The organism is Paenibacillus sp. cl141a, assembly GCF_900109305.1.
GTDB lineage: Bacteria > Bacillota > Bacilli > Paenibacillales > Paenibacillaceae > Paenibacillus_AQ > Paenibacillus_AQ lautus_A.
Window position 1 is genome coordinate 56,295 of record NZ_FNZO01000013.1, and the last position, 115,343, is coordinate 171,637.

Consider the following 115,343-nt stretch of genomic DNA (forward strand, 5'->3'; position numbering starts at 1 on the left):
AACAGTAATTTAACGATCGTTCCTCGGCTTCGTTTCATCGGTACACCCGCCCTTCATCTTCCTCATCCGTATGCACCATCATTGTAACACATAACATCAGGGCTTAAGGGTTCTAGTTTTGTCGACCGGGCACGAATATTAAATACTACCAATAAAATGAGGACAAGAAGGAATCGCTTCGTCCCGCCAGCTTCGACATGCGGACCAGAACCTCAGCCGCTTCCGCGCGCGTCACTTCGCGATTAGGCAGGAACTTGCCATCCACCGCCGGAAGAAGACCCAGCTTGAGCGCGATCAGGGCTGCGCCTTTGTTCGTCACGGCGTCGGCATCGGATATCCCCTGCACATCGGTTGGAAGAATAAAGGCTTTGGACAGCTTCTCGTAATTCAAAATCCGGGTCAGCGAGCTTGCCAGTTCATCCCTGGTCAGCTTACGGTCCAGCTGCAGCGGGCTGTCCGGGTCATACGGAATCCAGTTCTGCCCGATCAGCACTTGAATGGCCTGGTAATACGGATGGTCCGGCTGCAGGCCCGCGTACGGATCCATGGTAGATCTTCCGTACACCTGCTCGTAGGACGGGCTAACCGAAGCCGCTACCAGCTGATACCATTCGCCAAGGGTGATCTGACGATCCGGGTACACCTTGCCGTCCTTGTCTGGAACCAATACCCGATATTTCACCAGCTCCTTGAGAGCCGCTTCGGCTGAATGCCCTGCCGCGTCAGTCACTGGCGGAATATCCTTGCGGTTCATTTCCGGCATGATATCGCGCCATTCCCCGCTCTTGGCATCGAGCGGTACCTGCATGCCGCCTAAAGCCTGCTGTTTATGTGTCGGATAATAAATCAGCTTGATGAAAGGCTTCGTGATTTCATTATTGGCAGACAGGTAACCGCCGTAATAGCCGTATTTCAGCTTCAGGTCAATCTCCTTCAAATACTGCGCTCTTGCCTGCTCCTCGGTAATAGCCGGCTTTACGTCTGTTGGCAGCTTGGAGAGGACGCCTTCCGAATTCACGCTAAAGCCCTGGATTTGCCCGTTGGCCTCAATCGTGAGGTTCAGGGAATCGCCCATGACGCGAATATCGCCGACATAGCGCTGGAATGAAAATTGATAGTTGAGGGTTTTCGTGTCCTTGCCCATTTTATCAACCGATGTCAGCTTCCATTCCTCGGAAGCATTGGGCACCAGCTTGCTTACCGTCTTGAAAGCAAGATCCTGCGCAGCCTGCTGCGAAATCGGGTTCTTCACTTCCGCAGTGCTCGTCCGGTCATAACGATAACGGTTGTACGAGTAGATCTGTCCGGTCTTGGCGTCCACCTCTGCGGATACCATCTCTCCTCCGCCCATGGCGGAGATACTATGTTCGCCCCATCTGATGTTCCACGTCTTAACCTCTTTGTTGTTCCATCTTGCACCCAGCGACTTGGATTCCGTCTTCAAGCCGGACGGCAGCTTGATCTGCGACTCCACCCATCGGGCTGCCGCATCACCGCCGGCGAATGGACCCGCGATCGGCTTAAAGGTTTCTTCGGTTGCCGGAATCGTGCCGTCCTCAACAGAGACAAGCCCGCTCTCTTCCCCTGTGAAACTGATGAATTTGCCGGTATTGGCATCCATTGAATAACCTGACAGATCATTAGGTATGTAACCTAAAAAATATTCGCCTTTGGCATTGTTATATAAATTTTCCGGCACATACGCCAAGGATACTTGGAATTGATCTTCAAACAATTTGCGGATCGAAGCCTCGCTCAATTTCGGCGTGGATGAAGGAAACTCCTCACTGACTTGATTGCGGGAATATTGAATCGTATTGCCCTGCCCATCCAGCGTGATCGTAATGCTGTTCACATCCGATTCAATTCCGTTCACCGAGGTCTGGAAATAAAAATCAAACCGGGGCGGACTGAACAAAGCTGCTTGCATACCGAGATACGCTTCATTCTCCTTAAGCTCGCTTGCCTTCACGTCCGACACATGGGTGCTGATCCATTTCAGCGCCTTCTCCTTGGCTGCTTCCCGGGTTAACGCCGGTTTGTCGCTATCCTGTTTCACTAAAGAATTAGGGAGATAGATATGAATAAGTTCACCCGTAACCGCATTGACCTGGGCATTGAAGCCGGAGGTTGAGTTCCCTTTGGTCAACACCAATTGCAGATCCCATGCAAGCGCGCTCGATCTCATGTCGTCATTCTCCAGGAACTGCACGTTCGACACCTTCACGTTCTTGAGTTCCGAGAAAGCCTTCTTCACGATTTCTTCCGCCTGCTTGGATGAAATTTTTGCGCCCTTCGGTATTTCGTTATCCGTAACGCTTTCGGAACCGGCTTGACCACTGTTGTCGACGGAAGTTACCGTTTCGGATACAGCGACTCCGCTTCCCGGAACGGAATTATCCCCCCAGACCGGCTGCGCCAAACAAAGCATGGCCGTAGCCGTAACCGCACAAACGGTCTTTTTTACCCTTACTTTCTTCTTCCCCGATGGATTCACTTGATTCGCTCCCTTCCATTTCTTGAACCTAACCATGCATTACTTACACACGATGCTATCCTCAACAAGTGCCTGTACACGGCAGCAATGACATAACCAAGCTACCTAAATAATACCATAACTTGTCTATATATTCCTTATGTAGTAAGCTTCCAAAACATAACCTGCGTGGTTAAGGATGAACAAAGTGTAACTATTTCGCCGCTTCCACAAAAGCCGCTGCACGGCGCTGGATCTCGTCCGAATTCCCGGACGCAAGCGCATCCTTCGGAAGCAGCGCGCTCCCTAAACCCACCGCTGCCGCGCCTGCGTTAAAATAATCCGGAAGATTGCCCAGCGTAACTCCGCCCGTGGCAAGCAGCGGAATGTGATTCAGCGGGCCCTGAAGCTCCCGGATAAACGACAAGCCGAGGCTTGCCATAGGAAACAGCTTCACGATCTCCGCCCCGGCGGCGTACGCCGCAACGATCTCCGTTGGTGTCATCGCCCCGGGCCATACGTCGATTCCCTGCTCCAGGGCAAATTCGATGACGGAAAGATCCGTGTTCGGCGAGATCAGGAATTGGGCTCCGGCAGAGACCGCTTCCTTGGCCATCTCCACATCTAGGACGGTACCCGCGCCGACATACACGTCACCGTCATAGCGGGCGCGCCAATCCTGAATCATATGTAAAGCGCCCTTCGTATTCATCGTCACTTCCATAAACCGGATTCCGCCCCGGGCCAACCCTTCCCCCACGAAGCCCGCTTGTTCTTTTGTAATGCCGCGCACGATGGCAACGATTTTCTCGCGTTTCAGTTCGGCTGTCAGTTTCATTGACGTCCCCCCCATCTCTTTTTTTACACTTTCCGCGCCATCCTTAATCGGATTGGCCGCAGATGTTACACAATGATCACAGGCCATCCAATAAAGGGAACCTGAAAATCGATATCCAAACCGGTTCCCATCGAAGAGGGTCGACCCTCATTCCCCGGCGTAACCTGCTTATGACTTCAACCTGCTTCAAGTATATGCGGTCCAGAGCGTTCACGCAAAAAAAGCAGGCCGGGAGAATGTCTTCCCGACCTGCTCTTCAACATCTGTAGGTTATCCGCGGAATTCGGACAGCTCCGCGCCAAGTTCACGCGTGGCTCCGTATACGCTTTGATAGAGTCCAAACAATTTGTCATAGGCCTGAACCGCTTGCGGGTTTGGAGAATACGAGCGTGCCGGACGCAAAAACGCCTTCGCGCAGCCCTGAAGGCTTGGGAACCAGCCGCAGCCGCAAGCTGCAAGCATTGCCGCGCCCATGGCCGGGCCCTGCTCGCTTTCCAGCTTCACGATTTCCGCGTTGAACACATCCGCCTGCATCTGCAGCCAGGTCTCGTTCTTGGCTCCGCCGCCAATGGAAATCACGCGGTCGATCTGCTTGCCCGATGCCCGGAGGATATCGATGGATTCGCGGAGAGAGAACGTGATCCCCTCGAGTACCGAACGCGCAAAGTGAGGCAGCTTATGCCCGGCGTCCATGCCAATGAAGCTGCCGCGGATGGTGGCGTCCGGATGGGGCGTGCGTTCGCCGACAATATACGGCGTGAACAGCAGCCCGCCGCTGCCTACCGGGATATTTCCGATATCGCTTAACAGCGCGTCAAAGGAAACATCCGGAGCAAAGGTATCCTTGAACCAGGTCAGGCTGTATCCCGCTGCTAGGGTTACCCCCATAATATAATAAGCATCTTTCTCGCTATGGTTAAAGAAATGGACCTTCCCTTCAAAATCCACCTCGCGGCGCTCCTCATAGGACAGCACCACGCCCGATGTACCAATGCTGCACATCGTCTGCCCTTCTTCGAGAATGCCGGCGCCGATAGCGCCGCAGGCGTTGTCCGCCCCGCCGGCAAATACCTTCGTCTCCGGCAGCAGAGCGGCTTGCTCCGCAATCTCGGGGAGCAGCGTGCCGCATTCGTCGAAGGATTCGACCAACGGCGGGCATAAGGTGTGCGGCAACTGGAAAGCATCCAGAATGTCGGTGCTCCAGGATTTCCCGGCCACGTCCAGCAGCAGCGTGCCGGCTGCATCGGAGTAGTCCATCGCGTATTGTCCGGTCAAGCGGAAACGCACGTAATCCTTAGGCAGCAGGAACAGGGCAGCCCGTTCGAGCACTTCCGGCTCAAACTCCTGAACCCAGAGAATCTTCGGCAGAGTGAAGCCTTCCAGCGCGCGATTGCGTGCAATGCCGAGCAGCTTCTCCTGCAAGGTCTCCTCGATGCGGCGGCATTGCGCCGTTGTCCGGGTGTCGTTCCACAGGATCGCCGGCCGCAGCACGGCGCCCTCTCCGTCTACCAGGACCAAACCATGCATTTGGCCAGAGAAACTCAATCCCTCAACCTCGGATGGATTTATGTTGTTTCCTTTCATTAATTGTCGTAACGACAATACCGTTTTGTCCACCCAGTCCTCCGGCCGCTGTTCGCTGTAACCGGGCTTCGGCTGGCTCAGCGGGTATGACTCCGAATGCTCGGCAACCACCGTGCCGCTGCGGTCCACCAGCACGGTCTTCACGGCACTGGTCCCCAAATCAACTCCGATAACGTAACTCATCTATATCCTCCTTCGTCTCCTCATGAACCGAACATGAAAACATCGTTGGCATTCTCCCTGGGCGCATCGTCTGGTCCGGGGCATGCCGCCAATGACTGCCGACCATCGCTCGCTCCATCGTTTCCGGTTTGAAATAAGTACACCGGCATCCCTGGAGGGAGCCGGTGAAGGTTTTGGATTTCATGGAACAAGCTTAAACAGCCGAACCGTTATGAATTAATTCGCAAGAATGTACTGATTCAGAATCGCCTTCAGCATTTCTTGGCGTCCGGACTCGTTTTTGCGAGGGGACTCGTTGTTCAGCGCGTATTCCGCAAGGGAAGCCAGCGTAGCCTTACCGGATACGACGTCTGCGCCGATGCCTTCATTAAAGCTGCTGTAGCGCTTCGCGATGAAGTCCTCGAATACGCGGTCTTCGATCAGCTTCGCTGCCACTTTCAAGCCTTTTGCGTAAGTATCCATACCGGCGATGTGCGCATGGAACAGATCTTCCGGCTCGAAAGATGGACGGCGAACCTTCGCGTCGAAGTTCACGCCGCCGCGGCCGAGGCCGCCGTTCATCAGCACTTCGTACAGCGTCAATGTAGCGTCATAGATGTTAACCGGGAATTCGTCCGTATCCCATCCGATAAGCATATCGCCTTGGTTCGCGTCGAGGGAACCGAGCATGCCGTTGATGCGTGCTACGCGAAGCTCATGTTCGAAGGTATGACCGGCCAGCGTGGCGTGGTTTGCTTCAAGATTCAATTTAAAGTGCTTGTCGAGGCCGTATTTCTGCAGGAATGCAATCGTAGTAGCCGCATCGAAGTCATATTGATGCTTGGTCGGCTCCTTCGGTTTAGGCTCGATCAGGAACTGAGCGTCAAAGCCGATTTCCTTCGCGTAATCCACCGCCATATGGAACAGGCGCGCCAGGTTATCCAGTTCAAGGCCCATGTCCGTGTTCAGCAGGGTCTCGTAGCCTTCACGGCCTCCCCAGAACACGTAGTTCTCGGCGCCGAGGCGTTTGCCGACTTCGAGGCCCTTCTTGATTTGCGCAGCCGCATGAGCGTATACATCGGCGTTGCACGTAGTGCCCGCACCATGCATGAAACGAGGATTCGTGAACATGTTGGCCGTGTTCCACAGCAGTTTTTTGCCGGTGGACTTCATATGGTCTTCAATCGAGTCCACAATCGTATCGATGTTGCTGTAGAACTCGCGCAGGCTGCTGCCTTCCGGCGCAATGTCCACGTCGTGGAAGCAGAAATACGGAAGGTTCATCTTCTCCATGAATTCAAAGCCTGCCTCAACGCGTGCTTTGGCAAGGTCCATGCCGGAGTAGTTGCCCCAAGGACGAACCGCCGTGTCGGCACCGAACGGATCGGAGCCGCCTGCAGTCAATGTATGCCAGTAAGCCATCGCGAAACGGAGATGCTCTTCCATCGTTTTGCCGGCTACGACTTCTGTCGGATTATAAAATTTAAAAGCATAAGGGTTGGTCGATTTGCTGCCTTCGTACTCGACTTTGCTAATGTTGTTAAAATAGGCCATGAATAAATCCTCCTATACCTTGTTAAGGTGTGGTTAACGCTTACAAGGTTATCCTATCACAGCTCCACCACTTTGTCTATTGGTTAAACAAAGTTATTCCTTTACATGTCTTTCAAATCCGATTCCGCCTGCCGTTGGGACGGCTTCCCATCTGTGGCGAGGACATTTCTTCGTCTGATCCAGGGTACACCCTTCCTAACATTCAGATGAAGACATCGGACACCGAACCCGGCTCATTATATATTCCGTGACTTAAGCGGCGTTACGGGCTGTTGCATTTTCCGGGCTTTGCCCCTAGACTATGAGCATATCAAGTCTCACAAGCCTAACTGGATTAGGAAAGCAAGACTAAAAGGATGAATACACATGACGAATATTACCGGTGACCAGGCTCTGGTCAAGAAAATAAACACTTCCATCATTCTCGATACGATACGTCAACACGCGCCGGTCTCCCGGGCGAAGGTGTCCAAGCTGACAGGCCTGAACAAGGCAACCGTCTCCAATCTTGTGCAGGAGCTGTGCAGCAACCACCTGGTCCAGGAAATCGGGCCAGGCGAATCCAGCGGGGGCAGGAAGCCGCAGCTGCTGCTGTTTAACGGACAAGCCGGGTATGCCATTGGCGTCGAGCTGCGCGTGAAGCAGATAACCGCCGTGCTTACCGATCTGGAAGGACGGATCCTTGCCGAAGAGGACACGGCGCTTGAAGGGCACGACGTTGAATCGGTGACGAGGCTGATGGTGGGCATGATCCACAGCCTGATGCGTCAGGCCCCTCCCTCCCCGTACGGCATCATCGGGATCGGCGTGGGCGTCCCGGGGATGGTCGACGGCGACGGCACCGTCCTCTTCGCCCCCAACCTGGGGTGGGACATGGTCCCGCTGCAGGAGCAGCTCGAGCTCGAACTCGGACTCCCCGTCACCATCGACAATGAAGCGAACGCGGGGGCCCAGGGCGAGCTGCGCTTCGGAGCCGGCCGGGACGCCCGCCATCTCCTCTATATCAGTGCCGGCAGCGGTATCGGCTCCGGCATCATCATCAATGGCGAGCTCTATAAGGGAGCCCGCGGATATGCCGGCGAAAGCGGCCATATGTCCATCGAAGCCGAGGGTCGGGAATGCAGCTGCGGCAACCGCGGCTGCTGGGAGCTGTACGCCTCGGAGAAATCCTACGACGGCCAAGATGCCGTTCTTCCGTCCAGGCGGACATCCGAGCTTGTCCATCATGCCGAGCTCGGCCATGAGGAGACCATCCGGCATTTCGAGGGGCTCGGACGCTATCTGGGCATTGGGATAACCAATCTTGTCAACGGATTCAATCCGCAATCGGTCATCATCGGCGGTCCGCTGTCCGACGCCCGGGCTTGGATCGAAGAAACGCTCCAGCAAGTCGTTGCCCAGCGCACGCTTCCTTATCACCGTGAGCGGATGGAGATCCGGTTTGCGGAGCTGGGCAGCCGCTCTACCATGATCGGTGCGGCCTACTCTGCCATTTCGCAATTTCTTAGCCCGGTACGGGTCTCCATGCCGATTCATTAAAATTGACGATATTTTGTCGTAATTAGCGCCAAGCATCTTAAGGAAAATCTCGCGATTTTCCGCTATAATTAATCTCATCCTGTTATTTAAATCACGTTTCTCCTCGCGGAGAAACGTGTGATCGTTATACTAAAGGGAGAGGAAACGCTCAAATGACCTATGTAAGCACTGCGGAAATATCGCCTGAAATGTTTGTGACCGTATTGCTGTGTCTCCTAGTTATCGCACCTTTGTTCAGTCTCGGCATTATGCGTTTTTTTCAAGGCAAGAAAAAAGCCGGCTTCATTCTATTCGGCTCCGGCGTGGCGGCATATGTCGTATTCCAGATCATCATGAGCCTGTTTTTCAGCAAGTGAACATGACTTGTACGAACGTATGGCAGCATGAGCATGGCTCGGCAACAAAAAAAGCTCCTTCCCCAAACTTCGGGAAGGAGCTTTTTATCATAAGCAAGCGATTGGCTTGCCATCATGCTGATGAGATTAAGCTTCAGGATTCAACGCTTTGTTGAACTGGAGCTTGTTCATGCCAAGAATTCGGTGCTCACCGATGATGGTGAGAGGTACCGCGCGAACGCCCATATCCCATACCTGCTGCGCGAATTCGTCGTTCTGCTCGATGTTGCGCTCTTCAAACTCGATACCTTGATCGGACAAGAAGCCTTTTACTTGTTTGCAGTGTGGGCAGTTGTTCGAAGTGTATACAATCACGTTTTCCATGGTCGGTCAGTCTCCTCTACTCATGATTTGGGCTGCTTACAGCCGGTTCGATCTCTATCTATCAGTTTACAACACGACAGCGCTGTGTTCCAAGCTCTCGATGTATTTCTCAGCATCCATAGCCGCCATACAGCCGCTTCCCGCTGCTGTAATCGCTTGTCTGTAACGGGTGTCCTGCACGTCGCCGCAAGCAAATACGCCTTGGATATTCGTTTCGGATGTTCCCGGAGTCGTTACGATATATCCGTTCGGGTCAGTCGTAATGCTTCCGCCAAGGAAACCGGTGTTCGGATGGTGGCCGATCGCCACGAACACGCCGCTGACCGCGATCGTCTCTTCTTCGCCAGTCTCATTGTTGAGCACTTTGATGCCTTTTACGCCTGTCTCGTCCGCAATGACTTCCTGCGGCGTGCGGTTCAATGCCCATTCGATTTTCTCGTTGGCGCGGGCGCGATCCTGCATGATTTTCGATGCACGAAGCTCCTCCCGACGGTGAACCAGCGTTACTTTGGAAGCAAAGCGGGTCAGGAAGTTGGCTTCCTCCAGCGCGGAATCACCGCCGCCGACAACAACGATCTCTTTCCCGCGGAAGAAGAATCCGTCGCAGGTTGCGCAAGTGCTGACGCCGCGTCCCACATTGTCTTGCTCTCCCGGAATGCCGAGATATTTAGCCGTTGCGCCCGTAGAGATAATCAGTGTCTCGGCAACCACTTCGCCCATTCCGTCAACGTCCAGCTTGAACGGACGCTCTCCGAATTCCACGCTGTTCACCCAGCCTGTACGAAATTCCGCGCCAAATCGTTCCGCCTGCTGACGCATATTGTCCATCAGTTCAGGACCCATGATGCCTTCGGGAAACCCCGGGAAATTTTCAACTTCGGTTGTGGTTGTCAGCTGTCCGCCAGGTTGCGGACCTTCAATGACGAGCGGGCTCAAATTTGCGCGAGCCAGATAAATGGCAGCCGTAAGCCCGGCAGGGCCTGTGCCTATAATAACGGATTTGTACATATCGTTTCCCTCCTATATATGGAACACTTAATTATAATCATTATAAATTAATATTAATTATGGTTATATCAGAGCCGTCTGTCAATATGTCACATCACACCCCATCTGCAAATATTGTTAATCCATTCTTCATAAACCGCTGGGGAATTTACTATTTTGAAAAAATGAATCTCGTGCTCGAAAGGACACCTTGTTGTAAAACGTTTACTTCGAGGTCAGGAGTGCGCTGAGATCAGGTTAGAAGAATTTAGGGTTACGAAAAGACTTCCTCCACACGATTAACGGTGGGAAGATGAATGTTTGATGAAGTTCCGAAGCAAAACACGATGCCTGCACAAATCCCCCTGTACTCGCCATGCGAGCTCAGAGGGATTCTTAGCTAGGTCATGATTTTGCAGATGCTCCGATTATTCAATGTAATCCCCCCAAAACTGATTTTGAGGACTTGGGTTATACCGGTTATCCGACAGATTAACATACGAAAGTCCCGTCAGTTCCCCTATGAATTCCGGCTCGCTCCGGAGTTGGTTTCGGCTTAGGTCAAGGAAACTCAGATTCTGCAGCTGCCCCATCTCCATGGGAAGTTCCGAAATTCCCGTGTAATTCATACTAAGCTGCTCCAGCAACCTCAATCGTCCGAGCTCCGGAGGGACACGCGTCAGCGATACTTCCTCTATCCGGATCACATGATCTGTAGGTCCATGATAACTCCCGCACGCGATTTTCAAGCGTTTTAACTTGGCCAAATCACCGATCTCCGCCGGAATCTCCACGAGATCCTCCGTATATACCGTCAAATCCTCTAATTCCGTAAGACCGAACAGGGCCGCAGGCAGTCTGGTGACGTAACTTTCATGGATCATAAGTTCCTTCAGCTCCTTCAGCTCTCCGATGCTTTCAGGAATCTCCTGGATGCCAAAACCGAAAATTTCAAGCTTGCGCGGTTTGTGAAACAATACATCCTGCCAGAATACCTCAAACTTCTTATGTTCCGGACGGCTTAGAAACAGGCCCGGAATCATGGCCGATATGTTCTCGGCTTCTTCTTGGCCGATCTGAAGCCCGCCCATTCGTTCATGAGCTACATGATGTAAGAAGTCCTGTCCATCCTGATCCCAGAAGTTCAAATCCTCCGGCAGATGGGGATGCTGCCATGCAAACAGATCATCCGCCGCCTGCTTCAACACAACAGCGGCTTCCTCGCAGCATCTATAAATATAGTAAGTGCCCGCTCCGTATTCAATCCCGTTGCCACGCACGGTTTCCTCTTCCAATCGCTTCATGATATCGCGCTCGCTAATCCTGCGTTCTTCGATCAGAAAAGGCTCAAGCAGCGAAAACACACGCTTGGCTTCCTCCATGAGCTGGAACTCTCCACGCCTTGCTAACACGAATACCGCCGACCGCTCCATCGCATAATCAATCAGCCAGGAATAAGCAGCTCCTCTTGGAGCGTCGTAAAAGAATGCCATATTGCTGATCACCTCTCATCTTCCACGATTTCAAGCAGCCTGATTTATTTCGCTGCCCACAGTAAAATCCCCTTCTTCTCCAGCAAGGAAAAGAAAGGGACGCTTTGTCATTGCAGACGATGCTTAGTCCATTAACGGCTGCTGCGCAGGAGGCGCAGCCCGTTCAGGATGACCAAAATCGTACTTCCTTCGTGGCCGATGACCCCGAGCGGCAGCGCTACACCTGCGATGAAATTGGCTGCAATCAGTGTCAAAATGACGGTAATGGCAAAGATCATGTTTTGCTTCACGATGCGTTGAACCTTGCGTGCCACTTTGACGGTACCGGCGATTTCATCGATGTTGTCGTTCATCAGCACCGCATCCGCTACCTCCAGCGCGGTTCCGCTTCCCGAAACGCCCATGCCGATGCCGACGGTTGCCGTGGCCAGCGCCGGCGCATCGTTCACGCCATCCCCTACCATGACCACATGGCCGTAACGGGCACGCAGGTCCTTAATATGGGTAACCTTATCTTCCGGCAGCAGGTCGGAGAACACCATGTCGACGCCGCTTTGCTTGGCAATGACTTCTGCCGTCGCCTTACGGTCCCCCGTCAGCATCGCTACCTTGATGCCTAGCTGCTGGAGCCGCTTAACGGCCATGGCCGCCTGAGGACGGACCGCGTCCTGCAGCGCGATCATGCCCACGATGCTGTCCTCTTTCAGGATAACGGATACCGTTTTGCCTTCGGATTCCAGCGTGTTCCGAATGGACAGCCAGTGCTGGCGATTCTCTTGAACCGCGCCCAAGCTTTCATCATGATCGGAAATCGCACCCGAACGCGGATTTCCGGTCCCTTCATCCAGAATATCGCTTTTGCCTATTTTCCAGGTGACTCCCACAACTTCCGCCTGCATGCCCCAGCCAGTGATGGACTGACCGTTCTCTACCTGCTGCAGCGGTGCTCCCTCTTTCTCGGCCGATTGGACAATCGCTAAAGCCAGCGGGTGCTTCGACATCCGTTCGATGGAAGCGCTGATGCCAAGCAGTTCGTGCCGATCCCATCCCTCGCCTGCGATAAAATCCGTAACCACGGGTGTGCCGAGCGTCAAGGTACCGGTTTTATCAAATGCGACAACCGCCGTGCGCGCCATATTCTCGATGTGGGCGCCGCCCTTGAACAAGACGCCCTTTCGGGCACGATTGGAGATCGCCGACAGCATCGCTGGCATAATGGAAGACACCAGCGCGCAAGGGGATGCCACCACGAGAAACACCATCGCTTTGTAGAAGGTAGTATCCCAATCCCATCCCAGAACGGGAGTGGCCAGAACAATCAGCGCCACGGTCGCAATGACTACGACGCGGGCATAAATCGATTCGAACCGCTTGATGAACCGCTGCGATTCCGGCACCTCGTTCTCCGCTTCTTCCACCAGCCGGACGATCTTGGCGAACAACGTAGATTCCGCCGATTGGGTAACCTCAATGTACAGGACCCCTTCCCCGTTTAAGGTGCCTGTGAACACTTCATCGCCTACAGACTTATCAACCGGCACGGATTCGCCGGTAATGGAGGCCTGGTTAACGGAGGAACTGCCGCGATAGATTTTGCCGTCTGCCGGAATCAGCTCGCCCGGCTTCACCAGAATGAGATCGCCGATCTCCAGCTTGTTAATGGATACCGACACCATTTCCCCCTTCTCGATGCGAAGGGCCGTCTCCGGCTGCAGTTCCATCAAGGACGAGATGTCCTTGCGGCTTCTTTCCATCGTATAACTCTCAAGCGCTCCACTCAGGGCAAAGATGAAGATCAGCATCGCGCCTTCGTTCCAGTATCCGATCGCCGCAGCCCCCATAGCGGCAGCGATCATCAGCAGGTTCACATCCAGATCCCGTTCCTTGAGAAGGGTCTCGACGCCTTCTTTGGCTTTCACCCATCCGCCGACGGCGTAGGATATCACGTACAGCACAACGGAGAGCGGCTCAGACCATTGGCTGGTCAGCCAGGCCACCAGCATCAGCAGACCGCTGCCCAGCGCAGCCACTACCTCCGCATTGCTCAGCAGGCTGCGGATATCCCATTTCCCCGGCTGCCTCGGCTCACGCGGATCGGCTCCATTTTCTATTGTCGATATGCGTCCAGTTGTCGTTTGACTTTGTGTCCATTGCATAACCAATCACCTTCCTAGTTGAGAATGAAATCCATTATTACTACCCTTAAAATGACACATGCTGCCCCGGCTAGGCCGGAGCAGCATGCTAAATGAGAATGAGAATCATTTTTGAACTTATACAATTTATTTTCCTTCGCACAACTTTATATGTATCATACTCACTTTGCTTTCATTTGTAAACCATATTTTTCACGTCATTATAAATTCTGAAGAGCACGATCGGAGTTATTGTCCACACCTATGAGGCGGATGTGCTTCCAAACGTAAAAAAAGTCCTAGCGATTTCTTCGCAAGGACCTCTCTTATGAACCAAACCGTATAAAGCGCTCTCATTCCATCAATCGATGATCGTGGAACATCTGCGCCGCATTTCCAATCTCGCGCCCGTTATCCGTATGGCCGCAAGTTCCGAAGAATGACAGCATACCTCGTGTATGCCCTGCCGGTACACCATCCGCAAATCAGCAGTGCTTACGCCATGGATCCGGAGCGTCAACTGCGGCTTCGTTCGTCTGATTCGACTGATCATCTCCGAGAACGCCGAGACCTTCTGACCTGCTTCATCCGATGATGCGGAATTCCCTATTCCTTCGCAATCGAATACCAGCACATCGGCCAAACGGGCAATCTCCGCCGCAGCCGACGGACTCATTCCTTCGCCAAGCAGCGCCCCGTAACGGATTCGGACAAAACGCTTCTGATCCATCAGCGTCTGCTCCGCCACTTCTTCGATAAAATTATGGATCGATATAAACTCATCCGCATGTGCCGGACGGACAGCCAACAGCTCTAAATGGCAGTCTATGCCTTCCGCCCCGCACTGCTCCATCGCCCGGAACAAGGACTCAAGCTGAGCATCCTGCGCCTCGCGTAAATCCATCGTATTGGAAAGACGGGCATCTTGCAGCAAACTGATCGCGCATCGGGCTCCGGCTGCCGCTTGAAACACCGACACCCAATACGTCACCCATAACATAATGAGTCTCCGTCTTAACAAAGCGCTCTTCTCCGCGCTCCGTGAATTCAGCCATGCCGAATATACCTCCTGCAGCAGGCCATGCTGCAAAGCATCCTCACCGCGTATCAGTCCGATTCCCTGAGCACCCTGCTCGAGATCACGTGTTATGGATTCAGGATCCGCGGATCGGCTCATGACTTTCAGTCTTCGGTTCCTGTCACTCCACCCAAGCAGTCGGGTCAAGGAAGGTCTGTCCGTGCCGTTATGACGAATCCCCGAAACCCTGAGGGCTTCTTCAATGTCGTCAGGCGATGCCAGCAACAGCAATACCTCCTCATGGGTGACTCCTCCTGCCATAGCAAAATGCTTCAGCAGATCCGTCTCGGGAGAAAAATCGTTTGCCGTGATGTCCTCTGCTCCGATAAACTTCTTATCTTCCCATAAACGCTCTCCCAATTCACTGCCTGCTCCCCAATGCCTTTCCGTCATGGTTATCCTTCTACTCCCTTTCACCTTGAATTGGATAAACGCTTCTTTACAGGTTATTATGAAACAATTGGAAATATACAGCGCACGGGATAAACGCCGGCTGAAAAAATATCCGCTCCGGTCATTTCCCGACCCTTTATAATGGAGGAACGGGCCGAAGCGAGTAAACAAAGAGGAGGAATGGACATGCGAACCGATTATGGCCATTGGGACCCCGTCAGCGTATCGGAGGCTGCCGGGATTTTTGCGAAAATCCCTGTTCATTGGTATATCGCAGGAGGATGGGCGTTAGATCTGCATTTGGGAGAGCAGACCAGGGAACACAGCGATACCGATATCCTGATCCATCGCGAAGAGCAGGCCGATGTTTACGACGCCTTAGCCAAAGAATGGACGCTGTACAAAGCCGATCAAGGAATCTTGTCGTTATGGGAAGAAGGCGAGTACCTGCATTCCGTCGGGGACGTATGGGTCAGCAGGAATGATAAAGCTCCATTTGCATTCCAGCTCATGTTGACGGAAACCGAACAGGATTGCTGGGTCTATCACCGGCAACCGTCGATCCGAAGATCGCTTCGCGATATCTTGTTGAAGACAGACCAGGGAATCCCCTACTTGAAGCCGGAGATACAACTCCTATGTAAAGGAGGCAGCAGGAACATCCGCGATAAAGACGAGCGGGATTTCAGGACGGTCCTCCCCACCCTGGACCATGAGGCTATAGAGTGGCTGGCCCAATCGCTCCGCACGCAATTCCCGGAAGGTCATCCCTGGATCGACTACATCGAATCAACGGGGTAACTGCCGTGTGGCATCACAAAAATAGGGCGCCTTCCCCCAAGAGGGAAAGCGCCCTTTGTCTTACCTATCGATACAGCAGGATTGCCTTACTTCTGGCTGGCCGCAATCGCTTGTTCCAGATCGTACAAAATATCGTCGATGGACTCGGTCCCGATCGACAGACGCAGCAGTTCCGGATTGACGCCTGCCGTAAGCTGCTCGTCTTCGGACAGCTGTTGATGCGTCGTGCTGGCCGGATGGATGATAAGCGACTTGGAGTCGCCAACGTTGGCAAGGTGGGAGAACAGCTTCACGTTCTCGATCACCTTCTGCCCTGCTGCTGCCCCGCCTTTTATGCCAAAGGTCAGAATGGCGCCTTGGCCCTTCGGCAGGTACTTTTGCGCCAGCTCATACGAAGGGTGGCTCGGCAGCCCTGCATAGCTGACCCATTCCACGGCCTCGTGATTCTCCAGATACTTGGCAACCTTCAGCGCATTCTCGCTATGGCGCTCCACCCGAAGATGCAGCGTTTCCAGCCCTTGAAGCAGCAGCCAGGAATTGAACGGGGACAGCGACGCGCCGATATCCCGCAGCAGCTGCACGCGCGCTTTGATAATGTAAGCGATCGGGCCTACGGCTTCTGTATACACAACGCCATGATAGCTTGGATCCGGCTGCGTCAATCCCGGGAATTTGTCATTAACCGTCCAATCGAATTTACCGCTATCGACAATGACCCCGCCGATGGAAGTGCCGTGGCCGCCGATGAATTTGGTCGCGGAATGAACAACGATATCCGCTCCATATTCAATCGGGCGCAGCAAATACGGGCTAGGGAACGTATTGTCGACGATCAGCGGAATGCCGTTCTCATGCGCGATGGCAGCAACAGCTTCCACGTCCAGCACATTCCCCTGCGGATTGCCGATCGTTTCGGCGAACAGCGCCTTCGTCTTGCCGTTGATCGCTTGGCGGAAATTCTCCGGATCCGTGGAATCCACGAAATGGACCTTGATGCCCAGCTTCGCCAGCGTATTGGAAAATAAATTATAAGTGCCGCCATACAAACTTGAGGAGGAAACGATTTCATCACCTGCACCCGCGATGTTCAGAATGGAGAAGGTGATGGCTGCCTGCCCGGAAGATGTCGCCAGTGCTCCGGCCCCGCCTTCAAGCGCTGCAATCCGTTTCTCGAATACATCCGTGGTCGGGTTCATGATACGCGTATAGATGTTGCCGAATTCTTTAAGCGCAAACAGATTAGCCGCGTGCTCGCTGTCTTTAAACCCGTAGGAAGTGGTCTGGTAAAGAGGGACAGCGCGGGATAATGTGGTCGGGTCAAGCTCCTGACCGGCGTGAACCGCTAGCGTTTCAATAGAAAATTGGCGTTCTTCTGACATGGGTATTTCCTCCCTTTTCTTCATATGGAAAGTATGATCATTTCATAATTTCTCCCATTCTCTCATACTTTCCATTGTTTGAAAAGAGTGATAACCAACTAATTTCATCGGAATATAATATTTTATTTTGCGTGAGGTTTGAAAACCTCTTCATTCCTTCTCTTCTTTATAGACTTTACCCCACCCATAACCGGCTTCAAGGGACGTATCCTCGGGCATGCCCGGCAAGATCAGGCCGCCGTCAATACGAAGGTTAATGCCGGTAATGTAGGAAGCCGCATCCGAGCACAGCCAAGCGATGGCTTCCCCGATGTCCGACGGCGTTCCCAATCGCCCCAGCGGGATTTTGCTGCCAAGCGGCTCATCCTCCGCCGATTGCTCCGGCTTGTGAACCGTCGCACCCGGAGCGACGCAGTTCACCCGAATGCCATGCGGCGCCCATTCCAGCGCCAGCGATTGCGCCGCGCGGATCAGCGCCGCCTTCATGCCGCCGTAAATGCTGTCCTTGGGATAGGCTCTCTCTCCCCGGGAGGACGTGATGAAGATGACATTGCCCGGAATACCCTGGGCGATCATCTCCCGAACCGCATATTTGCTAAGCAGCATCGGGGCTCGAAAATCGAGATGAACGGTCATGTCCAGCGCGTCCTCTTCAATCTCCGTCAGCTCGTCATATAGGCCGATCCCCGCATTGTTCACCAACAGATCGATCCGGCCGAATTCCTCCAGCGTCTTTCGTATCGTATTCTCCGCTTCGCTGCGAACGGTCAAATCGCTCTGAATAATAAGCGGCTCCTTGCCATAGGTATGGCCGATGTCCTCCGCTACATCCACGATTCCTTCTTTGCTCGAATTATAGGTCATCGCCAGCCGGTATCCTTTTTCAGCCAGAACCTTGGCAATCCCTCGTCCGATTCCCGCGCCAGCACCCGTTACCAGCGCCACCTTCTCCGTTCCCTGTTTACTTACGGTTCCCATGATTTCTCGCTCCCTTCGGTTCATCCTTTCATGCACACAGTCGCTTGCCGCCGTTCAACGATGACGCGCACCGTGTCTACCCTTCCTTACCCTGTTCTGGAATGGATGATTGGCTTTTTCGGGATATCATCCGAACGAAACTTCGTCCATTTTCCTAGATTGTTGAATCCTTATCGAGGTTGAAAACGTAATGTATAACAATATGACGATTCCTATAACGATTAGCCGGAGGAGCGTGACCTTATGAGCTCTATGATCTGGATCATTGCAGGCGTTCTGCTAGCCGTATTCCTGATCATGATTCCCGTACAGTACCGCTATATTGCCGCATTGAAGAACGATCCCCGAAGGCAGGGGACCGATCAGGAAACGTATTACAACAAGATGTCCTTTCAGGAAGAACAGCTTCATTACAGTACGCAAGGGTGGTTCTGGCCATCTTCCATGGTTGCCTCGTGGATCTATAGCTGGAGGCATCGCGACAAAAAAACGACCAAGTAGGTTGCCGCTGATGATTCGATGAAACGCAAAAAATCATCGCCCCTGGCGGGCGATGATTCTCCATGTTCAGCACGACATTCAGCCGCGTCTCGCTAAGGCGTTCATATGCAGGAAAAAGGTGTCCTCCAGCGTAGGCGCCTTTTCCATGAACTCGGGACCTGGCTGCTTTTTCCCCATCAGCCTGACTCTCATCCGATGCTCCGTCATTTGAAAATGAATCAGCAGCTCCTGGGGTATCTGCTCAAAGTCTTCCAAATCGATCTCGCCTTCCCAGACGCTGGAGGCCACATTCAGCTTCCATTGGGTCGGCGAACCGATATACCGGAGGCGGCCGCGGTGTATCCAGATCACGGTGTCCGCCGCCTCTTCCCATTCGTTCAGCTCGTGGGCCGCAACGATCACCATACGGCCCCGGGCATATTTGGTCAGATACGTGATGAGAAATTTGCGCTCCTCCGCGTCCATGCCGTTCAAAGGCTCATCCAAGAACAGAAAAGACGGTGAGGCCAACAGCGCTTGTACGACGGCAATGCGACGCTGCACCCCTTGCGACAAATTCTTGACCTTGCTCTTGCGGAAAGGTTCCAGCCGAAAGTCCGCCATCAGCCCGTCAATAGCCTCCGGGTTAAACACGCCCTTCAATTCGGCCATATAGGTCAGCAGCTTGCCGACCTTCATATCCCCATACAGCTCGATATCCGCGGGAACATACCCGATTTGACTGCGGATCAGCGGCAAATGATCCCCTGCCCTGCGCCCGCTGTACAGGATCTCGCCTGCATCGGGCGCCTGCAGCGTGGTCAGCAGCTCGATCAGGGTTGTTTTTCCGGCGCCGTTCGCCCCCACGATGAGGTTCAGGCCGGATTGAATCTCCGCTTTCTCGATTTCAAGCCGGTACGTGCCTGCCTGCCGTTCCAGTCCTTCCAGCCTAATCATTCGCCAATCTCCAGGCTCCGTTCAGCTTCAAGCTGCGTCCGTAGGAAGAAATCAGCAGAATCAAGCCGATCACAAGCAGGGACATGTCCGTCAGCATTTTGCCGCTCATGGAAACGCCGTGGTCCACGATCTGGCCCTGTATCACGATCCACATGCCGTACACCAACACCGCCGAGATCAGCGAGTAGACCATGCCTTTGCGAAACAGCATATACATCGCGGCCCCTCCCGTCACCAGCAGAATGCCCATCCACTCCAGAATAAAGGGCCCGAATAAAAAGCGGGAGGATTCTGCCTGGATGGATCGAAGCCCGAGCGCAAGGGTACTGAGCAAGGCCATTCCAACAACGATGCCTGTCACGAGAAGCAAGCGGGTATACAAGACCAATGCCGGCGGGTAAGGGGTCAACGTCTCCACGGCCCGCATCCCTTTATCCCAGGTTCGACTGCTGAACAGCATCGATACGATCAGCAGCAGAGGGGTGATCAATGGAAAAATGCCGCCGGGCAATCCGGCAAATTGATCAAGCGGATATTCCGGATCGATCAGCATGACCAGCATGCAGAATACCGCGCCTGCCGTGAGCAGAATGGATCTTTGATTCAATCGAATCTGGCTCCGAAGGATCTGTTTCAATGAGGGCGGGTCGACCTGCGGATTAAAATCCAGCTTGGGAGACTCGGGCTCAATCCGGAGCTGATTGAACTCCCCCTGAAGGGACGCGATGAGCTGGGCCGTCTCATCCGGTGTCGGCGACGGAAGAGCCGCGCGTCTGAGCGGGCCGCGAAGCTCGTCTTCAAGTCTTCTCAATTCATTATCGAATGGATGATCCATGGAGATACACCTCACTTTCTTTTACTTTGCTCTGCGAATCAGACTCTTCCGACTTGGAGCGGTTCCGTACCTGTTCCTGAGGACTCTTCTCCCTCGTCCTTCGGGACGAAGGGACGGGAACCAAATCGGAATGCTCCATGGACAATGTTTTCTTCAGCTTTCTCAAGCCGTTATATAAATGCGTTTTGACCGTACTTAAGGGGAGGTCGACCAGGTCGGCGATTTCCTGCAGCTTCAGGTCATGAAAGAACCGAAGCGATATGACTTCCTGTTGTATATCGGGCAAGGTCTCGAGCGACGCCGCAATTTCGAGGGAAGTTTCCTGTCTTTCCACAAGCTCCTCCGCGCCCGGTTCAGGGTCGTATGCATCCGGCATTTCCTCACCCGCAAGACCTTCGGACCTGTAGGATGCGCTTTTCCAATAATCCTTGCACATATTGAGAGCGACGCGGTACAACCAGGAGCGAACATGCTCGAGCGTCCCGTGCTGCTTCAGATGCCGGATGAGCCGGATAAAGGTTTCCTGAACGATATCCTGGGCCTTTTGCCTGTCGGCCAGCCTCTGGGTCGTATAACTAAGCAGCGGACCATGGTACCTCGTCACCAGCATTTCAAACGCTTCCTGGTCGCCGGCAGCCATGCGTTCGGACAGCTGCTGATCGGAAATCATGCCTTCCCCCCCTTTCTACATGCATTCTCATCTTCCGTTATAACTATTTCTCAATTATAACCGACCGCGTGCAGGTGCATAGTCGTCATTATTTGACATTCATCATGGCATCCCACTTCTGCTGCCACTCTTTGTACGTGATCGGCTTCTCCGGTCGTAAGGCCGGGTTGCGTTCGGTGTCGGGAAGCATCAGTCCCTGCCCATAAAACTGCACCAGCACCTCTTTGACCTGATTCCCTCTGCCTTCCTCCAGCGCCTTTCTAACCTGTCTGGCCATACTTATGCCTATTTGGTTCTGGGGATCCTCCCCGCTTCCGTTTTTGAACAACAGCTGCTGTACCGACCGGAGATTTCCGTAAGCCGATCTTAATTGTTTATCGCTAAGCCCTTTCTCCTCGACGTAATACACATACCAGAAGAGACTGCTGATTTTTCCGCGCACGTCTCGTTCCGGATGCTCAAAATTATAATGGAACGCACCCTGGTTGCCGAACAGAATCGAGTTCATCCATTCGCCGGGCAAGTTCGCGAAGTTATAGGTGTAGTGGTTTGAAGACAGAATCAGGCGATGATTCATCTGAGGGTAATCAAAGCCTTGGCCCAAATACAAGATCTTCTCGACGCTGCTGTTGAACTCGGGTATCCACTCGGAAAAATAGTCATACTTCTTTTTCATATCTCTCAGCAATGTTACGGATGCCTTCTCCAGATATGGCGTTGTCACGATGGTAATCGGGAGATCATTCCGGTGGATTTCCTTCCAGAATTGTCCCCCGTACAGAGAGATATTCTGCTCGATCTCCCTGTCCTCAAACCGCTGGTAACCCGGCTTCCGCTCCAGCTCTTTCATTCCTGTGTACAAGGGTTGCGGATAACCTTCCACCACCAGCTTCATCTCTCCGTCAGAGTAGCGCAGCTTCCCGTATTGCCAGCCCAGATAAACGTATTTCGATGAAAGATCTCCGTTGTCGCTCTTTAAATATACCTCCTGATGACCGGGAAGCGGATACCAGGCCATATGTCCCTCCAGCTTAACTTCAGGCCCCACGCTATAGGCCGCAAATTCCTCATCGGAGTAACCGGCCATAAAATCCATCACCTTGCCCCTATAATCCAGCTCGGCTTGAAGGTCCCCTCCCTTGGCATCGCCAACCATCCTGATCGATATCCGCTCTCCCTGTCTGCGATAAGGAGCATCGATGCCCTGAAGCTGGACACGTTCAAGCTTGAACATCCGGTTCAAGGTTAACGGCAGCTGCCTCATGCCCGATATTTCGGAGGCTGGTATCGTTAGCTTCGCCGTCACGCGAAGCTCGTCGTTTGGCAGCCGTTTCAGCTTGATGTCATAGGAAGACACATGATAGAAAGCTATATTTTCAGGATCATCGACATAAGAAATCGTGGGGTCCTCCAGCTTCGCATCAATTTGGGCATACCGTTCCGCCCAAAGCGTGCCGTAGGGCACGGCGGCGGCTGCCGTCAACACGACAGCCCCCAGCACGCCCAGCCACCCTGCCTTTTTCAGCATCGTAGGGCGCTTCGAGTTTAACAAGAACAAACACACCGACAGCAGCAGGAAGGTGAAGGCCAGCACGAACCAACGGGACAGCTGGATATCCTTGGATAGTAGGTCATACCCCCAATTATCATATTCAAACCGATTGGATTGAAGGAAGAATTGGTTAAGGTGAAACACTTGGGCCGGCATCCATCTTAATTCGCTGATGAAATAAATTTCCATGAAAAACGTTCCAAACATCCATGCACAGAAACCGATCAAATACACGATCCGATTCGGTATGCTTGCCCCGAGGAGCATCGCTAGCGCGAGCGTCACCATATAGGAAACCTCATACTGCACCGCGAATTGCATCGTATGCACCATCGCGATATCACCGGCTATCCCTTGGCTGACCGACAGGATATAGAATATAACCGACGTCGAGAGGGTAAACAGTGAAAAGTACAGCAAGCCGACCGCATATTTCGACGACAGCAGGGTGAAGAAGGACACAGGCAGGCTGTGGTTCCATTCAAACGACCGACGGCGGACATCCCGCCGGATGGACAAGATGCCGATTAACATCGCCGGACCCAGCGTCATCGTATGACCCAGCATATGAAAGGAATACGCAGCCGAATACAAGTTATGATTCGGTCCGTTTCCGCTTGCAGCCTGCAGCATGATGATGATGAACAGAATCGCGTAGAGGACCGGAAGCGAGGCAAACAAGGGATTGCCGAACAAAAGCCGCAGCTCCAGCAGACTATGCCTCCACCACTTATGCATGGCGATCCCTCCGCAGCAGAGCCAGATAGCCGTCCTCCAGGGTAGGATCCGCCGGAAACGCGCCTGTCACTGGAGCCGCTGCACTGATAAACCGGCATAACACGCCTTCCGGTACCGTTCGAGTGGACACGACGGACATGGGATCCATCAAGGCAAATTCTTCATGGCTCATCACCGTTTCCCACACTTGTCCCTTCCCGCAGGCCTGCAGTTCGGGCAGGCTGCCGTTCATGGCCAATCTCCCCTTGTTCATTACGGCGATGCGACGGCAGTTGCTCTCGATATCCGCTACGATATGAGTGGATAACAGGACCGTCCGGTCGATGCTGAAACGGGTTAACACATTCCGGAACCGGACACGCTCCTGGGGATCCAGCCCCGACGTCGGCTCGTCTACGATCAAAATATCCGGGGAACCGAGCAGCGCTTGGGCAATGCCCAATCTTTGCTTCATGCCCCCCGAGTACGTACGCACTTTTTTGTCCGCCTTCTCCTGAAGATTGACCATCTCAAGCAGCCTGGAGATCTCCTTCAGCCTGGCGCTCCGGTCCGTGATCCCCTTCATGGCCGCCACATAATCCAGATAATCTCTGCCGGTCAGCTGCGGGTAAATGTGAAAATGCTGCGGCAAATAACCGATCATCTGCCGAATCTCCTCCGGCCGTCCAAGGGATATTCCGTTCACCCTCACCTGCCCGGAGGTCGGCGTCAATAAGGTTGCCAGGATGCGCATTAAGGTTGTTTTGCCGGCGCCATTGGGTCCTAGCAGACCCGTCATGCCTTTATCCAATTGTAATGAAACATCCAAGAGCGCCCAGGCGCCCTTGCGATAGGTTTTTGATAGATGCTCAATGGTAATCATTCTAGAATCCTTTCACCATGTACGATTATGGCATAAGCCGCGCGGTTTACGTTCCTTGGAACGAACCATCGCTTCAAAAAGTTTGACATTCTCCAAGGTTTGACGCCAATTTATTGATAAAGTACAAATAAGGTACAAAAAAGCCCGATATCCTTAAAGCGGATTGCGGGCATGAACTATTTCGCCTGACGTCAGGCTCTTATCCGGTTATTATAACATGCGGGAATGCGGTTCATCCGTAAATCTTCAGGCCGTAAATATTTCATGCCCCAAAAGATTAACGGGATAGACCATTCACACGCTTATCGCTCCCGGTGTTACCGGTGAGCCTCATATTGGTTGGCGCGGCTGATCGCCTGGATCGATTGGATGTCCTGCGGCGATAAAGCTTCCATATCCCCCGCAGCCAGGTTATGCAGCAGCTGTTCAAGCGAGCTTGCCCCGGGAATGGTGCAGGCAACAGCGGCATGGGCCAAAGCATAACGAATCGCCAGCTGGGACAAATCCCGGCCTTTTCCAAACGCTTCAAGCCTCTTGAGCACGTCGAGCAGCTCTTGTTTACTGTAATCCAGGTATCCCTTCTCGGCTTTGGCTTGTCCTCGGTCCGACAAGATGCCGCGGGCAACGGGCCCCCGGGCTATCGCGGATATTCCGTTCTCCTCAAGCAGATCAAGGACCGTTTCCTCCGGTCTCCGGTCCAGGATGCTGTACTGGCTCATGACGCTGACGATATGGGATTTGGCGACATACTTGCGGATGACGTTCGGCCGGATGGACGATATGCCGTAATAACGAATCCACCCTTCCCGCTTCAATTCTTCAAAAGCTTCAATCGTCTCTTCGATCGGATCATCCAGCGTCCCCCCGTGAAGCTGATACAGATCGATATAATCCGTACCCAGTCTGCGCAGACTGTCCTTAACGGCTGATTTGATGTAGTCCTTTGAAGGATCCCATACCCAGCCCTCCTGTCCCGGCACGCGGCGGTTGCCCACTTTGGTGGCGATGATGACGTCCTCGCGCCGGCCCTGAACCGCTTTGCCAACCAGTTCCTCGTTGCGGCCTTCATCGTATAGGTCCGCCGTATCCAGAAAATTCACGCCCCGATCCAACGCTTCATGAATAAGCTTCACCGCTTGTCCTTCGTCCGTACCCAGCGACATGCAGCCCAGCCCGATTTCGCTTACATACAATTCCGAAGAGCCCAGCCGATTGGTTTTCATCGTTCATTCTCCTCCTCTTCCATCATGATGAATAAGGTTCTACCTCTTTACTTACCCTAAAATATCGATCCAGATCTTGACCGCCGTCACCGCAATGAGAAGAGCCAAGGCGTACCTCAGCAGGCGGACGTTCATCTTGCGGCTGATAATCGCGCCGATGGGGGCACCCATCAAGCTTCCGGCAACGGCAAACAGGGACGGCCAAATCGGAATGTCGCCCGAGGCGATTTTGCCGATAACGCCCCCGACCGCCGACAGAAAGACGATCGCGAGCGAGGATGCGATGGTGATCCGCGTCGGGATCTTAAGAACCGTCAGCATAATGGGGATCAGGATAAAGGCGCCGCCGGCCCCGACGATTCCGGCAATGCCGCCGACAATAAAGGCAGCTCCCATTGCAATCCATGCATGGTAAGTCACCTCGCTCACCGATCTGTTCTCCATGGATGCCCGGGTCGGCACGATCATCAATAACACCGCGATTACCGCCAGAAATCCATAAATCACGTTAATCGTTCCGCTCGTCATGAGCATCGAGGACAGGCTCCCGATCAGACTGCCAATCAGGGTACTGGCCCCCATCTGGATGACCAATCGCTTGTGAACGTACGACTCACCGCCGCGCGAACTCATCCGATTGGTTAGCATGCCTGACAAGGAAGCAAAAAATACCTGCAGCATACTGATGGATGCGACCTCCTTGGAGGTGAAGGCCTCCAGTCCAAACCAGGAAGGTACATATAGAAGCAGGGGGAAATTAATGATCGCCCCGCCAATTCCCAGCAACCCTGAGAAAAAAGAACCGATGATACCTATAAAGACCATGACTACAAGTTGCACTATCAAGGTGATCGATCTCCGTTCATTTGATATCGTGGCCGGGCACATTGCTATTGAATGTGCCTCGCTGTTGATTTATAATAAACCCAAGTATTTGTATCGGAAATTAAGGAGGTGTGTGGTGATCATGTTGAATAAGCTGAAATTTCTTTTCCAGGACCGCTGTCCCGACTGCGAGCAGAAGCTGATCTCCAGGCAAGAAGACATGGCAACGATCAAGCACTGCCCGGATCACCACTACACCGAAGAAATATATAACCAGCTGGGCGTTACGATCGTGTATCATCCCAGCAAAGACAATGGTTCAACATGATTGATTTCATAATCGTTAACAAAACCTGGGTATAGCGCTTTACCTAAATCTCGGTCGATTCCCGTACGGCAAGCCTGACCAGGAGCAGAACCGCGATCTCTGCCGCCATTACGATGAGCGAGCACAGAAAGAACACAAGGAACATATCGCCCGAGTCCAGATTTAAAACGAATGGGTACACGATCAGCCACAGGAGCTGTCCCGCCATAAATAAGTGCAGCCGGAGGCTTGCCTTGTGATCCAGTCCGGACGCGTTACCCGCGAAATGCGCCTGGATGCCTCTGCAAATTCCGTAAATCAATACGGTATGCGAGCAGAGGGCAGGCAGCTGGATCCATATATCCTTCGCGGATTGCACGGGTAAGCCGTCTATCCCCGCTTCGGTAAACCAAAACAATTGTAACACCGACCAGGCCATCAGCAGCCAAGCCGACAGATGCCCTGCCTTAAAATATCCATTCAACTTCTGGAGCCGCCATAGTCCCGAAGCGATCAGCAGGTACCCGAGCATATCGGGCAACATATCCACCGAGTCCAGCTTAAAGTCGACAATGACAAACAACAGGCCCCAGCCCATACGCCCGTAAGCCCTACTCACGGTGTCCTCCTGCTATCCCGGACAAATTCCGACAATTCTTGATCCGTCGGTCTCGGGTGATAGGGAATAACCGTTTCTCCATGCCATTGGCGACCGCTTTCCTCCATAAAGGTTGTTTTCAATAGGAGCTGGTAAACCTGCAAGCTCTTCTCAAGCGACGGCATATCAAATTGGTGGCTGATTCTAATGGAATCCCCTTTATGAATGTTAAGTGGAAGCTGAATCTCATCGACGGGCTCGCCTCTTAACTCGATGTGCGCTTCCGAAGGCTGTGACCGGTAGCTGGTACCTGGTATTTGGCTTGAAATGTCGGCATAGACTCTAAGATGCCCCTCTACAGCGATATCCAGCAGTTTCGAGGAGAACGCCGTTAACTGTACCGGACGCTTCACAACAGCGGAGTCGTATCCCGAATGATCGGAGGAAGATCCGCCGGATGTCCACGATATCGGATCTTGCTCATCCTGACGATATACGCCGGGCCAAACGTATATTTCCCCGACATTCACTTGCTCCGAGCTTCCGTCGGAATAAAGCGCGGTAACTTCCCGAATGAGAACCGGCTCCTCCAGCTTCACTCCTGCACCTTTTTTCTGAGGGGCATTTAAGTTCACCATCATTTTTCCTAAGTACTGCCTCTGATACTCCGCATATCGGGGATAGGGCGTGACGATCTGTCCAGGGTAACCTTCGATCCGGATGGAGCTCAGCCTCTTATCTGCTTGTTTGTCCTCCACATAATACAAGTCGAATACGCGGCCTCCCCCTTCCCTTGTTTCCACATGATGCTCGAGGAATACGGTTCTTCCCAGTTGGTTGGCTTCGTAATGCCAGACATTCCCGATCCAGCTGCAGGCTGCGAGCAGGATGGCGAGCACGTAATACCATTTCTTGCCCATGGACCCTCCATATGTATCATGCTTTTGTTCCAGATTCTTTAACTATCTTAACACGTAATATCGAGGAAGAGGGTTTGAACTGCGTTAATTTTCCGTCGACTTTCTGCGGAAGAAACCCGGTTCGAATTGAAATAACGAACCCCCTTCGTGGACAGACTAGTTGAAGCCACCCTAAAATCAAGGAAGGTGTCCATGATGAATCCATCGATCGAAGAGGTTACGAACTGGCTTCAATCCAATAGCAACCGTACACTGCACATATCCAAGCAAGAAGAGAAGGATCACGACCAGGTTGAATTACGGCTGGAACGATTTGAACATCAGCAACAGCAAGCGCAGTCCATCGACGGGTATGGAGATCGCCACGCTCTTCTGCTGCACGGCCCCGGCGTGGTCATCACGGCAGGCCACGAAGCCCCGCTGCCAAGCAATGCCTTCGTCATCGGGCTGGACGGGTTAACGGCTGCGGAGGTTCAAGACCGTCAAGTGGTGCTCACAACGGAACGTGGCATTTATTCCATCACGGCGACCTGAATGCAGCCGGTAGAAACAGCAAGAACCGCCAGAGCGTGCTTCTCTGGCGGTTCTTCCGGCTTATCCCGCGGCTTGATGCCGGATCAACCTTGATTTAACGTTGCGCTAGGGACGCAGATCGCTTCCGCAGGCTTTTAGTAAACAGCTTATACCCGTTCGAATCTCCAGATAAAGCTTTGGAAATCGCCATGCATCGGCGGAACGGCCAAGCCGGCGTTCATCAGCCGGTCTCCGCCGTAGATGTTCCCGTCCTCCAGGCACTTGTAATCCCCTTCCGGATCCAGTCCCATCGTACGCAGCCACCGAATCGGCTCATTCGCCTCGCTTAAGATGCGGAAATAATACAGCACCGCTTCCGAGCGATCCTCGGAGACGATCGTCCAGGCCGCTTCATTCCCTTCGAACGGGTTCCGAAGGCGGTAGAAATCCCCGAACTGCACGAGATGCCGAATCTCTTTGTACAGCTTTACCTGCTCGCGGACATCCTCCTTCTCCTGTTCGCTGAAGGCCGTCAGGTCCAGCTCATAACCGAAATTGCCCGACATTGCCGCGTGTCCTCTCGTCCGCAGCGAAGTATTCCGGTGCACCTGATGATTCGGAACAGCGGACACATGCGCTCCCATGGAGCTGAGCGGATAAACCAGGCTCGTTCCGTATTGGATCTTCAATCGGCTGACGGCATCGGAGTTATCGCTTGTCCACGTCTGCGGCATGTAATACAGCATTCCCGGATCGTAGCGTCCGCCGCCCCCGGAGCAGCTCTCGAACAAAATATGCGGGAACTCCGTCGTCAGTTGTTCCATCACCCTGTACAGACCGAGCATATAGCGATGGGCTGTTTCCCGCTGACGCTCAGGCGGCAGCGCAGCCGATCCGATCTCCGTCATGTTCCGGTTCATGTCCCATTTCACGTAGGTGATCGGTGCGCTTCTCAGGATGCCGCGAACCATATCGGCCACCGCGTCGCCTACTTCCTGGCGGGAGAAATCCAGGATCAGCTGCTGCCTCCCTTCCGTCCGCCGGCGCCCTTCCACGTGCAGGCACCAGTCGGGATGCTGACGGTACAGATCGCTGTCCGGCGATATCATTTCCGGCTCAAACCACAAACCGAACTGCATATCCAGACCGCGGACCCTCTTCACGAGATCCTCAAGGCCGTCGGGCAGCTTGTTCTTGTCAACGACCCAATCCCCGATGGAAGTCGTATCATCGTTGCGCTTGCCGAACCATCCGTCGTCCAGCACGAACAGCTCGATGCCGAGATCCCGTCCCGCGCTTGCAATCTGCTCGATTTTATCGGCATTGAAGTTGAAGTAGGTTGCTTCCCAATTGTTCACCAGCACCGGGCGCGTGGCATCCCGGAATTGCCCCCGGCACAGCCTTGTGCGGTACATTTTATGATAACGTCGGGACATGCCGCCCAGGCCCTCCGCCGAGAAGACCATCACCGCTTCCGGCGTCTGGAACGACTGCCCCGGCTCCAGCAGCCACGTGAAATCGAACGGATTCAATCCCATCGTGACCCGGGTCGTATCGTATTGGTCCACCTCGACCTGCGCGGAGAAGCTGCCGCTGTATACCAGACTGAAGCCGAACACCTCGCCGAACTCTTCGCCTGCCCCCTCGGACAGCAGCGCTAGGAACGGGTTATGGTTATGGCTGCTTGAACCCCTGCGGCTCTCTATCCCTTGCATGCCCGGGGATAGTCTTCTGCGCTGCACATGGCGCTCCCTTGCCCATGCCCCATGGAGATGCAGCAGGTCATAACGGCTGTGATCCATATCCACGCTGGCGCTCATGGCACGCAGCAGCGTCATGTTCTCCTTGCTGTCGTTGCGGAACGATACGGAGCGGGAAATAGCGTCAAACGCCTTCATGATCGTATAAGACAAATAAATCGTCAAACCGCTTACCCGATCAAACAGTTCCAGCTCCAGCGTATCCGCCTCGTCATCCTGTTCCGTGTATACGGCAGGCAAGCCCTCAAGCTTCGGCTTGCCGCTGTAGATCCGGTGACGGACATATTCCGCCTCGGTGACCGTGGTCCCGTTAGCCAGCTGCACCTGATATGCAGGCTGCCGAAAATCGCCGCTGCCATAGCCCGGGTATTCCTGAGGCAAACTGTCCAAGGAGAAGGAAGCATCCTCGCGGAACGGCGTCGGCGAAAAGGATGCTCTTCCCCTCCGTTCCAGCAATCCTAGGACGCGGTGATCGCGAATCCGGCGTCCCCAATAGGCATGCGCCGGATAAACGCCGCGCACCAGCTCAATCACATAACTTGACCGATCGCTCTGGAGATGGAATATCCCCAGATCTTCATGGAAATGTATACTCACTGCTTTTGCCCCCTAACCAAGGTCCGAGTAAGATCTCCTTGCTCTCTTTAAGCCCGGGCGGCGGCAGCCCGTTCCAGAATCATGACGTCCCTTCCCGGAATCGTGACATGGCCCGTAACCTGCCGGCTGCCCAGGAGATCGAACGAATTGGCAGAACCTGCATCAAACGTCATCTCTTCGGCATTATGGTTCAATATGAACAGATAGGAGTTTCCGTCCTTCACCCGCTCCACCACCTCTACCCCTTGTGGTGTATCCAGCAGCGGCTTCACGCCTTGTTCTTCGCACAGATTGGCAAGAAACCCTTGCAGGAACTGCGCATCCGGACTGCTGGCCACATAATAGGCCTGCCCTTCGCCAAACGCATTCTTCGTTAAAACAGGCGTGCCTTTGTAGAAGTCGGATCCGTACTCAGCCAGAACCTCCGCCGTCTCCGCATGGATGACATCGCACAAAATTCCACATGGATAACTTCCACGCAGCGATCCCCAATCCTGCTTCATGTCGATCTGATTTTGCATTCCGGGCAGCAGGGCATCGATTTCCTCAGCCCATATGCCGGTCACGTTGCGCAGCTCGCCCGGATGACCTCCGAGGGTCACCAGGTCGTTCTCATTGACGATGCCGCTGAAGAAGGTGGTCACAAAGGTTCCGCCCTGCGATACGAACCGCTCCACGCGCTGGGCAACCCCCGGCTTCACCATGTACATCACGGGGGCAATCACGATATCATACTTGCTCAGATCCTCTTCGACGCTGATGATATCGGTCTGGATATTCTGCTGATACAGCGCGTCATAATATTTATGAACCTCATCCACGTAGTTCAGGGCTTTGGAAGGCCCGCTTGACAGCTCCAGCGCCCAGCGGTTCTCCCAGTCATACATGATCGCCACCTTGGCGTCCGAACGGGAGTCGAGCAGCTTGTCTCCGAGCTGCTGCAGCTCTTGCCCCAGCTCCGCGCACTCCCGGAAGACCCGGGTATGCTCATGTCCCACATGCTCGATCAATGCGCCGTGGAATTTCTCGCACGCCCCTACGGAACGGCGGAGCTGGAAGAACATGACCGTATCCGCGCCGTGCGCTACAGCCTGATAACTCCACAGCCGCATGACGCCGGGACGCTTCGCGGAGTTGTAGGGCGACCAGTTCTGAACGCTCGGGGTCTGTTCCATCAGCATGAACGGTTGTCCGCTTTTGAGCCCGCGCATCAGGTTATGCGACATCGCCGTAAAGCTCACCGGCGTATCGATCGCGGGATAGTTGTCCCAGGACACCACATCCATATGCTTCGCCCACTCGAAGTAATCCAGCTCCGGATAAAAGCCCATCAGATTGGTGGTAACCGGAATATCCGGCGTGACCTTCTTCAGCTCATCTCTTTCCAGCCGGTAACATTGCAGCAGGCTGTCGGACTGAAAACGGCGGTAATCCAGTGATATTCCTTGGAAGAACGACCGGTTTCCGCCGAATTCCTCGCTGAGCGCATTCGGTACCACGATCTCGTCCCATTCGTAAAAGGTATGACCCCAGAACCCGGTATTCCATGCAGCGTTCAGCTTATCGAGCGACCCGTAACGCTCTTTCAGCCAGACGCGGAACTGACGCTCACAGTTGTCGCAATAACAATATCCGCCATACTCATTGGAGACGTGCCAGATGACCAGCGCCGGGTGATCCTTGTACCGTTCAGCCAGCTTGCGCGCCATCAGCACGGAGAATTTGCGATAGGTCGGGCTGTTCGGACATGAATTATGGCGGCCGCCGAATTTGCGTTTGCGTCCATCGTAATCGACGCGCAGGATGTCCGGGTATTTCTTGGCCATCCAAGCAGGGTGCGCCCCCGTGCTGGTTGCCAAACAGACGTGAACCTGCTCCTCCGCCAGACGGTCCATAATTTCATCAAGCCACGCGAAATCATAGCTTTCCTCATCGCGCTGCGTTTTGGCCCAGGAGAATACATTGAGGGTCGCCACGTCGACGCCCGCCAGCTCGAACATCCGCAGGTCCTCTTCCATTGTTGCCTTATCCCATTGCTCGGGGTTATAATCCCCGCCATACCATATCTTAGGAAAACGTTGATTAATCATAGAATTGCCTCCTTCGTAGACTCTGCTATAGAAAAGAGGTACCACCCCCTATCTTGTCGGACAAGGGATCATACCTCTTATGAACGGTCTGCTAACTTAAATTTTGCATGGCTCCTTACTTGCTCAAGCTATCCCAGGATGTCTGCATATCTTCAAGCATTTTGTTCGTATCGGATTTGCCGGCGAAGAATGCCTGCATCGCGCCGGAGAATTCTTGCGCCGCGCCGTCAGGGAACTTCGCGGATTGTCTTGGCAGCACTTTGCCTGCCTGCACGTACTCCCATACGGCCGAACCCAAATCGCCCATATCCTCAGGCGTTGCTTCAATGGTCTTCAAGGCCGGGATGAATTTGAATTTTTTCACGATGTACTCTTTGCCGATATCGGATGTGACAAACCAGTTCAGGAAGATCTTCGCTTCTTCCTTCGACGCGGAATCTTTGTTAATGACCAGGTTCGCAGGTACGCCGACGTTCAGCTTGTCATTTTGCTCGGCATTGTCGCCAAGCGGCATCGGCAGGTAGCCGAGATTCAGATCCGGATTGATGGCATCGATCTCGGTTTGAGCCCAGTTCCCGTTCTGCATCATGGCGGCTTTGCCTGTAGCCAGCAGGGAAATGGCCGTATTGTAGTCGGTGGTCAGCGGATTCTTGTTGCCGTGGTCCAATGTCAGCTGCATCAGCTTGGTCCACTCTTCGAACTTCCCATTGCCCACGAATTTTTGCGTACCGTCGTTCAAGCCCTGAATAAACGCATTCGGGTCATCCTGCTGGGCGAATGCCGGGTTAATGCCCTGGTTGCCGATCAACCACCATTCCTGGTAAGCGTTCGCAAAAGGAGTTATGCCTGCGGCTTCCAGCTTCTTCGCGGCATCTGCCAGCTGAGTATATGTTTTTGGAAGCTCGGTAATGCCGGCCTGCTCAAACAAATCCTTATTGTAGATGTAACCCCATCCTTCAAGATTCATCGGCATGCCGTATACTTTACCGTCTTTGGTCATCGGCTCTTTCGCCATATCGACCAGATCGTTCACCCAAGGCTGATCGGACAGATCTTCGAGACGGTCGATCCACATCTCCATCTCGGCGTCGCCGCCATTGGAGAAAATATCCGGCGCATCGTTGGATGCGAATTTGGTTTTCAATGCAGCACCATAGTCCGCGCCGCCGCCTACCGTTTGAATATCCAGCTTGATGTTCGGGTATTCCTTCTCGAATTCGACTTTAAGCTCATTCAAGCCGTCCACGATCTCGGTTTTGAATTGAAAAATCTTGACCGTTTTGACATCGCCGGAAGCTCCATTCGAGCTTCCGCCCTGGCCTGCTTCCGACTTGCCGCCGCAAGCTGCAAGCAGCAGCGAGAAAGCCAGCAGCATCACGAGTGATAATTTCATTTTGTTCATCTTTACTACCCCCTGATAATGATTATATATAAAGATGGAAAAACCGGTTATGGGCGAGGCGCCCGCTGCCCTTACCCCTTAACGGAGCCGGCAGCGACGCCCTCAACGATGTACTTCTGCAGTGACAGGAAGAAGATGATGATCGGCGTAATGCCCAGCACGAGCGCCGGCAGCGCCATATCCCACTGCTTCGAATACTGCCCGAAGAACGCAAAGGTCGCAAGCGGAATCGTCCGCAGTTCCGGACTTTGCAGGATCAAGGATGGCAACAGGTAGTCGTTCCAGACCCACAAGCAGTTCAGGATGATGACCGTTACCATCATAGGTTTCAGCATCGGCATAACGATGCGGGCAAATACCCTGAACGGAGAAGCGCCGTCGACCGTGGCGGCCTCTTCGATCTCCAGCGGAATGCCTTTCACGAAACCGTGGAACAGGAAGACCGACAGCGGGATGCCGAGTCCGAGATAACTGAGAATCAGACCCACGATGCTGTTGTTGACGCCGAGAAAGTTAATGACCTGCAGCAATGGAATCATAATGGATTGGAACGGAATGACCATGGCCGATACGAACAGCATGAACACGATTCGATTGAATCTCGTATTGGACCGGACCATCCGGTAAGCTGCCATCGCGCTCAGCAGGGCAATGATCAGATTGCTGATGACCGTAATGATGATGGAGTTCGTGAATGCTTCCGGAAAGCGGGTCATTTCCCAAGCCTTGCTGTAGTTGTCAAAGTGAAAGGCCGTTGGCCAGTTGGCCGCGTCGACCATAATATCGCCCAGCGATTTGACCGAGTTTACCAGCAGGAAGTAGAACGGTGCCAAGAAGATCAAGGCAACCATGACCATCACAATCTGCAATACGATCGTGGAGGCCGACATGGGAGGTTTCTTCGATCTCATTAAGCTTCAACCTCCTTCTGCTTCGTTAAACGGACTTGAATGAGCGTAATGACGGCAACGACCAGGAAGAAGATCAAGGACTTGGCCGTGCCGAGACCGTACCGGTTGTTCAGGAATGCCTCGTTATACACGTTCATCGCTAGCGATTCCGTGGAGCGGTAAGGTCCGCCCTTGGTCAGCGACAGGTTCAGGTCGAACATTTTGAAGGACCAGGAAATCGCCAGGAACAAACATACGGTAACCGCTGGCATAATGAGCGGAACGATGATGCTCTTGAGCACTTGGAACCGGTTGGCCCCATCAATCTCGGCAGCTTCCATGACTTCCTTGGACACGTTCGTAATGGAGGCGATGTAGATGACCATCAGATAGCCTGACGACTGCCATACGAATACCATGATGATGCCCCAGAAGCCGGTTACTTCGTCTCCCAGCCACGGAAGATTAAAAAACGGAATTCCCGTCGCTTCGCCAACGGTTGCAAAGCCTTTTATGAAGATAAACTGCCAGATGAAGCCGAGCAGCAATCCGCCGATCACGTTCGGCATGAAGAATATCGTCCGCAGCCAGTTGCGCGCCCGAATATTTTTCGTTAAGAAGTAGGCCAGGAAGAATCCGACCAAATTCGTCAGAAGCACGCCGACGATCGTAAATTTGGTGGTGAACCAAAAGGATTGGGCGAATGCGCTGTCATTTGTGAAAATCTGTTTGAAATTGTCCAGCCCGACCCATTCGACGTTCCCTGAAACGCCGTTCCAGTCGGTAAACGAGTAATACATCCCCATCACAAATGGGATAATGATCGTAATACCGAAAAACAGCAGCGCGGGTCCGATATAAACCAACTGCTGCGTCAAAGCAGCCGTTCTCTTGCTGTTCATGTTAATCCCCCTCCGCTTGTCCTATCGTTTCTCTATCCATTTCTCTATGATTTAATTATGCTAAGATGAAGACCTTGGGACTACCATAGGATGTGAACTAATTGGTATAGAAAATTGATCGGCGGTGAAAAAATTGAACTGGAACTGGAACAGCATCCGCACCAAACTGATTACCTTCATGATCATGGCGACCATCATTCCGACCACCATTTCCATGATCATCAGTTATGTCATGACAACCAACTCGCTCAAGGAACGGGCCGTTGTTGAGAATATGAACCTTCTCTATCAGGGACGGTTGAATTTGGAGAGCTATTTGGAAGAGATGAACCGGAGTTCCCTTACGGTCTACTCGGACCCCGATTTTTTCCGCAGCCTCTATTACAGTCATGAGAACATCAACGCCAGCGGCAGGCAATCCGCCACGCTGCAATCCATTCAAAAAGCCATCAGCGGCTCCAGACAGGTCTATCTTTACGTCGACGGCAAACGGGAAGCCACGTTATTCGCGCAGGATATCGCCAGAAAAACAAGCGAGGTCAACCTCTATCCCGAGATTCCCGATCTCCGTAACGATACGGTGGTCTTTCAGCCGCCGCATCCCCTTCATACGTACGGGTTTCAGTTAGCTTACCCCTATGAAGCCGATCAACAAGTATTCACGATGTACCGGGTCATTGAACGGGTCCCTTCAACCGAACGATTGGGCATTCTCGCCATCGATCTGGACATGGATTTCCTGAGCCGGATCAGCGGCCAGCTGTTCCAGCCTGATCATGAGCAGCTGTACATCGCCAATGAAGACGGGTATATCATGTATGCCGGCAATGACGAAATGCTGGGACAACAGGTCCAGGCGGACTGGTACGCCGGCATCAAGCAATCCGGCAAGCAGGAAGGCCATTTCGAGTATAACAACAAAATCTATTTATATAACAATATCAAGACGTCGGTCAGCGACTGGACGATGATCAAGGAGATTCCTTCCTCCTATATTTTAAGCAGCGCGGACAAAGCTGCCTTCGTCAATATTTTGCTGATCGGCGTGTCCCTTATTCTCATCATCGCCGCCACGATCTGGATTTCGGTGTACATCACGGCCCCGATCCGCGAATTGGTTGGCCTCATGAGCCAGGTCAAAAGCGGACGAATGACCGTGGATATCTCGTCCAATCGCAAAGACGAAATCGGAGCCCTCCATCGCAGGTTCGGCAGCATGATGGATACGATCAATAACCTCATCCTGCAGGAATACAAGCTGAAGCTGGCGAACCGGACCAACCAGCTCCGGGCGCTGCAGGCGCAGGTGAATCCCCATTTCATGAACAATGCGCTGCAGACCATCGGCACCCTTGCCCTGGAGCATGGCATGAAGAGGATCTACTCCCTGATCTCCGCTCTGGCCCGGATGATGAGATACAGCATGTACAATACGGACAAGCCGGTCACGCTGGCCACGGAGCTCGATCACATCAAGGATTACGTGGAACTTCAGAAGGAACGATTTGAGAATCAGTTCGACTTCCGTTACGATGTGGATGAGTCGACTCTGCAGGTGTTGATTCCGAAGATGCTGGTTCAGCCGCTGATCGAAAACTTTTTCAAGCATGGCATGAACCCCTTGGAGCAAGACAATTACATTGCGCTGACAAGCCGGCGCCTATCGGCCTCGATCGTGCAGATTACGGTCGAAGATAACGGAAACGGGATGCAGGAGGAGCCGTTCCAAGCCCTTCAGGAGCATTTGCTTCGGATGGAAGAGTTGGATCTGGAACAGCTTCAGGTTGTGTCCGAGCTGGAGACGGAAGACAGCAGCGGAATCGGACTCATCAACATCATGACGAGGCTGAGGCTGTACTATCGTGGAAAATCCAAATTCAACATCGAAAACAACCAGCCGCACGGCTTTCGTGTTGTGCTGACTATAAATGTGGAAGGTGAAACGGATGAAGGCATTGATCGTGGATGACGAGTCTCGCGTGCGCAAAGCCATCCGCCTGCTGGTACAGTGGGAAGCGCACGGGATTACCGATATAGAGGAAGCGGCCAACGGGCTGGAGGCGATGGAGCTGATCCCGGCGTTTCGGCCCCATCTTGTGCTGATGGACATGCTGATGCCCCTCAAAAACGGCGTGGATCTCATGGAATGGATCCACAAGCATTACCCGGACATCAAATTCATCGTGATCAGCGGGCATGACGATTTCGAATTCGTGCGCAACACCATCTGGTACAGCGGCACGGATTATATCCTGAAACCCATCGAAGAGGACGTCATCAACCAAGCGGTCGCCAAGGCGACCGCGGCCTGGAAGGCGGAGGAACATGAACGCCTTGCGGCGAGGCAGCAGCATGTTCAGGTGAACGAGTATCGACCGGTCTATTCGGAGAAGCTGTTATCCAGCCTTATTGATGACAGGAGCGCCCATTCCCAGGTGGTCAACCGCCTCAGGGATGAAGGTATCGTGCCGGCGCAGACCAACGCGATACGCCTGGCCGTCATGCAATTCGACAAGTCAGATCATGCGCTGTACGGCCGCTTCGGCCATCATCAGGATCTGCTGATGTTCGCCCTGTTGAATATTTGCAATGAATTTCTGCAAAAGGACCGGATCGGGGTCGCTTTCCGTCCATTCGGATCGCCGCATCAACTGGTTCTCTTACTGTGGGAACAGCTCGCCACGGTCCCTACGCTGCTTCAAGAGATCAATAGCGGGATGTTTCGGACGCTGTCGCGCCAGATGCATTTTGGCATAAGTCCGGAAGGTCAATATCCGGTAGACGTTCCCGAGCTCTATGCCCAATGCTCGAATGCCCTGCGTTCGCGTGATTTAACGGTCCTGAACCATTTCATCCACGATGCCGAGCAGCAGCGGCGATCCGGAATGGATCATCATCGGGGCGTCCAGTTCAGCGGGTTCGAGGATACCTGGAAGCTTGCTGTACTTAGCGGTCAGCCTGCTCCCATTGCCGAGGCCGTTGATTCGTTCCTTGCCGCCATCCGAAAAAGCGGCGTTCTCACGCCCGAGCTTCTGGAGCGATGGGACCGCGAAATTGATAGGTTCGCCCATCACGTCATTCATGAAACCGCGAACCCGTCGTCTGAGGCTTTGTTGAAATTGTACAAAGAGGAAAGCGCCACCATCGAGCGGCCAAGCCCGGACAAATATGTATGCTCCCTGGCGGAATGGCAGCAGTATTGGGATCAATTAATGAGCCTGCTGGCCTCGGCGCTGCAGTCCCAGAAGCAGACGGGGCAGGACCTGATCCACGACATCACGGCGTTTATCGAGCAAAACTATCAGAATGACGTATCCCTGTACGATATTGCAAACCGGTTTCACGTAAGCCGGGAGTACATCTCCCGCAAATTCAAGCAGAAGCACGGGATTAATATCCCCGAGCATCTGAACCGGATCCGCATCTCGAAGGCCAAAATCCTGCTGCAAAATCCGGGGCTGAAAATGGCCGCGATTTCCGAAATGGTCGGCTTTAAGAACGAGAAATATTTCAGTCTTGTTTTTAAGAAACAAGAGGGCATTTCGCCCAAGGAATTCCGAAAGCTGCACGAGAAGGAAGCCTAGACTGGGCAGCGGTTGACAGGCTTCAGATTAAAAATAAAGCAGAGAAGGCGGGAGTCCCCGCCTTCTCTGCTTTTTGTTGAGAGCGCTCCAAGCTGTTCACTCTTCTTGGAAGGCCCTTATGTTATCTCTATCCCAACCGCTTCTCTAATATCAACACGCCTCGTGCCGGCACTTCGCAGGTATCCCGAAGCTCCTCCCCTGTCAGCAGGTCAACATAGGCTTCTTCCCCATCCAAGGACACGGATTTGCGCTCGGGCATGTGATTGAGCACAAAGGTAAACTCCGCGTCCTCCTTCACCCGCTTTGTCACCTCAACGCCTTCGGGAGCGTTCAGGACAGGCTCAATGCCATGGTCGCTGCATATCGTTTGCATCAAATCTCGCAGGAATTTAGGCTCTGGGCTTGTAGCCACATACCAGGCCTTCCCTTGTCCGAAAGCGTTCACGGTCAACGATGGCATGCCTTGATAGTAGTCCGAGCCGTATTCGGCAACGACCTCTGCTCCCTCGGCATGGATCACGTCGCACAGAATGCCGCATTCGTAGGTGCCTTCCAGCTGGCCCTTCCGGCCTCGCATTACCACCTGATTCTGCTGGCCCGGAAGCAGCGCATCAATCTCCTCTGCCCAAATTCCCATAACCTTGCGCAGCTCGCCCGGGTAACCGCCCAGCGTCACCAGATCATTCTCGTTCACGATGCCGCTAAAGAAGGTCGTAACAAAGGTTCCGCCTTGCGATACAAAGGCCTCCACGCGTTCTGCAAATCCCAGTTTTGCCATATACATCACCGGCGCGATGACAACGTCATACTTCCGGAAGTCCTCTTCCACGCTGATCATATCGGTCTGAATATGCAGCTGGTGCAGGGCATCGTAATATTTATGGACCTCGTTCACGTAATTGAGGGCGACGGTCGGACCGCTCGACAGGTCAATGCCCCACCGGTTCTCCCAGTCGTAGATGATCGCGACTTTGGCATCGGAACGGGCATCCAGGATCCGGTCCCCCAGCTGCTGCAGCTCCTTGCCCAGCTCGGCGCACTCGCGGAATACGCGGGTATGTTCATGTCCGACATGCTCGATGACCGCGCCGTGATACTTCTCGCAGGCCCCGATCGAACGGCGCAGCTGGAAGAACATCACCGTATCCGCGCCGTGGGCGACCGCTTGGTAGCTCCACAATCGCATTACCCCAGGGCGCTTGGCCGAGTTATACGGCTGCCAGTTCTGAACGCTCGGCGTCTGCTCCATCAGCATAAAGGGTTGACCGCCCTTAAGCCCCCGCATCAGGGCATGCGCCATGGCGGTATAGCTGTACGGAGTATCCAGCGACGGATAGTTGTCCCAGGATACGACATCCATCTCCTTGGCCCATTTGAAATAGTCCAGTTCGGGATAAAAACCCATAAGATTCGTGGTCACCGGTATATCCGGCGTGATCCGCTTCAATTCATCCCGCTCCAGCTTGTAGCAGTCCAGCAGGCTGTCGGACTGAAAACGGCGGTAATCCAGGGATATGCCTTGGAAATTCGTCCGGTTGCCGGACCACTCCTCGCTTAAAGCGTTAGGAACGACGATGTCCTCCCAGTCATAGAAGGTGTGGCCCCAGAAGCGGGTATTCCATGCCTTGTTTACGGCATCCAGCGTGCCATATCGCTGCTCGAGCCAAGTCCGGAATGCCGCGGCGCAATTGTCGCAGTAGCAGTACCCGCCATATTCGTTCGATACGTGCCAGATCAGGACGGCCGGATGATCCTTATAGCGTTCCGCCAGCTTGCCTGCCATGATTTTGGCGTATTTTCGGTAGGTGGGGCTATTCGGACAGGAGTTATGGCGTCCGCCGAATTTGCGTTTGCGGCCCTCGTAGTCGACGCGCAGCACATCCGGGTATTTGCGCGCCATCCAGGCGGGATGGGCTCCGGTGCTCGTTGCCAAACAGATATACACCCCGTTCCGGTACAGCCGGTCAATCGTGTCGTCCAGCCAAGCAAAATCGTACGTATCCTCATTCGGCTGACTCAAAGCCCAGGAGAATACATTTATGGTGGCTACATCGATGCCCGCCAGCTTAAACATGCGGTCATCTTCCTTCCATGTTTCCGCATCCCACTGCTCGGGATTATAATCCCCGCCGTACCACATTTTCGGCAGCTTTTCGTTAATCATCAGCATTCAGCTCCTTTAGCCTTCATCATTTCGTATCCGGTTATCGTTCATCCAGCCATGCTCGAGATTAGCCCTTATTCACGATGCCTCCATGGCAGCCAATGCAATCTGGTAGGTCATGCCGCTCACCGTCTCAAAAGAAAGCCGATCTCCCGTCGTCACAACGCTCCCGTCTTCCCTTCGAACGGCGAGAGGTTCGGAATATTGAATTCTGCAGATCCGGCCATGCGTAGAGGTTAAGCTTGCGGACGCAAGAATGCCGTCCTTCCATTCCATATCCACGATAAATCCTCCGCGGGCCTTCAATCCCCGCACGGAGCCTTCTGCCCACGCTTTCGGCAGCGCCGGCAGCAGCTGAATGGCACCCAAATGGCTCTGGAGCAGCATTTCCACAAGTCCGGCACTGCCTCCAAAATTCGCATCGATCTGGAACGGAGGATGGTCCCCGAGCAGATTGGGGTGCATGGAGCGGGAAATCAGGGTCCGAACATAATCATAAGCCTTCTCCGGCTGCTGCAATCGGGCAAACAGGTTAATGAGCCAAACGCAGCTCCAGCCCGTATGCCCCCCTCCGTGACCGATGCGCGACATAAGCGTACGATAAGCGGCTTCCGCAAGCTGCGGCGTATCTTGGAGGCTAATATCGGAGCCGGGGTACAATCCGTACAGATGGGATACGTGCCGATGTCCGGGCTCCGCTTCCGGATACGGCTTGCTCCATTCCATGAGCCTGCCCTCGTCATCGATGGCATAAGGCAGCAGGCGCCCGACCGCCGCCTTCCATTCCTCCCGCAGTTCATCATCTTGCTCCAACAGCTGCGAAGCTTCGATGCAGTTATGGAATAAATCGCGAATGATGGCCATATCCATGGTCGAGCCTGCCGACACGCTGCAAGGCAGACCTTCCGCAGTAAGAAACTGATTCTCCGGCGATGTCGACGGGCTGGTCACCAGATGCCCTTCCCCGTCTTCAATCAGCCAATCCAGGCAAAACAACGCGGCTCCACGCATCAGCGGATAGGCGGTTTCCCTCAAGTATTCAAGATCCGGGTGGAATTGGTAACGCTCCCATAGATGCCGGCACAGCCAAGCACCGCCCATTGGCCAGAAGGCCCACATGGCTCTGCCATCGCTCGGACTGGCCATTCGCCATAAATCCACGTTATGATGGGCGACCCATCCACGGGAGCCATAGTGAATCTTCGCGGTCCGGGCACCGCTTACGCTAAGCTCACGAATCATTTGGATGAGCGGCTCGTGGCACTCGCTCAGATGCGTCGTTTCCGCCGGCCAATAATTCATCTCGGTATTGATATTCGTTGTGTAATCGCTGTTCCATGGCGGCTGGACATGGGGATTCCATATGCCCTGCAGATGGGCGGGCTGTGTACCGGGCCGGGAGCTGGCAATGAGCAAATATCTTCCGAATTGAAACATCAGCGCTTCGAGCGCAGCATCCTCCCGTCCTTTCCGGTACGCTTCCATCCGCTCGTCGGTGGCTAAAGCTGCTATGGAACGCTCATTCTCTGGACGGCCAAGCTGAAGCTCCACGCGTTTGAACAAGGCTTGATGGTCTTGGACATGCCGTGAGCGCAATTGTTCAAAATCATGCCGCATAGCGTCCTGAAGTCTTTCCCTGCATATGCTGGACGGATCGGTACCGCCAGAACCCGGAGAACGATCAAAGCCTTCAAAATTCGTAGCAGCTGCAATCAGCAGCGTAACCGAGCCTGCCGCGCGAATGCGCATGCCGCTGTCATCGACCGTCACCTGACCGCTGTCCGTCAAGGCCAGCAGCCTCATTTCGTAACAAATGCCCAGCCCATCCTCATAAAGCACCGACCCGGGATGATCGCCCCCGTAATTATCAGCAATATGGGTCGGAGCCTGCCCATGCAACACTAGCGTCCCGTCTTCCCCTGTGCATGTACGATGCTGAAGCGGTGAACGTAACCCGATCTCCAATTGGATGGATCCGCTCCCCGTGCTTTCAAAACGGATAACCCCGACCTGGTCAACCGCACTGATGAACATATCCCTGCTGAAAATATGATCGGAGCCGCCACCTTGAAAACGAGTGGAAGCAATCCCCGTTTCCAGGTTTAATTCGCGCCTGTATTCCGAGCATGAATCCCCTATTCCCGACTGTCGGATCAACAAATCTCCTAACGGCAAAAAGGACTCCGTATTTCTGCCAACCATCCTGCCCTCGATCAACTGCTCCGCTTCAGCGTACTTGCCGGACGCAATCAGTTCCCTCGCCTTTGCCAGATACCGAAGAGCCTCGTAATTATTCGTGTCCCGGGGAAAGCCGGACCAGAGTGTATCTTCGTTCCATTGAACGCATTCTTCCTGCACCCCTCCGAACACCATGGCGCCAAGGCGGCCATTCCCAAGCGGAAGCGCTTCTTCCCACTTAGCCGCAGGCTTCCGGTACCACAGGGTTGTGTTCTTATGCTCTGCTGAATACAGCGTAATCCCCCCTTATGTCTTCTACGGTTGTATTTCTTCTAATAAATCGAGGTCCCCGATTATAACAGCAGCCTGTCTTGAATAGCGGCAAAAGGGACCGCATATTGCCGGCCCCTTCGATTCGCCTTTATCTCAATTATTCCAGAGTTCCACGCGTTCGCGTACCAATTGGGTGTATTCCTGCTCCATTTTCTCGGCGCCGGCATCATTCAATTCTTTGATGAACTGGTCATACAGTGCATCGAATTTCGCCGGATCGGCAAGAATGACTTCCGGAATCCGCTTCCGGGTAATCTCTTCCACCTTTTTGTACGTGATATTGATATTGGAGTCGCTCGGTACCGGAATGTTGTAAGCAACGCCCCACGGCTTCACATCAAATTCCTCTTGCTTCGGCCACAGGTCTTTCCACATTTCCGCGCCATACGCTTTCAGCGTTTCCTTCGCGGCCGGCGTATAATTCTCGATGATCGTCTCCGGGAAGTTCGTTGTGTAATAGTTGTCCGTCGAATCCTTCACGCCGTCGCCATAACGAGGGAACATCGCATTGTACAAGCCGATTCCTGTTTCTTTCGTGAAGTTGGCGTTGTCATAGGTTTTGCGCTCTTGGACGTCTTCAGGAATAACTCGCTTGCCGTCCACCACGTTGTAGTGCTCGCCTTCAATACCCCAATTCATTAAAACTTGCCCTTCTTCGGAAGCCAGATAATCCAGGAACTTGATGATTCGAACCGGATCCTTGGCGGATGTCGTAATGCCTACGCCCCATCCGGCGACGTAACCCGTGTCTTGGAACGTTGCATCTTTCGTCGACTCATCCAGCTGGATCGGGAATCTGGCATAGGTGCGGTTTTCCTTGCCGGCAGTTCTCAGTGCGTTCGTTGCATTGCCGAAGCCCCACTCCTGATCAATGACGCCGAGGACGCGGCCGGAGGAAATTTTCGCTTCGTATTGGTCCGTTTTCTGCACGAACGTTTCTTTATCCAACAAGCCCTCGGCGTTCATATGATTCAGCCAGCGGAAGTATTCCTTCTCTTCCGGCCGCTTGTAATGAAGCTTCGCCTCGGTTGTTTCCGGGTCGATATAGTACTCGCCGTCATCCGATACGCCTGTCGCGATAAACGCCGGGTTCGTTACCGAGATCATGATTCTCCATCCGTCCGCATTCAACGTCAGCGGAATCGTCGGCTGGCCGTCAATGGTCGGGTGTTTCTCGGCATAGTCTTTCAGTGCTTTCTCATAATCCTTCACCGTTTTCAGTTCAGGGTATCCGAGTTCTTTCAGCACCTCATGCTGGATCTGGAACGTGCCGCCGGCATCGAGTGCCTGATGGTCCACCGCTGCAAGCGTCGGAAGGACATAGATGGCTTCGTCCTCGTTGCTCCATTTCAGGCGGCTCATGTATTCTCCGTACACCTTCTTGATGTTTGGCGCATGCTCTTCGATCAGATCCGTCAGATCGATAAACGCCCCGGAATCCACGAACAGATTGGCGTCCCCCTTGGCAAATACCAAGTCCGGGTATTCCCCGCTCGCCACCATCAGCGGAAGCTTCTGATTGGAGCCGTCCACCGCATATTCGGCCTGGATCGTAATGCCGGTCTTCTCGGTCAGCTTCTTCCCGACCGCATCCTGCATGTTGGCCCAGTTTGCATTGGAATCCGCGCTGTAATACGTCATGGTCATCGGCTCGAGCTTCTCTTCCTGCTTCGTATCGCTTCCGCCGCTGCCCTCATCGCCGCCGTTTGCGCTATTGTTGCTGTCGCCGTTGCCGCACGCCGCCAGAACGAATGTAGCCATCATCATGATTGCGAGCAGGAGCGACAATCTCTTCTTATGTTTCATTGCTATACCCCCTAAATCGATTTTTGATCATCTATCGTATAACAGGACGTTGTGCCTGCTGATACCGTTACATGCGCTTAGCTTTTTACCGCTCCAAGCGTCATACCTTTCACAAAATACCGCTGCAGGAACGGATACACGAGCAATATCGGAACGGTTACCACGATCGTGATTGCCATTTTAATCGACTCTGGCGACACCTGCTTCACGATCTCGGCCATATTCTGCCCGGTCATCATGCCGCTGGTTTGCCCTTGGGTGCTCTGCAGCACTTTCATCAGCTCGAATTGGAGCGTGGTGAGATGGGGTGCGTTGCCGTTGTAAAGATACGTATCGAGCCAAGAATTCCATTGCCCGACGGCCAGGAACAAGGCGATAGTAGCCAAGACGGGCTTACAGAGCGGAAGAATGATTTTGTAATAGATCGTAAAATCGTTGGCCCCGTCAAGCTTTGCCGATTCCTGCAGCGAGTACGGCAGGCTATCGATGAAAGACCGGATGACGAATACGTTAAACGCGCTCACCATGCCCGGAATGATGTAGACCAGAAACGAATTCATCATGTTCAAATCGCGGATCAGGATGAATACCGGAATCATTCCGCCGGAGAAGTACATCGTCAGCGCAAGAAAGGTCGACATGAACTTTCTTCCCTGAAAATCTACCCTGCTGAGGACGTAGCCCAGCATCGTGCCGCTGAGCAAGCCCAGAAAGGTCCCTGCAAGCGTACGGAGAATCGTGTTTTTGGCCCCGGTGACCAAACCGTCGTATTTAAAAATCTGCACGTAGTTATCCAGCGTGAACTCCCTCGGCCAGATGTAAATTCCCCCGCGCACCGTATCAACGGAATCGTTCAGCGATATCGCCAGAACGTTCAGGAACGGGTAGAGTGTGACAATCATGACCAGTGCCATGATGGTAAAATTCGCGATATCAAACACCCGATCGGAGAGCGAGGGCTTGAATGCTGCTTTGGTTCGTGCCATGCCGTTTCCCTCCCCTTACATAATCGATTGCTTCGTGAATTTTTTGAACACGCCGTTGGCTAGCAGCAGCAGGATGATGCTTACGACCGAGTTGAACATTCCGATGGCCGTACCGAATGAAAAACGTCCCATGCCAAGTCCATAATTCAGCGCATACAGGTCAAGCACCTCGGAATAATCCACGACCAGCGGATTACCCAGCAGGAACTGCTTCTCGAAACCGATGCTGATCAAATGACCGATGGACATGATCAGCAGGATAGCAATCGTAGGGGCGATGCTCGGCAGCGTAATGTGCCATATCTGGCGAATCCGGCTCGCGCCGTCAACCTTGGCTGCTTCGAACTGCTCCTGATCAATCCCTGTAATCGCTGCCAAATAAATGATCGCGCTCCAGCCCATTTCCTTCCATATATCGGAGCCCGTTACGATGTACCAGAACAGGTTCCCCTGCGCCATGAACTGTATCGGCTGATCGATGAGGCCCAGCCACATCAGCAGCTGATTGACAGCGCCTCCATCCGTGGACAGCATTTTGGTCACGATACCGGCAACTACGACCCAGGACACAAAATGCGGCAGATAAGATATCGTCTGTACGGTCCTCTTGAATACGCTTCCACGAAGCTCATTCAACAAGACTGCGAATAGGATCGGAATCGTGAATCCAACGATCAATCCCATGAAACTCATGGCGAGTGTATTTCGCAACACCAGATAAAACTTATCGTCCGCGAAAAGTGCTACGAAATGGTCCAGGCCCACCCATTTTTGCTCGAAAATCCCTTTGCCCGGCTTGTAATTCTGGAATGCCATCAGCCAGCCCCACACCGGCAAATAACTGAAGATGAATACAATGACGATGAATGGAAGCGACATTCCGTACAGTACTTTCTGCTCTTTGAAAGTGGTCCAAAAGCCTTTCTTTTTCTTTGCGGCAGGTTGGATGCTGCTTTCCGTCTTTGTTACCGCTTTCAAACCAACCCCTCCTCTCTTGTATATCCTGATGATAAACCAAGCTGGGGCGGGGAAGTACCCGAAGGATTGGCTTAAAAATCATATAAAAATTAGACATTAACGGTGGGAGGGAAAATGCGAAAGACCTTTATGCCGCTCCGTGTCCGGATCGTATCTCCGATCGCTGTTAGACCCGGGAAACCTCGGATGATAGGGTAAGGTTGTTTCCCGGCTTTAAAGGCGACCGCTTCGCTTCTCCGATACGATTCCGGCCCCTCCGCTCGGAGCTTCGAAGCATTTGGCTCCCCAGTTATGTCTAGGGGAAGGAAAGGGGAAAACAAAAAGACGCGTACCTTAGTCGCGTCTAAAGGGCACGATATGAAAATACTTATGCTAAGTCTGGTTGTAGGTGAGAATGATGAGGGGGGCAAATATGAACCATCGGAACACGACATTAGGCGAACCGCCCCTACTTTAAGCCTATTTGTCGTGCGCTAGCCCCCGCGGTTCCTCATGTGATGCTCGGGTCATAATAGGCTTTATGACCTCGGCGCCACATCCGGGCTCGGTCGTATTGTGCGAATCCGCGTTACGGAACGGCTAAATTACAGGTCCAGCTTCTTACGGAAATTGGACGGAGACGTGCCGACGTATTTTTTGAATTTGCTATGAAAATAATCGACGTTCGTATAACCGACCTTCTCCGCGACCTGATACACCTTCATGCCCTGCTTCAAAAAATCTTTGGCTTTGTCGATCCGGACTTTATCGAGATACGTATTGAAATATTCCCCGGTCGTATTTTTGAACATTTTTCCGAGGTAAGCGCTATTGTAATTAAATATCGAAGCCAGCGTTTCCAGCTTAATGTTCTCCTTGTAATTACGCTGAATCAGATCCATGATCCGCTTCATCTCCTGATCCCGTCCGCCATTGCCCGCCTGCCAGATCAGCTCCTCCAGGAATTGGGACGAATGCCGGCACAGATCATAGGCCGTTCGTTGCCGGAATATTGCCGCAATCCGATCCGAGTATTCCTTCGTGCGGGACTGCAGCTCCGTATGATGCTGCATCAGTTTGTTGTGCACCCCGGTCAGGAGCTCCACGAAGGCGCGTTTCATCCTCTCCTCCGTGTAATCTTCATTCACCATGGCATACGCTGCCGTATGCAGCAGCTTCTGCTGCACCTCCACATTGCCCACATCCACCGCATAATAGAGCTGGTCCATCAGCTGCTCCGGATCATAGGGCTGCCGTTCTTCATCCGTATTGCCGCCGGCAAACCGCTCGGATTCAGGAAACAGCATCTCCCCGGGGGCATAGAAGAACCGTTCGCGAATCCGTTCTTTGGCACAACGGTATGAATCCGCTACATCCTCCAGACAGTGGACCTGACGTCCCAAAGAGGCCGTTATCGCCGTGCCGGCCCGGCTTGCGGCTTCCTCTACCATCTGCAGCAATTCCTTACGTCCACCTGCCGTCAAGACCGGCGTGGGCATTAGGATGCCGAGCTGTCCATGCATGGAAAACACCGCGCCGCGGCCGTTCTCTTCAAAAGCTTCGATCAGCTGGTTTTTCAACCGGTCGTCGGTTTCCTCACCGGGTTCATCGCTGCCGTTATGATGAACAAGCAGCACTTGGTAATGGTTCCATAACAGTCCCGACCGCTCGGCCATATGCCGCAAAGCGGCTGGATCGGGCTTGCTCTCCGGGTTGAACCATGTCTGAATGAACTGCTCGCGGCTCATGTCGGAAGCTGCCCTGTTCAGCGCCTTCCTCTCCTGCTCCTGCACGATGGCTTCTTTAATCTGCAGCAAATACTTGCTCAGCTCATCCTCATCCACCGGCTTTAGAAGATATCCGTCCACACGGTGGGAAATCGCCCGCTTGGCATAATCAAAATCGGCATATCCGCTCAAGATGAGCAGATGAATTTCGGAATCCAGGTTTCGGATGGCTTCGATCAGCTGCAATCCGTCCATTCCCGGCATTCGGATATCAATCAGCATCAAATCCGGGTCGTACTTCCCATGCTTCTCCAGCGCTTCGTTCCCGTTCGCTGCGGTATCAACAACCCGATACCCCAGCTCGGTCCATGGCACAATGCTCTTCAGCCCTTCGCGCAGTTTGGGTTCGTCATCCACGATCAACACTTTCATCATCTCTCTCTCCTCCTGTCGGAATACTGAATTCAATACGCGTTCCAATGCCCGGTTCGCTATAAATGATCAGACCCGCCTCAGGGCCGTACGTGAGCTGCAGACGGACATGTACGTTACGGAGCCCGATCCGTCCGCCGTCCTTCTCGTCGATATCGTTCAAATAGCCGTAGATCAGCTGCAATCTGTCCAGGGATATGCCTGCACCATTGTCCTCGGTCATGACGTGCAGTTTTCCTTCGCTGGCCGTGACCCTGACCCTTATGGAGGTTCCCTCTTCCTTGTGATCCATCCCGTGTATGACCGCGTTCTCCACGAGCGGCTGGATGATCAAAGGCGGGATTCTTGCCCGGTTCGCTTCAGGGTCCACCTGAAGTTCATATTTCAGGCGGTCCTCATATCGGAACTTCTGAATGTCGAGATAGCACTGTACCATCTCGATTTCGTCCTTGATTGTGGTTTTTCCGCTGCCCACCTCGAGATTGCTCCGCATCATTTTGCCGAGCAGCCGCACGATCCGGGCGATTTCGGTCTCGCCCTTGAGATGGGCCTCCATGCGAATGGACTCCAGGGCATTAAAGAGAAAATGCGGATTGATCTGGCTGGCCATCATTTTGAACTTGATTTCGTTTTGCTTCTGCTCCATTAACCGCTTCTGTTCGTTGGACTCCTGCACTTCGTTCATCAGGTCGTTAACGTTGCCCACCATGGAGTTGAATTGACGGGACAGCTGGCCGATCTCATCCTTGCCGTCGATCTCCATGGCAACACCAAGGTTACCGGTACCTACCTTCGTAATATGCTTGCTGAGGCGCAGCAGCCGATTCGAGATCAGTGAAGAGAAGCTGTAGATCAGAAGAACGGCCAGCAGCAGGCTGATGATGATGACGGTCATGGCCAGCTTGCTGATCCGGTTGGCATCCGCCACGATGCTATCGATCGAGAATATCGAAATAATGCGCAAGCCGTTCACTCCGGACTCCGTATTCAGCGGTTCGATCAGCACCTTGGAGGCTTCGTCATGGATGACCGACTCGTAGCTGCCGCTCGCGTGGTAAACGACCCCGCTGGCATCTTCAATCTCGGCTAACGTTTTCCCGTACAGTTCCGGGCGGTTAGCCGCGACAATATTGTTACTGCTGTCCACGATAATCGTGTCGAACGCTTCCTGGCTCAGGATGGTATTGAGCATGCCGGTGTTGACATTGATCACCAGCACGCCGCGATTGTCCTTGCTTCCAAGATCGACCCCCTTGATCAAGCTGAGGTACACCTTCTGATCACGCTCATCCTCAATGTAGTCCCAATAGATGACCCCGATATCGTCCTCCGCCCGCCGGTACCATTCCGTACTCCTGATCTCATCCTTGGGATAAAGAAACTCCCAATTGTTCAGCATGGTCGGATTGTCGCTGTAAAAGCGGATATTCGATATTTCCTTGTACATCCGTATCGCCTGTTGCAAATCGGGATATTCCCTGTATGCCACGAACACGTCGTATACGCTTTCATATTGCCGGTTGGCCAGATTCCTCAGACGCTCGTCGTAGGACAAGCGGTAAGATAAATCATCCGCCACGTTGATGACCTCGGTCGACCGTTTCTTGACCCGGTCCACGTTCTGATAGGCTTGTTCCAATGCATTGTCGAATGCAAACTTACGGAGCTCTCCCGTAAGGAATATCCCTACGATGGCTACCGGTACAAAGACCACGACCACAAATGACAATATCAATTTATTGCGGATTTTCATGTCATTCATAAGCTGAATGAAATTCGATAACATCGGACCGTCGACGCTCCTGTCCTTTAATCTTCGGCAAGCAAAAGAAAACGGTTACATTCCATCGTGGATAGCCTGCCTCAGGCCTATTATATCAGCACAGCCTCCCTTTCAAGGCCAGCTAAAATGTGGAAGAAGCCCGACTCCAGCACAAAGCTGGTCCGGGCTCATCTTCACTATGTTTTTACCCGCTTACCAGCAGGGGGAACCCGAATTTATCCTTCCAGCGTAGCGCTGAAGGCCATCGCTTGCTGACCGGCTTCCACTTGAATTTCCCCTTCCGCAAGGCTCACTCCCGAGCCCTCCACGGAAGAAACATTTCCTGTGTCATGCAGCTTCACCGAAAACGGCTTGCCGCTGCCTTCCACCGTAAAATTGATTCGGCTGCCTGCACGTACAGCCCGTACAACCAGTTCGCTCTCTCCGTTCATGTTGCGAACGATGGCGGAAGCCTCGCTGCCGTCTTCCAATGCATACAAGCCAAGCTCTACTCCGTCTGCATAGTCATATTCCGGAAGGGCGTCGCTCGCACCCAAGGCGAGGAACGAGTTGCCGCGCACGAACAACGGCAGTCCGAGGAAACCGTACGTTTCCTTGCGCCAGGTTCCGCCATCCACCGTTTCTCCGGTTAACAAATGCGTCCAGCGGCCCTTCGGCAGATAGTACTTCACGTCGCCTTTCTCGCTGAATACCGGTGCAACGAGCAGGGAATCGCCCAGCATGTACTGACGATCCAGCATTTCGACGGCCGGATCTTCCGGGAATTCCAAGAACATGGCGCGCATGCTCGGCACGCCTTGCTCCGATGCCTGTACGGCGGTATGGAACAGATACGGCATCAGACGGCTCTTCAGCTTCGTGAAGAAGCGCGTAACGTTTACGGCCTCTTCGTCGTAAGACCATGGCACCCGGTAAGAGCTGCTGCCATGGAGACGGCTGTGGCTGGACAGCAAGCCGAACGCCAGCCAGCGCTTGAACACATGCGCCGGAGCCGTATTTTCGAAGCCGCCGATGTCATGGCTCCAGAAGCCGAAGCCCCCGAGACCGAGGGACAAGCCGCCGCGCAGGCTCTCCGCCATCGATTCATAATCCGCATAACAATCGCCGCCCCAGTGAACAGGGAACTGCTGTCCGCCAACGGTTGCGGAGCGTGCGAATACCGCCGCCTGATTCTTGCCGAATTTCTCGACCAGCACGTCAAAGACCACTTTGTTGTACAGCTGGGTGTAATAGTTGTGCATTTTATGAGGATCGGAGCCGTCAAAATACACAACGTCCGTCGGAATGCGCTCGCCGAAGTCCGTTTTGAAGCTGTCCACGCCCATATCAGCCAGCTCGCGCAGGTACCCTGCATACCATTCGCAAGCATCCGGATTCGTAAAGTCCACCAGCGCCATGCCCGGCTGCCACAAATTCCACTGCCAAACATCGCCATTGGCTTTCTTCACGAGATAGCCCTTCTCACGGCCTTCCTCGAAGAGGCGCGAACGCTGCGCGATATACGGATTGATCCATACGCAGATTTTCAAGCCTTTTTCTTTCAGTCGCTTCAGCATGCCTTCAGGATCCGGGAATACCTCTTCATCCCATTGGAAGTCCGTCCAGTTGAGGCCCTTCATCCAGAAGCAGTCAAAATGGAACACTTGCAGCGGAATGTCGCGCTCCAGCATACCGTCCACGAAGGAGTTTACGGTCGCTTCGTCATATTGGGTCGTAAAGGAGGTCGATAGCCACAATCCGAAGGTCCAAGCCGGCGGCAGCGCCGGTTTGCCTGTCAGGCTTGTATATTTGTCCAGAACGCCTTTCGGATCGGGCCCGTCAATCACGAAATACTCCAGCGACTCGCCCGGCACGCTGAACTGAACCTTCTTCACTTTCTCTGAAGCTACTTCAAAGGATACGAGGTCCGGCTGGTTGACAAACACGCCGTAGCCTTTGTTGGTCACGTAGAACGGAATATTTTTATAGGCTTGCTCGGAGCTTGTGCCGCCATCCTGGTTCCAAATATCCACAACCTGGCCGTTCTTCACAAACGAAGTGAATCGCTCGCCAAGGCCGTACACCCACTCGCCCACGCCAAGATCGAGCTCTTCCCGCATGTAGGTCTGTCCGCCGTCCTCCACGATATGCGCCATGGATTTGGCTCTGCTGCCGGTGATGCGCTCCTCTCCTCTATAGAAGTGGACCGACCATTCCGGGCCTTTCTTGATCACGACGCTCAGATTGCCGCTCCGAAGAACAGCCTGTTGATCGTCCTCTTCGATGACCGTATGGTCACCCTCCTGTTTGTACAATTCGAATGCAGGTCCACGATCTCGTACGCCTGCATAGTGTACCAGCTTCACGCCGATGACGCCGGGAGCCGGGGAATGAAACTGCACGGTGATCAGCTGTGCATTGATGGTCGCTCCTCTGCCCGGAATCGGTGCCGTGGAAGCATAAGCCGTCAACGTATCTCCTTTTACCGCAAAATCATATGCCTGAACCGCACCCGAAACGGAATATCCTTCCCGGATTAGCCAGTTGCCGTCTGTAAATTTCATCGTTCCTTCCGCCCTTCTATATTTTTAAAATTGAACTTTCAGATGTAAGCGTTATAATATCATTATACTGATCCATTTTTACCTATTCTAACAATATCCGATTGTTTTATAGCACAATTTTGATATCAGATAACAGTATTCAGGGACACTTCACATCCCAAGGAGGTGCAGCATGGATCAATCCATCCGCCAGTCATTAAAAGAAAGCACTGTCCACGGGAATGAGCGTTTCCCATTCGGTGCCTATTGGTATCAATTTGCCCCCGGCGCCCATGTGGTAGACTCCCATTGGCATAAGGAAGCGGAGATTTTTTACGTGCTGGAAGGCGAGGTGCTGTTTCAGATCGATTCGGAATATATACCCGTCCGTGCAGGCGAAGCGATATTTATCGATGGGGGAGATCTGCACACCGGCCACGCCCTGGGCAATGAAGGGTGCAGCTTCTGCGCCATGGTGTTCGATGTCGGCATGCTCGCCAGCAGCAGCTATGATATTGTGCAGGAAGGGATGATCGTTCCCTTCCAGGAGCGGAGAGCCTCTTTTCCAAGAAGACTGACAGCCGGGACCGATGGGCGCCTGCTTGAACATATAAAAGAAATGATGCTGCTGTCCAAGCACAAACCGGCTGGATATGAGGCTGCCATTAAGGGGCATCTGTTTCTCATGCTGTTTCAGGCCGCATCCTCCGGCAGGCTTGCCAACCGCAGCCGGAGCGAAGCGGCGGACATGACGAGAACGGAACGCTTGAAGAAGGTCATTCTCTACATCCAGAGTCATTACCATCGACCTATCCGTCTAAGTGAGCTGGCTGACCTGATCCCGATGAGCGAAGGCCAATTTTGCCGCTTCTTCAAATCCATGACCGGGCAAACGCCCGTCGACTATATGAATTCCTATCGCGTTCGCCAGGCGGCGGAGCTCCTTCGTTCGCCGGACAATAAAATATCCGACATCGCACTCGATGTCGGATTTGGACACATCAGTTATTTTGTTCGGGTATTCCGCAAAATCATGAACTGCACGCCTTCGGAGTATCGGAAAAAATTATAATTTCGGCAGGCTTGGTATGACCTGATTGCAGTCCCCCTGAAGCGGCAGGTTCCGGCATACGTATTGGCCGGCGCTGTTTTCGTTCGCGGCGCCTGACGGGGCTGGCTGATGGACCCTCTGTTTCCAGAGCTGCCACAGCATGAATCCATCATTCGCTCTTCCTTTATTCTTCATGTAGTTTACCATCGTTTCTACATTATAATAAGCCGTCGCGATGTTATTTTGACCGTTCATCATATCGGCATCGTATACCGTACCCGGCGCGGCATTCAATTGCAGGACGGCCCCGCCGGATCCCTCCGGCGCAATCTGCATGCCCATATTGATGGGTCCGTTGTATATCGCCTTGTAGGATTCATAGCCTTCGCGCGGGTCGTAATAAATACCGCCGTCGTAGGACATCAGATTGATAAAGTCGATCTTGCTGCCATGATCCTTAACTACGCGGTACATGGTACCCCCAAAAGGAGAACCCCATTGGACCTTGCCTTCCTCAAACGGCGTACCCTTCACATAATAGGCGCCCGTGGACCAGCCGGCGATGGAAATCTGCAAATTGGCATTCCTGGCATGGATTTCATTGTAGAGGCTCGTTATAATGCCTGCGATCTCGCCGTCCTTGGTACAGCTGAACTGGGCAGCCGTTCCTTTGTTGCAGCTGCTGCCGCTGGATTCCCAGTCAATGTCGACGCCGGCTGCGCCAAGATCCAGGGCCAAATCGACGATGTTCTTAGCATTGAATCTGGACCACTGCGATCCTTGGCTGTACGACCAGCCTCCTACCGAGAGGAACGCTTTCGTTCCGCGGGCTCTCAGTGCGGCGATGTTGTTGCGCAGATCCTGCGACTGCTGGGCCGTAAATTTACGCTGCCCATTCGGCGTCGTGGCTCCTTCCACGAATTCCAAGCCCGCTACGGCTTGATCAAACGCATACGACCCTTGCGTATACGTAGTGTCCGGCCTTACGAATGCTAGATTGAGATGCGTGATGTAATTCGGAATGTTCGCAGTCGTCAAATCGTAGATACTGGTGTTCCATGAGCTGGCGTAAGCGACGTACATCCGATCACCAGTCCCCGGAGGATCTACCGGCGGGTCTACTGGCGGATCCACCGGTGGTGTCCCTGGATTGCACGCTCCCAGGTCCTCCCATACTCCCCACTGTCCCGTCGTTCCGGGGATTTCACCCTGAGTCCACCATTTCGCTTTCCAGGCTTTACCCCCGTGGGATACGATATTGCCCCCGCCATATACGGCAGAACTGCTCCAAGCAGGCTCAGCGCAGACCTCGGCGGCTTGAGCCTGGGACGTAGGAAAGACACTGAACACCAGTACGGCGATAAGTCCGAGAATCCATCCTTTCATCGTTCTGGACAGCCTTGTCATTCATTAAACAACTCCTTCTCCATGGGCATTCGGTTCATTAAAGCGTTTTCAAAGCTGGCGAAAGCTCCGTACCTTATACACCTCCTGACGCATTAGGATGAAATCGAGTGAAACACTTTAAGTGTAACTTGGTCATTTTTTGTACAACAAGGATAAGATTTACTTATTCAGGGGCAAAATTCGATACATTGTCACAGCAGCGCATCTACGCAAAAAAAGCCGACACCCTGCGCATGATCGCATAAGTGGCAGCTTTTTGAAATGGAATGCCTGTTAACCCTTACTCCAATTTAGGGTATGATGATAGAAGCATGTTATTTTTCTATTTATGAGTCTCTTTGTGCAGCCTTGCAAACGGACATTTCGACAGAGACTCCTCGTTATCCCGCAGGAAATATTGCTTCCATTCATAATTGTCCTCCGCCCCGTAGAACTTCAAGTCCGGGTGCGGGGGGACTGGATCATATTCAGTCAACCGCTTGCGTATCAGCACTTTGGTATGTTCAGCTTGCCTAGCCCGGGCATTGAACTGCTTCAGAACCCAACGAGGCGTAAAAGCAAGCATCATGTAGGGGAAATACCTGCTCTGGCGAAGCTCATGTGCCGGCGTTCCGCAATACACGAAATAAGGCTCGCCTGCATAACAAAATTCCCACAGATGATCGTCAGGTTCCTCCGGCAGATCCGCCGGCCAAGGCTCCGTATCGTATTCGGTGGTCCGGCTCAGCAGCTGCCAGAACAAACGCTCATAATACTCCACGCCTTCGAGGTTATCTGGGCCATGCTCCGTATGGATTAATACGACAAGTGAAGTATAAGGGCCAAAGCCCCTGGAGCCTAGCCCGAACTCTTGCAGCAGTGCGGCCAACTGCCCCGCTGCCTCCTGCGATTCGCCGCGGTTAATAAAACCGTATCTAAAATGATTTAGCGTATGTCCTTGTACTGCCGGAATGCAGGGGAATTTGGCGGAACGATCCGTCATTTTCTCAGTCAGCTTAGCGATTGCTTCCCGCTGCCATTCCTCCGGCAATCCATAAGCAGCCCCCATATCGTCTAACCTTATTAAACCGCTCATCACCAGTCCTCCTCTTCTACAGCATATAAGAGTGGGTAAAAATAGGTGACTGTCACGGACGAAATGCACATGAATTTTGAAAAGCGTTTCCCAAAAGCTTGAACTTTCTGATATCTTAAGTAGAGAAGAAATTAAAATACCAGGCTTATGCCTTAATTACCATAGAGAGGATTCTTTCACATTATGTCTAAACCCCTGCTAACCGATAAGATTCAAACTGCCAAACCCGCCAAAAAACCGAGGCCGTCCGCTCCGCCCGTGCGCATCTTTGCGCTGGGGGGGCTTGGCGAGATCGGAAAGAACATGTACGGCGTCGAATTCAAAAACGAGATCATTATCATCGATGCCGGACTGAAATTCCCGGATGCCGAAATGAGCGGCGTCGATTACATTATTCCGGATATTCGTTACTTGCTCGATAATAAGCACAAAGTAAAGGGTATGTTCCTGACCCATGGCCATGAAGACCATATCGGGGCTATTCCTTACGTGCTTCGTCAAATTCAGATGCCGATCTATGGCGGAGCCCTGACCATCGGCCTGGTTCGTGCGAAGCTGGAAGAGCATCGCCTGCTGGATCAGAGTGATCTGCGCATTTTCCATGAAGACGAGACGATTGCATTCCGTCATCTTTCCGTTCATTTTTTCAGAACCACCCACAGCATTCCGGATGCCTTCGGGGTCGTTGTCGAAACTCCGTACGGACCGATCGTACATACCGGGGACTTTAAATTTGATTTTACGCCGGAGGACAAGCCTGCCAATCTGCACAAAATTCTGCATATCGGCGGACGCGGCGTCCTGGCCCTGATGGCCGACAGCACCAATAGCGAACGCGACGGCTTTACCCCTTCGGAGCGTACCGTCGGCGATTCCATTCTGCGCCTGTTCCAGGAGTGTCCCGGGCGGATCCTGTTTGCGACCTTTGCATCCAACGTTCATCGTTTGCAGCAGGTGGTCGAAGCCGCCATTCGAACCGGCCGCAAAATCGCCATCGTCGGCCGCAGCATGGAAAAGGTGTTTGTGATCGGCCAGGAGCTTGGTTATATTCGCGTGCCGGACGGCATGATGATTGACGTCAAAGCCGTTAACCGCTACCGCGACGACCAGGTGCTCATTATTTGCACGGGCAGTCAGGGCGAACCCAATGCGGCGCTGACGCGCATCGCTTCGGGTGCCCATCGTTCGATCCAGATTCATCCGGAGGACACCGTCATTTTCTCGTCATCGCCGATTCCCGGGAACACCCAGAACGTTAACCGCAGCATCGATCTCTTAATGCGGGCCGGGGCCGAAGTCAAATACGGCTCCATTCTCGATATCCACACCTCAGGCCACGGCTGCCGCGAAGATTTGAAACTCATGATCAGCAGCTTGCGTCCCAAATACTTCGTGCCGATTCACGGAGAATACCGGATGATGCTCAATCACCGTCATCTTGCCGTGCAGGTCGGGGTTCCCGACAGCAACGTCTACTTGATGAACATCGGCAACACGCTGTCCCTTTTCCGCAATTATGCCCGTAAAGGCCGGAACATCCCTTCGGGTGACGTCTATATTAACAATGGTGAACTGCGCACCCATGAGAAGGAGCTGCTCGAGGAACGCGTGCAGCTCGCGCACGATGGCGTGGTGATCGTCGCGATTACCATTAACCGGGAAACGCGCAAGCTGCTCTCCGGACCGGAGCTGATTACCCGCGGGTTCGTGTATATGCAGGACTCCAAGCCGCTTCTGCGCCGGGCCGAAGCGATGCTGCGCAAACAGCTGAACAAAGCCGGCGAGCAGCGGGAATACAACCGTGCTGCCTGGGAGCAGATGACCAACAACACGCTCAACCGCTATTTTAAGCGGGAGCTGGGCAGAAGCCCGTACATTATGCCTTCCATTATGGAGGTATAGCGCTTCGATCTCGTTAACGCTTGACATTGTGCACTAAAATAAGGGTGGACCCAAAGTCATTAAACCTTGGGATCCACCCTTCTTTTTATCATATCGAAAACATACATCTCGAAGCCTGTCGTCCTTCTGTAAATCAAGCCCATGGAGCTGGGGCTGTTTTAGTCCGCAAGCTCCAGGCCTTTCGTTTCCTTGCCAAGCACCAGTACCCCCAGGGCCCCAATCAGGATGGTTACGAAAAACATCACGAAAATGATTTCGATGCGGGTACCGTTCTGCTTCAGCACGCCGACGAGCAGCGGCGCGATCACGCCGCCGATCCGGCCGAACGATGTGGCAAGCCCGACTCCCGTGGAACGAACCTTCGTCGGATAAAGCTCCGGGCTGTACGCATACAAGCCTCCCCATGCTCCCAGATTGAAGAAGGACAAGGATATGCCTGCGGCGAGCAGCGAGCCTTCCGTATTGGCGTAGCCAAACCAGATTGCGCTCAGCGCCGTAAGCACCAAATAAGTAACCAGCACGAATTTACGTCCGAACTTCTCGATAAAATACGCCGCCGTAAAATACCCCGGCAATTGGGCAAGCGTCATAATCAACACGTATTGGAAGCTTCGAACCAAGCTGAATCCTTTATCGACCATGACGGTGGGAAGCCACAGGAACATCCCGTAATAAGAAAATACGACCGTAAACCACAATACCCACAGCATAATGCTCGTACGCCGATGTTCGACCGACCAGACCGAGGCCACACGCTGCCCGAAGGTCAGCTTCCGGACGGCCTTGGCCTTCTGCTCGATATACCTTGGCGAATCTTCGATGGCTCGCCGCAGGTATAATGCATAGAACGCGGGCAAAGCCCCGATGACAAAGGCTGTCCGCCAGCCGTAATCTGGAATGACAAAGTAAGCAATAAGCGCAGATAGTATCCAGCCTGCCGCCCAAAAGCTTTCCAGCAGCACCACCGCTCTTCCCCGTTCATGAACGGGCATGCTTTCGGATACCAGCGTCGAAGCTACCGGAAGCTCTCCGCCAAGTCCGAAGCCGGCGATAAAGCGCATCAGGCACAGCATGACAAAACCGGTAGCTAGAGCGGAAAGACCGCTCGCTATCGAGAATATGAGCAGTGTCCACAGCAAAATATTTTTCCGTCCATATTTATCCGCCAGAAATCCGGCCATGGCCGCGCCGAATACCATTCCGATCGATGTGGTGCTTGTCAGAATGCCGACCTGCTGCGAGCTTAGCGACCATTCAGCTGCCAATGCCGCAACAACAAACGAAATCATGCCGACGTCCATCGCATCGAACATCCAGCTGGCACCCGCGCTGAATAGCAGCTTGCGCCGTTTGGGCTCTTTTAACAATTGCATGTTGCCCATATTAACCGCCCCCTCTCCTATATCTTTCTATAATGTAGAGCGAACCATACGTCCGGTCAAGCTAGATTATGCTAAGCGGCAACATGACCGTTATGGTGGTTCCCTCCTGAAGCTTGCTGGTCACATACACCTGCCCCCTGTGATCCTCGATCATTTTCTTGCTGATCATGAACCCCAAGCCGTTGCCTTTCTCCTTCGTTGTGAAGAACGGTTCCCCAAGACGGGATAGGATCGATTGCGGGATTCCGCATCCGTTATCCGTGAAATGGATGGCCACGGTCTGGTCGCTGCCTCTCTCCAGTCGTATGTTCAACTCGCCACCGTCCGGCATCGATTCCAACGCATTCTTTATAAAGTTGATGAAGACCTGCTTTAAATGATTGACGTCACCGTCCACATTGGCCTTTTCCTCTCCAAAATCGGTTATGATCTCTACGTTATGTATAATCGCCTGCGTATTTAATAGCGTAATCACTTGTTCCAGCAGCTGCCGGATATCGGCACGCTCGAATTTCACGCTTTGCGGCTTAGCCAAGAACAGAAGCTCACTGACAATCAGTTCGATCCTTTCAATCTCCGAGGATATAATATCGAAATATTCATCCTTCCGTCCGGCGCCGGAGCGAATCAGCTGTACGAATCCTTTGATGGATGTCATCGGATTACGGATTTCATGGGCGATTCCTGCGGCAAGCTGCCCGGCCATGGACAGCTTGTCGGACTGGATCAGCCGCTTCTCCTCCTGATCGGCCGCTCTCTTCATGTCGGTGATATCCGTCAAATGCGCTACATAGCCCAGTGCCCTTCCCTCTCTGCTGTGGGCTGTGCTAAGCCTGCACGATACCCACCTGATATCCCCCTGTTTATGAATCAATCTCTTTTCCATTTGCAAGGAAGAGATCCGGCCCGTTTTAAAATTTTCCATCATTTCCTTGTCCTTAGTTACGTCCTCCGGATAAACCCAATCGTTATAGGGATGATGCAGGCATTCTTCCTCGTCATATCCGAGCATCGTGCAAGCTGCCGGATTGATTCGGATAATGCTCCCCTCTGAATCGATGAATACCGTTCCAATCGGCGCAACTTCTATCGCCTGAACCATAAAATCATAGCTGAGACATTCACTATTCATCATCGTTTGGAGATCCTCCTGTCTTTCATTGTTCAAATCGGTTTTACCTAATTTCTAGATATGGGATAGCTTCTCCTTTTAGCCTATATGGAATATAAATAAAACAATCCAAAGGATAATTCGGACATGAAGCGAATATATTGGATATGAGATTTCTAATATTTGGTGTCTATCCCAGCGCTATTCTAGTGAAATTGAGAGAAAATGGTTTTTTTTGACTTGAACGCTATGGCTTTTTCGTTTATTGTGAAAGAAAGCAAGTCATTTACAATTGCTAGACGTTAGGATCGTTAACAAAGGAGTTTGCGAGTATGTACACGGAACAAGATATTTGGATTGTGCTTACAGGCACGGGCACCTGGTTCAGCAGAATGATCCAATATTTCACGAAGGCCCCACTTAACCATGCATCCATTGCGTTTGATTCCGAGTTACGCGAAGTGTACAGCTTTGGGCGAAAGAAGGCGAACAATCCGTTTGACGGCGGTTTGGTTCGCGAGAATCTGCGTGACCCTTTCTTCTACACTTCGGAGTGCGCGGTATATCGCTTCCGCGTCAGTAATGAAGACTATCAACGCATGCACAATCTTGTCAAAGAGATGATGCGTGATCAGGACCGCTACAAATATAATCTGCTAGGGCTGCTGGGTATATTGTTTCGGATTCATATCGATCGTGATGATGCTTTTTTCTGCTCCCACTTTGTCGCGACGGTGCTGGAGCAAGCAGGCCTGCGGCCTGTGAACAAGCCTTGTCATCTTGTAACGCCGGAAGATTTCTCCCACTCCCCCCAGTTGAATGAAGTCTATCGCGGGCCTCTACACGGTTATCTTGCTCAAGATATGCCAGCCCCGTTGTCCTCGTCGCCGACGTTTGTTCCTGTGACCACGAAAGGCCGAGGCAAGTTCTTCAGAATCGGAAAAACGGGTTAATACCGAAAATATGTAGCTATGATATAAATATGTTTCTCTGATACCTTGGAAAAAAGCAGCCGGGCTCGCACCCGGCTGCTTTTTTTAAATAAAGTTTTTTGGGGTCCCCGCAAAGTATTTGGAATAAGCATCGAAGCATAGGCTCCACTTTGTGGGGTTATTTTATATGTTCCTCGCGGGGATTAACCCCCGGCGTCATTCTCTAGCGTTAGGCCGATGGAGTCTGATCCGACGCCTGCTCCAGAACCGCCTTCTCCACCACGACGGGACCGGATTCAGCCAGTTTTTGCTGCTCCATTTTCTTGCGCTTGCGTTTGCGGTTAAAGTACACGCCGATCAACAGAAGCGGAACGGCGATGAGCGCAATATACAACGATACATCCTTAACCATGCCCTCCGCGGCGTTACCGTACAGATAGAACAGGGTACCCACCACATAAAACTTGGTAGCCCGGCCCAGCGCGGCATATGCCAGCAGTCTCCATAGCGGGAATTTCAAACATCCCGACAGAATCGTAAACACTTTAAAGGGAACCGGCGTAAAGGAGCCGATCAGTATGGCGGCTTCGCCGTTTTTTTGAAACATGTTCGTTGCAGCGTCAATCCACTCTTTTTTCAGTATCTTGTATAATACCGACTTCCCAAGCAGCTTTCCGATCAAATAGCCCAGCGGCGTCCCCAGCAAGCATCCGATAAAACCATACGTTGCAAGCCACAGTGCATTCTGCGGATGCATGATGCTTAGCGAAACCTGCAGAAAAAAGGCGGGAACCGGAAAAATGACAGCATCCGCAAACGAATGAATAAACAATCCCCATGGACCAAACTTCATCAAAAAATCCAAAATGTCCTGAAACATGTCTCAACCCCTAAACATTTTCTTCCTGTTTCTATCAGACCCTTTATAAAGTATAGCACATAATTATACTGGAAAGGACCTAAGCCGCTTGATCCCTGCCGAAAAAACGCGCAGAACGAAGCATGCCTTTGCACCTATATACTATATGCAGCAGGTTCGACTAACAACAAAAAAACCTTTCTTCTAGGAAGAAAGGTTTTCGGTCGCTCCTCGCAAGCGGAATTCCATGCATGAATAAGCTTGCAAATAAATGCATCTTGTTTAATTTGCAGATAAACTGCGGTGTGCGGAATGCCTTGTCGGACCTACGAATTCATTCAGCGGGAAGCCGTTCGAAATCGCCTGGGTAATGAAGGCTTTGGCTTGCTGTACCGACTCGCGAACGCTCAAGCCCTTGGCAAGATTGGCCGTGATGGAAGCGGATGACGTGCAGCCCGCACCGTGGGTGTACTTGGTAACGATGGCGTCGGCCTCGAACCATTCGAAGTTGCTTCCGTCATAGAGCAGGTCCATGGCTTTGCCTTCGCGGATCTTGCCTCTGTCCTTAATCAGCACGTTCTTTGCGCCGCGCTCGTGAATGATGGCGGCAGCCTCCTGCATTTGATCCAGGGACGTGATCGGACCGGATTTGGCCAGCTGGGACGCCTCGAACAGATTTGGCGTTACCAAATCGGCGCGCGGGAGAAGGAATTCCAGCATCGCTTCCGTATTTTCGGGCTGCAGCACTTCATCCGTGCCTTTGCAGACCATCACCGGATCGATGACGATCCGTTTCAGATCATAGCGGTCGATATACTGGGAAACGAGCTCGATGATCTCTACGGATCCGAGCATGCCGGTCTTCATGGCATCGATGCCGATGCCCTCGAGCACGGTTTTCAACTGCGTTTCAACGATATCCAATGCTACCGGGAAAACCTGGTGATCCCAGGTTTTTGGTTCCATGCAGACAATCGTGGTGAGTGCGGTCATTCCGTATACGTCAAATTCCTGAAAGGTTTTCAGATCGGCCTGGATGCCAGCGCCGCCGCTTGTATCCGAGCCGGCTACGGTTAATGCTTTTCGTATCGTCATGTTCCATGTTCCCTTCGCTTGTAAAATGATTACTCTATTATAAGAAAAACTGGGATTGACGTCTATTCGCAGATGTCGAATTTTGCATGGTCACGCATCACTCCGCCTGCGGATGGTTCTTCCGATCGCTGTTGCCCCCAGATTTCCTTTGAAATACGATAACTATCGTTGGAATTCGGGGGCAAAGGCGACCACTCCGTTTCTACAGAACAATTCCGCCAGCTTCGTTGGATTCTTTGTGTAGGCTCACACATGAAGTCACTTCTTATTGCTCCGTCAGGATCACCGGGCCATCCTTCGTGATGGCGAGCGTGTGCTCATACTGCGCGGACCATTTGCCGTCCACGGTTCTGGCGGTCCATCCGTCCGAATCGATCTTGCATTGATACGTTCCCAGGTTCAGCATCGGTTCGATGGTGATGACCATGCCCTCTTTAAGGCGAGTCCCGCGGTTGGGTGGCCCGTAATGCGGAACCTGCGGCTCCTCATGCATATTTTCGCCGATGGCGTGCCCCACGAAGTGACGGACAACCGATAAATTCTGTGCTTCCGCATAGGATTGAATCGCATGGGAAATATCGCCGATCCGGTTGCCGATTACCGCTTGCTCAATTCCGAGATACAGGGCTTTCCTCGTCACGTCCAGCAGATGCTGCGCTTCCTCGGAGACGTTTCCGACCGGATAGGACCAAGCCGAATCGGCGAGCCAACCATCGTACTTCACCACCATATCAATGGTAACGATATCCCCGTCCTTCAGCGGCTCATGGCTCGGAAAACCATGGCAGATCACGTCATTGACCGATGCGCAGGTCGCAAAAGGATAACCATGATATCCCTTCTGCTCCGGCGTCGCGCCGCGCTCCGCCAGGAACCGTTCGACAAACTGATCAATCTCCAGCGTCGTTACGCCCGGCTTGATCATGTTGGCGATTTGACGATGGCATTCGGCGAGAATATCGCCGGCTTTATTCATTTTGGCGATTTGTTCTTGTGTTTTGAGGATTATCAATCCTGCTCACTCCTTTTCATGGCTGTTATCTCCTATTCAAATCAAAAAGCCTTAGCTGACCGAAGGAGCTTCAGGACAGGCATCTGCGTCCTCCTCACTCCCCGGCCAATAAGGCTGATTCACAATCACAAGGTGTATCTGTTTTCTTGTCTTGTATCCCAAAAAAAGAAAAGCTGATAGCGCCCTACATGATCTTATTCTACTCTTAAGCCAAGGTAACCTCAATGATTTCCGTTAGGAATTTCTGCCTTTCGGTCAAATGCGGACTGGTACGGACGCCGCGGCATAACCGTTTTGCATTCTCGGAGGCAGCTTTAACTCGGCCGTAACCCAGAAAGTTATATGACTCTCAATGACCATGAGCAGAATCAGGGCGGGCAGCATGTTATCCAGTTTTAACTTTCAATTATCCAATGACAATCGTTTCTCCTCATATCTATATATTTAAAGGTTGCGCAGAAACGATAATTTTACACGCGAGATCACGATTCCTTTCTTTTTCCTATGTTCCATTATATCAAAAGGGGCTGTTGCTTTAGCTTTCCACTTGTTTCCGTTCCTTCTGGGTCATATCGCTCTTCTCCTTGGACAAGAACCAGCCGAGGACCGCGATCAGGATCAATACGCCCCAGAATATGAGCTTCCAGCCGGCACTCTTGGGAAACGTCTTCTCTAATACTGCGATATCCGGGTGCGCGAGCGTATAGACGGCCAGCTTGATTCCTACCCATCCCACGATCAGGAATGCAGCCGTTTCCAAGCCGGGCCTTCTTACGAGCAGCCTGCCGAAATACGATGCCGCGAACCGCATGATCACCAAGCCGATAATTCCGCCTGCCAGGATAACCAGGAATTGTCCGCCGTCCATGCCTCCGATATTCGGGAGGCCGGTTTCCGGCAACGTCAAGGCGAGGGCTACGGCAGCCAAAATCGCATCAACCGCAAACGCAATATCCGCAAGCTCTACCTTTAACACGGTAACCCAGAATTTTTCTTGTTTCATTTCAGCTTCCTTCAGATGTTTCTTCTTCTTTACAAAGAACTGCTTCACCATATGATTGATACTGATATACAGCAGGTAGAAGGCTCCAATCGCCTGTACGTACCAGACATCCGCCAGAAAAGAGATAATGAAGAGGGATGCGAAACGGAACACAAACGCACCGGCCAATCCGTAAAATAACGCCTTCTTCCTTTTGTCCTCCGGCAAATGCTTAACCATGATGGACATCACCAGGGCATTATCGGCTGCGAGAATCCCCTCGAGTCCAATCAACACCAGCAGCACCCACCCATATTCGAGCAACAGTCCCATTTCCAAACGCAATCTCTCCTTCATGAATAGGATGATCCGATTTACGTTTTAAAGGCGTATAAAACAAAAAACCTTTATCCCGAAAATCGGCGATAAAGGTATCTACCCAGAAATAGGCTGTAGGAATAAGCACCTTTACCGAATCGGCAAAGGTCTCGCAAACAACTTTCGTTGCCAACAAAGCCGGAGACACGTTCGTGTCACGAATTGACGACTTTGCTGCGACTGCTACTCCCCTTTACTTGAATACATGAATTATAGCATGGCCGTTTACCACCGCCAATAGACTTTCAAAAATTTTACATTCACTTTACATTTCTTTTTTTCTTCCTCCAAAAATAGAGCCATAGTCCAGCTGCCATCAGCACTGCGACAGCCCCCCACAGGAAAGGCCTCTGCATAAATGTCTGATCTGCAGCCTCGCCTTGGCTTGGAAGCATTCCCTCGGCAAGCGTATCAGACCCCGTTTCGCCCGGTGGAGGCGCAGCTTTTGGAGGATATCCGGCCCCTAGCTCGGATAGCTCCTTACCGGCGGCGGTGAGCGCCTTCGTTCCGTCACAAAGCCCTGTTGTCAGCCGTCCCGACTCCGCGGACGCGATCACCAGATATTCGCTGCCTACGGCAAACTGGTCATAACCGCAGCTGGCCGATGACATGGCCGTGGTAAGCTCCGTCACGGGGTTCAGCTCGCCTTTCCATACTTCCGTTACCTCTAACGTAACATGAACCGGATCTGCCGATGACATAGCCAGCTTCCGCGGCGGGCCCGCGATCTGAGTCACCTTGCCTGCGAATATCGCTGCGCTCCGTTCCAAGCTTTCCGCAACCTCAGGCGGTCCGGCACATGAGCAAGCAAAGACGTCGGATGGTTTTATCGTATACAGGCTGACGAGCAAGAGCAAACAGCTAAGCATGATCATAACCTTTGATTTTCTCATTATGGGTCACCTCAATCCTTAGACGGCCCTCTCCCCTAAAATGTTCCAGCTCTATCCGTAAATGCGCCGATCCACTCCAATAATACGGGATACGGCCATTCTGCTGCCTATCTAAGGAAGTACCCCATCAAAAAGCTGCAACTGTCATGAACTATTTACTGGCAATGATCAGGTAGTGACGATCCGTGGGATACCGGATTCCGTCAACCTGAAGCCCTGCTTGCTCCAACAAAGCCTTCAGCACCTGCGGATCAACCCGGTTTGGCCTCGGAACCCGCTTCTCTGACGGGTCCTCCTGCCATTCCAGACACAAGCAGCGCCCGCCTGGCCGCATCACTCTAGCGATTTGGGAGATAGACTCCTCCAGCCGATCAGTGATGTGAAGAATCAAGGAGGCGATGACTCGATCCACGGTTTCATCCTGGAAGGGAAGCTGTTCCAAGAAACCTTCCATCACCTTCACATTCGTGATTCCTTGCTCCTGTGCACGCCTGCGCATCATGTCGAGCATGGCTGGCTCGGTATCCAGCGCGTAAACGGTGCCTGTCGTTAATGAGGCTGCCGGTATGGAAAAATAGCCGGTACCCGCCCCGATATCCAGCACATCTACCTCGCCATTCACCTGAAGCTTCTTAAGCAGTGAAGAAGCCGGCAGCTCTTTTTTCCTTTCCGGACTTTCCAATCGCTCGATGAGTGACGGATCAAAACTCTCTTTCATGTTATCGCTCTCCTCCTCGATGAATCGCATATTATGGCATGTTGCAATATGTACTTGTACCAACTGTGAAAAGGAGAATTCTCCCTGTGGGTCTACCATACCCTTGATCGGGAACGATGTAAACCGGTTCGTTGATCTATAACGATTACGGCCGATTCTCTTCCGCTAGGCATGCCTCAGACAGCCTCTTGATGCTACGCGGACTGTACGATTGAAAAAACCATGCAAGAGATCGTTGGATTGAAATAGGAACTGCGGCGGCCATAATAGTAAGCTGAACCAGAAAAGGGCATTCCCCTGATCATGATGACCATGGAAATGCCCGATTCGTTACTCGCCCACATCCTCAATCCTTACCTGCGCTGCCAGAAAATCGGCAAGATGAACGGCCTTGATGCCGCGTTGTTTACCGGCACGCTCGATGCCCCACTTCATCTGCAGCAGGCAGCCTGGATTCGAGGTCACGATAACCTCGGCCCCTGTTGCCTCCACATGCTCCATCTTATGATCGAGCAGCGTCGTCGACATTTCCGTCTGGGTCAGATTGTAAATGCCTGCGGACCCGCAGCAAACCTCTGCTCCCTGAAGCTCGCACATGTCTACGCCCGGAAGCTGCTGCATCAGCTGGCGAGGCTCTCCTTGCACCCGCATGACATTGCGCAGATGGCAAGAATCCTGGTAGGTGACTTTGACGGTCTTATTCGCGCTTTCCGCTTGAATCGGCGTAAGCGGTCGTCCCGGGCTGTTCAGCAGCTCCGAGATGTCCTTTACCTGTTCTGCGAAACGAATGGCCGCTAGCTGAAGCCGCTTATCCTGTTCGGCATGCATCAAATGATCGTATTCCTTCAGCAGGGCGCCGCAGCCCCCCGCATTGCTTGCAATGTAATCCACGTTCGCTTCCCCAAAAGCCCATATATTCTGGCCGGCCAGCTGTTTGGCATCGTCCATTTCACCGGCATGGGCATGCAGCGCACCGCAGCATACCTGCTCCTCCGGAATGACAATCTCGAACCCGGCCTGGCGCAGCAGCCGCACGGTGTTCACGTTCGTAGAAGCAAACATGACATCCATAATGCAGCCCCGAAACATGCCGACCCGGCCGACCTTGGCCCCGGACGCGGGGATCACCATAAGTTTGGAACCGCTGCCTGTCGTCTCGCGGCGGTACGGCAAGCCGGCCTTGCTCCACAGCTCTTCCAGACCATCGCCCGTTACGTCAGGCAGCGCCTTTTCCAGCTGCTGAAGATGGTCGGGAAACAGCTTCATGGCCCCGGAGCTGCGCGCAAACTTCTGCAGCCCGGATTTCTGATAGAACGAAAGCGTCTTGCCGATCAGCTTCAGTCTTCCGCGATGCGGGAAAATCCCTTGCAGGAACGTCTTGCGGACGACTCGTACCGGCAGCGAATAGGGTTTCTCCGCCGCAATGGCCGCCCGGGTCTGCTCGATCAATTGGCCGTATTTCACGTCGGACGGACACGCCGGCTCGCATGCCCTGCACCCCAGACAGAGATCCATTTGGCTCCGAAAACTCTCATCCGGTTCCATCAAACCATCGACAACCGCTTTCATGAGGGCGATCCGCCCGCGTGGGGAGGCAGCCTCGAGCCCGGTTTCGATGAATGTCGGACACGCGGTCTGACAGAACCCGCAGCGCATACAGTTCGTCAATTGATCCTCGTCCAGCGTCAGCTTCAGCGATTGTGCAAGCTTCTCATGGGTTGAATTCATGCGCGATCGCCTCCTCTCACGATGTTTCGATCTTCCGATCCTGATCCGAAGCTGAGTCCCGCCCTGCTTGCTCCGTCCGCTCCTGGAATACGATGCGCTTTCGGGTTTCCGCAAACAGCTTGCCCGGATTCATGATCTGGTGCGGGTCGATTGCATCCTTGATGGATTTCATCATCCGGATGCCGGCCTCGCCCACCTTCCATTCCAGGTAAGGCGCCTTCACGATACCGACGCCGTGCTCGCCGGTAATCGTGCCGCCCATGGCAATCGCCGCCTCAAAGATTTCGGCGAATGCCTCTTCCACGCGATGAATTTCTTCCGGGTCGCGAGCATCCGTCATCGCGGTCGGATGCAGATTGCCGTCCCCGGCATGGCCAAATGTGCAGATCTGCACATCGTATTTCTGGGCGATGCGCTGAACTTCAAGCACCATGTCCGCAATCTTCGAACGCGGAACCGTTGCGTCCTCCAAGATCGTGGTCGGCCGCAGACGGGACAGCGCAGCGAGCGCGCTCCGTCTCGCCTCCATCACCTTTGCCCCTTCTTCCGGGGTTTTGGCGATATTCAGTTGCACCGCGCCCGAAGCAAGACATATCTCCTCCAGCTTCTTCAGATCCCGCTCCACATCCTCTACGCTGCCGTCCTGCTCGATAGCCAGCATCGCTTTGGCGTGAACCGGGAGCCCGATTTTGGCAAAATCCTCAACCACCTGAAGAGTCGGCTGATCCATGAACTCCAAGGTGCACGGGAAAATATGATTGGCTATAATGTTGGATACCGTTCGAGCCGCCGCTTGAAGGTCATCATATACGGCGACCATGGCCTTTCTGTATGAAGGCTTCGGAATTAACTTCACCGTGGCTTCCGTCAGTATGGCTAACGTTCCGCCCGATCCCACCAATAATCGGGTCAAATCATACCCGGCGGCATCCTTCACCAGCTTGCCGCCCGTGCGAAGGATGCTGCCGTCCGGCAACACGGCCTCCAGACCGAGTACGTAATCCTTGGTCGTTCCATACTTCAATCCGCGCAGCCCGCCGGCTCCCAAGGCGATATTGCCCCCCATCGTGCAGATGATCATGCTGCTCGGATCCGGAGGATAGAACAGCCCCGTCCGCTCGACCGACAGATGAAACTGCTTTGTATTCAGACCCGTCTGGAAGGTCGCGGTTAGATTATCCGCATCGATTTCCAGCAGCTTGTTCATACGGGTCATAACCACGATCAGGCCGCCCTGAAGCGGGATGGTGCCGCCGCACAGATTGCTGCCCGCTCCCCGCGTAATAACGGATATCCGGTGCTTCGAGCAAATTTTGACGATGTCGGAGACCTCCTGCGTGCTTCCAGGAAAGATAACTCCGTCCGGCATCGCTTGATACAGCGGCGTAGCATCATAACTGTATGAGACGAGACTTTCCGGATCATCCTTGAACCACTTCCCGCCAACCACGGCGGCGAGCTGCTCGCGAATGACAGTTTCCAGCATGTTGTTTCTCCCCCTCCCCTATTCGGGTTTGACTACTAAGATAATCCCTTTACTTACCACCAAATTGCTGCCTAACATTATCTATGTGCCATCGCCTGGCACTTCCGTTTGCTGGCTTTCATGAATGGTCTAAGGCAGCGCCAGCTTTCCCATAACGGTCGGCCTGTGCGCACCGGTTGCAGCTGGCAAATTGTTAGGAACGCCGAGCATGAAATCATTGCCCAGCAGCGCAAAAATCACGGCTTCCTTGGCATCGTCATCGAAGCCCAGCGCCTTGGAGGTCATGACCTTCTGCTCCGGCAACAGCTCCCCTAACATCGAGAGCAGCGTCTCGTTATGAGCCCCTCCACCGGTTACGATCACCTCATCCATTCTGTGGTGAGGAAACACATAGTTCACATAGCTATCGGCAATGGAATGTGCGGTAAACGCCGTCGCCGTGGCCATCGTATCCTCATCCGAGAGGCTCCTGAGCCGGGCTTGCTCCAGAAATGAAACGGCGTAATTGTGGCCAAACAATTCCCTGCCCGTTGATTTCGGCGGCTCTGCTTGAAAATAGGGATGCGCCATCATCTCCCTTAATAAGACCTGATCCGGGTTCCCCCGGGCAGCCCATGTGCCGCCTTCATCATAGGATAATCGCCCTTCGGTCAGCAGATGGGCCACCGCATCCATGATCATATTGCCGGGTCCGGTATCAAAGGCCAGCACATCCGAAGGATCCGCCCCTGCGGGCAGCGCCGTACAATTGCCGATCCCGCCGATGTTCTGCAGCAGCCTCCCCCGCTCCGGATGCCGAAACAGGATCAAGTCTCCGTAAGGCGCAAACGGTGCCCCTTGACCCCCAACCGCCATATCCGCGGGCCGGAAGTCTCCTACCGTAAGTTTGCCGGTGTGCTTGGCGATAACGGAAATATCGCCGATCTGCAAAGTCGAAGCGACGGAATACGGAGCCCCTTCCTCCGGTACGGGCTGATGCCAAATCGTTTGTCCATGGGAGCTTACCAAATCCACTTCATCTATGCGCATGCCGGCATCGGCAACCGCTTCCAGGACTGCGGCTCCAAACTGACACCCCAAGTATGCATTCATACTGCAGACAGCAGCGCTGTTCGAATTCTCCGCACTGCACAAATCGCGCAGCCGCTGACGGAGCTCCGGTTCGTAAGGCTTGCTATAGTAATGCAGCAGCTCAACCGATGCCCCGAAACCGCTTCCCTGTATGCGGACGATGGCCGCATCAATGCCGTCCAGCGAAGTACCGGACATCAGGCCGACCACAATGGCCGGCCTGCCCTCCTTCCATGGCGAGAACATCATTTTTTACGCCTCCCTGTACAGCAGATACGGAGCCCGCATCGTTCTCCACTGCTCCGCGTCCTTGCCCCACTCCGCAACCAGACGCTGGAGTCCGGCTTCTTCGTGGATGTGCCGGCGGACATCCTCGCTTCCCGTCAGCAAATCAATGAAGTACCGGCTGCGTCCTTCCGGCGGGCTAAGCCACTGGAACTGATCCGGGTACATCCGGCTGACAAGATGCAGCAGCACAAGCCCTGCGCGCACAGCCTCTACTTCTGCCGGATGGGTCACAAACAGCATCACCCCGCCGCAGCCTTCGCCCTGATGCTTCGAGAAGGTAGGGGTCATGTACATGGAATGGGCATGGACGCCGGGCAATCCGTATGCGTTGAACGCCTGGGCCAGCTCCTCCCCATTGACCCATGGAGCGCCAATCCATTCAAACGGCCGGGTCGTCCCCCGGCCTTCCGAAAGATTGGTCCCTTCGAAGAAACAGGTCCCGCTGTACAGCCGCACCGTATCCATCGTGGGAATGTTCGGCGAAGGCAGCACCCACGGCAAGCCCGTGTCGGTATATTCCATGCCGCGCGTCCAGCCTTCCAGCCTAATGACATCCAGATCGCAACCGGTTCCCCGCATGTCATTGGCCATGCGCGCGAATTCGCCGATGGTCATCCCGGTGTTAATGGGAATGTGCCATCCGCCCACCATGGATTCATATCCTGGCTTAAGGAAACCTCCTTCGCAGCGCTCGCCGCCCAGCGGATTCGGTCGATCCAGGACAAGCAGGCTCTTGCCATGTTCGGCGCATGCCTCCATAACATACAGCAGCGTCGTCATATACGTATAAAAGCGCACGCCAAGATCTTGAATGTCGAAGATGACCGTGTCCACGTTCTTCAGCATGTCGGCATCCGGCTTGCGCCGCGAACCGTACAGACTGTACACCGGCACGCCGAATACCGGATCCACTTCGTCATCCACGTGCCTGCCTGCCTGCAGCTGACCTCGCAGCCCGTGCTCGCAAGCGAATAAAGCCGTCAGTTCCGATTCGGGCAAGCCAGCAATCACCTCGATAGATGAACGAAAATCCGACGTGAGCCCCGTCGGATTCGTAATGACGCCAAGGCGACGACCCGTGATTTTCTCATGCTTGATTTCCGGCAGCACATCAATTCCGCTTCGCACATTACCTCTTATCATATGCCTACACCTCTCGCTTCCGAGGCCACCACACCGTCTTCCGCCGGCTTGGCCTCTTCCGGATTCAGTACATTATACGTAACCTTATGCTGGTATATGGCCCACATGCCGTTAAATAAGAATCCAAAGCCAACAACTGTGACGAGCAGCGGAATGGCGACGCAGAAGGCTTGGAAGCACGCGCCCAGCGTATAGGCCGGAAACTTCAAGAACAGCTTGACGCTGTGCGCCATGGCCTTGAAGATGCCCATCCCTTCCTGAATGACAAGCTGAAAGGTGTAGAATTGGGAGATGAGCGCCATGATGACAAAATAGGTTTGGAACACGCCGATCGCAAGATAACCGATTCCCTCTTTGCCCCCGTAATACCACCAGGTGGACCACAAAATCAGCGCCATCACCACGAAGAAGAAGCCCATGACTACGGCAGGTCCGAGTCCCTTGATCGCACCTTGGAACACATCTTTAAGCCTCGACTTTCCTCTCTCCGTCTTGCGGTGATACGCATAACAAACCCCATAGAAGAGCGGCATGTACAGGACCGGCAGCAGCAGCAGCGCTACCATCAGCGGCACGAACATGATCACCGTCACGAGCACCAGCGAGGTAATCATGCTGTATAAGGCCACCGCCGTAATCTCACGGTAAATCTCAACCCCGGTCTTCTTCAACACATCATTCAGCTTGCGCATAGCTTTCCTCTCCTCTTCGTCGTTGTTTACCAATCGATACGCTGCTCCGTCTCAGGATCGAAGAAATGCACTTTATCGAAATTGAAAATGAAGGTTTTGTCCATGCCCGGATAACCCGTCGTTTCCGGATGAACCTTCGCGGTCACGGTCCGGTTGCCTACGCGGAAGTACACCAGATTCTCCGAGCCGAGATGTTCAACGACCTGAACCTTCGTGGAATACTTGTAATTCAGATTGGTTGTGCCCGGCAGATCCTCGCCGGTGATATGCTCGGGGCGAATCCCCAGAATTAAATGCCTGTTGTCGTATTTGCTTAGGGCACCTGCCATCGAATCCGGAATAGTGAATGTCCCGCCTTCCATCCGGAGAACATTTCCTTCCTTCTGCACGTCGATGAAGTTCATTGGCGGGGATCCGATAAAGCCGGCTACGAACATATTCTGCGGATTCGCATACAGCTCGGTCGGTGAGGCGATCTGCTGGATAATGCCGTTATTCATTACAACGATACGCTCACCGAGGGTCATCGCTTCAACCTGATCGTGCGTGACGTATACGATGGTAGCTTCCAGGCGCTTGTGCAGCTCGGACAGCTCTACCCGCATTTGCACGCGAAGCTTCGCATCCAGGTTCGACAGCGGCTCGTCAAACAGGAACACCTGCGGGTCGCGCACGATCGCCCGCCCTACCGCCACACGCTGACGCTGTCCGCCGGACAGCTCGCGCGGCTTCCGGTCGATCATCGACTCCAGGCCGAGAATGGAGGCTGCCTGTGATACCTTTTGCTCAATATAGGCCTTGGGCTTCTTCAGGTTCTTCAAACCGAAGGAGAGGTTCTCGCGGATCGTCATATGCGGATACAGCGCATAATCCTGAAACACCATGGCGATGTCGCGGTCTTTCGGATGCAGATTGTTGACCACCCGGTCGCCGATGATGATGTCGCCGGACGTTTGACGTTCAAGCCCTGCAATCATGCGCAGCGAGGTGGTTTTGCCGCAGCCGGACGGACCAACGAATACCACGAACTCTTTATCATTGATCACAAAGTCCGACCCCGCTACAGCGGTAAACGTCCCTTTGTTGTCGTCTACAAATTCTTTTCGTATATTTCGAAATTCTACGCGTGCCATAACTTTGCCTCCTTCTAGCCTTTAACGGCTCCAATGGTGATGCCTTGCAGGAAATAGCGCTGAAGCGAGAAGAACAGGATCATCATCGGCAGTGCCGCGACGGTTGCTCCAGCCATAAGTGCGCCGAAATCGGTCGTGTCCGCATAGACGAAGGAAGCAAGACCGACCTGAATCGTCCTCATTTCCGTCGAGTTGGTCACGAGGAAGGGCCAGAAGAAATCGTTCCATGATGCAACGAACGTGAATATCGCAAGCACGGCAAGACCCGGCTTCGCCATCGGAAGAATGACCTTCCAGAAGATGCCGAATTCGCCGCAAGCGTCGATGCGCGCCGCATGTATCAAAGAGGTAGGCAGCGATGACATGTACTGCTTCATCAAGAAAATGTTGCCCACGCTTACGATTCCGGGAAGAAGAATCGCCGTGTATGTATTCCCGAGATCAAATACGTCGATCATCAAAATGTAAAGCGGAATCAGCGTCACCTGCGCCGGGATCATCATCGTGCTGAGCAAAATCCAGAATACCGCTTTGTTCCCCGGAAACTTCAGCTTCGCAAAAGCATACCCTGCGAGCGAAGCCAGGAATACGTTGGTCACCGTCAGGATGGATGAGATCAATAAGGAGTTAAAGAGCCACCTCATGACGTCGGTTTTGCCAAAAAAACGCTCGTACGGGGCTACGGAGAATACCTCCGGTATCATTTTCGGGATAAACGATGCCGCTGACTTGGTGTCCTGCACAGAGCCGATCAGCATCCAGTACATCGGAATGATCGTCAGAACGCTCCATACCACCAGAATGACCGAGGCCACAATCAGCATGATCACTTTTGATCTTGATTTCATAGGTGCACCCCCTTAGCTTCAAAAATAGGCCTTAGTACTCCACGTCGGACGAGAAGTATTTGAATTGAATGATGGAAATGACAATAATCAAGGCAGCCAGAACAAAAGATTGCGCCGCCGCAAGTCCAAATTCGTAGAAATTGAACGCCGTGCTGTAAATCAGATAGGCGATGGTTGTCGTCGCGAAGTTCGGTCCGCCCTGCGTCATCAGATACACCGAGATGAACACCTGGAAGGACGTAATGACGCCCGTCACCAGCAGGTACAGGGTGGTCGGCTTCATCAGCGGCCACGTAATGCGCCAAAATTTGGACCAACCGCTGGCATGGTCGATGTCCGCGGCTTCATACAGCGATTTGGGAATCCCGCCCATGGCGGCTAAATAGAGAATAATGCCCGCGCCATGCGAACCGAGCCAGTTCATCAGAATGAGCGAAAAGAGCGCCGTGTTCGATTTGCCGAGCCATATGACCGGGTCGAATCCGAACAATCCGATGAAACGGTTCAGCAGCCCGGCTTGGGTCGGATCGTAGATCGCGAGCCATACCACCGAAATGGTGACGCCGGAGGCAACGGCCGGCAAATACATCGTAGCCTTGAAGAACGTCTGCCATTTATTTTTCATCTGAAAAATAAAAAAGGATAATGCATACGTAATGACAATGTTGACCGGAACGGTACCGATCGTGAAGATGACCGTATTCCTCATGGATTTCCAGAACACTTCATCCTGTACCATCCGTGTATAGTTGTCTGCTCCAATCCATTCGGAGCCCATCACGCTGTATTCCTGAAAGCTCATCAGAAAAGCGGAGGCGACAGGGTAGAGCGTGAATATCAAAAACAACAGTACGGGAGCCAGAATGAATAAATACGCCCATCCATATTCTCGTATGTACCCCTTCATAGGGGGACGTGAGGGCCGGGCTTGCGCCGGGGCAGTCTGCATTTGATTTCCTCCTTTGCGCACAGGTGAAGTATTTTCATGAAGCCTTTTTGAGCCTGGAGCGATTGGTTTAAAAAGGGAGTGCCCCGATCGTTCCTGCTAAGGACAACGGGACACCCCCTTATAACTTCAATTACTGTCCTAAAATTTGTTTGCCTTTGTCCTTGAAGTCTTGTGCGATCTGCTCCGGCGTCTTCTCACCCGAGAACAGCGCTTGAATGTTCGGCTTCACCACTTGCTCCTTGAATTTCTTCTGGTTGCCCGAAGCATCCGCATCGAGATTCAAAGTCACCGGAATTTCCTTGAAGTTCGCGAAAATTTCCGCAGCTTTAATAGTAGATTCCGTCCCGAGCCCTTTGCCTTCATAAAACTCCGCTTGGGATTTACGTACGAAAGGCAGCACCAGTTCATTCGCGGAATTACCGGCTTTCGCGCCGCTCAGTCCTTCCATGATCAGGAACGTATTCTTTGCATGCTCTTCGCCTTTATCCTTCTTCTGTTTAAACGCTACGTAGCCTTCGCCAAACATGGAGGTCTTGCGCTCAGCCCCGTCATTATGCGGAACCGGCAGCAGGACGAAGTCGATTTTCGCGCCTTGGACCGTACCGCTGTCAATATCCTTCGCGCGGTTCTGCAGCATCACATCATAGTAAGGGATCGCCTTGGACACGATCGCGGCTTCCTCGGCATAGAACAGGTCCATCCGTTTCGCCGGCGTAATCGCGGCAGTCTCGGCAGGCAGATGTCCGGCTTTCATCAGATCGGACACGAACGTCATCGTATCCAGAATCCGCTCGTCATTCCATTGGAACTCGCCCTTGTCGTTCAGAACGTCAGGCATGCCGTTGCTGCGCGTCAGCATTTCCATGAAGTCCAAGGAAGTACCGTCCGTCACCAGCGCATACTGCGTATTGCCGTTCGGAAGTTTCTTGGTCAGCTTCTCGGCAGCAGCCTTAAATTCTGTCCAAGTCCAGCCGTTCTCTTGAATAGCCTTCCAGTCGATGCCTGCTTCTTCGAGAATCTTTTTGTTGCCGCCCCAAGCCCAGAGGGATTGGTACAGCGGGAGACCATACTGCTTGCCCTGGATTTGGCCCAGCTCAAGCGTCCCTGGCAGGTAGTCGTTCTTGATTTCATCCGTAATATAAGGGGTCAGTTCCAGTGCCAGGCCCGTATCCACATAAGCTCCATCCACCGCGTGGAAGTATAGGTCAGGCGGGTTGCCGGCATTCAAGGCGACGTCGAACTTCTTCGGGCCTTCCGCCCAGGAGAGCACTTCGGTTTGTACGGTAATATGCGGATATTTCTCCTTCAAATCCGCCACATGCTCTTTCAATTCATCTTCGTATTTACCATGTACCGGATAAGTCCAGACAACGACCGTGTCCTGCTTCGGCGCAGCTTCGCCATTTCCTTCCGAAGCCGTTCCGCTTCCGCCTTCCGGTGCCTTCGCTCCGCCGGAACCGCCACAAGCCGCGGTAAACACGAGCATCAAAGAAGCCAACAATGTAAGCCAACCTTTTTTCTTCATGTACTACTCCCCTTATCATTTATATATTTGTGGTTTCGCTATGAACTACAACCGCTTGATCGCTCGCCGGCTTTCATCCAGGTATTTCACTGAATTCTCGTAATTCCGGCTGGCGACGCCAAGATATAAAATATCGATAAGATTAAGCTGCGTAATACGAGAGGACATCGCGCCACTGCGAATCTCGTTCTCCGTCGAGGAGGTGTACAAAGGGATGTCGACCGATCGGCTCAAGGTTGAATCGCCGTATTTGGTAATGCCAATCGTCTTGCATCCCTTCTCCTTGGCAATGGCTGCTGCGCGGATCACCTCGTCCGTTTCACCGGAATAGGAAATGCATACGGCCGCATCATCCGGAGTCAGCAGCACCGCCGAGGTGAGCTGAACATGAGGGTCCGGAAAAGATATGCATACCTTATTGATCCGCAAAAATTTCTGTTGGGCATCCATCCCGATCAGATTGGAAGCCCCTACCCCAAACATGAAAATGCGCTTCGACTGATCGAGGGCCAGAACGGCCTCTTCCACCATCCCTTCCTCCATAATCTTCATCGTATCCCGAATCGATTGAATGTTATTGTTCGAGACGTTCTGTATAATTGCAGAAATGCTGTCATTGGGCCGGATATCCTGATATCCGGTGGCTAATGGCTCCTGCAAGTCTCCGGCTACCTTCAGCTTTAGATCCTGATAGCCTTTGAATCCCATCGTTTTGCACAGGCGCACAATCGCTGCCTGACTGGAGCCGCTTCGGACAGCAAGATCCGCCACCGACATTTGTATCATCTCTGCCGGCTCCTGCAAAATGAAGGCTGCAACCTTGCGCTCGGACGGATTTAATGAATCATACACCTCGCGCAATCGAACCAATCCGCCGTTCATTTCTTGCCCCCCCTTTTCAAATCATCCTCTGACGGTCACTACTATGTAACATTACTTTACACATCTTGAATGAAAGCATGACTGGTATCGCTTTCACTATCAGTGGATTGAGTTTATTATAAATTGTATGAAATTATATTTCAATACATAATTCATGATTTAAAATTTTATTTTACAACACTTGGTTTTTCTCCTATACTGGATATAGAAAGCGAAGTGGTTCAATATGGAAATTTTTATCGGTGTCGATGGCGGCGGTACGAAGACCGAAGCAACCGCTATCAATAGCGCTGGAGAAGTGTTGTCCTGTTTTACCGGAGGTTCCACCAATCCTTACATTGTAACATTCGATAAAGCGATGGAGGAACTCCAAACCGTGTTGGATGAGCTCCTGTCCCCCCTTTTTAATAAGTCGTTTTTATTAACATCAATATGTCTTGGTATGTCAGGTATAAGTTCGGTTGAGGAGCGGCAGCGTGTACAATCTCACCTGCGTTCCTACTTCCGGCAGCGGCAGTTCTCGTTGCGTATTTACATGCGTTCGGAAGCCGAAATTTCATTGATGGCGGTACTGGGGCGTCAGCATGGAATACTCGCAATCTCAGGAACAGGCTCCAATACCTACGGCATCACCCAATCGGGAGACATCCACCGCGTCGGTGGTTGGGGACATCTTCTCGGAGATGAAGGCAGCGGTTATCAGATCGGACTTCAGACTCTGAAATCCGTGATCAAGAGCCATGAAGGCATAACGCCCCCCACCCTCATGAGCAGCCTGATCGTTGCAGCCTACCCGATCCGGCATATTACCGACCTCAAATCTTACATTTACCAGCCCGCTATAACGAAACAGGATATCGCCTCCTTCGCCCGCTGCTGCATCGAGGCAGCCGACGCCGGCGATGAAACGGCACTCCGCATTATCAGGCAGCAGGCCGAAGAGCTGGCCGATACCACTTGCGCGCTCATTCGCCAGAACGCCGAATTCACCAAGAGCGAGCTTGTGGGCATCGGCTCGATTTTCAAACATTCACGATGGTTCCGGGAGACGTACACCAGCCTTATGCTTACACGTTACCCCCTGCTCCGTTTCCCTGAAGGAAACCGTGAGCGAACGCCCGCGCAGGGCGGGGCCCTGTTGGCCTGCAAGCTATTTACTGACGGCGTCTCTGACTTGCTGTAGCTTCCACATCATCAGTGCCCGTCCATATTCCAAGGCAAAAAAGGAGACCTGTCTCATGACGAATATGCTAAGTCAATTGACAACCGAACAGCCTCATGAAAATACCCAGAACATTGATCAGTTGAGCTCGGAACAAATCATGATCCTCATCAACAATGAGGATAGCCTGATCACCGATGCGATTCGCGAACTCATTCCTCTGATAGCCAGGGCGGCCGATCACGTCGTCGAAGCTTTCCAGAAAGGCGGCAGACTGTTTTACATCGGTGCGGGGACCAGCGGTCGCATCGGGATTCTGGACGCATCCGAGTGCCCGCCTACCTATGGAACGGACCCGTCCATGGTGCAGGGATTGATTGCCGGCGGCTTCAGGGCCGTCAAAGAGGCTATCGAAGGCGCTGAGGATAGCGAAGAGCTTGGCGAGCAGGATATCAATGAAAACGGTATCAATGAGAAGGACGTGGTCCTTGGCATTGCTGCAAGCGGACGCACGCCGTATGTCCTTGGCGCCATGAGACGCGCCAAGGAAAAAGGGGCTGTTGTTATCGGTCTTTGCAACAATTACGAATCGCCGATGCATCAGTATGCCGATTTCGTGATCGAGGCCGTCGTAGGCCCCGAGGTCATCATGGGCTCCACGCGCATGAAGGCCGGCACCTCTCAGAAGCTGATTCTGAACATGCTGACGACAACAGCCATGATTCGGATCGGAAAAGTGTACAAAAACCTGATGGTTGACCTCAACCCGTCGAACAATAAGCTGGTCCATCGCGCCAAGCGCATCATTACCCTGGCAACGGGAGCATCGGAGGAGGCCGTGGAGAAGGCCTACCATGAAGCCGGCGCCCATGTCAAAACCGCGATCGTGATGCTGCTTGCCAACGTCAGTGCCGCCGAAGCCTCCAAGCTTCTTGATGGTACCAGCGGGTTTGTGCGCAGCGCGATCGATATGAAAACAACGAAATAATATAACGTGTGTTTATATGCGAAGTTTACGTCGTGAAATGTTAAACGGGATATCCCAGGTCCGGTCGATCTGGAGGATATCCCGTTTATTTGTTTGCCAGCCTTGGACCTTTATGAACGGTTAGACGTCATCTTATTGATGGGCCGACGGGTTTCATCGTTCATGGATGCCCGTTCTGCCCCATCGGATGGTTCGGCTTCAGCCCCTCGCGAAACCTGGACTTCTTGTAAAAAACCGTGGGTTCATCACTCCTTGTCCGATGCCAAGCCGACCTGTTGTTCGCTCCATTCCCACAGGCGCGCAGCCAGCTTCGGATCCCTTGCCTTCTCGGTCGTTTTGGCCGGTTTGCATTTGACGTAGTATTCCCCTGTCACATGCTCCACTTCTGGGCTTGATGCCAGGTAAATCGCTGTCCGGGCTCCTTCGAGCGGGGTTAAGAAGAATGGACGAAGCAGCTTATGGACGGCTTTGCCGAAGCCTGTATCCCGGTTCACGCCGATGCTGGTGCTGACGGCGCCCGGATGAAGCGCATTAACCGTTATCCTTGTCGGCTGCAGCCTGCGGGCCAGCTCTTTGGTGAATAAGATGTTAGCCAGTTTGGACTGCGCGTAACCCTTGGCCACATTGAATCCCTTCCCAAGATTCGGATCATCGAAGTGGATGCTGCCCATCTTGTGCGCTCCGGAGGAAACGTTCACGACCCTCCCCTGCCTGGCACGCTGAAGGGGCTCCATCAGCTCGTTCGTTAGCAAAAAATGCCCCAGATGGTTGACTCCGATCATCGCTTCGAATCCGTCCTTCGTCAGTTCCCGCTGAATGGTGACCACGCCGGCGTTATTCACAAGAACATCAAGCTGCTCGTATTTGGCCTTATATTCGGAAGCAAATGCCCTAATGCTGTCAAAAGATCCCAAATCCAGGGACATCAGCTCAATGTTCGAGCTGCCGCTCTCCTGCTGCGCCTGCCGAAGAGCCGCTTCGCCCCTGGCTTGACTACGGCAGGCCATAATCACGTGCGCTCCGCCTTTTGCCAGCTCCGACGTCGTTGCCAGGCCCATGCCGGAGTTGGCTCCTGTTACGATGACGATCTTTCCTGTCATGTCATTCATCCCGCTGACCTCCTGTTCGTATTCCTTGCTACTAAAAAAGTCCCGCCACCAACATCGATCTGGAGACGAGACTTCAATTACGTACTGAAGAAAGCTTATGCCAGGCCTATACTCCTTAAGCTCCGCCATTCATGGCGAGTATGATCGCAGCCAGTCCGAAGCACAGGTTCAGCAGGCACAGGAATACCAGCGTCTGCTTCTGGTTGAGCCCCGTTGCCAGCAAACGATAATGGGCCTGGGAAGCATCGGCCTGATAGATCGGCTTGGATTGAAGCATTCTGCGGATGACCACGATGATATTATCGAAGATCGGCACGCCCAGCGCAAAGATGGGAACGAACAAGGACGCGAGGGTCGCACCCTTAAACGCGCCGTCCAGAGCAATGATCCCGAGGATGAACCCGAGGAAGGTAGCGCCGGCATCCCCCATGAACACTCTGGCCGGCGGCTTGTTGTACCTTAAATATCCCAGGGCGGCTCCTACGAGTATGACCGCGAGCAAGGCGGATTCGCCTCGGCCCATCGTAATCGCGACAACAAACAGCGTACCTCCGGATATGGCGGAGAGCCCTCCTGCCAGACCATCGATACCGTCCGAGAAGTTAATCACCGTCGTAACGCCGAAGATCCATAGAATCGTTAAGATCAGCTGCAGCCATTCCGGCAAGTTAATATAGTGACCCGTAAACGGATTGTTGAATCCTTCGAACGCGATGCCGTAGCTGTATACAACGACGGCTGCGCTGACCTGTACAATGAGCTTCGGCAGCGAAGCCAGCTCCTTGCCCTGGGACTTATACCAATCGTCCACGAGTCCGATCCCCAGAATCAACGCGCTACCGATAAAGATACCTACGGCTTCCCTTGATATGGTACCTGTAAGCGCAAAATAAGTGATGAAAAATCCGATGAATATGGCGACTCCCGCCGTCAGCGGTATCGGCTCGCGGTGTATTTTCCGCTCGCTGTCCGGCCTTGGCTTGTCCACAAAATCAATCTTGACCGCAAGTTTGCGAAATGGCGGAATCAATACCAACACCAGCACCATGGATATGACAAACGCTGCAAAATAGAGCATGGTTTCCTCCCAATGAATGATGAATAATGGAGAACATTGCAATCTAAGTATATGACTTATAGCGAATCCTATCAACCTATCAAAAAGAAAAAGACTGCCGCATCCGTAGAATTTCTACTTAGCAGCAGCCCTTTTCGGACTCATCGGTTAAGACTCCTTCTTCACCGCAAGCCCAATGATCATAACGATAAGTGCCAGCAAAGCAATCAACTGATCGATGGTCATGTCCAAAAGCCTCCTTGAATGGCAGGATGGCTCTTGCCGGACTACACATCTCCCTCTCCCGTTAAATGCCTTACGTTTTCCCCATTACCATCCTATGAGGGTTCATCCCCCGTTTATGACGATAACCGCCAAAAAACCTGCCCCGTTCAGATAACCTCTGAGGGCAGGTTTGTATCTCGCTTCGGATCGGGATTCACCTTATTCCGTCACGATGTCATAGATCAACACAGGCGCATCCGCATGATCAGCGATTCGAATGCTTTCATACAGCTTCTGCTTCACGTCGTCCACGTTCTCGCGGTTGGCATGGATCGTGATAAGGGAATCGCCCTTCTTCACGGTATCGCCGACCTTCTTGTTCAGCATCAGGCCTACCGCCAAATCAATTTCGGATTCCTTCGTCGAGCGGCCGGCCCCGAGCAGCATCGCCGCCGTACCGATCTCATCCGCTACCAGCTCGGCGACAACGCCGTCCTGCTGTGCGGGAAGCTCAATGAGATACTGCGCCTTCGGCAGACGGTCCGGATGATCCACCACGGATGGATCTCCGCCCTGGTTCTGGATGAATTCCTTAAATTTCTCCAGCGCCTTGCCGTTGCGAATCACCTCTTTTAGCTTCTCTTCGGCATCTTCAAGCGAGTCCGCCTTCTGGGCCAGATACACCATCTGTCTGCCCAGCGCCAGGCACAGCTCTTCCAGATCCTTCGGACCCTGGCCGCGAAGCGCATCGATCGCTTCCTGCACTTCCAGCGAGTTGCCGATCGCGGCCCCAAGCGGTTGGCTCATATCGGAAATGACCGCCATCGTTTTGCGGCCGACGTTGTTGCCGATGCTGACCATGGCGTGTGCCAGTTCCTTGGCATCCTCCACCGTTTTCATGAACGCGCCTGCGCCGGTTTTAACGTCCAGCACAATCGCATCCGAGCCGGCGGCAATCTTCTTGCTCATGATCGAGCTTGCAATCAGCGGAATGGAATTGACGGTGGCCGTCACATCCCGGAGCGCGTACAGTTTTTTGTCCGCCGGCGTGAGGTTTCCGGTTTGGCCGATGACGGCGATTTTATGTTGATTCACAAGGTTCACAAATTCGTCTTTGCTGATCTCCACATGGAAGCCTTCGATGGATTCCAACTTGTCGATCGTTCCTCCAGTATGGCCGAGGCCGCGTCCGGACATCTTCGCTACCGGAATATCCAGAGCCGCTACGAGCGGAGCCAGCACCAGCGTCGTCGTGTCGCCTACGCCCCCGGTGGAATGCTTATCGACCTTGATTCCCTCAATTGCGGACAGATCAATCGTTTCGCCAGAGTTTACCATCGCCATCGTCAAGTCCGCCCGTTCCCGGTCGGACATGTCCTGGAAATAAATCGCCATGTTCATGGCGCTCACCTGATAGTCGGGAATGTCTCCCTTGGTATATCCGTCGATAAAGAAATTGATCTCTTCTGTTGTCAGTTCCTTGCCGTCGCGTTTCTTCGCAATTAAATCAACCATTCTCATCGTACATTCTCCTCACTGTTTGCGATGATTGTATTCCTTCCACGGGAATCACTACAAATGCGGACTGCTCTTCCGATCGCTGCTGCCCCCAGATTCCTTATTGTTGGAATCCGTGGGAAAAGACGATGGCTTCGCTTCTCCAAAACAATTCCGCCTTCTGCGCTCAGGGCAGTTTCCTTACAATGAAATCGCCGTATCCAACGCGACTTCCATCATCTCGTTAAACGTCGTTTGCCGCTCCTCGGAAGAAGTCTCTTCCCCTGTGAGCAAGTGATCGCTCACGGTCAGGATCGTCAGGGCATTCACGCCGAATCGTGCGGCGATCGTGTAGAGCGCCGTCGTCTCCATTTCCACGCCGAGCACGCCATGCTGCATTAGCTTCTCCACAACGGATTTGTCCTCGCGGTAGAACACATCGGACGTGAATACGTTGCCGACATGCATCTTCAGGCCTTTCTCCTTGCCACGCTCATATGCGCCGAGCAGCAGCGGGAAGCTGGCAATCGGGGAGAAATCATAACCGTTGAAGTGGTGACGGTTCATGCCGGAATCCGAGCAAGCCGCCTGAGCCAGAATGACGTCGCGCACCCGGACGTGCTCCTGCATCGCACCGCAGGTTCCGACGCGGAACAGGTTTTTGACGCCATATTCCCGAATGAGTTCATTGACATAGATCCCGATGGACGGCACGCCCATGCCCGAACCCTGCACGGAAATGCGTTTTCCTTTATAAGTTCCCGTAAATCCGAGCATCCCTCGCACTTCGTTGTAGCAGGTCACGTCCTCCAAATACGTCTCGGCAATGAATTTAGCCCGCAGCGGGTCGCCTGGCAGCAGAATCGACTCCGCGATATCTCCCGGTTTCGCTCCAATATGTGTACTCATGTCCCATTCCTCCACTTGTTCGATTATTTCAAGTCATTCAAAAAGCTGGTTCCGTGCTCCGGCAGCTTCACGCCGAAGTTGTCGGCAACCGTGGCGCCGATGTCGGCAAAGGTCTTGCGAAGCGGCAGTTCCTTGCCTTCCGCAAAGCGAGGGGAATATACAAGCAGCGGCACGTATTCACGCGTATGGTCCGTGCCCTTGTAAGTAGGATCATTCCCGTGGTCGGCCGTGATGATCAAGAGATCGTTCTCCGTCATTTTCTCGAATACCTCCGGCAGGCGCCGATCGTAATCCTCCAGCGCTTGGCCGTATCCTTTCGGGTCGCGGCGGTGTCCGTAGACCGCATCGAAATCCACGAGATTCAAGAAGCTCAGCCCCTTGAAGGATTCATCCAGGGTTTGCACCATTTTGTCCATGCCGTCCATGTTCGATACGGTTCTGACTGCCTTCGTAATGCCTTCCCCGTCGTAAATATCGGAGATTTTACCGAGGGCGATGACGTCAAGGCCGGCATCCTTCATCTCGTTCATCGTCGTACGTCCGAAAGGCTTCAAGGCATAGTCATGCCGATTCGCCGTACGCTTGAAGCTCCCCGCCTCGCCGATAAAAGGACGGGCGATGATCCGGCCGAGCATATACGGATCTTCCAGCGTGATTTCGCGGCAGAACTCGCAGATTTCGTACAGCTCCTTGAGAGGAACCACATCTTCATGAGCAGCGATTTGAAGCACGGAATCGGCAGAGGTATAGATGATCAAAGCCCCTGTTTTTACATGCTCTTCGCCAAGCTCTTCGATAATCTCCGTTCCGCTGGCCGGCTTGTTGCCGATGACCTTCCGTCCGGTTTTCTCTTCGATGCGCTGAATCAGCTCGTCCGGGAACCCGTCCGGGAATACGCGAAATGGCGTATCGATATACAAGCCCATGATCTCCCAATGGCCTGTCATGGTGTCTTTGCCATTCGAAGCTTCCTGCATTTTTGTATAGTAAGCCCGAGGTTGATCCGTTACAGGGACGCCCTCGATCTCCCGGATGTTGGACAGCCCGAGCGCTGCCATGTTCGGCATGTTCAGCCCGCCGCATTCGCGGGCGATATGCCCCAGCGTGTCGGAGCCGATGTCGTCGAAATCAGCCGCATCCGGTGCTTCCCCGATGCCAACGGAGTCTAATACGATCAAGTGAATTCGGTCAAAACGTTCCATATCCAAGTGCTCCCCTCATATATGAGTTGTTAAATCAAACTATCCATAAGGCTCGCTTGTAGTAGCTCGTTTCCTGCCAGGCTTACAGGAACAGTCCGGTAATGGTAGCCGACAGCACGCTCACCAGCGTCGCCCCGTACAGCAGCTTTAGGCCAAAGCGGGCAACCACGTTCCCCTGCTTCTCGTTCAGGCCTTTGACTGCGCCGGCAATGATGCCGATCGAGGAGAAGTTGGCAAAGGATACCAGGAATACCGATACGATTCCCACAGTGCGTTCGGACATATCCGTGAAGTTGGCCAGGCTAAGCATCGCTACGAACTCATTCGATACCAGCTTCGTAGCCATGATGCTGCCTGCATCCACCGCCTCTTTCCAAGGCACGCCCATCACAAAAGCGAATGGAGCAAAGATGTAACCTAACAGCTCCTGGAAGGTGATTCCGAAAATCATATCAAAAATGCCGTTGATCATTGCGATCAAAGCAACGAAACCGAGGAGCATCGCCGCAACGGTAATCGCGACCTTGAAACCATCCATGATGTATTCGCCCAGCATTTCGAAGAAGGATTGCTTCTCCTCCTCCTGCACCTCCAGAATATCCTCTTCCTTCTCCACCTTGTAGGGATTGACGATGGAAGCAATGATAAATCCGCCAAACAGGTTTAATACAAGCGCGGTCACCACATACCGCGGCTCGATCATGGTCATGTATGCGCCGACGATCGACATCGATACCGTGGACATCGCGGAAGCGCAGAGCGTATACATGCGGTGCTTCGGAATTAAGGCGATCTGTTTTTTGACCGAGATAAACACCTCGGATTGCCCCAGGATTGCGGAAGCTACCGCATTGTAAGACTCCAGCTTACCCATGCCGTTGACTTTACTCAAGACGAGGCCGATATATCTTACGATAAACGGCAGTACCTTAATATATTGAAGTATACCAATCAATGCGGAAATAAACACGATCGGCAGCAGGACATTCAGGAAGAACGGACCCGCACCTTCATTGGCAATGCCGCCAAACACAAACTCGATTCCGGCTCCGGCATAATCAAGCAGCGCTTTAAACGTATTCGCTATCCCTTTGACAAGATACTCGCCGAAATTCGTGTTCAGCAGAAAAAATCCAAGGATCAGCTGCAGCACAATCATGACAGCCAGCGGACGATAACGAATGTTGCGCTTATCATTGCTGATAAGGAACGCAAGACCGAATACGACCAGCAAACCTAGTATGGCGATTAGAAATTTCATCGTCGATGTTCCCCCATAGGTGAATTTTTTTGATAGATGGCATGGCTACCGAATCATTGAAAACCTTATATCCAATAAACGATTTAGTAGGAAGAGCTGGATTGGCCGCCCTCCATAATTTTCACGCCGGAGCTGGCTCCGATACGCGTTGCGCCCGCTTCAATCATGCGATCCATGTCTTCCTTGCTGCGCACGCCGCCGGAAGCCTTAACGCCCGTGTTTTCTCCGACCGTCTTGCGCATCAAGGCGACATCCTCCGGAGTAGCCCCACCCGTGGAGAATCCTGTGGAGGTTTTGACAAAATCGGCTCCGGCTTTCACGGAAAGCTGGCACGCACGCACCTTTTCTTCTTCTGTCAGAAGGCTTGTCTCAATGATGACCTTGACCAGGGCTTTGCCCTTGGCTGCATCCACGACAGCCTGAATATCTTGCTGCACCAGCTCATCGTTCCGATCTTTCAGCGCCCCGATGTTGATCACCATATCAACCTCCGTAGCCCCGTTAGCGATGGCATCCTTCGCTTCAAAAGCCTTTACAGCCGTCGTGTTAGCCCCCAGCGGGAAACCGATAACGGTGCATACTTTGACGCTCGTGCCCGCAAGCTGCTCAGCACAGTAGGATACCCAAGTCGGGTTCACGCAAACCGAAGCAAATCCGTACTTTTTGGCCTCATCCGTAATTTTCGTGATCTCGGCCTGGGTTGCATCCGCCTTCAACAGCGTGTGGTCGATCATTCCTGCTATATTCATCTGGTTAAAACACTCCTTATATTGTTTTTATGCAATCTTGTAAAAGCGCTATCATAACGCTTAATCCTTTAGACGGGACCATCATATCACAGCCTTGAACATATGTAAAACATATATTGAAAATATGTTCATTCCGATTTATGGCAATGATATTTATCATTGTTCGCTGTAGGACTATTCATCATTCAGGAATAATCTAACAATTCACCGTGTACTATGCTCTATACCCTGTCAGCCTAAACATAAACAGAAAATCGGCCACCCATACGGCTTGTGAAATTGATTTCCAATACGCAAAAAAACACCCCGTCCAGGCAAGAGGAAGCTGATTTCCGCTTCGATCTTCCGGAACGAGGTGCCGTAAAACTGGACAATATGTTGAACATTTCATGGAAGCAAGGCTTGCGCCGTAAACTGGTCCGTTACCAGGATGTTTGCATACTTGCCGATCAGCGCAGCTCGGATGGCCTCCACCTTGCGCTGCCCGCCTGCCACGAGAATCGATTTCTCCTTGTGGCGCAAATCATCCAAATCGATGCCCACCGTACGATTGTTGATATCCTCGCTGCACACCCTGCCCTCCGCATCAAAAAAACGGGAGCAAATATCGCCTGCGCCGATCCGCTGGAGAAGCTGCTGTTCTTCCTTGCTCAGATAACCGAGCCGGAACAGCAGCGCGTCCTCATGAACGGTGCCCACCGTAAACATGGCGATATTGGCTTGTTTGCCTAATTGGATAATCCGCTGGATATGCCGGTCCCTCTCCACCATTTCCTTCAGCTCCGTGGTGTCGAAGATGACCGGCAGCGGCAAATATCTCGCCATCGTGTGGTACGCCTCGGCGAACAGATTGACGATCTCGGCGGCATACGTGTTCACATGCGAATGGCTGACGCCGCCCTTCAACTGCACGACCTCGACGCCCCGAACGGGCTTCTGCTGCAGCTGAAGCGCCACGGCATGCATGGTCGTTCCCCAGGTAACGCCGATGATATCCGCATCCTGGACCGTTTCATGCAAGTAATCGGCTGCCTTTTTGCTGATATGCTTCTGGATTTCGCGGTATTCGTTGACGGGAGAATAACTCACCAGCACGTGTTCCAAACCGTAAGCCTTCTTCACCCTTTCGGCCAAAGCGCCCAGGTCCTCGAGAGGGTCCACGATGCTGATCTGCACATACCCCTGCTCCTTGGCGTGCTGAAGAAGCCTGGAGACCGTAGGGCGGGAAACGCCGAGTCTCGTGGCGATATCCTGCTGGCTGTAATCCGACATATAGTACAATCTTGCCGCCTCAATGCTGAGGCGCTGTTTATCCTGATCCATGATCCAACCCACTTTTATGATGTCGTAATCGAATTGGGTCCATTATAACGTGATCTGACACAAAATTCGATAGCGAGTTGGAGCTGGCATATATCTTGAACTAAGGTTACCCCAGTCTGATCAAAACCGCAGATTTATCGTCAGACAATTTAAATCGTGGATAGGTAATACATTCCGGATCGCTATGTTCCAACGCCACCAGCCAATCGGCATACTCTTTCAGTCCCCGCGACTTAATATTGCGGAACAAAATTTCCTCGGAGGTCCGTCTGCCCCCATTCACCAATTTTTCAGGATAATAGAGTCCGTCGGTATGCAGCAGCAGCTCCTCAAGCTGGATCCGGTTAATCTTGCCGTACTCAATAAAATCCTCCGCGTCCGAGCGTCCATTCAGAACGGAGTAGCCTCTGGCCGTATTCATTTTTTCTTTATTCTTGAGAATGCGGGGCTTCACCAACTCCCATAACTGATCCTTCGACTGGACTCCGGCCAGGACGGCCTGTTCCCAGATTAGCTTGGATTCATAATCAATATGCGCCACATGGTCCCGTGTCACCATGCGCACAGACCCGTCAGCATAGGCACCCATAATCATGCAGTCGCCTGATTGAGCATATTCGATATAATGGTCCGTAATCCGGATCACTGCAATTCCCGCCGTCCATAACTGATCCTTGGAATCGGTCGGTATGTCGTGCGCCTGCATTTCCACTCCCAATATGCGATTGGCCTCACGGGTCAACTGCTCCAGATTACGCTTTTCTTCCGGTGAAATCTGCTCAAAGTATCGCTTTAACAACTGCGAGGCAATCCGTCCGCCAGTCTCCCCCTCTGAGCCTCGAAACGGCACCAACGAAGTGGCACCGTCTATAACGCCGTATATCTGCAGCTGATCGTTGATAATAAGCGCATCCTCGTTCCAGATACCGCTCCCCTGTATCGACAAATTTTGCACTTTCATCTGTTTTCATATCCCTCCCACGGAGCTCCCCCGCATATGATCTCGTTCTCCAATCTCTGTATGACAGATCAGGGAAGAAGGGGCAGCAGATCGGCCGCCTTCTGCTCCAGATCCGGTCTACGCTCTATCTCCAAGGCTTTCAGTGTTTCATCGATTCGGTTCCAACGTCTGTAATCGTCAGACATTGGTGCAGTCCCGTCATCATTCCCGACCAGCCGTAACAACATGTTATAACGGGTCCCCTCCGCTGTTTGCCGCGCCAGCGAGTCCAGGCTGTCTTGACGGACCGGCATATAGCCTGTCGCATCCAGCAAAGTGTCCTGTATATACGGGGAAGCGATGTGGTTAACAAGCTCCTGCGCCAGTTCTCTGTTGCCTCCCCCGGCAAGCACGGCGAAAGCGCTAAAGCCCGGCGAGACCCCTTGGTCCACTGCTCCCGGCAGAGGAACTACGCCATAATTGAACTTGCCTGCAATATACTTATCCATCCACTGCATATGTTGCGAGCTTGATACCAGAAGCAGAATCTGTCCGTCCATGAATTCACTCAGAGCCAGTCGGTGCTCCAGAGGAAACATCACACCGGAATCAAACACCAGCCTGTTCCATGCCCCGAGAAGTTCAAGCAGCCGCTCTCCCCTCTCCTCTTCTGCCGGATGGCCCCACATATTCAAAAAAACAAAGGCCAAATTCTCATCCACCGCCAATACCTGCTTCCACTTGATGGACGCATTGCGATGGTTCAGACCTCTCACCCAGCCTGAAATCTCTTCATTTAATTGCTCAAGATCCGCAAATTCCAGTTCTCTCTGAAAACTTGCGTTCCGAAGCTTGTCTTGATTATAGTAAAGTACCGGAATCGATGCACCGGCAGGCATCGCCCACAGCTTACCTTGAAACGTGAACGCATTGCGGGCTGAAGCCGTTAGGTCCGTTGTCTCACCTGGCAGTTTGATGGGCACGAGCGCCCCGTCTTCTGCCCATTCCGCCAGACCGTAGGCATTGTTCAATTCCGCAATTTGTGGAGCACGTCCTGCAGAGATGGCAGCTGACAATTCCGAATGCAGCGCCTCATACGATTGGAAGGTGCGCACATTCATCTCCACTTCATGATAACGAGCCTGCAAGGACTTAAGTATCGGTTCCCATTCACTGCTGTAAATCCAGCATTCCATTCGCTCGATTTCCTTGATCCTCTGCTCCGGCGGATGCCCGAGCCGCCGGAAATAAGTCGAGTAAACAACCAGACTTCCGGCAATAATCAGTACAAAGATAATCCAGATCAGCCCATTCTTGCTCCAAATCCGATTTTTCCGCTCCAGCATGTACCCCTCCTTTTTTTACATTATAAAAGGAAGCAATATAGAAGGAGAACTACCAAATCGAGCATCGCAAGCATAAGTTACAAGGACAACCCCTTGCTGCCCGACAACTTGTTCGCAATCAGCAGCGATATAAGCGTAGTCACCGTAAGAATAGAGGCAAGTGCGGCACCGGTGCCGTAATTGGAGGTAAAAACCTCACTGTAGATCGTGACGGATATGGTCGCCGTTGCTCCATAATACAGAACAAGCGTGGAGCTTAATTCATTAATCGTTGTAATCCAGCTGAGGATGGCTCCGGATATAACGCCCGGCGCCATCAGCCGGCCCGTCGTTTTGAAGAAAGTTTTCATCGGCGGCACGCCAAGGCTGATCGAAGCCTCTTCCACGCTTCGGTCCAGCTGGTGAAGAACCGCCGTACTCGACCTGATCGTGTACGGGATTTTTCGTATCACGTAGGCAATGACAAGGATAATCCATGTTCCGGTCAGCACTATCGGCGGCTTGTTAAAGGCAATGATCAGACTTATACCAAGCACGGTGCCCGGCATGATATAGGGAATCATAATGATGCCGTCGATAAAAGCCGTGAATTTGGACCTTCGCCGCACGAGAATATAAGCGATGAGCATGCCCGCAATAACCATGACGATGATGGACAACACAGAGTAAGAGTACGTATTCATGATCGCTTTGGGCACTCGGAAGAACACTTCTTTATAGCTGTCTAGACTGAATCCGCTATGGAACACCGGTCCCTTTTTCGCAAGGAAAGAGGTCACAAGCACGGTCAGCTGGGGCATAATGGATATACAGGCTGGAATAAATGCCAGCACGGTCAACAGAACCTTCGGCATCCGCTTCAGCTTCTTCACCGTCGGCGTTCGCATGCCGGTCATGGAATAATTTTTGCGGGATACAAAATACCGCTGACCAAACAAAACGGCTGTTGAGAAAAAGATCATGACCACACTCAGTGTGCTCGCCATTGCGGGGTTGCCGCCCATCTCACTGATAAATTGTTCGTAGGCCAGAATCGGCAGCACTTTATAGCCCTGCCCAAGCAGCATTGGCGTGCCGAAATCGGCAAATGAAGCCATAAATACCATCAGTGCCCCTGCCGACAGCGTAGGAAATATGAGCGGCAGCGTCACGGTTCGCAAACGATTCCATGCTGTCATTCCCAGACTCTCGGATGCTTCTTCCAACGAAGTATCGATCGTCTTGAGTGCACCGGATACATACAGGAAAATATGAGGGTAGAATTGCAGGGCAAATACGATGACAATCCCGTGCCAGCCGTAGATGGAAGGAATATCAATCCCCAACTCCCGGATGAACCTCGTAACAAAACCGTTATTGCCCATCAATAAAATCCATGAATACGCTCCGATAAATGGCGGAGATAGCAGAGACATAATAACCATCATCTGCATCAAGCCTTTGCATTTGATGTCGTATCTTGTTGCGATGTAGGCTAGCGGGGTGCCGATCAGAATCGCCAGCACGGTTGCCAACGCGGATACAAGAAAGCTATTCAGCAGAGCCTGATGGTAATACTTGAGCTGAAAGAAATCCAGGTAGTTCTGCAGGGTTATGCTCCCGTCCTTGCCGATAAAGCTGTTTAACAGCAGGGACACCAGCGGGTAAATAATGAACACCAGCATGAAGATATACACACATACGGTTACAAACGTCCAGAAATCCCATCTTCTGAGCAGCAGACGCTGTCCAACGGTCGGAGACCCGACGGGCTTAAGCTTCGCCTGCACGATAGATCACCTCCAGGCCAACGCTGTCATACATAACGGACCGTTGAAGCTGAAAATCCAGAAACAATCGTTGCTTCTCCTGAAACAGAATTAGGGTTTTGCCCGGATAATCATGTACATCGATAAAGGTCCCGTCCTCAAGCTTCATTAAGTAACTCACCTTATCGCCCAAGAAACTGACAGCTTGAACGATTCCTTCAAAGGCAAAAGAGGGACTTGGTTCCGCGCTGATCTGCACCCGCTCGGGACGAATTGAAAAAATCACTTTGCCTGAATAAGATTGTTTGATTGGCAGCTGCGTCTCTTTGCCTAGCAATCGTATTGTTCCGATCCCGTCGTCACCGCCCGAGTCAGACGTGCAGGTTCCTTCCAGAAAGTTGGAAGTACCGATAAAATTGGCCACGAACTGATTCCGGGGGTATTGATAGATGTCCCTCGGGGAAGCGATCTGCTGGATGACTCCCTCGTTCAGTACTGCGATCCGGTCCGAAACGGCGAGCGCTTCTTCCTGGTCATGCGTCACATAAATAGTGGTGATATTAAGCTCCTTTTGCAATTGACGGATATCGGTCCGCATTTTCACCCGGAGCTTGGCATCCAAATTGGACAGCGGCTCGTCCATTAGCAGCAGTGCGGGACGGATGACAATGGCTCTTGCCAGAGCAATCCGCTGCTGCTGTCCCCCGCTCATGTTACCGGGTATCCTGTCTCGGAGATCGGCCAGCTCCACCATCTCCAGCGCTTCCATCACCCGGATCTCGATGTCCCGTTTCGAAATTTTCCGGGCGCGAAGCCCGTAGGCCACATTGTCAAACACACTCAAATGGGGGAAGATCGCGTAATTCTGAAACACCATCCCGATATTGCGTTCATGGGTAGGCACGTCATTAATGACTCGGCTGCCAAAATAGATATCCCCTTCCTCTTGTTTATAGAAGCCGGCAATCGTTCGGAGAAGAGTGGTTTTCCCACAGCCGCTCGGTCCCAGCAGGGTAAAAAACTCCCCTTCGTTTATTGAAAAATGCGCATCATTAACCGCCTTGTTCTCTCCAAAGTATTTTGTAACATGATCGAATACCACTTGACTCATGAATGCCTCCATATCCGAGAGGACGACTGCCCACGGATCAGCCAGCCATCCCCCCACCTTTGTGCTCTATGCTCTATTCCTTGCCCATCATAATATCGTTGAATCTACTGATAACGGCTTCTTTGTTATCTGAAGCCCAGCTAAAGTCGTAATCAACCAGTTCGATGTCCGCAGTCTGAGGCAAGCCTTCCACCGGTTCTACATCATCTCGAACCGAGCGGCGCTTAAATTCCTTTTGCACCAGTTCCTGCACATCCTTGCCGACAATAAAATCAATAAACTGCTTCGCTTCATCCGGATTTTTGGTTCCTTTGATGATTGCAGCCCCATCAGGTACAGCCGAAGTGCCTTCGCTCGGATAAATAATGCCGATCTGCGAGCCGCCTTCCATGTACCGCAGCGCAGCATCTTCCAGTGTGATGCCGAGAGCAAACTCACCGTCAGGTACGGCGCGTTGGACCAGACTGGAACCCGACAAAATTTTGCCGTCCATATTGGCCACAAGTTTCTTGACATACTCCCACCCCTGCTCGTCATCCTTACCAAAAGCCGTCAGCATGGTCACCAATTGCGTATAGGAGGAGCCCGACTTGCCTGGATCGGCAAATGCAATCTGCCCCTTCCACTTGGGATCCAGCAGATCCTCCCAAGATGCAGGCAGCTCATCCTCGGATACCAGCTCTTTGTTGTAAGTGATTACCATCGGGAGAGCGTTAAACGGTGTCCAATAGTTGGACGGATCCAGATAGCCCGGGAAAATATCCCCCTTCTCGTTTGTTTGATACGGCTCGAAATATTCGCTAAATGATGCCAAGGAATCGGCTCCTCCTGCCCAAAAAATATCCCCGAGCGGATTGCTTGCCTCAGCCTGCACACGCTTCAGCAATTCCCCTGTACCGCCGGAGATCAGATCGACGGATATACCTGTCCGATCCTGAAACTCTTTGATAATCGGGTTGTTGATTTCGGCTGCATTCGGCGAATAAATGGTCAGCTTTCCCGTACCCGCGCTGGAATTCGAATTGGAATTCGAAGAATCGGACTCCCCCTTGCCTTCGGTCGCAGGAGCACCACAAGCTGTAATAACACCTAACAAAATGATCACACTAGCGATTGCGGTAAGCCATCTTTTCACCATTTTTTTGTATCCCCCTTATTTTTGTGTTATTTTCCCTTCCACGAATTTACTATACCTGTCAGGCTTCCACCTCTCAACGAGACAAAATTGCATAAATGTTTAATTTTTTGCTTAATTTCGTGAATGTAAGCGTTTAAAAAAGAAGCCCTTTAGCTTTCAAAGGCCTTCTTCATCCAATTTTCTTACACAAATATTACATTCCATGTGATTCCAGCATTCTTTTACGATATTCCGTCGGCGTTTCTCCAGTATATTTACGAAAAATTTGACTGAAATAACGGGAATCCTGATACCCCACGGCAAGCGAAACCTCATAAATCCTCACATTCTCGTCCCCCAGCAATCTCTTTGCCTGCTCCATTCTTAACCGGGTTAAATATTCTATAAAGCTTACACCAAGCCGTTTGCGGAACAGACGGCTAAAATGCGCCTCGCTCAAGTGAAACCGGGCAGCCAGCTGTTGCAGGCTGATATCTTCGTTAAAATTATGCTGGACATACGCCTCTACTTGCCGGAACCCTTCGGCAAAATGCACGGCAGCATTATCCAGATGTTCGATGTCACCGTATACGGACACCCCGCTCTGTTTACTTGCTGCTCTATGCCTGACAACTTCTAACGCTTCCTGATATGCTCGGTCCAGCTGCTCAATCCCCCCATATGAGAGACTTACCCCGGCATAGACCAGCGCTTTGCCAAATCCGGTGACTGTTTCCTTCAACATGCCCACTGCCACTTCTTCATCGGGAACAATGCACGCTCTTTGCAGTTCATCTATCATAATCAAGGGACCGTAAATGCGGGCATACAACCGTTCCTTTATATGCAGCCACCGCTCATGCCGCCGTTCCTCGCCTTCTTCCTCCATCTGTACCACGGCAACCCGTATCTTCTGTAAGCCGGCAGTCTCCTCCAGCCATTCCTTCAGCATCTCCAAGGAGGCCGTATCCGTGATTCCGAGCATGCTGTCATGAATCAGCTTCTGAACAACGAGTGATTCCCTGTCCCTTTTCCAACTCTGCAGCTGCTCCATCACGCTCGCATGCTGCCTCGTCCGGACAAGCTCCTTACATACCTTGTCAATTGCCTTTACCAACGTATCGGGATCTGTCGGCTTTAACACAAAATCGGAGGCTTTGAGTTTGATCGCCTGCTGGGCATAAACAAAGTCATCAAATCCGGTAAGAAAAATCACCTTCAGCTCTGGACAGAACTCCTGGGCGGTCCATGCCAACTCAAGACCGTCCATGCCGGGCATTCGAATGTCAGAGATGAGAATATCCGGTTGAAACGCCTGAATTTGCTGCACAGCCTGTTCTCCGTCCGCCGCTTCACCGACGAGAACACAATTCAGTGCCTCCCAATTGATCGTCTGCTTCAATCCTTCGCGGATCATCCATTCATCATCGGCAATCAGAATTTTAAACATCGCTTACCGCCTCCCGTATAATCGGTATACTTAGACTGACCTTCGTCCCTTGACCCGGCAAGCTATCAATATGCAGAACGTAGGCATGTCCAAAATGCAGTTCCAGCCTCCGCAAGAGATTATGAAGTCCGATTCCGGTCGTGCTGGTCTCCTCACCGGAAACGTACTCTCCCAGCAGGATGCGCTGCAGTTTATCCGGAGCTATCCCGAGTCCGTTATCCTCCACCACGAACTGCACCCGCTCTCCCGCCAATCGGCCGGAGATAAGCAGACTACCCTGACCGGCTTTCATCTCGAGTCCATGGTTGATCGCATTCTCCACCAGCGGCTGAATTAGCAATTTGGGGATGCATAAATCCAGAATGCCTTCATCGATCTCCACCGAAATCGTAATTTTATCCCGATAACGAATTTCTTGGATTGTCAGATAATTGCGAATTTGCTGCATATCCTCACGAATGGGGATAACGGTATTTCCTCGCCGGATGCTGAAGCGCAGCAGGCTGCCCAGCGAAACCGCAATGCTGCTGATCACCTCGATCCTGTGAATCCGCGCCATCCAATTAATGGAATCCAGCGCATTGTACAAAAAATGGGGGGTGAACTGGGCATGAATCGCTTTGATCTCCGCCTCCTGCACCTTTAGCTGCTTCTCGTACACCTGGTTAATCAATTCCTTGATCCTCTGAAGCATCCGGTTAAAGCTTCCGCCCAGATGACCAACCTCATCCCGGTACTTCGAATCGAAGGTTACCTCAAGGTCTCCCTTCTCAACCTGCCTCATTAGTCGACGCAGCTTGTGGAGCGGTCGGGTAATGTAATCGGACAGCAAGAAGGCCGTGCAGTAAGAGATCAACACTCCGAATATGACAATGAATATCGTGAAATTGCGAATGCTGGCGCTCTCACCGGTTAAAGCGCTTATAGGAACCACATTGATCAATTTAAAACCATGGGTATCGGATGTATCATAAATGACCATATGTTCAATATCCTGTTCCATTATTCGGAAGAATCCCTTTCTTTCTTGCAGAATGGTGGAAAGGTAAGGTTTCTCGAGGCGCGTGCCGACCTCCAGTTTGGAGAGATGGCTAGAAATGATATATCCTTTGTCATCCAAAAGATACACTTCTCCCCCGTCATACCGGTAAGCCCTTTCATATTTATCCGCGAGGGCAGGCTCCATAATGTCCACGATGAAATACCCCAGCGGTTTGCCGGTATCAATCTGCTTAAGCAATCGGCCAGAGCTGAGGACCGTCCCGTAATCCTCGAATTTTTTCAAGGAATAATGGCTATCCCAGACCACATCGCCACCTGCCAGCCTTGCTTTACGAAAAAGCCCCCAATCCGCGTTATAACGTAGATAGGAGCTTGGTATAAATTTTCCCGTAAAGTAACGGTCTCCGTTCTCTCCGAGCACATACAGCTGGATATCCCATGATTTAAAACCGAGGAAGCTGTTCAAAATGGCAGCGACCGTCTGCTGGTCGCGGTCTTTCTCTTCCACGCTTCGAGCAGCCGGCTTGGACAGAATCTCCTGAATGTCTTTGTTGCTGTACAGATACATGGACAGCTGTTCAATATCTTCGACGAAGTAATTAAGGCTGTAGTTGATTTGAGATAGGTTTTCCAGAATGATTTCATTGGCTTTGGTCTGGATTTCACTAGAGGCTTTACGAATGGAGAAAATACCTAACACTGCGAGAGGGATGACCGCAATCAGAAGAAACAGCAGCATCAGCTTAGTCTTTAGTTCCATGGCATGCAAACGATCCATCCAATAGTTCATGACTGGCTCACCCATTTTCACTCGAATTTCAGATTAATATAGCATAAAATGTCGGATGCACCAATCCTCTGGCACCTATATACTGATTTCTCTCAGAGATGATCCCTGATTCTGCAGCTTTACCGTTTACGAATGACATGCCCATTAAATCGGATAAGCTCTATGTCTTCAGCCAATAAAAATACACCCCTAAGAATTTCATCGGTTAAACCCAAGGTTTAATCCAATCTCCATTCCAAGGGGTGTACTTCAACCCTCATACGGATGTCGTCTAGCGAGGCAAAACTTTAGATCAATGCTTTGTACTCCAGCGGAGATACCCGGCCATAAGAAGCTTTTGCCCCTTGGATCGGTGCCGCCCAGGCCACGGCATTGGCAATCACCTGCTGAATTTCAGGCTGATGATAGGTAGGGAACGCTTCATGACCCGGTCTGAAATAGAACAGCTTGCCGCGTCCGCGCTTGTAGCAGCAGCCGCTGCGGAACACCTCGCCGCCTTCGAACCAGGAGACAAACACCAGCTCATCCGGCGCCGGAATCTCAAAACGCTCCCCGTACATTTCCTCCTGCGGAATCTCGATATACTCACCGAGCCCGCTGACGATCGGATGGCCGGGATCGATGACCCACAACCGTTCCTTCTCGCCGTCGTCGCGCCATTTCAGTGCGCCGGTGTTCGTGCCGAGAAGGCGCTGGAAAATCTTTGCGCCGTGACCGGAATGCAGCACGATGATCCCCATGCCGTCCAATACGCGCTGGCGCACTTTTTCCACGATATCATCCCGTACTTCACTATGCGCCACATGCCCCCACCAGATCAGAACGTCCGTTGAAGCGAGCACGTCGTCCGTCAATCCGTGTTCGGGATCATCCAGCACGGCGGTGCGTACGACGAACTGTGCATCCTTCCCCAGAAAATCGGCAATCGTCCGGTGAATGCCTTCGGGGTAAATCTTAGCGATCTGTTCATTATGTCTTTCGTGCCGGTATTCGTTCCATACCGTTACATTGATATTAGCCAAGGATGGCGGCCTCCTTTAAATTGAAATCCAAAGACCTCTTATACATTCAACCCAAGTATAGGCTGTGTTACAATGAACGGGAATGTGTGAAAGTTACTCTTTTTGTACAAAAACGACTTCGCGTTTTTTAAGGAGAGAGGGTGGAACTCGTGCTATCGATGAACGCTGACTATGTGCCTAGAATCAAACTGATGGGCTTCGTCTCCTATAAGAACCCCTGGATTCATTTCAAACGGAACACCCACGAGCATATTCTGTATTTCGTGAAGAGCGGCGAGCTTCACATGCGGGAGAACGGCGTATCCCATGTGCTCCGAAAAGGCGACATGCTGGTGCTTGAGCCGCATCTGGACCATGAGGGAACCCAGAAGCATCCCTGCGACTACTACTATATTCATTTTGAGCATCCCGATATTCAGCAGGCGCCCGAACGGCCCTTATCCCTGCTGGCCAAGCAGTGGATCATGAGCGAGAATCAGCCGGCAGGCAAGGATGATGGCAGGCCGCTGTACTTTCCGAAGACCTGCACGTTAACCCAGAGAAAAAGTCTTCATCACATGTACCATGCCCTCAGTGAAATGCTGCAGCTTTACAGAAGAAAGCACTTTAACCGCAGTTTGACCGCGCTCAAATTCATGGAAATGCTGATCGAACTGTCCCGCGAAAGCCTGTTCGATGAACTGGAGAAGAACAGCCCGCACACCAAGTCCTATATGAAAGTGCATGCGCTGCTCGACTACATCCACGAACATTATGCCGAGAAAATCATCAGCTCGGATATCGAACAGCGCTTCGAATGCAACTATGACTATATCAATCGGGTGTTTGCCAAGCTCACGGGCCATACGATCATGCGATATGTGAATCAGGTCCGGATCAATCATGCCAAAGAGTTAATCGAGGCCACCCATCTCAGCTTCGGGGAGATCGGATATCTGACCGGTCTGGATGATCCCTTTTATTTCAGCAAGGTGTTCAAAAAATACGTCGGCATGTCGCCGAACCAATACTATAAGCAGGTTCGCGACAAGGAATAAGGCGGGGGCCGGGGGGCCAGCGTCCGGCATCATGGTTGGCGTATCGTGGATAAGTCATAGCGAACGTTCCGGCGCCCCTCCTTCCTTGGGGATAACCCGCCGCCTCCCGCGATTTAACGCCGAGTTATCCTTGCACTTCTCCACATTTGTTCACAAACGCTGGATAACTCCCCTGGATTCAGGGACCAAAATGCAGCTTGCGCTGTATGAAAGGGGATCATGTTCATAACTCTGTGTATAAAGTAACGTAAGAATAGGTTATGCACAGTTCATGCTGACTCCATCCGTTATAAAGAATGCAATTATCCACATCCGGGGATTTGGATTTTTTCGCATATTCCGGGACAGGATCATTCTTTTATTTGCGCCCGTAATCAGCCTTAATCTCTCCCCAGCTCTTCGTTTGCCATTTCAGCACCTTGTTCTCGTATGTATTGGTTCGAAGCCAGTGCTCGGCCCGGTCCACCAGCTCCCATATCTCTTTGGTTGACGCGTCGCGCGGCAGCGTGGAGACCACCTTCTTCTGCTTCAGCCATTTGAGCGCATTCATGGAATCGCTGTACACCGTTTTCGTGCTGCCGATTTTCTTCAAATAAGCCAGCGCATGGACGATCGCCAGGAACTCGCCGAGATTGTTCGTCCCCTTCTGGATCGGCCCACACGAGAACAGAATATCCCCCGTCTGCGTATCCACGCCTTTATATTCCACCGGTCCCGGGTTTCCCCGCGTTCCCACATCCACGGAGATGCTGTCATAATCAATCTCCCCCGGATCCTCGGCCGCGGAGGCGCTGCTGCGCTTAGAGCTCTTGCTCTTGGATCCCGAGCTGCCTGATCCGCTTCCGGACTGCCCCCAGTAATTTTTATACCCTGCCGCATAGGCCTGTTCCGCTTCGCTTCGGGATTCGAACGCCTTGAATTTCGCACCTGCAAATTGGTTCACCTGCTGCTGGCATTCGCCCCAGCTTGTATAAATTCCGGGTACTTTGCCTACCCAGACTACGTAATATTTTTGCTTTGCCATCATAAACCTCCATCCTGAACTAACCTCTCTAGCGTACTATATCACATCCTCCGAAACCAACAAAAAAAGCGCCATCGTCTCCGATCCGCTTTCGATGTTTGACCTTATTCAATTGTTCCTGTTTCGTCGGCTTCACTCTCACATGCTGTGACAGCGCGCTATAATCCTCGTTGGTCTTTCTCATCGAGACGGCTGACCATATGCCGGCGCGTTCCGCTTTGCGGAGCGCTTTTTGCGTTTTGGTACGGGCCATGAGGCTCACACTCCTTCTATTATAGAACTCCCTATATTGTACGGCAAAATCGAAGGGAATGGAACCGGAGCCGCTCGGGACTCCGCCACCCATTTGACCCCCCGTTTATTCCCATCCCTCAAACGTGAGGATTTTATCCCGGTAATTGACGTCCACTCCCTCATGCGTCCGGTATTTCAGTGCTTCCAGCTTCGCTGCGGCGTCCGTCTCCGTCTCATTGCTCCCGATCGTGACCTTATCCTGTTCCACGGCGGTGATGACCCAGGAACCCTCCGTTTTATCCAGGGAATACCTGCGGTACATTTGAGTCAGCGTTTTTCCTTTCAGTTCCCTGGATTCCGATGCATATACCAACACTTCCTCGCCTTGTTCACTCTCATAAGGGTCCGAAATAAGAATCGAGGCCTTCTCTTCGTTCATTCCCAAAGATTTGACCAGCCCCCGCATATGCTCCTTATGCTTCTCGTACTCTTCGGCGGACATTCCCATCATGTCGCTTGCACGATATTCCTTCTCGTTATATCCGAAAATAATTCGGTCGGTCATAGCCTGCATGTAAGACTCACTGACAATCCCGCCCACCTCGGCCAAATATTCCGGATAATCCATTTGAAAATGCAGCAGCTTATATTCCGCCGTTTCCAGCTTCTCGACCTGGTTCACGATCTGCTCCCGTTCGTTCTCCGACAAACCCGAGCCGCCGCAAGCGGACATTCCCGCAACCGATAATACGATCAACCCTAATAGTAGTAGACTTTTCATGTTCCGGCTCATCCTTAAATCCTCTCCCTCCTGTAAACCTATGATATAATACGGAATCATTGGAGAATAGATCCAATTATGATAGGAGAGTGTACCGATGAAACTGGAGCGGCTCATATCCATGATTTACATGCTGCTGAACAATGAGATTCTGTCCGCGTCAGCCTTGGCAGAGAAATATAACGTGTCCCAGCGAACCATCTACCGCGACATCGATGCCATCTGCGCCGCCGGCATTCCGGTCGTATCCTATCAAGGGGTCAACGGCGGATACGGCATTATGGAGCAATACAAGATGGATAAAAACCTGCTCGGTTCCTACGATGTCAGTGCCCTGATCACCATCCTGCACAGCATGTCTACGGTGTTCGAGGATGAACGGGCCCTGGATACGATTCAGCGCCTGCAGACCATTGACCGTTCCGCCAACTCCGCATCGCAGGGATTGTCCATGGATATCGGGAGCTGGCGGTCGTACAACGAAATCCTTCGTCTTCTTCGCCGCGCAATTACGGACAGGCATGTGATCTCCTTTCAATACATAAGCGCCAAGAATGAACGCATTTATCGAAAAATCGAGCCCCTGCGACTCATGTATAAATTCGGATCCTGGTACTTGTACGGCTTCTGCAGAACGAGGAACGATTACCGCGAATTCCGGATCTCGAGAATGTCGGATCTGTCCTCCTCCGCCGAGCCCTTTATGCGCCAGCATGCCGAGGAGCACACATATGGACCTCAGCTTCAAGGGCAACATCCAGATGAGCGGAGCGAACGGCACAACTGGGAATTATCGCCCGATGCCGTAGAAGTCGTGCTTCACGTGTCCCCCGGGGCCCTGGCCAAAGCGATGGATCAATTCTATGACGTACAGCGGGAATTTCATGAAGACGGCTCGCTCCGTCTCACGTTCAAGGTCAATGACCCGGATTCCTGGTGGTTCTGGTCTACCCTGCTGAGCTTTGGCGAGGAGATCGAGATTGTGGAGCCGGCCGACTTAAGGATCCGCATGCAAGCCAAATTAGAAAACATGCTGCAAGTGTACGCAAAAGTATGACAGTCCGCTGTCATACTTTTTTATTTACAATGTTCCCAAGAAGGAAATAACACGAAGCCAAAGGGGACGATCTTAATGAACTATCCTGTAAAAATGTATGAATACCATGTATGGGCCAACCAGGCCATATTCAACCGTCTGCTGGAACTTCCTGGCGAATTGTACAATCGGACCATCACAAGTGTCTTTCCGACCGTATCGGAAGCGTTGATTCATATCTACACGGTGGATCTCGGCTGGATGAACATTTTCTCCGGGAAGGACATGGGCTCCGCATTGGCTGAGGCCTACCAGCTCCGGGAAGAGCTTGAAGAGATTTCGCTGGAAGACCTGAACCTGCGGTTTATCGAATTGGCGGATCGATACGCTGCGTTTCTCCGCCAGCAGCCTGACCTGGAGCGGATGATCCGATTGGATAATCCTTATGCAGGCATTCGGGATACCCGCCTGTCCGAGATATTGCTGCATGTCGTGAACCACGGCACTTACCATCGTGGAAATATTGCCGCCATGCTGCGCCAGCTCGGAAGCTCCTCCGCGATGACCGATTACGCTTTTTTTTGGTACCAGAATAAACCGGAGCCCGTCTTCGCCTGATGGCGCTCAGAACAGCCGCGAAGTCTAGGATCTCTGAAATTCCAAGCCGGTATCTGCCCGACAAAAACCAAAAAGCCTGCTTCAAGAACCCGGTTCCGAAGCAGGCTTTCTATCCTGCATTCCATATATACGCTTGTTACAATTTGCGGCCTTCCGTCAATCGCACCCAGAAGCCGCCTTTGAAGCTTTTCGGTTCATGGGAGATAATGAACGCTTGCGGCGACATTTTGGAAAGTGACTCCATCAGCCGCCGCTCATTCTTCCGTTTCACGAGCACTTGAAGCACCAGCCGCTTGCCATCCTTGCCGTCCGCTTCCCAAGCGGTCACGCCGTATCCCTTATCCCGCAGGTTCATGGCCAAGTTCGTCTCAACGGAATTGACGATCACCTGCACCACGATGTATCCGAGTGCCAGATACTCCTCAATTCGGCTGCCGGCATACACGCCTAGGCCAAAGCCCAGGCAGTAGGCCGCCATATTAAAGGGATTGTCCAGATTTTGCAGGACGAGATTGAGGCCGAGCAAGTACACGAATACCTCCAGCATGGCCAGAAGGGAAGCTATCCCTCTCCTGCCTTTGATCATCAGGATCAGCCGCAGCGAAAAAATCGAGACATAGACCACATTGATGCCGATGATGGAGCCGATCAGCGACAGCGAGATCATAGAGAATCACGGGTGGCGATATACTCCGGTCTTGGCTTCTGGCCCGAATACGGCTGCTTGACCTTGTTCTCCACGCTGTTATAGACCATGAATATATTGCTGCGCGGCATCGGCGTGATGTTGCTGTTCGACCCATGCATAATGTTGCAGTCAAAAATCACGATCGAGCCCGCCTTGCCGACCGGCGTGTCGATCCCGCCCTCCTTCACCATTCGCGTCAGGCTGTCATGATCCGGAACGCCGTACTCCTGCTTGCGCAGGGAATCCTTGAAATGATCCTCCGGCGTTTGGCCGATGCAGGCGACGAATTCCTTATGCGATCCGGGCACCACCATAAGCGGCCCGTTATAAGGATAGTTATCCTCCAGGGCAATGGAGCAGCTTAGCGCTCTCATGCGCGGCATGCCGTCCTCGACATGCCACGTTTCGAAGTCGGAGTGCCAGTAGAACTCCTTGCCCGTAAAGCCCGGCTTGTAATTAATTCGGGATTGATGGATATACGTCTCGCTTCCCAAGAAGTATTCCATGATCGCCAGGAGTCTAGGATGCTGGGAGAGCTGCTTGAATACTTCATGGCTCTCATGCACGGCAAATACCGACCGCACTTCGTCTCCGCCGGGCTCCCGGATCACTTCATCTTTCTCCGATTCCCGTGCCGTTATTTGCAGCCTGCGAGCTTCTTCCTGATATCGCGAAAGCTCCTCCCGATCAAAGAAGCCTTCCAGAAATAAATATCCGTTGCGCTCGTAGAAGTCGGATTGCTCCTGCGTTAGCGGCGCATCCGGCGTCCACTCCGAATGTACGACCCGATCCTGCCTTTTTAAGATCCGGGGCTCCGCATGCACTCTGGAAGGGTAGACGTCCATTTCTTTTTCCTGAAGGGCCGACGCATGATTTTTACTCATCGCATATCATCTCCTTAGTCCGTAATGGGGGCAAGCAGCGGGTAGGTTCCTTCCTCATCGTGAACTTCCGCGCCGGTTAGCGGCGGATTGAATACGCAGACCATCCGCATCTGCGAACGGGCTCTCAAATAATGCTTCTCGTGTCCGTCCAGCGCATACATCATGCCAGGGGTGATGGGATAGGTCTCGCCGCCGACAACCTCGATTTCTCCCTCCCCCTCGATGCAGTACACGGCCTCGACGTGGTTTTTGTACCAGATCAGCGTTTCCGTTCCGGCCTTGATCAGGGTGTCGTTAAGAGAGAAGCCCATGCCGTCTCTGGTCAGCAGTAGCCTTCTCGAATTCCATGTCGTTGTATCGATGTCGTCTTTCGTATCCACGATTTCTTCCAAATGTTTAACGATCATGACAACCTCTCCTCTTGCGCTAATTGTTTCATGCTGTTCTCAAAAATCCCCAATCCCTCTGCCAGCGTGTTCATTTCAATGGTCAGCGGCGGCATCAGCTTGGCCACTTCGCTATGCGGTCCTGACGTTTCCATAATCAGTCCTTGCTCAAAGGCGATTTCGGATAGCCTTCCTGCGTGCTCCGGCTTATCAAAGGCTACCCCCTGGATCATGCCCCTGCCGCGGATTTCGCCCTTAAGCCGGGGATAATCCCTCACGACGTCTTCAAGCGATTGGCGAATCCGATGTTCGCGAATGCCGATATCGAGCTGAAAATCCTCCGTCTTCCAATAACTCAGCGCTTCGGCAGCGGCAACGAATCCGAGATTGTTGCCCCGGAAGGTGCCGTTATGCTCTCCCGGCTCCCAGATGTCGATCTCCGGCTTGATCAGCGTGATGGCCATCGGCAAGCCGAAGCCGCCGATCGATTTCGAGAGGCACACGATGTCCGGCTCGATGTCCGCGTCATCGAAGCTGAAGAACGAACCGGTTCTGCCGCAGCCCATCTGGATATCGTCCAGAATGAGCAGCATCCCCTTATCCTTGCAGATGCGCGCCAGCTTCTGCAGCCATTGGCGGCTGGCGGCGTTCAATCCGCCTTCCCCCTGAACCGCCTCGACGATGACCGCTGCCGGCAGCGGAATGCCGCTTCCCGGATCATCCAGAAGCTTCTCCATATATGCCATCGTATCCACGTCGCTGCCAAAGTAACCGTCATACGGCATAAATACCGAGTGGCTCAGATCCACGCCGGCGCCCTGGCGCTTGAAGGCATTGCCGGTCACCGCCAGCGATCCCAGCGACATGCCGTGAAAGGCATTCGTAAAGCACAGAACGGTGCTGCGCCCCGTCACTTTTCTGGCGATTTTGAGCGCGGCCTCCACGGCATTGGTGCCGGTCGGTCCGGGAAACATCACCTTGTGATCCCACCCGCGCGGCTTCAGGATAATCTCCTGAAAGCGGGTCAGAAACGTTTCCTTCGCTCCCGTAGCCATGTCCAGGCTGTGCGTAACGCCGTCCTGCAGGATGTAGTCGACCAGCTTTTCGCGAATCCTCTCATTGTTGTGCCCGTAATTCAAGGCGCCGGCGCCGGCAAAAAAATCAATGTATTCATTGCCCTGCGTATCCCACAGCTTGGCATTCCGGGCTTTGTCAAAGACCGTCTGAAAGCTCCGGCAATAACTTCTCACTTCCGATTCCAGCTTGTTAAACACGGTAAGCTTCGGTTTCTCCATGACTTGGTTGTCCATAGTTCCCTCCATTTGTTTAAATGTCATTGAAAAAGGGGCCAATCACGAATAACGGCTCATCTTCATGTGTCGTACCATCCGGAAACATCTCTGCTCCATAACCCACCGTTACGGTGCTCGGAATGGATTTCTCCTCGGCATAACCGAGAAACAATCGGCGTGATGCCATATTGCTGGGCGATACCGTCGTTTCGATGAAACGGACGCCATGGCAGGCCTTCTGGTTCATGAGGCCGGTAAGCATTGCCTTCGCAATCCCCTGCCTACGGTGGGAGCTTGCAACCGCCACCTGCCATACAAAGAGCGTCTCCGGATTGCGCGGAGAACGGAAAGCGGAGATAAAACCGACGATGTCTCCTTCATGCTCCGCGATCATGCAGGTATCGTTGAAGTAATCCCCTAACAGCATGTAGCAATAAGGCGAGTTCAGATCAAGCGATCCGGTATCGCGTATGAGCTTCCACACCCGGGTGCCGTCACGCGCCTCCGGTCTTCGGTAAACCACTTCGGTTCCGGTATCCACAGCCATCTACATAAACACCTCTTTCCAGCACTAATTTCCGTTCGAGCGGAACCGCTGCAGAAAGCTCTGCAGCCGCTCGCTCTTCGGATGATCGAATATTTCCTCGGGTGTTCCTTGCTCAACGATTCTGCCGTCGGCTCCGAAGATGACCCGGTCCGCGATTTCCTTCGCAAAATCCATCTCGTGCGTAATCAGCATCATGGCCATTTCGCCTTCTTCGGCGATTTCCCGGATCACCTCCAGTACCTCGCCGACCAGCTCAGGATCCAGCGCCGAGGTTACCTCGTCAAACACCATCACCTTCGGCCGCATGACCAGCGCTCTGGCGATGGCGACCCGCTGCTTCTGGCCTCCCGACAGATTGGACGGGTGCATCTGCAGCTTATCGGCCAAACCGACCTTGCCCAGCATCGTGACGGCCCGCTCCTCCGCTTCTTCCTTGGACAATCCCAGCACCTTGCGCGGGGCTTCCGTCACGTTGCGAAGCACATTCATGTGCGGGAACAGATTGAAATGCTGGAAGACCATGCCGACGTTGCATCGCATCCGATGCAGATGCTTCTCGTTTGCCCGGACCAGCTTGCCCTTCTCCTCCATATGCCAGAGCAGCTCGCCATCAATCTCGATGGTTCCCTCGGTCGGTTCCTCCAGCGTCATCAGCATTCGGCCCATCGTCGTTTTGCCCGATCCGCTCGGTCCGATCACGGCCACCTTTTCTCCTGGCTTCATCTCCAGATCGATGCCCTTCAGCACCTGCAGGTCGCCAAACGACTTGGTCACGCCCGCATATTTTACGATCGGCTGAGAGCCCGTAACGGGATTTCTTTCCCGCTCCGGCTTCTTCGCCTCTTCAGCCTGCTCATCGATTACAACGGCATTCAATAGAGTCCCTCCTTATTTTCCACGCTGCAAATTCAAACGCTTCTCCAGCCTTTGCACCAGCAACGACGCAATATAACTGATGATCAGGAACAGAATCCCGACCAGCGTGTACGGTTCGAAAGCGCGAAATGATTGCGACACGATATTTTTGGCCGTCAGCATCATCTCAACCAGCGTAATGGCGCATAGAATCGGCGTTTCCTTAAACATGACAATCAAATAATTGCCCAGCACCGGAATGATCGGCGGCACCGCTTGCGGCAGTATAATGCTCCGCCAGGTCTGGGATTTCGTGTAGTTCAGTGCGGTTGCGGCTTCCCACTGTCCTTTCGGCACCCCTTCAATGCCGGAACGGTATACCTCCGACAGATACGTGCTGTAATGCAGCCCCAGGCCGATGACTCCCGCATAGAAGGCCGGAATCGAAATGCCCGTCAGCAGCGGCAAGCTGTAATACAGAAAGAACACCTGTACCAGCAAGGGGGTATTGCGAATAAATTCTATGATTCCTTTGGTGATGAGCGACAAGGGCTTAAATGTACTCCGCGCGGCAAAGGCAAGCAGCAGTCCGATAATCAATGCCACCACAAAAGCACAGAGCGTGACCCATACCGTCATTTTTAATGCACTCAGAAGCTGCGGCAGTATTTCAAACACATATTTCCAATCCCACATCCGCTACAGCCTCCCCGCGGTCAGTTTGCGCTCCAGCAGTCGAACCGCCATCGAGACGAGCGTGGCGATGACAAAATACATGAGGAGCAGAAGCACCAGAATCTCAGTCGTCCAGGAGATGTAATTGTTGCGGAGCACCATCGCCTGATACGTTAAATCCGCCATCGTGATGAAATAAACGAGCGAGGTGGATTTGATGAGTTCCACAAGCTGATTCCCGAACGGGGGAAGCATTCGCAGGGACGCTTGGGGCAGTATAACGTTCCACAGCCTCTGCCAAGGCTTCATGTTAAGCGCCACGGCAGCTTCCCACTGTCCTTTCGGAACGGCCAGCACCGCGCTGCGAACAATCTCGGAGCCGTACGCGCCGAAGTTAAGTCCGATCGCGAGAATCGCCGCCAGCATTTTCGGAAGCTCGATGCCGATGAACGGAAGGGCAAAATACAACCAGAAGAGCTGCACCAGCAAGGAGGTTCCCCGAAAGATTTCGACGTACACGGCCGTCGCCGTGCGGACGATCCACAGCTTCGACAGCCGGCACAATCCGGCTGCAAAGGACATCGCGATGGCCAGGATGGCTGAAAAGAACGCGACGATCATCGTGATCTCTGCTCCTTTGAGCAGCGTTGGAAGAAAATCGATCCAAGAATTCGGCATGCTATTCCCCGCAGAGCGCAGCGGCTGTCATCTCACCCGGGAGCTCTTCTTCCGTAAACCCGAACGCTTGCAAAATTTCCAGCAGCTCGCCCGACTCCTTCATCTTTTCAAGCTCTGCATTATAAGCCTCCTGGAACTCGGTATCCGCTTGGCGGAAAGCCGTAGCCCCGTAACCGCGAACGCTTTCGCCGTCGATGACCGGCTGCTCGAAATCATCCACGCGTTCGATGCTGTCGTCGCTGGCTGAATCCAGCATCGCCTGCAGGGACGGCCCCGTCATGGTAATCGCCTGCACCCGATCGGCCTGGAGGGCGCTGATCGCCGAAGCCTGGTCAGGGACCTGTACGATCCGGTCCGCAGGAATGCCCGACTTCTCCATGTAGCCGATTTCGACCGCGCCGGTCATGACGGCCACCTTGGCCTGCTCATTCTTGGCAATGTCCTCATAGCTTCCGAGTTCCATCGGATTCCCTTGCTTTACCGCAAGGGCTTCCCCGATGCTGTACTCCGGATTCGCGAACAGGACGGCAGAGCATCGGTCCGGATTTATGAACATGCCTGCCGTGATCAGATCAAACCGATCGGCCTGCAATCCGGCGACCAGCGAACCGAATTCCGTTAGCTCCCCTCTCATCTCCTTGATGCCAAGACGCTCCAGAATAACGCGGGCAATCTCAACCGCCTCGCCCGTGAGCTCCCCATTGGCTTCTTTGTAGGCATACGGCTTCTCGTTCGCAAACCCTACGGTGATATATCCCTGCTCGATGGCTCGATCCAGCGTACTTCCTTTGTCGCCGCAAGCCGCGAGCAATACCACCATCATCACGGACAACACCAGCACAACCACTTTCTTCAAAACCTTCCACAACCTTTCGTAATAGCTTTTCAATTTCTTAAAAAAAACGGCATGACGAATTTATCCGTGTTAGCACATGTGTTAACTTGGATATTTAGACATTCAGATACCTGTGCATGGGACGAGGCTTCAGGGAAGATGATTCATCGGCTTCCTTGCACGCTTTGCCCCCATGCCGTCTGATCGATTCAATTCGTTCCACATTTGCAGACGTTGCCCCTCCTCTGTAATTGAATGCAAAAAGACCACCAAACAGGGGATCTAGACATAGCTCCGCCAGCAGGGGGTCAAAAAATAGAGAAAAGGCCCCTATAGAGAATAAAGGGCCTTTTGTATGAACATCCATTATGTATGCAAGACCCATCCACTGCTGACGAGGTTAGCTGACGGACTCGGGTAAGATGGTACCCTACACTCGTGAATTCCAAGTGACTCGCCCCTGGTGAAACTGGTTCCCCCGCTTTCCGGAATATGTATGCCGGAAACTAAGCGT

Annotated in this window: 98 protein-coding genes and 1 riboswitch (2 of these 99 cut by a window edge); of the genes, 16 read left to right on the top strand and 82 right to left on the bottom strand. The window is 52.8% G+C overall.

Annotation, left to right across the window (positions count from 1 at the left end):
• From BMX45_RS26455 to xylA, 5 genes are all read right to left on the bottom strand, one after another.
• On the bottom strand, nt 1-38 hold the 5' end (the start) of the coding sequence (locus BMX45_RS26455; protein WP_090913213.1) for a transglutaminase domain-containing protein. The gene continues 1,105 nt to the left of window position 1, outside the view; the window shows 38 of its 1,143 coding nt (coding positions 1-38); the start codon lies at nt 36-38; the stop codon falls past the left edge of the window.
• Between the two features lie 107 nt (nt 39-145).
• Nucleotides 146-2,533, bottom strand: a complete 2,388-nt coding sequence (locus tag BMX45_RS26460) for a YcdB/YcdC domain-containing protein (protein ID WP_254778274.1) — start codon at nt 2,531-2,533, stop codon at nt 146-148.
• A gap of 157 nt (nt 2,534-2,690) precedes the next feature.
• Complete coding sequence (locus BMX45_RS26465) at nt 2,691-3,314, bottom strand: bifunctional 4-hydroxy-2-oxoglutarate aldolase/2-dehydro-3-deoxy-phosphogluconate aldolase (protein ID WP_090913217.1); 624 nt, start codon at nt 3,312-3,314, stop codon at nt 2,691-2,693.
• A gap of 270 nt (nt 3,315-3,584) precedes the next feature.
• Nucleotides 3,585-5,081: a xylulokinase gene (xylB, locus tag BMX45_RS26470; protein ID WP_090913219.1), complete on the bottom strand. Its 1,497-nt coding sequence runs from the start codon at nt 5,079-5,081 to the stop codon at nt 3,585-3,587.
• 216 nt (nt 5,082-5,297) lie between these two features.
• Entirely contained in the window at nt 5,298-6,614 is a 1,317-nt protein-coding gene (gene xylA, locus BMX45_RS26475) for a xylose isomerase (RefSeq protein ID WP_015737501.1), read from the bottom strand.
• 366 nt (nt 6,615-6,980) lie between these two features.
• Here xylA and BMX45_RS26480 point away from each other — a divergent pair, with 366 nt between their 5' ends.
• Nucleotides 6,981-8,153, top strand: a complete 1,173-nt coding sequence (locus BMX45_RS26480; RefSeq protein ID WP_090913221.1) for an ROK family protein — start codon at nt 6,981-6,983, stop codon at nt 8,151-8,153.
• Nucleotides 8,154-8,305: 152 nt separating this feature from the next.
• Nucleotides 8,306-8,509: a hypothetical protein gene (locus tag BMX45_RS26485; protein ID WP_090913223.1), complete on the top strand. Its 204-nt coding sequence runs from the start codon at nt 8,306-8,308 to the stop codon at nt 8,507-8,509.
• A 126-nt stretch (nt 8,510-8,635) separates the two neighbouring features.
• Here the strand turns inward: BMX45_RS26485 and BMX45_RS26490 are convergent, their stop codons facing one another.
• The 5 genes from BMX45_RS26490 to BMX45_RS26510 form a co-directional block, all read right to left on the bottom strand.
• Nucleotides 8,636-8,872 (bottom strand): glutaredoxin family protein, encoded by a 237-nt coding sequence (locus BMX45_RS26490; protein ID WP_006212730.1) that lies wholly within the window; start codon nt 8,870-8,872, stop codon nt 8,636-8,638.
• A gap of 66 nt (nt 8,873-8,938) precedes the next feature.
• On the bottom strand, nt 8,939-9,880 hold the full coding sequence (gene trxB / locus BMX45_RS26495; RefSeq protein ID WP_015737504.1) for a thioredoxin-disulfide reductase: 942 nt from the start codon (nt 9,878-9,880) through the stop codon (nt 8,939-8,941).
• A gap of 407 nt (nt 9,881-10,287) precedes the next feature.
• Nucleotides 10,288-11,352 carry a leucine-rich repeat domain-containing protein gene (locus tag BMX45_RS26500; protein WP_090913226.1) on the bottom strand — a complete coding sequence of 355 codons (1,065 nt, stop codon included), beginning with the start codon at nt 11,350-11,352 and terminating at the stop codon, nt 10,288-10,290.
• Between the two features lie 131 nt (nt 11,353-11,483).
• Nucleotides 11,484-13,508 carry a heavy metal translocating P-type ATPase gene (locus BMX45_RS26505; protein ID WP_090913228.1) on the bottom strand — a complete coding sequence of 675 codons (2,025 nt, stop codon included), beginning with the start codon at nt 13,506-13,508 and terminating at the stop codon, nt 11,484-11,486.
• A 340-nt stretch (nt 13,509-13,848) separates the two neighbouring features.
• A complete protein-coding gene (locus BMX45_RS26510; protein ID WP_090913230.1) occupies nt 13,849-14,958 on the bottom strand; it encodes a PEP-utilizing enzyme, TIM barrel domain protein in 1,110 nt (369 codons plus the stop codon).
• 186 nt (nt 14,959-15,144) lie between these two features.
• Here BMX45_RS26510 and BMX45_RS26515 point away from each other — a divergent pair, with 186 nt between their 5' ends.
• Nucleotides 15,145-15,759 (top strand): nucleotidyltransferase domain-containing protein, encoded by a 615-nt coding sequence (locus tag BMX45_RS26515; protein WP_090913232.1) that lies wholly within the window; start codon nt 15,145-15,147, stop codon nt 15,757-15,759.
• Between the two features lie 86 nt (nt 15,760-15,845).
• Here the strand turns inward: BMX45_RS26515 and BMX45_RS26520 are convergent, their stop codons facing one another.
• A complete protein-coding gene (locus BMX45_RS26520; protein WP_090913235.1) occupies nt 15,846-17,138 on the bottom strand; it encodes a homocysteine synthase in 1,293 nt (430 codons plus the stop codon).
• Nucleotides 17,139-17,288: 150 nt separating this feature from the next.
• Entirely contained in the window at nt 17,289-18,116 is an 828-nt protein-coding gene (locus tag BMX45_RS26525) for an SDR family NAD(P)-dependent oxidoreductase (protein ID WP_090913237.1), read from the bottom strand.
• A gap of 243 nt (nt 18,117-18,359) precedes the next feature.
• Here BMX45_RS26525 and BMX45_RS26530 point away from each other — a divergent pair, with 243 nt between their 5' ends.
• Nucleotides 18,360-18,617, top strand: coding sequence for a DUF3949 domain-containing protein (locus BMX45_RS26530; protein ID WP_090913239.1), 258 nt, complete (start codon nt 18,360-18,362; stop codon nt 18,615-18,617).
• A 78-nt stretch (nt 18,618-18,695) separates the two neighbouring features.
• Here BMX45_RS26530 and BMX45_RS26535 read toward each other — a convergent pair whose 3' ends face one another.
• The 7 genes from BMX45_RS26535 to BMX45_RS26565 all read right to left on the bottom strand — a co-directional run bounded on the left by BMX45_RS26535 (nt 18,696) and on the right by BMX45_RS26565 (nt 26,279).
• Nucleotides 18,696-19,553, bottom strand: coding sequence for an ATP-binding cassette domain-containing protein (locus BMX45_RS26535; RefSeq protein WP_090913241.1), 858 nt, complete (start codon nt 19,551-19,553; stop codon nt 18,696-18,698).
• Nucleotides 19,546-20,388: a hypothetical protein gene (locus tag BMX45_RS26540; RefSeq protein ID WP_015737511.1), complete on the bottom strand. Its 843-nt coding sequence runs from the start codon at nt 20,386-20,388 to the stop codon at nt 19,546-19,548. The genes BMX45_RS26535 and BMX45_RS26540 overlap by 8 nt, the downstream gene beginning before the upstream one ends.
• Nucleotides 20,369-21,058: an RNA polymerase sigma factor gene (locus tag BMX45_RS26545; protein ID WP_090913244.1), complete on the bottom strand. Its 690-nt coding sequence runs from the start codon at nt 21,056-21,058 to the stop codon at nt 20,369-20,371. Before BMX45_RS26545 ends, BMX45_RS26540 begins: the two co-directional genes overlap by 20 nt.
• A gap of 88 nt (nt 21,059-21,146) precedes the next feature.
• The gene (locus BMX45_RS26550; protein WP_090913246.1) at nt 21,147-23,348 is read right to left on the bottom strand and encodes an ABC transporter permease; all 2,202 of its coding nucleotides are present in this window, start codon (nt 23,346-23,348) and stop codon (nt 21,147-21,149) included.
• Entirely contained in the window at nt 23,341-24,210 is an 870-nt protein-coding gene (locus tag BMX45_RS26555; protein ID WP_090913248.1) for an ABC transporter ATP-binding protein, read from the bottom strand. Before BMX45_RS26555 ends, BMX45_RS26550 begins: the two co-directional genes overlap by 8 nt.
• Before the next feature lie 317 nt (nt 24,211-24,527).
• Nucleotides 24,528-25,433: an aldo/keto reductase gene (locus BMX45_RS26560; RefSeq protein ID WP_090913250.1), complete on the bottom strand. Its 906-nt coding sequence runs from the start codon at nt 25,431-25,433 to the stop codon at nt 24,528-24,530.
• Between the two features lie 51 nt (nt 25,434-25,484).
• Nucleotides 25,485-26,279 carry a sulfite exporter TauE/SafE family protein gene (locus BMX45_RS26565; RefSeq protein ID WP_081746330.1) on the bottom strand — a complete coding sequence of 265 codons (795 nt, stop codon included), beginning with the start codon at nt 26,277-26,279 and terminating at the stop codon, nt 25,485-25,487.
• 121 nt (nt 26,280-26,400) lie between these two features.
• Here BMX45_RS26565 and BMX45_RS26570 point away from each other — a divergent pair, with 121 nt between their 5' ends.
• The gene (locus tag BMX45_RS26570; RefSeq protein ID WP_015737517.1) at nt 26,401-26,586 is read left to right on the top strand and encodes a hypothetical protein; all 186 of its coding nucleotides are present in this window, start codon (nt 26,401-26,403) and stop codon (nt 26,584-26,586) included.
• A 43-nt stretch (nt 26,587-26,629) separates the two neighbouring features.
• On the opposite strand, the gene BMX45_RS26575 is transcribed toward BMX45_RS26570, so the two are convergent.
• On the bottom strand, nt 26,630-27,184 hold the full coding sequence (locus tag BMX45_RS26575) for a hypothetical protein (RefSeq protein WP_090913252.1): 555 nt from the start codon (nt 27,182-27,184) through the stop codon (nt 26,630-26,632).
• Nucleotides 27,181-28,083, bottom strand: a complete 903-nt coding sequence (locus BMX45_RS26580; RefSeq protein ID WP_090913255.1) for a hypothetical protein — start codon at nt 28,081-28,083, stop codon at nt 27,181-27,183. The genes BMX45_RS26575 and BMX45_RS26580 overlap by 4 nt, the downstream gene beginning before the upstream one ends.
• A 192-nt stretch (nt 28,084-28,275) precedes the next feature.
• Here BMX45_RS26580 and BMX45_RS26585 point away from each other — a divergent pair, with 192 nt between their 5' ends.
• Entirely contained in the window at nt 28,276-28,617 is a 342-nt protein-coding gene (locus tag BMX45_RS26585) for a protein YmzB (protein ID WP_090913257.1), read from the top strand.
• Nucleotides 28,618-28,763: 146 nt separating this feature from the next.
• On the opposite strand, the gene BMX45_RS26590 is transcribed toward BMX45_RS26585, so the two are convergent.
• The 5 genes from BMX45_RS26590 to BMX45_RS26610 all read right to left on the bottom strand — a co-directional run bounded on the left by BMX45_RS26590 (nt 28,764) and on the right by BMX45_RS26610 (nt 36,237).
• On the bottom strand, nt 28,764-30,953 hold the full coding sequence (locus tag BMX45_RS26590) for an alpha-galactosidase (RefSeq protein WP_090913259.1): 2,190 nt from the start codon (nt 30,951-30,953) through the stop codon (nt 28,764-28,766).
• Between the two features lie 47 nt (nt 30,954-31,000).
• On the bottom strand, nt 31,001-33,043 hold the full coding sequence (locus BMX45_RS26595; protein ID WP_090913261.1) for a beta-galactosidase: 2,043 nt from the start codon (nt 33,041-33,043) through the stop codon (nt 31,001-31,003).
• A gap of 115 nt (nt 33,044-33,158) precedes the next feature.
• Complete coding sequence (locus BMX45_RS26600; RefSeq protein WP_090913263.1) at nt 33,159-34,445, bottom strand: ABC transporter substrate-binding protein; 1,287 nt, start codon at nt 34,443-34,445, stop codon at nt 33,159-33,161.
• A gap of 71 nt (nt 34,446-34,516) precedes the next feature.
• Nucleotides 34,517-35,356, bottom strand: a complete 840-nt coding sequence (locus BMX45_RS26605; protein WP_090913265.1) for a carbohydrate ABC transporter permease — start codon at nt 35,354-35,356, stop codon at nt 34,517-34,519.
• On the bottom strand, nt 35,356-36,237 hold the full coding sequence (locus tag BMX45_RS26610) for a carbohydrate ABC transporter permease (protein WP_009594044.1): 882 nt from the start codon (nt 36,235-36,237) through the stop codon (nt 35,356-35,358). Before BMX45_RS26610 ends, BMX45_RS26605 begins: the two co-directional genes overlap by 1 nt.
• A gap of 124 nt (nt 36,238-36,361) precedes the next feature.
• Here BMX45_RS26610 and BMX45_RS26615 point away from each other — a divergent pair, with 124 nt between their 5' ends.
• Nucleotides 36,362-38,206, top strand: a complete 1,845-nt coding sequence (locus BMX45_RS26615; RefSeq protein WP_254778277.1) for a cache domain-containing sensor histidine kinase — start codon at nt 36,362-36,364, stop codon at nt 38,204-38,206.
• A complete protein-coding gene (locus tag BMX45_RS26620) occupies nt 38,166-39,821 on the top strand; it encodes a response regulator transcription factor (protein ID WP_254778278.1) in 1,656 nt (551 codons plus the stop codon). Before BMX45_RS26615 ends, BMX45_RS26620 begins: the two co-directional genes overlap by 41 nt.
• Nucleotides 39,822-39,948: 127 nt before the next feature.
• On the opposite strand, the gene BMX45_RS26625 is transcribed toward BMX45_RS26620, so the two are convergent.
• The 8 genes from BMX45_RS26625 to yicI form a co-directional block, all read right to left on the bottom strand.
• Nucleotides 39,949-41,985, bottom strand: a complete 2,037-nt coding sequence (locus tag BMX45_RS26625; RefSeq protein ID WP_090913269.1) for a beta-galactosidase — start codon at nt 41,983-41,985, stop codon at nt 39,949-39,951.
• Between the two features lie 78 nt (nt 41,986-42,063).
• Nucleotides 42,064-44,463, bottom strand: coding sequence for a glycoside hydrolase family 95 protein (locus BMX45_RS26630; RefSeq protein WP_090913271.1), 2,400 nt, complete (start codon nt 44,461-44,463; stop codon nt 42,064-42,066).
• A gap of 126 nt (nt 44,464-44,589) precedes the next feature.
• Nucleotides 44,590-46,302 (bottom strand): ABC transporter substrate-binding protein, encoded by a 1,713-nt coding sequence (locus tag BMX45_RS26635; RefSeq protein WP_090913273.1) that lies wholly within the window; start codon nt 46,300-46,302, stop codon nt 44,590-44,592.
• 77 nt (nt 46,303-46,379) lie between these two features.
• On the bottom strand, nt 46,380-47,288 hold the full coding sequence (locus BMX45_RS26640) for a carbohydrate ABC transporter permease (protein WP_009592812.1): 909 nt from the start codon (nt 47,286-47,288) through the stop codon (nt 46,380-46,382).
• Between the two features lie 15 nt (nt 47,289-47,303).
• Nucleotides 47,304-48,266: an ABC transporter permease gene (locus BMX45_RS26645; protein ID WP_090913275.1), complete on the bottom strand. Its 963-nt coding sequence runs from the start codon at nt 48,264-48,266 to the stop codon at nt 47,304-47,306.
• Between the two features lie 584 nt (nt 48,267-48,850).
• Entirely contained in the window at nt 48,851-50,407 is a 1,557-nt protein-coding gene (locus BMX45_RS26650) for a response regulator transcription factor (RefSeq protein ID WP_090913277.1), read from the bottom strand.
• A complete protein-coding gene (locus BMX45_RS26655; protein ID WP_090913279.1) occupies nt 50,382-52,190 on the bottom strand; it encodes a cache domain-containing sensor histidine kinase in 1,809 nt (602 codons plus the stop codon). The genes BMX45_RS26650 and BMX45_RS26655 overlap by 26 nt, the downstream gene beginning before the upstream one ends.
• A 212-nt stretch (nt 52,191-52,402) precedes the next feature.
• The gene (yicI, locus tag BMX45_RS26660; protein ID WP_090913281.1) at nt 52,403-54,730 is read right to left on the bottom strand and encodes an alpha-xylosidase; all 2,328 of its coding nucleotides are present in this window, start codon (nt 54,728-54,730) and stop codon (nt 52,403-52,405) included.
• 172 nt (nt 54,731-54,902) lie between these two features.
• Between yicI and BMX45_RS26665 the strand changes: the two genes are divergently transcribed.
• Nucleotides 54,903-55,781 (top strand): helix-turn-helix transcriptional regulator, encoded by an 879-nt coding sequence (locus BMX45_RS26665; protein ID WP_090913283.1) that lies wholly within the window; start codon nt 54,903-54,905, stop codon nt 55,779-55,781.
• Here BMX45_RS26665 and BMX45_RS26670 read toward each other — a convergent pair.
• Together BMX45_RS26670 and BMX45_RS26675 are read right to left on the bottom strand one after the other, a co-directional pair.
• Nucleotides 55,776-57,167, bottom strand: a complete 1,392-nt coding sequence (locus BMX45_RS26670) for a glycosyl hydrolase family 18 protein (protein ID WP_090913285.1) — start codon at nt 57,165-57,167, stop codon at nt 55,776-55,778. The genes BMX45_RS26665 and BMX45_RS26670 overlap by 6 nt on opposite strands.
• Nucleotides 57,168-57,489: 322 nt before the next feature.
• A complete protein-coding gene (locus tag BMX45_RS26675) occupies nt 57,490-58,242 on the bottom strand; it encodes a YqcI/YcgG family protein (protein ID WP_090913287.1) in 753 nt (250 codons plus the stop codon).
• Between the two features lie 183 nt (nt 58,243-58,425).
• Between BMX45_RS26675 and BMX45_RS26680 the strand changes: the two genes are divergently transcribed.
• Nucleotides 58,426-60,144 (top strand): ribonuclease J1, encoded by a 1,719-nt coding sequence (locus BMX45_RS26680; RefSeq protein WP_015737537.1) that lies wholly within the window; start codon nt 58,426-58,428, stop codon nt 60,142-60,144.
• 158 nt (nt 60,145-60,302) lie between these two features.
• On the opposite strand, the gene BMX45_RS26685 is transcribed toward BMX45_RS26680, so the two are convergent.
• On the bottom strand, nt 60,303-61,526 hold the full coding sequence (locus BMX45_RS26685; protein ID WP_090913289.1) for an MFS transporter: 1,224 nt from the start codon (nt 61,524-61,526) through the stop codon (nt 60,303-60,305).
• A gap of 61 nt (nt 61,527-61,587) precedes the next feature.
• Complete coding sequence (locus tag BMX45_RS26690; RefSeq protein WP_090913291.1) at nt 61,588-62,661, bottom strand: ATP-binding protein; 1,074 nt, start codon at nt 62,659-62,661, stop codon at nt 61,588-61,590.
• Nucleotides 62,662-62,969: 308 nt separating this feature from the next.
• Here BMX45_RS26690 and BMX45_RS26695 point away from each other — a divergent pair, with 308 nt between their 5' ends.
• On the top strand, nt 62,970-63,590 hold the full coding sequence (locus BMX45_RS26695; RefSeq protein WP_090913292.1) for a hypothetical protein: 621 nt from the start codon (nt 62,970-62,972) through the stop codon (nt 63,588-63,590).
• Nucleotides 63,591-63,798: 208 nt separating this feature from the next.
• On the opposite strand, the gene BMX45_RS26700 is transcribed toward BMX45_RS26695, so the two are convergent.
• The 16 genes from BMX45_RS26700 to BMX45_RS26775 form a co-directional block, all read right to left on the bottom strand.
• A complete protein-coding gene (locus BMX45_RS26700) occupies nt 63,799-64,449 on the bottom strand; it encodes a YqaA family protein (RefSeq protein WP_015737540.1) in 651 nt (216 codons plus the stop codon).
• 261 nt (nt 64,450-64,710) lie between these two features.
• The gene (gene pdxK / locus BMX45_RS26705) at nt 64,711-65,523 is read right to left on the bottom strand and encodes a pyridoxine/pyridoxal/pyridoxamine kinase (protein ID WP_090913294.1); all 813 of its coding nucleotides are present in this window, start codon (nt 65,521-65,523) and stop codon (nt 64,711-64,713) included.
• A gap of 265 nt (nt 65,524-65,788) precedes the next feature.
• On the bottom strand, nt 65,789-66,535 hold the full coding sequence (gene map, locus BMX45_RS26710) for a type I methionyl aminopeptidase (RefSeq protein WP_090913296.1): 747 nt from the start codon (nt 66,533-66,535) through the stop codon (nt 65,789-65,791).
• 535 nt (nt 66,536-67,070) lie between these two features.
• Nucleotides 67,071-67,856: a TerC family protein gene (locus tag BMX45_RS26715; RefSeq protein ID WP_015737544.1), complete on the bottom strand. Its 786-nt coding sequence runs from the start codon at nt 67,854-67,856 to the stop codon at nt 67,071-67,073.
• A 299-nt stretch (nt 67,857-68,155) separates the two neighbouring features.
• On the bottom strand, nt 68,156-68,788 hold the full coding sequence (locus BMX45_RS26720; RefSeq protein ID WP_254778280.1) for a hypothetical protein: 633 nt from the start codon (nt 68,786-68,788) through the stop codon (nt 68,156-68,158).
• A gap of 151 nt (nt 68,789-68,939) precedes the next feature.
• Nucleotides 68,940-69,506: a class I SAM-dependent methyltransferase gene (locus BMX45_RS26725; protein ID WP_090913300.1), complete on the bottom strand. Its 567-nt coding sequence runs from the start codon at nt 69,504-69,506 to the stop codon at nt 68,940-68,942.
• 330 nt (nt 69,507-69,836) lie between these two features.
• On the bottom strand, nt 69,837-71,234 hold the full coding sequence (locus tag BMX45_RS26730) for a (Fe-S)-binding protein (RefSeq protein ID WP_090913302.1): 1,398 nt from the start codon (nt 71,232-71,234) through the stop codon (nt 69,837-69,839).
• A 16-nt stretch (nt 71,235-71,250) separates the two neighbouring features.
• Nucleotides 71,251-72,720 (bottom strand): FAD-linked oxidase C-terminal domain-containing protein, encoded by a 1,470-nt coding sequence (locus BMX45_RS26735; protein ID WP_090913304.1) that lies wholly within the window; start codon nt 72,718-72,720, stop codon nt 71,251-71,253.
• A 129-nt stretch (nt 72,721-72,849) separates the two neighbouring features.
• Nucleotides 72,850-74,040 (bottom strand): anhydro-N-acetylmuramic acid kinase, encoded by a 1,191-nt coding sequence (locus tag BMX45_RS26740; RefSeq protein WP_090913306.1) that lies wholly within the window; start codon nt 74,038-74,040, stop codon nt 72,850-72,852.
• A 3-nt stretch (nt 74,041-74,043) separates the two neighbouring features.
• Entirely contained in the window at nt 74,044-75,222 is a 1,179-nt protein-coding gene (locus BMX45_RS26745) for an exo-beta-N-acetylmuramidase NamZ family protein (protein WP_090913308.1), read from the bottom strand.
• Complete coding sequence (locus BMX45_RS26750) at nt 75,219-75,914, bottom strand: hypothetical protein (RefSeq protein WP_090913310.1); 696 nt, start codon at nt 75,912-75,914, stop codon at nt 75,219-75,221. Before BMX45_RS26750 ends, BMX45_RS26745 begins: the two co-directional genes overlap by 4 nt.
• A 26-nt stretch (nt 75,915-75,940) precedes the next feature.
• Nucleotides 75,941-77,047 carry an ABC transporter ATP-binding protein gene (locus BMX45_RS26755; protein ID WP_090913312.1) on the bottom strand — a complete coding sequence of 369 codons (1,107 nt, stop codon included), beginning with the start codon at nt 77,045-77,047 and terminating at the stop codon, nt 75,941-75,943.
• 14 nt (nt 77,048-77,061) lie between these two features.
• Nucleotides 77,062-77,895 (bottom strand): carbohydrate ABC transporter permease, encoded by an 834-nt coding sequence (locus BMX45_RS26760; protein WP_009590118.1) that lies wholly within the window; start codon nt 77,893-77,895, stop codon nt 77,062-77,064.
• A gap of 31 nt (nt 77,896-77,926) precedes the next feature.
• Nucleotides 77,927-78,844, bottom strand: coding sequence for a carbohydrate ABC transporter permease (locus BMX45_RS26765; RefSeq protein ID WP_009590108.1), 918 nt, complete (start codon nt 78,842-78,844; stop codon nt 77,927-77,929).
• A gap of 130 nt (nt 78,845-78,974) precedes the next feature.
• A complete protein-coding gene (locus BMX45_RS26770) occupies nt 78,975-80,369 on the bottom strand; it encodes an ABC transporter substrate-binding protein (RefSeq protein ID WP_009590111.1) in 1,395 nt (464 codons plus the stop codon).
• A gap of 45 nt (nt 80,370-80,414) precedes the next feature.
• Nucleotides 80,415-81,251 carry a MurR/RpiR family transcriptional regulator gene (locus tag BMX45_RS26775; RefSeq protein WP_009590115.1) on the bottom strand — a complete coding sequence of 279 codons (837 nt, stop codon included), beginning with the start codon at nt 81,249-81,251 and terminating at the stop codon, nt 80,415-80,417.
• A gap of 226 nt (nt 81,252-81,477) precedes the next feature.
• Between BMX45_RS26775 and BMX45_RS26780 the strand changes: the two genes are divergently transcribed.
• Entirely contained in the window at nt 81,478-82,434 is a 957-nt protein-coding gene (locus BMX45_RS26780; RefSeq protein ID WP_090913314.1) for a BadF/BadG/BcrA/BcrD ATPase family protein, read from the top strand.
• 55 nt (nt 82,435-82,489) lie between these two features.
• Nucleotides 82,490-83,401 carry an N-acetylmuramic acid 6-phosphate etherase gene (gene murQ, locus BMX45_RS26785; protein ID WP_090913316.1) on the top strand — a complete coding sequence of 304 codons (912 nt, stop codon included), beginning with the start codon at nt 82,490-82,492 and terminating at the stop codon, nt 83,399-83,401.
• A 245-nt stretch (nt 83,402-83,646) separates the two neighbouring features.
• Here murQ and BMX45_RS26790 read toward each other — a convergent pair whose 3' ends face one another.
• The 16 genes from BMX45_RS26790 to BMX45_RS26865 form a co-directional block, all read right to left on the bottom strand.
• A complete protein-coding gene (locus BMX45_RS26790; protein ID WP_175495211.1) occupies nt 83,647-84,510 on the bottom strand; it encodes an SDR family oxidoreductase in 864 nt (287 codons plus the stop codon).
• Between the two features lie 115 nt (nt 84,511-84,625).
• Nucleotides 84,626-85,588 (bottom strand): MraY family glycosyltransferase, encoded by a 963-nt coding sequence (locus BMX45_RS26795; protein ID WP_090913318.1) that lies wholly within the window; start codon nt 85,586-85,588, stop codon nt 84,626-84,628.
• Between the two features lie 423 nt (nt 85,589-86,011).
• The gene (locus BMX45_RS26800) at nt 86,012-87,313 is read right to left on the bottom strand and encodes a pyrimidine-nucleoside phosphorylase (protein ID WP_090913320.1); all 1,302 of its coding nucleotides are present in this window, start codon (nt 87,311-87,313) and stop codon (nt 86,012-86,014) included.
• Nucleotides 87,314-87,490: 177 nt separating this feature from the next.
• Nucleotides 87,491-88,198: a purine-nucleoside phosphorylase gene (gene deoD, locus BMX45_RS26805; RefSeq protein ID WP_009589537.1), complete on the bottom strand. Its 708-nt coding sequence runs from the start codon at nt 88,196-88,198 to the stop codon at nt 87,491-87,493.
• Nucleotides 88,199-88,221: 23 nt separating this feature from the next.
• Entirely contained in the window at nt 88,222-89,400 is a 1,179-nt protein-coding gene (gene deoB / locus BMX45_RS26810; protein ID WP_090913322.1) for a phosphopentomutase, read from the bottom strand.
• 82 nt (nt 89,401-89,482) lie between these two features.
• Nucleotides 89,483-90,661, bottom strand: a complete 1,179-nt coding sequence (locus BMX45_RS26815) for a NupC/NupG family nucleoside CNT transporter (RefSeq protein WP_090913324.1) — start codon at nt 90,659-90,661, stop codon at nt 89,483-89,485.
• 83 nt (nt 90,662-90,744) lie between these two features.
• Nucleotides 90,745-91,410 carry a deoxyribose-phosphate aldolase gene (gene deoC, locus BMX45_RS26820; protein WP_009589523.1) on the bottom strand — a complete coding sequence of 222 codons (666 nt, stop codon included), beginning with the start codon at nt 91,408-91,410 and terminating at the stop codon, nt 90,745-90,747.
• Nucleotides 91,411-91,797: 387 nt separating this feature from the next.
• On the bottom strand, nt 91,798-92,733 hold the full coding sequence (locus tag BMX45_RS26825; protein WP_090913326.1) for a sugar-binding transcriptional regulator: 936 nt from the start codon (nt 92,731-92,733) through the stop codon (nt 91,798-91,800).
• A 106-nt stretch (nt 92,734-92,839) separates the two neighbouring features.
• On the bottom strand, nt 92,840-93,694 hold the full coding sequence (locus tag BMX45_RS26830; RefSeq protein WP_090913328.1) for a protein phosphatase 2C domain-containing protein: 855 nt from the start codon (nt 93,692-93,694) through the stop codon (nt 92,840-92,842).
• A 68-nt stretch (nt 93,695-93,762) separates the two neighbouring features.
• The gene (locus BMX45_RS26835) at nt 93,763-95,019 is read right to left on the bottom strand and encodes an extracellular solute-binding protein (protein WP_090913330.1); all 1,257 of its coding nucleotides are present in this window, start codon (nt 95,017-95,019) and stop codon (nt 93,763-93,765) included.
• Between the two features lie 77 nt (nt 95,020-95,096).
• Nucleotides 95,097-96,788, bottom strand: a complete 1,692-nt coding sequence (locus BMX45_RS26840; RefSeq protein WP_254778282.1) for an ABC transporter permease — start codon at nt 96,786-96,788, stop codon at nt 95,097-95,099.
• Entirely contained in the window at nt 96,772-97,935 is a 1,164-nt protein-coding gene (locus BMX45_RS26845) for an ABC transporter ATP-binding protein (protein WP_254778284.1), read from the bottom strand. Before BMX45_RS26845 ends, BMX45_RS26840 begins: the two co-directional genes overlap by 17 nt.
• A gap of 16 nt (nt 97,936-97,951) precedes the next feature.
• Nucleotides 97,952-99,016, bottom strand: a complete 1,065-nt coding sequence (locus BMX45_RS26850) for an ABC transporter substrate-binding protein (protein ID WP_090913335.1) — start codon at nt 99,014-99,016, stop codon at nt 97,952-97,954.
• Nucleotides 99,017-99,209: 193 nt separating this feature from the next.
• Nucleotides 99,210-100,445, bottom strand: a complete 1,236-nt coding sequence (locus tag BMX45_RS26855; RefSeq protein ID WP_090913337.1) for a response regulator — start codon at nt 100,443-100,445, stop codon at nt 99,210-99,212.
• Nucleotides 100,438-102,237 (bottom strand): cache domain-containing sensor histidine kinase, encoded by a 1,800-nt coding sequence (locus BMX45_RS26860; RefSeq protein WP_090913339.1) that lies wholly within the window; start codon nt 102,235-102,237, stop codon nt 100,438-100,440. The genes BMX45_RS26855 and BMX45_RS26860 overlap by 8 nt, the downstream gene beginning before the upstream one ends.
• A 287-nt stretch (nt 102,238-102,524) precedes the next feature.
• A complete protein-coding gene (locus tag BMX45_RS26865) occupies nt 102,525-103,259 on the bottom strand; it encodes a ThuA domain-containing protein (RefSeq protein ID WP_090913341.1) in 735 nt (244 codons plus the stop codon).
• Between the two features lie 158 nt (nt 103,260-103,417).
• Between BMX45_RS26865 and BMX45_RS26870 the strand changes: the two genes are divergently transcribed.
• On the top strand, nt 103,418-104,296 hold the full coding sequence (locus tag BMX45_RS26870; protein WP_081746329.1) for an AraC family transcriptional regulator: 879 nt from the start codon (nt 103,418-103,420) through the stop codon (nt 104,294-104,296).
• Between the two features lie 358 nt (nt 104,297-104,654).
• Here BMX45_RS26870 and rnhA read toward each other — a convergent pair whose 3' ends face one another.
• The 3 genes from rnhA to BMX45_RS26885 all read right to left on the bottom strand — a co-directional run bounded on the left by rnhA (nt 104,655) and on the right by BMX45_RS26885 (nt 106,335).
• On the bottom strand, nt 104,655-105,320 hold the full coding sequence (rnhA, locus tag BMX45_RS26875; protein ID WP_090913343.1) for a ribonuclease H: 666 nt from the start codon (nt 105,318-105,320) through the stop codon (nt 104,655-104,657).
• Nucleotides 105,321-105,348: 28 nt separating this feature from the next.
• On the bottom strand, nt 105,349-105,573 hold the full coding sequence (locus tag BMX45_RS26880; RefSeq protein ID WP_009589514.1) for a hypothetical protein: 225 nt from the start codon (nt 105,571-105,573) through the stop codon (nt 105,349-105,351).
• A gap of 105 nt (nt 105,574-105,678) precedes the next feature.
• Nucleotides 105,679-106,335, bottom strand: a complete 657-nt coding sequence (locus tag BMX45_RS26885) for a hypothetical protein (RefSeq protein WP_254778285.1) — start codon at nt 106,333-106,335, stop codon at nt 105,679-105,681.
• Between the two features lie 97 nt (nt 106,336-106,432).
• Here BMX45_RS26885 and BMX45_RS26890 point away from each other — a divergent pair, with 97 nt between their 5' ends.
• Both BMX45_RS26890 and BMX45_RS26895 read left to right on the top strand, forming a co-directional pair.
• On the top strand, nt 106,433-107,392 hold the full coding sequence (locus BMX45_RS26890; RefSeq protein WP_090913347.1) for a helix-turn-helix transcriptional regulator: 960 nt from the start codon (nt 106,433-106,435) through the stop codon (nt 107,390-107,392).
• Nucleotides 107,393-107,467: 75 nt separating this feature from the next.
• Nucleotides 107,468-107,989, top strand: a complete 522-nt coding sequence (locus BMX45_RS26895) for a DinB family protein (RefSeq protein WP_090913348.1) — start codon at nt 107,468-107,470, stop codon at nt 107,987-107,989.
• 136 nt (nt 107,990-108,125) lie between these two features.
• On the opposite strand, the gene BMX45_RS26900 is transcribed toward BMX45_RS26895, so the two are convergent.
• Genes BMX45_RS26900 through ehuB form a run of 9 tightly spaced genes read right to left on the bottom strand, consistent with a single transcriptional unit; the run spans nt 108,126 to nt 114,817 of the window.
• Nucleotides 108,126-108,656, bottom strand: coding sequence for a DUF2179 domain-containing protein (locus BMX45_RS26900; protein WP_090913350.1), 531 nt, complete (start codon nt 108,654-108,656; stop codon nt 108,126-108,128).
• Complete coding sequence (gene thpD / locus BMX45_RS26905) at nt 108,653-109,561, bottom strand: ectoine hydroxylase (protein ID WP_090913352.1); 909 nt, start codon at nt 109,559-109,561, stop codon at nt 108,653-108,655. Before thpD ends, BMX45_RS26900 begins: the two co-directional genes overlap by 4 nt.
• A gap of 14 nt (nt 109,562-109,575) precedes the next feature.
• Nucleotides 109,576-109,968 carry an ectoine synthase gene (locus BMX45_RS26910; protein ID WP_090913354.1) on the bottom strand — a complete coding sequence of 131 codons (393 nt, stop codon included), beginning with the start codon at nt 109,966-109,968 and terminating at the stop codon, nt 109,576-109,578.
• Complete coding sequence (gene ectB / locus BMX45_RS26915; RefSeq protein WP_090913356.1) at nt 109,965-111,257, bottom strand: diaminobutyrate--2-oxoglutarate transaminase; 1,293 nt, start codon at nt 111,255-111,257, stop codon at nt 109,965-109,967. The genes BMX45_RS26910 and ectB overlap by 4 nt, the downstream gene beginning before the upstream one ends.
• A 16-nt stretch (nt 111,258-111,273) precedes the next feature.
• Nucleotides 111,274-111,786, bottom strand: coding sequence for a diaminobutyrate acetyltransferase (gene ectA / locus BMX45_RS26920; protein ID WP_090913358.1), 513 nt, complete (start codon nt 111,784-111,786; stop codon nt 111,274-111,276).
• A gap of 24 nt (nt 111,787-111,810) precedes the next feature.
• A complete protein-coding gene (gene ehuA / locus BMX45_RS26925) occupies nt 111,811-112,662 on the bottom strand; it encodes an ectoine/hydroxyectoine ABC transporter ATP-binding protein EhuA (protein ID WP_090913361.1) in 852 nt (283 codons plus the stop codon).
• A 12-nt stretch (nt 112,663-112,674) separates the two neighbouring features.
• Complete coding sequence (gene ehuD, locus BMX45_RS26930; RefSeq protein WP_090913364.1) at nt 112,675-113,337, bottom strand: ectoine/hydroxyectoine ABC transporter permease subunit EhuD; 663 nt, start codon at nt 113,335-113,337, stop codon at nt 112,675-112,677.
• A gap of 3 nt (nt 113,338-113,340) precedes the next feature.
• Nucleotides 113,341-113,994 carry an ectoine/hydroxyectoine ABC transporter permease subunit EhuC gene (gene ehuC / locus BMX45_RS26935; RefSeq protein ID WP_090913366.1) on the bottom strand — a complete coding sequence of 218 codons (654 nt, stop codon included), beginning with the start codon at nt 113,992-113,994 and terminating at the stop codon, nt 113,341-113,343.
• 1 nt (nt 113,995) lies between these two features.
• Complete coding sequence (gene ehuB, locus BMX45_RS26940; protein ID WP_254778295.1) at nt 113,996-114,817, bottom strand: ectoine/hydroxyectoine ABC transporter substrate-binding protein EhuB; 822 nt, start codon at nt 114,815-114,817, stop codon at nt 113,996-113,998.
• Between the two features lie 388 nt (nt 114,818-115,205).
• Nucleotides 115,206-115,343, bottom strand: a riboswitch (cyclic di-AMP (ydaO/yuaA leader); it runs 9 nt beyond the window's last position.

Coding starts and splice junctions, on each gene's coding strand:
- BMX45_RS26695 (WP_090913292.1), top strand. CDS start 62,970: ATGTACACGGAACAAGATATTTGGATTGTGCTTACAGGCACGGGCACC.
- BMX45_RS26675 (WP_090913287.1), bottom strand. CDS start 58,242: ATGAGCGGTTTAATAAGGTTAGACGATATGGGGGCTGCTTATGGATTG.
- BMX45_RS26525 (WP_090913237.1), bottom strand. CDS start 18,116: ATGGGAACCGTAAGTAAACAGGGAACGGAGAAGGTGGCGCTGGTAACG.
- BMX45_RS26480 (WP_090913221.1), top strand. CDS start 6,981: ATGACGAATATTACCGGTGACCAGGCTCTGGTCAAGAAAATAAACACT.
- BMX45_RS26690 (WP_090913291.1), bottom strand. CDS start 62,661: ATGATGAATAGTGAATGTCTCAGCTATGATTTTATGGTTCAGGCGATA.
- BMX45_RS26850 (WP_090913335.1), bottom strand. CDS start 99,016: ATGGTGAAAAGATGGCTTACCGCAATCGCTAGTGTGATCATTTTGTTA.
- BMX45_RS26550 (WP_090913246.1), bottom strand. CDS start 23,348: ATGCATAAGTGGTGGAGGCATAGTCTGCTGGAGCTGCGGCTTTTGTTC.
- BMX45_RS26870 (WP_081746329.1), top strand. CDS start 103,418: ATGAACGCTGACTATGTGCCTAGAATCAAACTGATGGGCTTCGTCTCC.
- BMX45_RS26655 (WP_090913279.1), bottom strand. CDS start 52,190: ATGTTATCGAATTTCATTCAGCTTATGAATGACATGAAAATCCGCAAT.
- deoD (WP_009589537.1), bottom strand. CDS start 88,198: ATGAGTACACATATTGGAGCGAAACCGGGAGATATCGCGGAGTCGATT.
- BMX45_RS26685 (WP_090913289.1), bottom strand. CDS start 61,526: ATGGGCAACATGCAATTGTTAAAAGAGCCCAAACGGCGCAAGCTGCTA.
- BMX45_RS26555 (WP_090913248.1), bottom strand. CDS start 24,210: ATGATTACCATTGAGCATCTATCAAAAACCTATCGCAAGGGCGCCTGG.
- BMX45_RS26900 (WP_090913350.1), bottom strand. CDS start 108,656: ATGATCTCGCTGTCGCTGATCGGCTCCATCATCGGCATCAATGTGGTC.
- BMX45_RS26465 (WP_090913217.1), bottom strand. CDS start 3,314: ATGAAACTGACAGCCGAACTGAAACGCGAGAAAATCGTTGCCATCGTG.
- rnhA (WP_090913343.1), bottom strand. CDS start 105,320: ATGGCAAAGCAAAAATATTACGTAGTCTGGGTAGGCAAAGTACCCGGA.
- BMX45_RS26880 (WP_009589514.1), bottom strand. CDS start 105,573: ATGGCCCGTACCAAAACGCAAAAAGCGCTCCGCAAAGCGGAACGCGCC.
- BMX45_RS26505 (WP_090913228.1), bottom strand. CDS start 13,508: ATGCAATGGACACAAAGTCAAACGACAACTGGACGCATATCGACAATA.
- BMX45_RS26790 (WP_175495211.1), bottom strand. CDS start 84,510: ATGAATGACATGACAGGAAAGATCGTCATCGTAACAGGAGCCAACTCC.
- pdxK (WP_090913294.1), bottom strand. CDS start 65,523: ATGACGATACGAAAAGCATTAACCGTAGCCGGCTCGGATACAAGCGGC.
- BMX45_RS26610 (WP_009594044.1), bottom strand. CDS start 36,237: ATGAACAGCAAGAGAACGGCTGCTTTGACGCAGCAGTTGGTTTATATC.
- BMX45_RS26755 (WP_090913312.1), bottom strand. CDS start 77,047: ATGGCACGCGTAGAATTTCGAAATATACGAAAAGAATTTGTAGACGAC.
- BMX45_RS26895 (WP_090913348.1), top strand. CDS start 107,468: ATGAACTATCCTGTAAAAATGTATGAATACCATGTATGGGCCAACCAG.
- BMX45_RS26580 (WP_090913255.1), bottom strand. CDS start 28,083: ATGGGCAAGAAATGGTATTACGTGCTCGCCATCCTGCTCGCAGCCTGC.
- BMX45_RS26680 (WP_015737537.1), top strand. CDS start 58,426: ATGTCTAAACCCCTGCTAACCGATAAGATTCAAACTGCCAAACCCGCC.
- BMX45_RS26460 (WP_254778274.1), bottom strand. CDS start 2,533: ATGGTTAGGTTCAAGAAATGGAAGGGAGCGAATCAAGTGAATCCATCG.
- BMX45_RS26815 (WP_090913324.1), bottom strand. CDS start 90,661: ATGAAATTTCTAATCGCCATACTAGGTTTGCTGGTCGTATTCGGTCTT.
- BMX45_RS26725 (WP_090913300.1), bottom strand. CDS start 69,506: ATGAAAGAGAGTTTTGATCCGTCACTCATCGAGCGATTGGAAAGTCCG.
- BMX45_RS26885 (WP_254778285.1), bottom strand. CDS start 106,335: ATGAAAAGTCTACTACTATTAGGGTTGATCGTATTATCGGTTGCGGGA.
- BMX45_RS26635 (WP_090913273.1), bottom strand. CDS start 46,302: ATGAAACATAAGAAGAGATTGTCGCTCCTGCTCGCAATCATGATGATG.
- BMX45_RS26700 (WP_015737540.1), bottom strand. CDS start 64,449: ATGTTTCAGGACATTTTGGATTTTTTGATGAAGTTTGGTCCATGGGGA.
- BMX45_RS26510 (WP_090913230.1), bottom strand. CDS start 14,958: ATGACGGAAAGGCATTGGGGAGCAGGCAGTGAATTGGGAGAGCGTTTA.
- BMX45_RS26890 (WP_090913347.1), top strand. CDS start 106,433: ATGAAACTGGAGCGGCTCATATCCATGATTTACATGCTGCTGAACAAT.
- BMX45_RS26800 (WP_090913320.1), bottom strand. CDS start 87,313: ATGAGAATGGTTGATTTAATTGCGAAGAAACGCGACGGCAAGGAACTG.
- BMX45_RS26720 (WP_254778280.1), bottom strand. CDS start 68,788: ATGAGAAAATCAAAGGTTATGATCATGCTTAGCTGTTTGCTCTTGCTC.
- BMX45_RS26745 (WP_090913308.1), bottom strand. CDS start 75,222: ATGATAAGAGGTAATGTGCGAAGCGGAATTGATGTGCTGCCGGAAATC.
- trxB (WP_015737504.1), bottom strand. CDS start 9,880: ATGTACAAATCCGTTATTATAGGCACAGGCCCTGCCGGGCTTACGGCT.
- murQ (WP_090913316.1), top strand. CDS start 82,490: ATGACGAATATGCTAAGTCAATTGACAACCGAACAGCCTCATGAAAAT.
- BMX45_RS26620 (WP_254778278.1), top strand. CDS start 38,166: ATGTGGAAGGTGAAACGGATGAAGGCATTGATCGTGGATGACGAGTCT.
- BMX45_RS26560 (WP_090913250.1), bottom strand. CDS start 25,433: ATGAAAACCAATCGGCTGGGCTCTTCGGAATTGTATGTAAGCGAAATC.
- yicI (WP_090913281.1), bottom strand. CDS start 54,730: ATGAAATTTACAGACGGCAACTGGCTAATCCGGGAAGGATATTCCGTT.
- BMX45_RS26640 (WP_009592812.1), bottom strand. CDS start 47,288: ATGGCACGAACCAAAGCAGCATTCAAGCCCTCGCTCTCCGATCGGGTG.
- BMX45_RS26770 (WP_009590111.1), bottom strand. CDS start 80,369: ATGAAGAAAAAAGGTTGGCTTACATTGTTGGCTTCTTTGATGCTCGTG.
- BMX45_RS26780 (WP_090913314.1), top strand. CDS start 81,478: ATGGAAATTTTTATCGGTGTCGATGGCGGCGGTACGAAGACCGAAGCA.
- xylA (WP_015737501.1), bottom strand. CDS start 6,614: ATGGCCTATTTTAACAACATTAGCAAAGTCGAGTACGAAGGCAGCAAA.
- BMX45_RS26540 (WP_015737511.1), bottom strand. CDS start 20,388: ATGGATCATCCATTCGATAATGAATTGAGAAGACTTGAAGACGAGCTT.
- BMX45_RS26520 (WP_090913235.1), bottom strand. CDS start 17,138: ATGTCAGAAGAACGCCAATTTTCTATTGAAACGCTAGCGGTTCACGCC.
- BMX45_RS26740 (WP_090913306.1), bottom strand. CDS start 74,040: ATGATGTTCTCGCCATGGAAGGAGGGCAGGCCGGCCATTGTGGTCGGC.
- ehuC (WP_090913366.1), bottom strand. CDS start 113,994: ATGCCGAATTCTTGGATCGATTTTCTTCCAACGCTGCTCAAAGGAGCA.
- BMX45_RS26775 (WP_009590115.1), bottom strand. CDS start 81,251: ATGAACGGCGGATTGGTTCGATTGCGCGAGGTGTATGATTCATTAAAT.
- BMX45_RS26910 (WP_090913354.1), bottom strand. CDS start 109,968: ATGATCGTTAAACATTTGGAAGAAATCGTGGATACGAAAGACGACATC.
- BMX45_RS26795 (WP_090913318.1), bottom strand. CDS start 85,588: ATGCTCTATTTTGCAGCGTTTGTCATATCCATGGTGCTGGTGTTGGTA.
- BMX45_RS26765 (WP_009590108.1), bottom strand. CDS start 78,844: ATGCAGACTGCCCCGGCGCAAGCCCGGCCCTCACGTCCCCCTATGAAG.
- BMX45_RS26730 (WP_090913302.1), bottom strand. CDS start 71,234: ATGAATTCAACCCATGAGAAGCTTGCACAATCGCTGAAGCTGACGCTG.
- BMX45_RS26485 (WP_090913223.1), top strand. CDS start 8,306: ATGACCTATGTAAGCACTGCGGAAATATCGCCTGAAATGTTTGTGACC.
- BMX45_RS26670 (WP_090913285.1), bottom strand. CDS start 57,167: ATGACAAGGCTGTCCAGAACGATGAAAGGATGGATTCTCGGACTTATC.
- BMX45_RS26490 (WP_006212730.1), bottom strand. CDS start 8,872: ATGGAAAACGTGATTGTATACACTTCGAACAACTGCCCACACTGCAAA.
- BMX45_RS26830 (WP_090913328.1), bottom strand. CDS start 93,694: ATGAAAGTGCAAAATTTGTCGATACAGGGGAGCGGTATCTGGAACGAG.
- ehuB (WP_254778295.1), bottom strand. CDS start 114,817: ATGATGGTGGTATTGCTCGCGGCTTGCGGCGACAAAGGAAGTACGCTG.
- BMX45_RS26585 (WP_090913257.1), top strand. CDS start 28,276: ATGATGAATCCATCGATCGAAGAGGTTACGAACTGGCTTCAATCCAAT.
- ectA (WP_090913358.1), bottom strand. CDS start 111,786: ATGGCTGTGGATACCGGAACCGAAGTGGTTTACCGAAGACCGGAGGCG.
- deoC (WP_009589523.1), bottom strand. CDS start 91,410: ATGAATATAGCAGGAATGATCGACCACACGCTGTTGAAGGCGGATGCA.
- BMX45_RS26605 (WP_090913265.1), bottom strand. CDS start 35,356: ATGAGATCGAAGAAACCTCCCATGTCGGCCTCCACGATCGTATTGCAG.
- deoB (WP_090913322.1), bottom strand. CDS start 89,400: ATGGAACGTTTTGACCGAATTCACTTGATCGTATTAGACTCCGTTGGC.
- thpD (WP_090913352.1), bottom strand. CDS start 109,561: ATGAGTAAAAATCATGCGTCGGCCCTTCAGGAAAAAGAAATGGACGTC.
- BMX45_RS26595 (WP_090913261.1), bottom strand. CDS start 33,043: ATGATTAATCAACGTTTTCCTAAGATATGGTATGGCGGGGATTATAAC.
- BMX45_RS26545 (WP_090913244.1), bottom strand. CDS start 21,058: ATGATTTCCGATCAGCAGCTGTCCGAACGCATGGCTGCCGGCGACCAG.
- BMX45_RS26600 (WP_090913263.1), bottom strand. CDS start 34,445: ATGAACAAAATGAAATTATCACTCGTGATGCTGCTGGCTTTCTCGCTG.
- BMX45_RS26515 (WP_090913232.1), top strand. CDS start 15,145: ATGCGAACCGATTATGGCCATTGGGACCCCGTCAGCGTATCGGAGGCT.
- BMX45_RS26750 (WP_090913310.1), bottom strand. CDS start 75,914: ATGCGCAAGCTGAATGATGTGTTGAAGAAGACCGGGGTTGAGATTTAC.
- ehuD (WP_090913364.1), bottom strand. CDS start 113,337: ATGTGGGATTGGAAATATGTGTTTGAAATACTGCCGCAGCTTCTGAGT.
- BMX45_RS26860 (WP_090913339.1), bottom strand. CDS start 102,237: ATGAACTATTGGATGGATCGTTTGCATGCCATGGAACTAAAGACTAAG.
- BMX45_RS26825 (WP_090913326.1), bottom strand. CDS start 92,733: ATGGATCAGGATAAACAGCGCCTCAGCATTGAGGCGGCAAGATTGTAC.
- BMX45_RS26570 (WP_015737517.1), top strand. CDS start 26,401: ATGTTGAATAAGCTGAAATTTCTTTTCCAGGACCGCTGTCCCGACTGC.
- ectB (WP_090913356.1), bottom strand. CDS start 111,257: ATGGACAACCAAGTCATGGAGAAACCGAAGCTTACCGTGTTTAACAAG.
- BMX45_RS26760 (WP_009590118.1), bottom strand. CDS start 77,895: ATGAAATCAAGATCAAAAGTGATCATGCTGATTGTGGCCTCGGTCATT.
- BMX45_RS26625 (WP_090913269.1), bottom strand. CDS start 41,985: ATGATTAACGAAAAGCTGCCGAAAATGTGGTACGGCGGGGATTATAAT.
- BMX45_RS26735 (WP_090913304.1), bottom strand. CDS start 72,720: ATGCTGGAAACTGTCATTCGCGAGCAGCTCGCCGCCGTGGTTGGCGGG.
- BMX45_RS26500 (WP_090913226.1), bottom strand. CDS start 11,352: ATGGCATTCTTTTACGACGCTCCAAGAGGAGCTGCTTATTCCTGGCTG.
- BMX45_RS26530 (WP_090913239.1), top strand. CDS start 18,360: ATGAGCTCTATGATCTGGATCATTGCAGGCGTTCTGCTAGCCGTATTC.
- BMX45_RS26855 (WP_090913337.1), bottom strand. CDS start 100,445: ATGTTTAAAATTCTGATTGCCGATGATGAATGGATGATCCGCGAAGGA.
- xylB (WP_090913219.1), bottom strand. CDS start 5,081: ATGAGTTACGTTATCGGAGTTGATTTGGGGACCAGTGCCGTGAAGACC.
- BMX45_RS26535 (WP_090913241.1), bottom strand. CDS start 19,553: ATGATTAGGCTGGAAGGACTGGAACGGCAGGCAGGCACGTACCGGCTT.
- BMX45_RS26650 (WP_090913277.1), bottom strand. CDS start 50,407: ATGATGAAAGTGTTGATCGTGGATGACGAACCCAAACTGCGCGAAGGG.
- BMX45_RS26665 (WP_090913283.1), top strand. CDS start 54,903: ATGGATCAATCCATCCGCCAGTCATTAAAAGAAAGCACTGTCCACGGG.
- BMX45_RS26835 (WP_090913330.1), bottom strand. CDS start 95,019: ATGCTGGAGCGGAAAAATCGGATTTGGAGCAAGAATGGGCTGATCTGG.